94 protein-coding genes, 1 pseudogene and 2 riboswitches (1 of these 97 running past the window's edge) are annotated in these 115,343 nt (G+C 37.0%); of the genes and pseudogenes, 58 read left to right on the top strand and 37 right to left on the bottom strand.

Annotated features, from left to right (window positions below; all coding sequences use genetic code 11):
• From LC095_RS10445 to LC095_RS10435, 3 genes are all read left to right on the top strand, one after another.
• Positions 1 to 588, top strand: partial view of a helix-turn-helix transcriptional regulator gene (locus LC095_RS10445; protein ID WP_226528141.1) — the 3' portion only. It extends 375 nt beyond the left edge of the window; the window shows 588 of its 963 coding nt (coding positions 376-963); its start codon lies beyond the left edge, outside the window; the stop codon is at positions 586 to 588.
• Positions 589 to 720: 132 nt separating this feature from the next.
• Entirely contained in the window at positions 721 to 1,929 is a 1,209-nt protein-coding gene (locus tag LC095_RS10440) for a sensor histidine kinase (RefSeq protein ID WP_226528140.1), read from the top strand.
• Between the two features lie 237 nt (positions 1,930 to 2,166).
• The gene (locus LC095_RS10435; RefSeq protein ID WP_226528139.1) at positions 2,167 to 2,898 is read left to right on the top strand and encodes a hypothetical protein; all 732 of its coding nucleotides are present in this window, start codon (positions 2,167 to 2,169) and stop codon (positions 2,896 to 2,898) included.
• Between the two features lie 158 nt (positions 2,899 to 3,056).
• Here LC095_RS10435 and LC095_RS10430 read toward each other — a convergent pair whose 3' ends face one another.
• A complete protein-coding gene (locus LC095_RS10430) occupies positions 3,057 to 6,752 on the bottom strand; it encodes a glycosyltransferase (RefSeq protein ID WP_226528138.1) in 3,696 nt (1,231 codons plus the stop codon).
• 743 nt (positions 6,753 to 7,495) lie between these two features.
• Between LC095_RS10430 and LC095_RS10425 the strand changes: the two genes are divergently transcribed.
• The 6 genes from LC095_RS10425 (at position 7,496) to LC095_RS10400 (ending at position 14,869) form a co-directional block, all read left to right on the top strand.
• On the top strand, positions 7,496 to 10,066 hold the full coding sequence (locus LC095_RS10425) for a lipocalin-like domain-containing protein (protein ID WP_226528137.1): 2,571 nt from the start codon (positions 7,496 to 7,498) through the stop codon (positions 10,064 to 10,066).
• A gap of 187 nt (positions 10,067 to 10,253) precedes the next feature.
• On the top strand, positions 10,254 to 10,910 hold the full coding sequence (locus tag LC095_RS10420) for a hypothetical protein (protein WP_226528136.1): 657 nt from the start codon (positions 10,254 to 10,256) through the stop codon (positions 10,908 to 10,910).
• A 187-nt stretch (positions 10,911 to 11,097) separates the two neighbouring features.
• Positions 11,098 to 12,198 carry an ABC transporter ATP-binding protein gene (locus LC095_RS10415; RefSeq protein ID WP_226528135.1) on the top strand — a complete coding sequence of 367 codons (1,101 nt, stop codon included), beginning with the start codon at positions 11,098 to 11,100 and terminating at the stop codon, positions 12,196 to 12,198.
• Positions 12,191 to 12,994 carry an ABC transporter permease gene (locus tag LC095_RS10410; protein WP_226528134.1) on the top strand — a complete coding sequence of 268 codons (804 nt, stop codon included), beginning with the start codon at positions 12,191 to 12,193 and terminating at the stop codon, positions 12,992 to 12,994. The genes LC095_RS10415 and LC095_RS10410 overlap by 8 nt, the downstream gene beginning before the upstream one ends.
• 1 nt (position 12,995) lies before the next feature.
• Positions 12,996 to 13,799, top strand: coding sequence for an ABC transporter permease (locus tag LC095_RS10405; protein ID WP_226528133.1), 804 nt, complete (start codon positions 12,996 to 12,998; stop codon positions 13,797 to 13,799).
• On the top strand, positions 13,796 to 14,869 hold the full coding sequence (locus tag LC095_RS10400) for an ABC transporter substrate-binding protein (RefSeq protein ID WP_226528132.1): 1,074 nt from the start codon (positions 13,796 to 13,798) through the stop codon (positions 14,867 to 14,869). Before LC095_RS10405 ends, LC095_RS10400 begins: the two co-directional genes overlap by 4 nt.
• 90 nt (positions 14,870 to 14,959) lie before the next feature.
• On the opposite strand, the gene solA is transcribed toward LC095_RS10400, so the two are convergent.
• The gene (gene solA, locus LC095_RS10395; RefSeq protein ID WP_226528131.1) at positions 14,960 to 16,099 is read right to left on the bottom strand and encodes an N-methyl-L-tryptophan oxidase; all 1,140 of its coding nucleotides are present in this window, start codon (positions 16,097 to 16,099) and stop codon (positions 14,960 to 14,962) included.
• 150 nt (positions 16,100 to 16,249) lie between these two features.
• A riboswitch (SAM riboswitch) is annotated at positions 16,250 to 16,353 on the top strand.
• A 75-nt stretch (positions 16,354 to 16,428) separates the two neighbouring features.
• Here solA and LC095_RS10390 point away from each other — a divergent pair.
• The 11 genes from LC095_RS10390 (at position 16,429) to LC095_RS10340 (ending at position 26,450) form a co-directional block, all read left to right on the top strand.
• Positions 16,429 to 17,244, top strand: coding sequence for a transporter substrate-binding domain-containing protein (locus LC095_RS10390; protein WP_226528130.1), 816 nt, complete (start codon positions 16,429 to 16,431; stop codon positions 17,242 to 17,244).
• 21 nt (positions 17,245 to 17,265) lie between these two features.
• Positions 17,266 to 17,988, top strand: a complete 723-nt coding sequence (locus LC095_RS10385; RefSeq protein WP_226528129.1) for an amino acid ABC transporter permease — start codon at positions 17,266 to 17,268, stop codon at positions 17,986 to 17,988.
• Positions 17,985 to 18,728 carry an amino acid ABC transporter ATP-binding protein gene (locus tag LC095_RS10380; RefSeq protein WP_226528128.1) on the top strand — a complete coding sequence of 248 codons (744 nt, stop codon included), beginning with the start codon at positions 17,985 to 17,987 and terminating at the stop codon, positions 18,726 to 18,728. Before LC095_RS10385 ends, LC095_RS10380 begins: the two co-directional genes overlap by 4 nt.
• Before the next feature lie 133 nt (positions 18,729 to 18,861).
• Positions 18,862 to 19,797, top strand: a complete 936-nt coding sequence (mmuM, locus tag LC095_RS10375; RefSeq protein WP_226528127.1) for a homocysteine S-methyltransferase — start codon at positions 18,862 to 18,864, stop codon at positions 19,795 to 19,797.
• Between the two features lie 297 nt (positions 19,798 to 20,094).
• Positions 20,095 to 20,943 (top strand): sulfurtransferase, encoded by an 849-nt coding sequence (locus tag LC095_RS10370; protein WP_226528126.1) that lies wholly within the window; start codon positions 20,095 to 20,097, stop codon positions 20,941 to 20,943.
• Between the two features lie 113 nt (positions 20,944 to 21,056).
• Complete coding sequence (locus LC095_RS10365) at positions 21,057 to 21,758, top strand: AraC family transcriptional regulator (RefSeq protein ID WP_226528125.1); 702 nt, start codon at positions 21,057 to 21,059, stop codon at positions 21,756 to 21,758.
• Positions 21,759 to 21,975: 217 nt separating this feature from the next.
• Positions 21,976 to 22,308: a chaperone CsaA gene (gene csaA / locus LC095_RS10360; protein WP_226528124.1), complete on the top strand. Its 333-nt coding sequence runs from the start codon at positions 21,976 to 21,978 to the stop codon at positions 22,306 to 22,308.
• Positions 22,309 to 22,523: 215 nt separating this feature from the next.
• Positions 22,524 to 22,603, top strand: a riboswitch (glycine riboswitch).
• A 167-nt stretch (positions 22,604 to 22,770) separates the two neighbouring features.
• The gene (locus tag LC095_RS10355; RefSeq protein ID WP_226528123.1) at positions 22,771 to 24,120 is read left to right on the top strand and encodes an amino acid permease; all 1,350 of its coding nucleotides are present in this window, start codon (positions 22,771 to 22,773) and stop codon (positions 24,118 to 24,120) included.
• Between the two features lie 407 nt (positions 24,121 to 24,527).
• Complete coding sequence (locus LC095_RS10350) at positions 24,528 to 25,070, top strand: Ada metal-binding domain-containing protein (protein ID WP_264196001.1); 543 nt, start codon at positions 24,528 to 24,530, stop codon at positions 25,068 to 25,070.
• Complete coding sequence (locus LC095_RS10345) at positions 25,067 to 25,978, top strand: DNA-3-methyladenine glycosylase family protein (protein WP_226528121.1); 912 nt, start codon at positions 25,067 to 25,069, stop codon at positions 25,976 to 25,978. Before LC095_RS10350 ends, LC095_RS10345 begins: the two co-directional genes overlap by 4 nt.
• Positions 25,968 to 26,450: a methylated-DNA--[protein]-cysteine S-methyltransferase gene (locus tag LC095_RS10340; protein WP_226528120.1), complete on the top strand. Its 483-nt coding sequence runs from the start codon at positions 25,968 to 25,970 to the stop codon at positions 26,448 to 26,450. Before LC095_RS10345 ends, LC095_RS10340 begins: the two co-directional genes overlap by 11 nt.
• 32 nt (positions 26,451 to 26,482) lie before the next feature.
• On the opposite strand, the pseudogene LC095_RS27240 reads toward LC095_RS10340, so the two are convergent.
• Positions 26,483 to 26,629 (bottom strand): annotated as a pseudogene (locus tag LC095_RS27240) (AraC family transcriptional regulator); the annotation flags it as partial.
• 454 nt (positions 26,630 to 27,083) lie between these two features.
• On the opposite strand from LC095_RS27240, the gene LC095_RS10330 reads away from it, so the two are divergent.
• The 3 genes from LC095_RS10330 to LC095_RS10320 all read left to right on the top strand — a co-directional run bounded on the left by LC095_RS10330 (position 27,084) and on the right by LC095_RS10320 (position 31,268).
• Positions 27,084 to 28,460, top strand: a complete 1,377-nt coding sequence (locus LC095_RS10330) for an L-cystine transporter (RefSeq protein ID WP_226528118.1) — start codon at positions 27,084 to 27,086, stop codon at positions 28,458 to 28,460.
• A gap of 170 nt (positions 28,461 to 28,630) precedes the next feature.
• Entirely contained in the window at positions 28,631 to 29,638 is a 1,008-nt protein-coding gene (locus LC095_RS10325) for a Gfo/Idh/MocA family protein (protein WP_226528117.1), read from the top strand.
• A 55-nt stretch (positions 29,639 to 29,693) separates the two neighbouring features.
• Complete coding sequence (locus LC095_RS10320) at positions 29,694 to 31,268, top strand: histidine kinase N-terminal 7TM domain-containing protein (protein WP_226528116.1); 1,575 nt, start codon at positions 29,694 to 29,696, stop codon at positions 31,266 to 31,268.
• A gap of 33 nt (positions 31,269 to 31,301) precedes the next feature.
• On the opposite strand, the gene LC095_RS10315 is transcribed toward LC095_RS10320, so the two are convergent.
• Entirely contained in the window at positions 31,302 to 31,778 is a 477-nt protein-coding gene (locus LC095_RS10315) for a DUF4188 domain-containing protein (RefSeq protein ID WP_226528115.1), read from the bottom strand.
• A 3-nt stretch (positions 31,779 to 31,781) separates the two neighbouring features.
• Positions 31,782 to 32,339, bottom strand: a complete 558-nt coding sequence (locus LC095_RS10310; RefSeq protein ID WP_226528114.1) for a PadR family transcriptional regulator — start codon at positions 32,337 to 32,339, stop codon at positions 31,782 to 31,784.
• Between the two features lie 384 nt (positions 32,340 to 32,723).
• On the opposite strand from LC095_RS10310, the gene LC095_RS10305 reads away from it, so the two are divergent.
• The 4 genes from LC095_RS10305 (at position 32,724) to LC095_RS10290 (ending at position 37,008) form a co-directional block, all read left to right on the top strand.
• Entirely contained in the window at positions 32,724 to 34,268 is a 1,545-nt protein-coding gene (locus LC095_RS10305; RefSeq protein WP_226528113.1) for a malate:quinone oxidoreductase, read from the top strand.
• Between the two features lie 265 nt (positions 34,269 to 34,533).
• On the top strand, positions 34,534 to 35,256 hold the full coding sequence (locus LC095_RS10300) for an ABC transporter ATP-binding protein (RefSeq protein WP_226528112.1): 723 nt from the start codon (positions 34,534 to 34,536) through the stop codon (positions 35,254 to 35,256).
• A complete protein-coding gene (locus LC095_RS10295) occupies positions 35,256 to 36,320 on the top strand; it encodes an ABC transporter permease (protein ID WP_226528111.1) in 1,065 nt (354 codons plus the stop codon). Before LC095_RS10300 ends, LC095_RS10295 begins: the two co-directional genes overlap by 1 nt.
• 28 nt (positions 36,321 to 36,348) lie before the next feature.
• Positions 36,349 to 37,008, top strand: a complete 660-nt coding sequence (locus LC095_RS10290; protein ID WP_226528110.1) for a TetR/AcrR family transcriptional regulator — start codon at positions 36,349 to 36,351, stop codon at positions 37,006 to 37,008.
• A gap of 47 nt (positions 37,009 to 37,055) precedes the next feature.
• On the opposite strand, the gene ahpF is transcribed toward LC095_RS10290, so the two are convergent.
• Both ahpF and ahpC read right to left on the bottom strand, forming a co-directional pair.
• Entirely contained in the window at positions 37,056 to 38,585 is a 1,530-nt protein-coding gene (ahpF, locus tag LC095_RS10285; protein ID WP_226528109.1) for an alkyl hydroperoxide reductase subunit F, read from the bottom strand.
• Between the two features lie 15 nt (positions 38,586 to 38,600).
• A complete protein-coding gene (ahpC, locus tag LC095_RS10280) occupies positions 38,601 to 39,164 on the bottom strand; it encodes an alkyl hydroperoxide reductase subunit C (RefSeq protein ID WP_026562954.1) in 564 nt (187 codons plus the stop codon).
• 432 nt (positions 39,165 to 39,596) lie between these two features.
• Between ahpC and LC095_RS10275 the strand changes: the two genes are divergently transcribed.
• Positions 39,597 to 40,535, top strand: a complete 939-nt coding sequence (locus LC095_RS10275; protein ID WP_226528108.1) for a coiled-coil domain-containing protein 22 — start codon at positions 39,597 to 39,599, stop codon at positions 40,533 to 40,535.
• Positions 40,536 to 40,840: 305 nt separating this feature from the next.
• Positions 40,841 to 40,969 carry a hypothetical protein gene (locus LC095_RS26795; RefSeq protein ID WP_264195994.1) on the top strand — a complete coding sequence of 43 codons (129 nt, stop codon included), beginning with the start codon at positions 40,841 to 40,843 and terminating at the stop codon, positions 40,967 to 40,969.
• Positions 40,970 to 41,419: 450 nt separating this feature from the next.
• On the opposite strand, the gene LC095_RS10270 is transcribed toward LC095_RS26795, so the two are convergent.
• Positions 41,420 to 42,244 (bottom strand): nuclease-related domain-containing protein, encoded by an 825-nt coding sequence (locus tag LC095_RS10270; protein WP_319005790.1) that lies wholly within the window; start codon positions 42,242 to 42,244, stop codon positions 41,420 to 41,422.
• A 289-nt stretch (positions 42,245 to 42,533) separates the two neighbouring features.
• Here LC095_RS10270 and LC095_RS10265 point away from each other — a divergent pair, with 289 nt between their 5' ends.
• From LC095_RS10265 to LC095_RS10255, 3 genes are all read left to right on the top strand, one after another.
• Positions 42,534 to 43,988 carry a phospholipase D family protein gene (locus LC095_RS10265; protein ID WP_226528107.1) on the top strand — a complete coding sequence of 485 codons (1,455 nt, stop codon included), beginning with the start codon at positions 42,534 to 42,536 and terminating at the stop codon, positions 43,986 to 43,988.
• A gap of 271 nt (positions 43,989 to 44,259) precedes the next feature.
• A complete protein-coding gene (locus LC095_RS10260) occupies positions 44,260 to 45,528 on the top strand; it encodes a GntP family permease (protein WP_226528106.1) in 1,269 nt (422 codons plus the stop codon).
• A 40-nt stretch (positions 45,529 to 45,568) separates the two neighbouring features.
• Positions 45,569 to 46,705: a glycerate kinase gene (locus LC095_RS10255; protein WP_226528105.1), complete on the top strand. Its 1,137-nt coding sequence runs from the start codon at positions 45,569 to 45,571 to the stop codon at positions 46,703 to 46,705.
• Positions 46,706 to 46,764: 59 nt separating this feature from the next.
• Here the strand turns inward: LC095_RS10255 and LC095_RS10250 are convergent, their stop codons facing one another.
• Positions 46,765 to 48,192, bottom strand: coding sequence for a PH domain-containing protein (locus LC095_RS10250; RefSeq protein WP_226528104.1), 1,428 nt, complete (start codon positions 48,190 to 48,192; stop codon positions 46,765 to 46,767).
• Complete coding sequence (locus LC095_RS10245; protein WP_226528103.1) at positions 48,176 to 48,706, bottom strand: PH domain-containing protein; 531 nt, start codon at positions 48,704 to 48,706, stop codon at positions 48,176 to 48,178. The genes LC095_RS10250 and LC095_RS10245 overlap by 17 nt, the downstream gene beginning before the upstream one ends.
• Positions 48,707 to 48,850: 144 nt before the next feature.
• Here LC095_RS10245 and LC095_RS10240 point away from each other — a divergent pair, with 144 nt between their 5' ends.
• Positions 48,851 to 49,783 carry an L-lactate dehydrogenase gene (locus LC095_RS10240; RefSeq protein ID WP_226528102.1) on the top strand — a complete coding sequence of 311 codons (933 nt, stop codon included), beginning with the start codon at positions 48,851 to 48,853 and terminating at the stop codon, positions 49,781 to 49,783.
• A 107-nt stretch (positions 49,784 to 49,890) separates the two neighbouring features.
• On the opposite strand, the gene LC095_RS10235 is transcribed toward LC095_RS10240, so the two are convergent.
• The 4 genes from LC095_RS10235 to LC095_RS10220 all read right to left on the bottom strand — a co-directional run bounded on the left by LC095_RS10235 (position 49,891) and on the right by LC095_RS10220 (position 53,425).
• Positions 49,891 to 50,574, bottom strand: coding sequence for a DUF4956 domain-containing protein (locus LC095_RS10235; RefSeq protein WP_226528101.1), 684 nt, complete (start codon positions 50,572 to 50,574; stop codon positions 49,891 to 49,893).
• Positions 50,575 to 50,627: 53 nt separating this feature from the next.
• Entirely contained in the window at positions 50,628 to 51,326 is a 699-nt protein-coding gene (locus tag LC095_RS10230; protein WP_226528215.1) for a polyphosphate polymerase domain-containing protein, read from the bottom strand.
• Positions 51,327 to 51,429: 103 nt separating this feature from the next.
• Positions 51,430 to 52,746, bottom strand: coding sequence for a sensor histidine kinase (locus LC095_RS10225; protein ID WP_226528100.1), 1,317 nt, complete (start codon positions 52,744 to 52,746; stop codon positions 51,430 to 51,432).
• Entirely contained in the window at positions 52,739 to 53,425 is a 687-nt protein-coding gene (locus LC095_RS10220; protein WP_226528099.1) for a response regulator transcription factor, read from the bottom strand. Before LC095_RS10220 ends, LC095_RS10225 begins: the two co-directional genes overlap by 8 nt.
• A gap of 413 nt (positions 53,426 to 53,838) precedes the next feature.
• Here LC095_RS10220 and LC095_RS10215 point away from each other — a divergent pair, with 413 nt between their 5' ends.
• Positions 53,839 to 55,941 carry a carbohydrate-binding domain-containing protein gene (locus LC095_RS10215; protein ID WP_226528098.1) on the top strand — a complete coding sequence of 701 codons (2,103 nt, stop codon included), beginning with the start codon at positions 53,839 to 53,841 and terminating at the stop codon, positions 55,939 to 55,941.
• Positions 55,942 to 55,994: 53 nt separating this feature from the next.
• Here the strand turns inward: LC095_RS10215 and LC095_RS10210 are convergent, their stop codons facing one another.
• From LC095_RS10210 to LC095_RS10185, 6 genes are all read right to left on the bottom strand, one after another.
• Positions 55,995 to 56,978: a glycoside hydrolase family 43 protein gene (locus tag LC095_RS10210; protein WP_226528097.1), complete on the bottom strand. Its 984-nt coding sequence runs from the start codon at positions 56,976 to 56,978 to the stop codon at positions 55,995 to 55,997.
• A gap of 134 nt (positions 56,979 to 57,112) precedes the next feature.
• Positions 57,113 to 59,059, bottom strand: a complete 1,947-nt coding sequence (locus LC095_RS10205; RefSeq protein ID WP_226528096.1) for an ABC transporter permease — start codon at positions 59,057 to 59,059, stop codon at positions 57,113 to 57,115.
• Positions 59,049 to 59,810 (bottom strand): ABC transporter ATP-binding protein, encoded by a 762-nt coding sequence (locus LC095_RS10200; RefSeq protein WP_226528095.1) that lies wholly within the window; start codon positions 59,808 to 59,810, stop codon positions 59,049 to 59,051. The genes LC095_RS10205 and LC095_RS10200 overlap by 11 nt, the downstream gene beginning before the upstream one ends.
• A gap of 104 nt (positions 59,811 to 59,914) precedes the next feature.
• Entirely contained in the window at positions 59,915 to 60,919 is a 1,005-nt protein-coding gene (locus tag LC095_RS10195) for a sensor histidine kinase (RefSeq protein WP_226528094.1), read from the bottom strand.
• Positions 60,912 to 61,604 (bottom strand): response regulator transcription factor, encoded by a 693-nt coding sequence (locus tag LC095_RS10190; protein WP_226528093.1) that lies wholly within the window; start codon positions 61,602 to 61,604, stop codon positions 60,912 to 60,914. The genes LC095_RS10195 and LC095_RS10190 overlap by 8 nt, the downstream gene beginning before the upstream one ends.
• A 372-nt stretch (positions 61,605 to 61,976) precedes the next feature.
• Positions 61,977 to 62,270: a Dabb family protein gene (locus LC095_RS10185; protein ID WP_226528092.1), complete on the bottom strand. Its 294-nt coding sequence runs from the start codon at positions 62,268 to 62,270 to the stop codon at positions 61,977 to 61,979.
• Between the two features lie 175 nt (positions 62,271 to 62,445).
• On the opposite strand from LC095_RS10185, the gene LC095_RS10180 reads away from it, so the two are divergent.
• On the top strand, positions 62,446 to 63,777 hold the full coding sequence (locus tag LC095_RS10180; RefSeq protein ID WP_226528091.1) for a S8 family peptidase: 1,332 nt from the start codon (positions 62,446 to 62,448) through the stop codon (positions 63,775 to 63,777).
• 60 nt (positions 63,778 to 63,837) lie between these two features.
• Here the strand turns inward: LC095_RS10180 and LC095_RS10175 are convergent, their stop codons facing one another.
• The 4 genes from LC095_RS10175 to LC095_RS10160 all read right to left on the bottom strand — a co-directional run bounded on the left by LC095_RS10175 (position 63,838) and on the right by LC095_RS10160 (position 67,725).
• A complete protein-coding gene (locus LC095_RS10175; RefSeq protein WP_226528090.1) occupies positions 63,838 to 64,845 on the bottom strand; it encodes a FecCD family ABC transporter permease in 1,008 nt (335 codons plus the stop codon).
• Positions 64,842 to 65,852 (bottom strand): FecCD family ABC transporter permease, encoded by a 1,011-nt coding sequence (locus LC095_RS10170; protein WP_226528089.1) that lies wholly within the window; start codon positions 65,850 to 65,852, stop codon positions 64,842 to 64,844. The genes LC095_RS10175 and LC095_RS10170 overlap by 4 nt, the downstream gene beginning before the upstream one ends.
• Before the next feature lie 138 nt (positions 65,853 to 65,990).
• Complete coding sequence (locus LC095_RS10165) at positions 65,991 to 66,929, bottom strand: iron-hydroxamate ABC transporter substrate-binding protein (RefSeq protein WP_226528088.1); 939 nt, start codon at positions 66,927 to 66,929, stop codon at positions 65,991 to 65,993.
• Entirely contained in the window at positions 66,880 to 67,725 is an 846-nt protein-coding gene (locus LC095_RS10160; protein WP_226528087.1) for an ABC transporter ATP-binding protein, read from the bottom strand. Before LC095_RS10160 ends, LC095_RS10165 begins: the two co-directional genes overlap by 50 nt.
• A gap of 258 nt (positions 67,726 to 67,983) precedes the next feature.
• Between LC095_RS10160 and LC095_RS10155 the strand changes: the two genes are divergently transcribed.
• The 6 genes from LC095_RS10155 (at position 67,984) to LC095_RS10130 (ending at position 76,566) form a co-directional block, all read left to right on the top strand.
• Positions 67,984 to 69,033: an NAD(P)/FAD-dependent oxidoreductase gene (locus LC095_RS10155; protein ID WP_226528086.1), complete on the top strand. Its 1,050-nt coding sequence runs from the start codon at positions 67,984 to 67,986 to the stop codon at positions 69,031 to 69,033.
• A 99-nt stretch (positions 69,034 to 69,132) separates the two neighbouring features.
• On the top strand, positions 69,133 to 69,975 hold the full coding sequence (locus LC095_RS10150; RefSeq protein WP_226528085.1) for an oxidoreductase: 843 nt from the start codon (positions 69,133 to 69,135) through the stop codon (positions 69,973 to 69,975).
• 521 nt (positions 69,976 to 70,496) lie between these two features.
• Positions 70,497 to 71,669 (top strand): ParM/StbA family protein, encoded by a 1,173-nt coding sequence (locus tag LC095_RS10145; protein ID WP_026562982.1) that lies wholly within the window; start codon positions 70,497 to 70,499, stop codon positions 71,667 to 71,669.
• A gap of 19 nt (positions 71,670 to 71,688) precedes the next feature.
• Positions 71,689 to 72,285 (top strand): hypothetical protein, encoded by a 597-nt coding sequence (locus tag LC095_RS10140; RefSeq protein ID WP_226528084.1) that lies wholly within the window; start codon positions 71,689 to 71,691, stop codon positions 72,283 to 72,285.
• 498 nt (positions 72,286 to 72,783) lie between these two features.
• Positions 72,784 to 74,532, top strand: coding sequence for an ABC transporter ATP-binding protein (locus tag LC095_RS10135; RefSeq protein WP_226528083.1), 1,749 nt, complete (start codon positions 72,784 to 72,786; stop codon positions 74,530 to 74,532).
• Positions 74,533 to 76,566, top strand: a complete 2,034-nt coding sequence (locus tag LC095_RS10130) for an ABC transporter ATP-binding protein (RefSeq protein ID WP_226528082.1) — start codon at positions 74,533 to 74,535, stop codon at positions 76,564 to 76,566.
• Between the two features lie 200 nt (positions 76,567 to 76,766).
• Here the strand turns inward: LC095_RS10130 and LC095_RS10125 are convergent, their stop codons facing one another.
• The 7 genes from LC095_RS10125 to treP all read right to left on the bottom strand — a co-directional run bounded on the left by LC095_RS10125 (position 76,767) and on the right by treP (position 85,200).
• Positions 76,767 to 77,492, bottom strand: coding sequence for a DUF421 domain-containing protein (locus tag LC095_RS10125; RefSeq protein ID WP_226528081.1), 726 nt, complete (start codon positions 77,490 to 77,492; stop codon positions 76,767 to 76,769).
• A gap of 87 nt (positions 77,493 to 77,579) precedes the next feature.
• Positions 77,580 to 78,827: an MFS transporter gene (locus LC095_RS10120; RefSeq protein ID WP_226528080.1), complete on the bottom strand. Its 1,248-nt coding sequence runs from the start codon at positions 78,825 to 78,827 to the stop codon at positions 77,580 to 77,582.
• A 192-nt stretch (positions 78,828 to 79,019) separates the two neighbouring features.
• Complete coding sequence (locus LC095_RS10115; RefSeq protein WP_226528079.1) at positions 79,020 to 79,460, bottom strand: GNAT family N-acetyltransferase; 441 nt, start codon at positions 79,458 to 79,460, stop codon at positions 79,020 to 79,022.
• Positions 79,461 to 79,915: 455 nt separating this feature from the next.
• Positions 79,916 to 81,148: a peptidase T gene (pepT, locus tag LC095_RS10110; RefSeq protein ID WP_226528078.1), complete on the bottom strand. Its 1,233-nt coding sequence runs from the start codon at positions 81,146 to 81,148 to the stop codon at positions 79,916 to 79,918.
• Between the two features lie 107 nt (positions 81,149 to 81,255).
• Entirely contained in the window at positions 81,256 to 81,975 is a 720-nt protein-coding gene (gene treR / locus LC095_RS10105) for a trehalose operon repressor (RefSeq protein ID WP_226528077.1), read from the bottom strand.
• Positions 81,976 to 82,035: 60 nt separating this feature from the next.
• Positions 82,036 to 83,721, bottom strand: coding sequence for an alpha,alpha-phosphotrehalase (treC, locus tag LC095_RS10100; RefSeq protein ID WP_226528076.1), 1,686 nt, complete (start codon positions 83,719 to 83,721; stop codon positions 82,036 to 82,038).
• Positions 83,722 to 83,799: 78 nt separating this feature from the next.
• The gene (gene treP, locus LC095_RS10095) at positions 83,800 to 85,200 is read right to left on the bottom strand and encodes a PTS system trehalose-specific EIIBC component (RefSeq protein WP_226528075.1); all 1,401 of its coding nucleotides are present in this window, start codon (positions 85,198 to 85,200) and stop codon (positions 83,800 to 83,802) included.
• A 219-nt stretch (positions 85,201 to 85,419) separates the two neighbouring features.
• Between treP and LC095_RS10090 the strand changes: the two genes are divergently transcribed.
• Complete coding sequence (locus tag LC095_RS10090; protein WP_226528074.1) at positions 85,420 to 86,463, top strand: zinc chelation protein SecC; 1,044 nt, start codon at positions 85,420 to 85,422, stop codon at positions 86,461 to 86,463.
• Positions 86,464 to 86,735: 272 nt separating this feature from the next.
• Here LC095_RS10090 and ade read toward each other — a convergent pair whose 3' ends face one another.
• Entirely contained in the window at positions 86,736 to 88,466 is a 1,731-nt protein-coding gene (gene ade, locus LC095_RS10085; protein WP_226528073.1) for an adenine deaminase, read from the bottom strand.
• Between the two features lie 213 nt (positions 88,467 to 88,679).
• On the bottom strand, positions 88,680 to 90,692 hold the full coding sequence (locus tag LC095_RS10080; protein WP_226528072.1) for a hypothetical protein: 2,013 nt from the start codon (positions 90,690 to 90,692) through the stop codon (positions 88,680 to 88,682).
• A gap of 162 nt (positions 90,693 to 90,854) precedes the next feature.
• On the opposite strand from LC095_RS10080, the gene LC095_RS10075 reads away from it, so the two are divergent.
• The 4 genes from LC095_RS10075 (at position 90,855) to LC095_RS10060 (ending at position 94,128) form a co-directional block, all read left to right on the top strand.
• Positions 90,855 to 91,610, top strand: a complete 756-nt coding sequence (locus LC095_RS10075; RefSeq protein WP_226528071.1) for a threonine/serine exporter family protein — start codon at positions 90,855 to 90,857, stop codon at positions 91,608 to 91,610.
• A 45-nt stretch (positions 91,611 to 91,655) separates the two neighbouring features.
• Positions 91,656 to 92,108 (top strand): threonine/serine exporter family protein, encoded by a 453-nt coding sequence (locus LC095_RS10070; RefSeq protein WP_226528070.1) that lies wholly within the window; start codon positions 91,656 to 91,658, stop codon positions 92,106 to 92,108.
• Between the two features lie 76 nt (positions 92,109 to 92,184).
• Positions 92,185 to 93,084, top strand: a complete 900-nt coding sequence (gene purU, locus LC095_RS10065) for a formyltetrahydrofolate deformylase (RefSeq protein WP_226528069.1) — start codon at positions 92,185 to 92,187, stop codon at positions 93,082 to 93,084.
• A 222-nt stretch (positions 93,085 to 93,306) separates the two neighbouring features.
• Positions 93,307 to 94,128, top strand: a complete 822-nt coding sequence (locus LC095_RS10060) for a uroporphyrinogen-III synthase (protein ID WP_226528068.1) — start codon at positions 93,307 to 93,309, stop codon at positions 94,126 to 94,128.
• Between the two features lie 42 nt (positions 94,129 to 94,170).
• On the opposite strand, the gene LC095_RS10055 is transcribed toward LC095_RS10060, so the two are convergent.
• A complete protein-coding gene (locus tag LC095_RS10055) occupies positions 94,171 to 94,629 on the bottom strand; it encodes a DinB family protein (RefSeq protein ID WP_226528067.1) in 459 nt (152 codons plus the stop codon).
• 361 nt (positions 94,630 to 94,990) lie between these two features.
• On the opposite strand from LC095_RS10055, the gene LC095_RS10050 reads away from it, so the two are divergent.
• The 7 genes from LC095_RS10050 (at position 94,991) to LC095_RS10020 (ending at position 102,094) form a co-directional block, all read left to right on the top strand.
• Positions 94,991 to 96,007, top strand: a complete 1,017-nt coding sequence (locus LC095_RS10050) for a BMP family ABC transporter substrate-binding protein (RefSeq protein WP_226528066.1) — start codon at positions 94,991 to 94,993, stop codon at positions 96,005 to 96,007.
• A 76-nt stretch (positions 96,008 to 96,083) separates the two neighbouring features.
• A complete protein-coding gene (locus LC095_RS10045; protein ID WP_226528065.1) occupies positions 96,084 to 97,604 on the top strand; it encodes an ABC transporter ATP-binding protein in 1,521 nt (506 codons plus the stop codon).
• Positions 97,588 to 98,664, top strand: coding sequence for an ABC transporter permease (locus LC095_RS10040; protein WP_226528064.1), 1,077 nt, complete (start codon positions 97,588 to 97,590; stop codon positions 98,662 to 98,664). Before LC095_RS10045 ends, LC095_RS10040 begins: the two co-directional genes overlap by 17 nt.
• Positions 98,651 to 99,568 (top strand): ABC transporter permease, encoded by a 918-nt coding sequence (locus LC095_RS10035; RefSeq protein WP_226528063.1) that lies wholly within the window; start codon positions 98,651 to 98,653, stop codon positions 99,566 to 99,568. The genes LC095_RS10040 and LC095_RS10035 overlap by 14 nt, the downstream gene beginning before the upstream one ends.
• An 18-nt stretch (positions 99,569 to 99,586) precedes the next feature.
• Positions 99,587 to 100,249, top strand: coding sequence for a sulfite oxidase-like oxidoreductase (locus tag LC095_RS10030; protein ID WP_226528062.1), 663 nt, complete (start codon positions 99,587 to 99,589; stop codon positions 100,247 to 100,249).
• Between the two features lies 1 nt (position 100,250).
• Positions 100,251 to 100,967 carry a nucleoside phosphorylase gene (locus LC095_RS10025; RefSeq protein ID WP_226528214.1) on the top strand — a complete coding sequence of 239 codons (717 nt, stop codon included), beginning with the start codon at positions 100,251 to 100,253 and terminating at the stop codon, positions 100,965 to 100,967.
• Between the two features lie 143 nt (positions 100,968 to 101,110).
• Positions 101,111 to 102,094: an aldo/keto reductase gene (locus LC095_RS10020; RefSeq protein ID WP_226528061.1), complete on the top strand. Its 984-nt coding sequence runs from the start codon at positions 101,111 to 101,113 to the stop codon at positions 102,092 to 102,094.
• Positions 102,095 to 102,288: 194 nt separating this feature from the next.
• On the opposite strand, the gene LC095_RS10015 is transcribed toward LC095_RS10020, so the two are convergent.
• The 3 genes from LC095_RS10015 to LC095_RS10005 form a co-directional block, all read right to left on the bottom strand.
• A complete protein-coding gene (locus tag LC095_RS10015) occupies positions 102,289 to 103,497 on the bottom strand; it encodes an MFS transporter (protein WP_226528060.1) in 1,209 nt (402 codons plus the stop codon).
• Between the two features lie 14 nt (positions 103,498 to 103,511).
• Entirely contained in the window at positions 103,512 to 103,904 is a 393-nt protein-coding gene (locus LC095_RS10010) for a MarR family winged helix-turn-helix transcriptional regulator (protein WP_226528213.1), read from the bottom strand.
• Between the two features lie 182 nt (positions 103,905 to 104,086).
• The gene (locus tag LC095_RS10005) at positions 104,087 to 105,292 is read right to left on the bottom strand and encodes a nitrate/nitrite transporter (protein WP_226528059.1); all 1,206 of its coding nucleotides are present in this window, start codon (positions 105,290 to 105,292) and stop codon (positions 104,087 to 104,089) included.
• A 471-nt stretch (positions 105,293 to 105,763) separates the two neighbouring features.
• Here LC095_RS10005 and nirB (LC095_RS10000) point away from each other — a divergent pair, with 471 nt between their 5' ends.
• The 5 genes from nirB (LC095_RS10000) to cobA all read left to right on the top strand — a co-directional run bounded on the left by nirB (LC095_RS10000) (position 105,764) and on the right by cobA (position 114,963).
• A complete protein-coding gene (gene nirB, locus LC095_RS10000; RefSeq protein WP_226528058.1) occupies positions 105,764 to 108,100 on the top strand; it encodes a nitrite reductase large subunit NirB in 2,337 nt (778 codons plus the stop codon).
• A 34-nt stretch (positions 108,101 to 108,134) separates the two neighbouring features.
• Positions 108,135 to 110,267, top strand: coding sequence for an assimilatory nitrate reductase catalytic subunit NasC (gene nasC, locus LC095_RS09995; RefSeq protein ID WP_226528057.1), 2,133 nt, complete (start codon positions 108,135 to 108,137; stop codon positions 110,265 to 110,267).
• Between the two features lie 366 nt (positions 110,268 to 110,633).
• On the top strand, positions 110,634 to 113,045 hold the full coding sequence (gene nirB / locus LC095_RS09990; protein ID WP_226528056.1) for a nitrite reductase large subunit NirB: 2,412 nt from the start codon (positions 110,634 to 110,636) through the stop codon (positions 113,043 to 113,045).
• A gap of 94 nt (positions 113,046 to 113,139) precedes the next feature.
• Positions 113,140 to 113,463, top strand: coding sequence for a nitrite reductase small subunit NirD (gene nirD / locus LC095_RS09985; RefSeq protein WP_026563013.1), 324 nt, complete (start codon positions 113,140 to 113,142; stop codon positions 113,461 to 113,463).
• A 72-nt stretch (positions 113,464 to 113,535) separates the two neighbouring features.
• Positions 113,536 to 114,963, top strand: a complete 1,428-nt coding sequence (gene cobA, locus LC095_RS09980) for a uroporphyrinogen-III C-methyltransferase (protein WP_226528055.1) — start codon at positions 113,536 to 113,538, stop codon at positions 114,961 to 114,963.
• Positions 114,964 to 115,343 lie beyond the last annotated feature (380 nt).

Here is a 115,343-nt window from a genome sequence, read left to right as displayed (position 1 = left end):
CTTTTTGAAGGGACAAACCCGAATAATCCAGACCTGCTTGAACTGTCAGATCTTCCCCATCCAATTTTAGAAAAACTTATCCAAGCACTTCTTTTGGATAGCTATTTATTGATTACCATCAAAGAAGAGAAGGGAAACATATCGTATCCAATCTATCTCCTGCACCTTTATCGTGAAAAAAATATTTGGCTGATTGAAGGTTTTGACTTAAAAGAAGAAAAGAGACAAATTTTCCACGTAGACAATCTCATCAATGTTAAACCATATCCTGTGAAAAAAAGAGTACGCAAGAAAACTATTTTGGAAAAATTAAATAGGCAGGAAGAAGTAATAAATCTTGTGGTTGAACTTGGTCCAAAGGCGATTTCCCAATTCAAAAAATATCATCCTTTAAAAGTCTCAATTTCCTATACAAATCCTTACCAAACCACAGCTTTACTAAAGACTTTTATCAATGTTAATAATCAGGAAGAATTGACTGAAATGATCAATTGGCTGCTTTTCTTAGGTGAGGATATCAAAGTCAAGGAAATGCCTGAAGAAGTTTTAGAGCGTTTAAACATGAGATTAATCCTATACTGTCCATAATCTCTATCAGTTTAAATCTCATTTAGATATGTTGCGAAAATGTTTTCATAAATAAGAGCGATAAATTGCTCCTGTCTATCAAAATAATGGTATATTTTAGTGTGTATATATCAATGGAACAAAGGGGGATGTATGAAGGAGTTTCATAATAAATTAAACAAAAAAATGTACTATATAGTTGTATTAATTGTAATAGCTATGATGATAATGGGCTTGATGATTAATAATCCGCGTATGGGAGAGTCTGATTTTGGTTATATCTTTCATATTATATGGGTGTTTGTTCTGTCAGTTTGTTTATTACTTTATCCTAAACATGGGACAGATGCCCTTCGAATCATGATTACTGTCGTTGCAGGTGTTTATTTTTATACACTTTTCTTTTTATATCCAGAGACGTGGTCCAACTTTATTTTACTTTGTTTTATTCCGGCAATTCCAATCTTATTTTTTGATTTAAAGCTTTTTTATTTTTCATTATTATTAAATTTTGTATCAATCATATTAGTATTTTGCTATATTATCATTTTTGATCAAGGAAACCGGTATCCATACATAGAAGAGGATATAATAGGAAATTTGATTAACTTTATTGCGAGCCAACTTATTGTCTATTTTATTTTTTACTTAACGAATAGGCGAATAAAACAACAACAATTGTATTATGAACAAATACAACAGTCTGGTCGTTTGAAGATAACAGGTCAACTTTCAGCTGCTGTTGCCCATGAAATTAGAAATCCTTTAACCGTTGTGAAGGGATTTTTACAGTTATTTGAACAAGACACTTCATTTTCCGCCGAGAGAAAAGGGCATCTTGCTTTGATGATTGATGAGTTAGAAACGGCAGAACAGGTCATTTCTCAATTTTTATCTGTTGCAAAACCGGAAAAAGAAAATGTACTTGAAACAGTGGATATAAAGCTGGTTCTTCAGAGTGTTACGGATTTACTACATTCATATGGACTTTTACATAATAATCGAATCGAATTAAACATAATGGGTGATTGTCATATTGCTATTAACACCATAGAGTTTAAACAACTATTAATCAATATTATTAAAAACGCCATTGAGGCCTCTAAAATGGGTGATTTAGTCCTTGTAACAGCTAGAAGTGAAAAAGGTTTTGTTGTAATTAAGGTTACTGATCATGGTATAGGAATGTCGGAAGAAGAGGTTGCATCTCTTGGAACACCTTTTTATTCTTTAAAAAGTAAAGGAACAGGATTAGGAATGATGATTTGCTTTAATATTGTAGAAAAATATAATGGAACAATTGACTTCCAAACTTCTAAGGGGCGTGGAACAACAGTTACGATACGCTTTCCTTCAATATAATTCATTATATTATAGCTAGCGTTCCTTTAACTATATGGACTTAAGAGACATCTTACGGTGGTCTTTGTTCCACATCCTTAGCTGATAGTAATATTACAAAAGTGAAGGTATAAATATGGTTAGCGATGTAGTCTAGGAATGAAAAAAACTAGAATATTCTATTTATTCACCCCCATAATACATGTTGTCGATCGTATTTTTTATCATGCAATCATATTAAAATACGAGGGGAATTATATGACACTAACTAAGGGTGCCCTTGCCATGATATTAGCAGGTGCTGTTACGTTTTCTGTCACCAACAGCTTGTTAGTCGATCAATCTTCTGAACTATTAATGAAAGAAAATGCCTTTAGGATATTCGAAGACAGGGAAAAAGAGGGTATAATCAGCCAAGCTGAAAAAACGGTGAAAGATCAAACGCCAACAATGGACGTGCAAAACGTTCAAACCAAGATTTCTCATGACAGCCCTAATAATACGGCTATAAAAAATAAAAACATGAGTAATATGAATCAAGCAGCTAGTCAACAGAATACAAAAGTATTGAAGAAGAGTACGACAACAAATCTAGCCAGTACGAATGAGCCAATAATCACAACACCTGCTGTAACTACGAATCCTAAGACAAGTGTAAAATCATCAAAAACTACGCAGAGGGAAACTGGTATAACGAGTAGACCAACAGCAACTACTGCAGAAGCGACACCTGAGACAAGTGTAAAGCCAACACCAACACCAACAACTACATCAAAGGAAAATAAAACAACAAGTAAACCAACAGCCGCTGCTGTAGAAACAAAGCCGAAAACAAGCAAAAAAGCAACAAAGACTACACCCCCGCCAAAGAAAACTAATCCAAGTAGCGAACTAACAACGACAACCAACCGTGGACAAGAAGTTTCTCAATCTGCAAAAGATAAAGCTGCAAATCATTTTGATGAAAAAGAAAACAATGAAAAGAAATAGTCATTCTTTTAAAAAGGGTCACCAAAAGTTATGGTGATCCTCGTTCTATTTTGAAGCGAGAATATGCGGCTATAACGGCCTGTTAATTTGGGATAAATCAATTAAAAGAGGCCTTTCCTAAAATAAGAAAGGCCCTAAAAAAAATCATAATATACTATTTAACCAATCTTTTCAATTGAGGCTTCTTGAGTTACATTCCCTTTTCGTTTTAGTTTATTCCAACCAACAGTTACTCCCTTTATTGCCGAGAAGATAGACTTTATTACCACATAAGTCATAAGCTGTTTATACAAGATTCGTTGCAAAAACAATGAAACTAATGGTTTAGGGCTTTCCTTCTCCAATCGAAACGCATATAGGGAAGTAAATAAATCAAACAAGTAAAAAAGAGTAAATCCAATGGCTGCTTTTTCAGGGTGTGTGTTAAAAAGAGCCAAAATGAATAATATGTCAGCAATAGGAGATATGGTTTGATAGATATATTGGAAAAGCCACATATTTGGAAGGGCGATATACCCTAATGAGTTATGGTTTTTATTAAATAAAGCTTCACGATGTTTCCATAAGCATTGTAACGTTCCATACACCCAACGATAACGCTGTTTTACTAGACTTTTAATATCCTCTGGGACTTCTGTATAGGCATAAGCTTTTTCTTCAAATTCAACCTTTTTTCCAGAACGTAAAAGCGTAAGAGTGATATCAGTATCCTCTGCCAGTGTATCCTCTTTAAAGTATCCAGCTTCTTCTACCGCCGTCTTTCTCCATGCACCAATTGCACCTGGTACAACTGTAATGCAATTGAGGGCTGCAAAGGCTCTTCTCTCTAGATTAAAGCCTGTCACATATTCAATATGCTGCCAGTTTGTTAGAAGGTTCCTCTTATTACCGACCTTCACGTTACCTGAAACAGCAGCAACATGTTCATTTTTAAAATGGTTCACTAGCAATGAGATGGCATTCTCGGCAATGAGTGTATCAGCGTCAAGAGCAACGACAATTTCCCCTCTTGCTTCTTTAAAGCCAAGATTAACAGCAGAAGATTTTCCACCATTTCTTTTTTTAATTAATCTAACGAGAGGATTGTTTGCATATATTTCTTGAACAACACTTGCAGTATCATCCTTTGACCCATCGTCGATGACAATTATCTCAAAAGCAGGGTAATCGCTGGATAATATAGAATGAATTGTTTTGCTTATAACTTTTTCCTCGTTATAGGCAGCAATAACGATACTGACAAAGGGTGTATAGCTAGGATCAATCTCAATCTCTTTAAACTGTTTGATCTGTTTTCTGGAAAGGAAAACGAAAATAACTAGCCGCAAGATTCCTAAAATGATAGCTGAGTAGAAAAGAACACTTAACCCTGAGTGCCACCCTTTTATGATCATGAATACAGCTTTATCATAGACCGAATAAGGACTGCTCTGATCAACAGGGGGGCTAATCTGACTATCACTTTTTTCTATTAGATCACCAACGGTGGTAAATGTGTAGCCTCGATCTTTAAGCTCCTTAATGATAATAGGTAAGGCCTCTACAGTATTAGAACGGTCACCGCCACCATCGTGCAGCAAAATGACATTTCCTTGTGGCAACTGATCCAATACCCGGTTTACAATTTCTTGACTAGAGATTTTTTTCCAATCGTTAGAGTCAATGAATTGGCCGACCATGGTATATCCCATATTCTGTGCTCGCAATGTAGGTATCAGTTCGCTCTTTGTGCTCGGTTCCGCAGTGGCTACATACGGTGGACGAAAAAGGGTCATTGAATGACCGGTGATTTCTTGAAATAAACGCTGATTTGCATTTAGCTCCATTTTTGTTTGAAATGGTGAGATAGATGCAAGATCAGGATGGGTAAAGGTATGGTTGCCTATTTCATGGCCTTCATTGTGCATCCTTTTAACAAGTTCCCGATGCATCAAAGCATTTTTTCCAACAATAAAGAAGGTTCCTTTAATCTGATTCTTATTCAAAATGTCCAATATTTGTGATGTATAGGTTTGGTCGGGACCATCATCAAAGGAGAGGACGACCTCTTTCTTTTGGGATTTACCATAACGAGCCACTTCAAAGGGCTTTGGTAATTTATCATAGGCTGCGTTTTCTATCATCCCATTTGAATTTAATTGAATAGTTCTATGACCTTTTTCTGGTTCAGAAACGACTTTTAAAATCTCTCCAGCACCTGTATAGTGAATAGATTCAGGGCTGGCCAAATCTTTAAGAGCATTGGATGGATGATGAATTTCAGTTGGTTTATTAATGTAATTCCAGATGGAAGGATCCTCAGAACCGAGACGCCAAACAGCTATTCCTGTTGACCCGCTATCTATCGCAACCTTCATTTGATTATAAAATGTAGCACCATCTAAAAACCAAACAGTATGATTTTTTCCGTTTAATTTGTATCGTAAATAAGGGTTGCCTATTTGTTTATTCCAATGGATTTGTAGGTTGGTTCCAACCCCCATTTTCATGATATCCTTGAACGCTATCGCCTCTGCAGGCTGTTTAGAGTTTTCCTCCCAGTCATATCCATAGCTTCCTAAACCCGCTATCAGCTTTTCTGAAGGAATATTGAGTTGACTTAAGCTCTCTTTTACCCAATCAGATGAAGCCACAGGCCCAGGCTTACTCAAGGAGTGGTGTTGATCATATAGCATGATAATCATTCGATCAGCGTTAGCTGCTAAAGAAGCATAGTCATAACTATTATTCTGTGGCGGAACATCTAATGTCACCAAAAGTTCATGTTGATGAAATGCTTTATAAACTTTCTCCATAAAATGAGTGAAATGATCTTTGTCATTTGGATTGATTGCTTCGAAGTCTATATTAATCCCGTCAAAGTCATTTGTTCTTACATATTCCAACATATTTTTAATAAAAAGATCTTCGGCACCTGGAGTAGTAAATAAACGGTGCAGTGTATCACCATCCCATTTATTATGAATAAAATTATTTACTACCGGGAGAATCTTTATATTATGAGCTTTTGCTTCTGAAACAATAGAGTGGTCTATGCTGGTGTTAAGGGTAAGACTAGAAGAAAGCTGCATCCACTCCGGCACTAATGTTGTAATCGAATCTATATTTTCTTTGAAAGAGGTTTTACTGTTTTCATCCCAATTGACGTAAAAGCCATAAACTTCTTGATTACTTTCCATTTGCTTTTGATTCAATTGACCCAGATTACTTTTAAGAGGAGAAAGATTTGTTTGCTGAACCTGTGAAGTAAGCTCTTCTTCCGTGAAACTTGTATTAATCGGCTCAATTTCGCTCTTTTCAGTACTATTATTCAATTGAAGTTCAGGAAATACAGGGTTAGTATTAAGGCTTTCAATAAAAATAGTTGATACTAAAACAATAAGAAGGATAAAGCCTGTACTCATCCTTTTAATAATGGACCAGCGTCTTTTGGCGGGATCAAGAAAGATAGGTTCTTCGTTTCGATCGCTTTCTTTAAGTCCTAAATTGTAGAACCAATGGAAGAAAAAATAGCAGACAAGACCAATCAATCCTCCGAATACCCCTGATGCTATGAGCTGTGAAGATTGTATTTTCGTTTTTAGGAAGGAGAAAAACCAGTAATCTTCTACTATATTTAAATCCATTAATGGTAATTGACGAATATTAGGAATGAAAATCGTCATCAAAGTTCCAAGGAATAAGGCGATAATATTAAGACGTAACAAAAGTGAAAAAGCAATTAATAATGGAATTCTTAAACTATCTAAAGGTAAAAATGCCAGAAAAAAACCAAGTGTACTAGCAATTGCTCCTGCACTTCCAGTGACAGGTGCAAAAAATGATCTGACAATCCACCTAAAAACTTGATTCATTAGACTCCCCCCATAGGTGTAGTGTCGAAAATGATAATTAACTTTTAACTTGATTTTGTACGATGAAGTGAAATCTTTCAAAAACCACTGGATTGTATGAAAGTTATTGAAAAGGTCATATCCTTTAGGATAATTTCTTTCGACAAAAAATGACTATCAACAAAAGCTTAGGTAGTTATTTTGAATTTTTGGGGGTAGGGAAAAAAGTACTGGATTCAAAAAAGAAAGAAGGTGGTTAGAGGGAATGATAAAAACCTATACCGTCCCCTTGATTTTTAATTCTCTGATAGATAACAACTGGTTCGTAGTACTTCGACAAACTTTGTTATAACTTGTACGATCATGTATCTGTTATTTTCAGACTAGGTATAATAGGATATTGATATAATTATAGATTTATAGTACTGTTTAATTAGATAGAAACTTACTAACCTACATATGTAAACGCTCCATAGTTGTAAGTATGACTTTTAAAGGTTTGGAGGTTTTATAAGTAAAAAAGAAAATTAATATTAATCAATGGTACGTACAATTATTAGGTTTCACCACTTGAATTTTTACATTTAAAGACATCCCTTTTTCGCTATTTTTAAGTAAGAATAGGAACACCCCTTACATTCATAAATATTAGGAATGTTTAATCCCGATATAGTTTTACTGTTTTTATTAATGTAGGGAGGAATAGGAGTCCGAAAATATGGATGCGCTTTCATGTATTTTAACAAAGGAGGAGAAGGAACAAAATGAAAGGTTATTTTAAAAGCGTCATATCTATTTTTCTAATACTGTTGTTGTTAATACCAAGCAGCGCCCTAGGTGAAAAGCAAACAAGTAATTCTGAACCACCTGAATTTAGAAATGCGTCTGTTCATGACCCATCAATCATTAAAGACCCTAAAACAGGGACTTACTATGTGTATGGTTCACACATTGATGGGGCTAAGTCAACGGACTTAATCAATTGGGATAAATTTACGAATGGGTATGCTACTCCAAATAATAAAGTATATGGAGATTTGTCAGCAAACCTGGCAGAGTCATTTAAATGGGCTGGAGAAAATGACTCCGACAGCAGGGGCGGCTTTGCAGTTTGGGCTCCGGATGTGTTTTGGAATAAACATTATGTAAACGAAGATGGTACAAAGGGTGCCTATATGATTTATTATAGTGTGTCTTCTACTTATATCCGTTCTGCCATCGGTATAGCGGTTTCGAAGAATATTGAAGGACCATTTCAATATGTAGATACCATTATGTATTCAGGATTTACCTACAATGAAGCATATGATCGAAACAGTAATGTAAATAAGCATTGGGAAAATACGAATATCGCAGATCTTATTAAAGATGGTGTGATCGATGAAGTAAATCCTGATTGGTTTACGGAAAGTGGTGCATATAATAATAAGCTTTACACCAATGCAATAGATGCTAATATCCTTGAGGGTAAAAATAATAAGTTATATATGACTTACGGTTCTTGGTCAGGCGGAACCTTTATTTTAGAATTAGATAAGAAAACAGGGCTGCCAAAGTATCCTGGAAAAGATGGAAAAACAGAAGATGGAAGAATGATCGACAGATATTTTGGTACAAAAATTGCTTCTGGCTACGGAAGATCAGCTGAAGGAACGTATGCTGTATATGATAAGGAAACACGTTATTATTATCTATACATCACGTATGGCGGTTTAGCTTCTGATGGCGGATATCAGATGAGGCAGTTTAGATCCAAGAATCCTGATGGTCCATATGTTGATTCAAAAGGAAATGCTGCTGTTTTCCCAGAATCATTTGATATAGGAGTTGGAAACTTCCCGGGTAATGATGATCATAAAGATATCGGTAATAAAATGATAGGGAACTTTCTATTTAAAAGAGACCTTGGTGAAGAAGGAACAGGAATTGGTACAGGCTACCTTTCACCAGGTCATAACTCTTATCTAATTGACGATGAACTAGACAAGGAATTCATCGTTACTCATACTCGTTTTCCACAACAAGGGGAAATGCACGAAGTTCGTGTACACCAAACATTTAAGAACAAAGATCAATGGCCGGTGCCAACCCCATACCGCTATGCTGGAGAAACAATTGAGAAGATTTCCGAAGCGGATGTAACGGGTGACTATAAATATATTAACCATGGCAAGGAAATTACTGGTGACTTAACAGAGTCATCATGGGTAAAATTGAACGAAGATCATACCATTTCTGGTGCAATAACAGGAACATGGAAACTTTATGGAAAGTATAAAGTGGAATTAACGATTGATAATGAAGGTACGTATGATGGTGTATTTATCCGCCAATATGATCCTACTTCTCAAAAGTGGGTTATGACGTTTAGCGCGATGTCAGATGAAGGGATTGTCATTTGGGGAAGTCATGTGGACGCATCTTCTGATGAGGAATTAGTACAGGCAATGAAACAAGAGTTAATGACTACTTTCCCATCAACTGTGGTTAGTAATGTAACACTTCCAACAGTAGGAACAAGAGGAGCCCAAATTACATGGGAATCTTCTAATTCGGAGGCAGTGTCTAATGAAGGAGTGGTAACACGGCCGGCTCCTGGCTCTGAAGATGCTGAGGTTAACTTAACAGGGACGATTACATTAGGAGATGCGACCGAAACACTAACGGTAACCGTGACAGTTAAGGCAAAGGAAGAAGGTGGCTTGTCGGCTTTCTATGATTTTAATGAAGGTCTGAAAGACAGCTCTGGTAAAAAAGCGGACGCAACTGTGACGGGCAATCGACTTAATAATACAGGCGGAAATATTACATTTGCTGAAGGTAAAGTGGGACAAGCTGCTCAATTCGATGGGGAATCGGGACTGAGATTAGCTGATGGCTTAATTACAGGTGATACTTACTCTGTATCAATGTGGTTAAAGCCTGAACAAATCACTGAATTTACAACCTCATTCTTTGGGGCAGAAACATCGAATCATTGGATCAGTATCGTACCAAAAACCGGATGGGGTAATACAATGGTTTGGTCACACAACGGTGATCAATGGTATGATGCTGTAACGGACACCACCATACCTGAAGGTCAGTGGTCACATCTCACTTTAACGGTCCAGGAAGGGCATGCTGTATTTTATATCAATGGTGTGGCTAAATACACAGGGGACAATTTCCCGAATGTATTTACTTCTCTTGATGCTGAATTTGGCTTAGGTGTTAACTATTGGGATACTCCTTTCAAAGGATTGATGGATGAAGTGCGTGTGTATGATGGAGTAGCCATCCCGGCAACAGACGTACAGTTACTTTACCAAAATCCGAGTGGATTAACTGAATAAGCATGAAAATAATTATCCCCTTTTGTCTGTTGAAGGACAAAAGGGTTTTTTTTCGTCTAGATATAAGTAACTATGCTAGATAGATGAAGTAGACATAGACATTGCCTTCATATGTGGCTATTATTTCATAAGGGAATGAATTTTATTTTACAAAGAATTAATTTCAAAAATAGAGGGAGATTTAGTCTTGAAACATATAATATATTTTATGTTTGGTAAGCCATACATAGAAAGTAAGTTTTATAGGTTTACCTACTGGTTTGGTGTCGGGTTTTACTTTTTTGCAATGCTTTTATTTAGTATTCAAGCTCTCTCATTTGGAGGATGGGTGTATATCCTGTTTCCAGCAATCACCTTCCCCCTTATTTTTAGGCTAGTTTATAAATTGAACACTCGTATACATACACATACATCATTTAAAGGTTTGAATAAACGGGTCTTTATAATTCTTGGGATCGTTCTGGGAGGAATGATAGGGCTATTCACCGTTATTACCTTGGTCGTTACCTTCTTTTTTGGAGATAATGTAGTGATAAATATGAACAAAACAACAACCAATGGGGACGTAAATGTATCTATTGATTCATTAAAGGGTGATCATGAAGTTGAAACCTTTGAAATCAATGAAACTGTTAACGGAAATATATCTATTCCTTTTGAAGCTTCAGTTGAAGAAGGGGAATATACTATATATGTTGAACATTCAGATGAGAAAATTTGGGAAGATACAATATCTTCAGCAAAAAATGGAGTAATAAGATTTAAAGGGAAAAAGGGCATTTATACTATTAGTGTTTATACAGATGTAGCTAAAGAAGTAAAATTGAGCCTTTCGTTGTATTAAGAAACCGTCAAAACCTCGGGGTCTTTATGGTTTTAAACTGGAGATAAAATAGGTTACTTTTTCTGTAACTGGATGTAACACACATCATTTTTTATTTCTAAAAAATGAGGTATAATTGCTTTTCGTAAAAAAGTAGAAAAATGTCGAAATAGTTGGGCTATACTCATCTTGCAGGAGGAATAACGATATGGTGAACGATGCTGTTATTCGCTTTGAAAATGTAACAAAGCAGTATGATAACAACCCTGTATTAAATAATATCAGCTTCGAACTGGAGCGTGGAAAGTTTTATACATTACTAGGTCCGTCAGGTTGCGGTAAGACGACGGTGTTACGGTTAATTGCAGGATTTACACAACCGTCGACAGGGACCATTTATTTTAATGGAAAAGTCATTAACTCTGTCCCGGCTAATAAGCGTCAAGTTAACACTGTTTTTCAAGACTACGCATTGTTTCCTCATTTAAACGTGTTTGAAAATGTTGCCTTTGGCCTGCGTATTAAAAAGCTTAAGAATGCTGTTATTGAGCAAAAGGTGAAAGAAGCTCTCAGATTTGTGAACCTGGCTGGTTACGAGGCACGAGAAATTAATGAAATGTCTGGTGGACAAAGACAGCGGGTTGCGATTGCTAGAGCGATTGTTAATGAGCCGGACATTATTCTTTTAGATGAACCGTTATCAGCGCTTGATCTTAAGCTAAGAACCGAGATGCAGTATGAGTTAAGAGAATTACAGCAGCGTCTTGGGATTACCTTTATATTTGTCACACATGACCAGGAAGAAGCACTGGCTATGTCTGATGAGATTTTTGTCATTAATGAGGGAAAAATTGAACAAAGTGGAACCCCCATTGATATTTATGATGAACCTATTAATCGTTTTGTTGCAGATTTTATTGGAGAATCAAATATTGTTTCAGGGAACATGATAGAGGACTTTTTAGTGGAGTTTATGGGAAAACAATTTGAGTGTGTGGACCAAGGCTTTGATGCAAATGAAAGAGTTGAAATTGTCATTCGGCCGGAAGATTTAAAAATAAGCACAATTGAAGAAGGGAAGCTTCAAGTAAGAGTGGATTCCCAGCTTTTTAGAGGTGTTCATTATGAAATTTGCTGCTATGACAAAGAAGACAATGAGTGGCTTGTTCATTCAACGGAAAAGGCAATCGTTGGTTCTGAGATCGGTCTTTATTTTGAAAAGGAAGCGATCCATGTGATGAGATTAGGTGAAACAGAGGATGAATTCGACAAGCGACTAGAGTCCTATTCTGAGGTTAGCGATGAATAGACAAACTCGTACTCTTTATTTCATCCCGTATATGTTGTGGATTGTTGTTTTTGTTATTGCTCCTATTATTCTTATTTTATATTATTCTTTTTTTAATATCGAGGGGCAATTTAGTTTAGAAAACTATCAAAAGTTCTTTTCGCCTGTTTATCTTAAAATGACGATCAGTTCGTTTTGGTATGCCTTTTTAATCACAGCGTTTTCTCTTTTAATTGGATATCCGACGGCTTTATTGCTGACAAGAACAAAACATAAGCAATTATGGCTTCTTCTCATCATTTTACCTACATGGATCAACTTGTTATTAAAAACCTATGCATTCCTAGGTATTTTTGGAACATATGGACCGGTTAATGACTTGTTTGTCTTTTTTGGAATGTCGGCAAAACAGCTTTTATTTACCGATTTTAGTTTTGTCTTTGTTTCCGTGTATATTTTTATTCCGTTTATGATTTTGCCTATATTTAATGCAGTTGATAAGCTCAACCCTTCATTAATTGCTGCTGCAAGTGATTTAGGGGCAACTCCTTTGACTGTATTTCGTCGTGTTATTTTTCCTTTAACGTTGAATGGTGTGAAAATAGGCTGTCAGGCTGTCTTTATTCCGGCATTATCATTATTTATGATCACCCGACTTATCGCCGGGAACCGAGTGATTACGCTTGGAACAGCAATTGAGCAAAATTTCCTTGTGATTCAAGATTGGGGAATGGGAGCAACAATTGCTGTATTCTTAATTATTGCGATGGCTATTATTATGATGTTAACTGGAAATCGGAAGAGAGGGATGTTATAAGATGCAACGAAATGGAAAAGTAGCAAATCTTTATTTGATCATCGTTTTTATCATTTTATACTCTCCGATTTTTTATTTGATGTATTATTCCTTTAATAGCGGTGGAACGATGCACCAGTTTGAAGGCTTTACTCTTGATTGGTATAAAGAGGTTTTTGCTGATACACGTTTATTCATTATTGTTTTAAATACACTACTCATCGCTCTGCTATCAGCAGCCATTTCAACGATTATCGGAGTATTTGGGGCACTGGGTATCGCATATGTAAGAAAGAATCGACTAAAAAATACATTTTTAACATTAAATAATGTTCTGTTAGTTAGTCCTGACGTCATTATTGGGGCATCCTTTTTAATATTATTTACAATTGTTGGTATTAAACTGGGTTTTACTTCTGTTCTTTTGTCACATATTGCTTTTTGTGTGCCGATTGTTGTTTTAATGGTATTACCTAAGATCGAAGAAATGAGTTCATCTTTAGTGGATGCCGCTCTTGATCTTGGAGCGAGTAACTGGAATGTGTTAACAAAGGTTATCCTTCCATATATTTCACCTGGAATATTGGCAGGTTTCTTTATGGCTCTGACGTTTTCACTAGATGACTTTGCCGTTACATTTTTCGTGACAGGAAATGGTTTTTCAACATTATCAGTTGAAATTTATTCGCTGGCACGTCAAGGAATATCTTTAACAATCAATGCCTTAACGACGTTAATCTTTTTATTTACAATCATTCTAGTCATTGGCTATTACTATATTAATCAACGTACTCTTAAAACCAATGGAATAGGGGGAGGGAAATGAAACAGCTCGTTCGTATGTTTGCTCTGGTTTTTGTTGTTTCCTTTATCCTCTTGTATTGGACCAATTATCTAAATACATCTGAAGGGTACTCAGGAGAGAATACTCTTACAATCTATAACTGGGGAGACTATATTGATCCTGAACTTATTGACAAGTTTGAACAGGAAACAGGGTTAAAAGTCATTTATCAAACATTTGATTCAAATGAGGCGATGATGACGAAAATCTCTCAAGGTGGAACGACCTTTGACCTTGCCATACCGTCAGAATATGCCATCGAAAAAATGAAAGAGGAAAACTTGCTCATTCCAATTGACCATTCAAAACTTCCAAATTTATCGTATATCGATCCACGTTTTATGAATTTGGACTTTGATCAAAATAATGAATATTCTATTCCGTATTTTTGGGGAACAGTAGGGATAATTTATAACTCTTCTATGTTAGAAGGGAAAGAAATAACAAGTTGGAACAATTTATGGGATGAGAGCCTGCGTAACAAAATCCTTTTAGTTGATGGTGCAAGGGAAATCATGGGGATGAGTTTAAATAGCCTGAACTATTCCCTAAATGATAAAAATAAAGAACATCTTCAGGAAGCAAAACAAAAATTGCAAAGCCTTACTCCTAATATAAAAGCAATTGTCGGAGATGAAATTAAAATGCTTATCGCAAATGAGGAGGCAGCAATTGGGATTGTTTGGTCAGGTGATGCAGCTGAAATGATGGGTGAAAATGAAAATCTGAATTATGTCGTACCTAAAGAAGGGTCGAATCTTTGGTTTGATAATATGGTCATACCAAAGACTGCCCAAAATATAGAAGGCGCTCATTTATTTATGAATTTCATGTTAGATCCTGAGAATGCAGCTCAAAATGCAGAATATGTTGGGTATTCAACACCTAATGCAAAAGCCTTTGACCTATTACCGGAAGAGATATCAGGTGATAAACGATTTTACCCGGATCCACAATTAACTGATAAACTGGAAGTGTATGAAAACCTCGGGAAAAGAATGCTTGCCTATTATAACGAACTTTTCTTAGAGTTTAAAATGTATAAAAAATAATTAAAAATACGAATAAAATTGTGAGCCAAAGATATCGAATGATGTAAACAACCTCGTTATCTTTGGCTTTTTAAATGGTAAATAACTTTATTACAAACCAAATCTTTTTAAGGAAAAGATAGAAAGATCAAACTTACTTTGCCCGTTTACAGCCAATTCGCTCAAGACTTCTCCCATCACACTTGAAAATTTAAATCCATGTCCTGAAAAGCCGCAGGCAATAATGATATTTTCATTTTCAGGGTGATGATCAATGATAAAGTCATTGTCACTTGATATCGTATATAAGCATGTTTTTCCTTGTTTTAACGGTCCGTTTGCTTCAGGCATATAGGTTTTAAGGAAAAAACGAAGATCTTCTTCATCTGATTCATATTGTCCAAAATTTTGAGTGTGATTGTTCGGATCAATTCCTTGTCCACCATCCGATCTTCCAATTTTAAGGCCTGTCCCATTTACGTTTGGAAATCCATAACACATATTTTCTTTATCCTCTATATAAAAAGATGGGAAGTTAGCAGCATCATATAGAGTAGTTGGTGTTTCAAACCAGCCAAAAGCTTTACGGGTTGGCTGAATGGGAAGTTTTAGATCTGGTAACAGGTTGGAAGCCCAAGCACCAACTGTTACAATGACTTTTTTGGCCCAAAACACTTCGTTTTTCGTTGTGATTTTGATACCGGATGTGCCAGCTGATTCAATTTGCTGAACAGGAGTATTTGTCACTAGCTGTGCACCATTTTTAATCGCAATGTCTTTATAGGCTTTGATGGCATTCTCACTAAAGAGTAACCCTGATTCTGCTTCAAAGCATCCGATAAAGTGGTCTGGTACGGAAAATCCTGGCCATCTTTCTTTCACCTCACGGCTATTCAGTACCTCTAATGGCAGTTCATATTTGGTTGCAGCTGCGATTGTTTCCTGAAGAAAGGTGGAATCCTTTGGTCCGAGTCCTATAACTCCTGTTTTCTCAAAAATCTTATAATTTGTTTGTTCTTCTAAGTCTTCCCATAATTGCTGAGCGCGTTTTACTAAACTTACATACTGTCTACCTTCACCATATGCATGCCGAATCATGCGGGTATCTCCGTGGTGACTTCCACGATTATGAGGAGGATCAAAGGCATCAATTAAAACAGTCTTTACTTCCTGCTGAGCTAAGAAGGCACCAGCAGCCATTCCCATTGTGCCAGCACCAATAATTGCAACGTCAATGAGTTCATTTTCCAAGATGTGTAATCTCCAATCTGTCTTTATTTTTCCCCTACTTTTTACCTGTAGAAAGGGATTATTTTTAAGTTAAGAATATAAGAATTAATAGAAAATTTGTTGACAAGCATTATAATATTAAATAATATCATAATATACTAAAAATTTAATTACTTATCACGAGAGACTGAGGGACAGGCCCTATGACGTCCAGCAACCATCATTTTATGAAAGGTGCTAATTCCTGCAGAGTGTTTCGTTCTGAGAGATAAGGTTTAGATAAAAATCCTCTTTCTGATTGAAAGAGGATTTTTTTTTCATCTAATCTATTAAAAAGGGGAGTCAGAAAAATGAAGAAGAGAACTCGTATACTTTTATCAATGATTGCACTAGTAGGCTTAGCCGGAATATTAAATGGGTGTTCTTCAAAAGAAACAGCAAATGAAACAGGCGATCACATTATTCTAGTTGGAACACAGAATGATTATCCACCTTTTGCTTTTGCTGATGAGAACAATGAACTGACAGGATATGATATTGACGTTGTGAAAGAAATTGATAAAAAGTTAGATGGTTATTCGTTTGAATTTGTTGCAACACCTTGGGATAGTATGTTTCTTTCATTAGAATCAAATAAAATCCAAGCAGTTGCAGACCAAGTCGCCAAAACACCAGAACGTGAAGAGAAATATTTATTTACGGATGAATCATATTTTGCAGCAGAAACAGTGATTGTCGTAAAATCAGGTCGAACAGATATTAATACAATAGAAGATTTAGAGGGGAAAAAGGTCGGAGCGTTAGCTGGAGATTCTTATACTCTTTTGCTAGAAGAACATAATAAGAAAGCTGAAAATGATATTATTTTGAAGTATAGCGAAAGTGGCACTCCTTCAGAGATTTTGCAGGATGTACAAAATGGACGTATTGATGCCTATGTAAATGATCCAATTATGATTCATACAGTCTTAGAAAAATATGATCTTGATGTAGAAGTTGTAGGTCAGCCCCTAGTTCAAGATGACATGGGCATTGTATTTAAAGATGAGAAGCAAGGTGAGGAATTAAAAGCACTAGTTGATCCGGTTCTTAAACAACTTAAGGAAGATGGAACGTTAGCTGAACTATCGAAAAAATGGACTGGTGGAGAATATATTCCTGAATAAGGTTGGAGAAGGGAATACAAAATGGAAAATTTATTAGATATTGGTTTTTTAATAGAAAGCTTTCCTGCAATTGTTGCAAGATTACCTATTACAATTGGCATTGCGGTAGGCTCAATGATTCTAAGCTTATTTCTTGGACTAGCTACAGCACTTATAAAAATATATCGGGTGCCGGTATTAAAGACAATCTCTTCTTTTTACGTATCTTTTATTAGAGGCACACCTTTGTTGGTGCAAATCTATCTTGTTTTTTATGGAATACCAAAAGTCATTTACTTTCTTCAAACTGAATATGGCTGGCTTCAAAATGTCGATGTAAACATTATTCCACCGGAAATATATGCATTATTAGCCTTTTCTATTAATTTAGGTGCTTATTTATCTGAAACAATAAGGTCAGCGATAGAATCTGTTGATCGAGGTCAGTTTGAGGCGGCAAAAGCGATAGGGATGAGTCCAACACAAATGATGCTGAAAATTATTTTTCCGCAGGCTTTAGCAGTAGCCATACCTAATCTGGGAAACATGTTTATTAGTACAATTAAGGACACTTCTCTTGTCTTTATTATTGGTGTTATTGATATTATGGGACAAGCCAAAATTATGGGCTCTCGCGGACTGGCCTTTTTTGAAGTCTATATAGCGGTGTCGATTATTTATTGGATTCTATGTATCATCGTAGAGAGATTACTTACTTTAGTAGAGAAGCGTGCCCGGAGATATGAAAGAGGGGTTATCTCATGATTAAAGTAGAGAATATTCATAAATATTTTGGTCAACAGCATGTGTTAAAAGGGATTGATTTTTCCGTTAATAAAGGGGAGGTTGTCTCTATTCTTGGACCAAGTGGTTCGGGGAAATCAACATTACTGCGTTGTCTCAATTTCTTGGAACATCCTACTAGTGGAATCGTTGAAATTAACGGGAAAAGAATAGACGTTGAATCAGCAGGTAAGACAGATGTTCAATCTTTAAGAACATCAACAGGAATGGTCTTTCAACAGTATAACCTATTTAAAAATTTAACCGTGTTACAAAATGTAATGATTGGCTTAACAAGTGTTAAGCGTGTGAATCCCGCGGAAGCAAAGAAGGTAAGCACAGATATCCTTGAAAAAGTGGGTCTTCAAGATAGGTTACATCATTATCCTGCTCAGCTTTCCGGTGGGCAGCAACAACGGGTTGGTATTGCTCGAGCACTGGCCCTTAATCCAGAGGTTTTATTATTTGATGAACCGACTTCATCTCTAGATCCAGAGTTAGTTGATGAAGTTTTAACAGTTATTAAAGATGTGGCAAAGGAAGGAAATACAATGTTGATTGTTACCCACGAGCTGAATTTTGCGCGTGAAATTTCCGACCGAATTATCTTTATGGAGAATGGAATGATTCTTGAAGAAGGAACAGCAGAACAAATTTTCACCAATCCAAGTGTTGAAAGAACAAAGAAATTTTTAAGTAAAGTATTAAAGAAACAAGAGTAAGATTTTCTAGTACTATCAGAAAGTATATAAATTTTATGGATGATAGTATAAGAAAAACTAAGGCTTTCACCATAAGGGCTTGGCGACAAGCAAAGTTTTTTTAATTTCTTTGCTTTAGGAAGAGGGATATGAGATGAATCCAATAGAAAAGATCCTGAGTAACTTTCCAATTATGATTATCGATGGAGCAATGGCTACAGAGCTCGAGAATCATGGGTGTAATCTAAATGACCGTTTATGGTCAGCAAAAATATTGATGGAAAATCCACATCTCATTAAGAAGGTTCATACAGATTATTTCAATGCGGGTGCGGATTGTGCCATAACAGCTAGCTATCAAGCCACAATTGGAGGATATAAGGAAAGAGGATTGACTGAGGAAGAGGCAGTCGATCTAATTAAAAAATCTGTTCAAATTGCCACCGAGGCACGTGATGAGTTTTGGACAGAGAGTAAAAATCAGTATAATCGCCCTAAGCCATTAGTGGCTGCTTCTGTAGGTCCGTACGGTGCTTTTCTTGCTGATGGCTCCGAATATAGTGGCGATTATCTATTAAGTGAAGACGAATTAGTTGTTTTTCATAGAGAACGAATAAAAATATTAGTAGAGGCTGGTGCTGATATTCTAGCATGTGAAACCATTCCATGTTTTATAGAGGCAAAAGCAATAATTAGGGTATTAAGGGAATTCCCGGAAGTTTACGCTTGGATCAGTTTTAGTGCTAAAGACGAAGTTCATATTAGTAACGGAGACAAAATTGCAGATTGTGCGAAATGGATAGAACAGGAGAATCAAGTAGCAGCGATTGGTATTAATTGTTCATCGCCAAAACTAATTGAATCACTAATTAGGGAAATTAAAGATCAAACCTCCAAACCAATCATAGTTTATCCAAATTCAGGAGAAGAATATGATGCTACGAGTAAACAATGGAAGGAAATAGCACCTACTAAACAATTTGCTACTAGCACTCAGCGCTGGTATGAAGCAGGTGCAAAGATAATAGGAGGTTGCTGTAGGACGAAGCCGGAAGATATAAGAGCTCTTAGTGCTTGGGCGCGTAAATAGTCATAGACAAGAATCCTGGCACTATTGCCAGGACTTTTTTTATTAACAGGTAGAAAAGGGATAAAACCTTGTACTTATTTTGAGTGTCTTGCTCCAGTCCCTAGCCCTCGAGGTCATAAGCCAAATTAGAATTGAAGGCAAAGAACGCCTTCCATCCTATAAATCGTCTTATGCTTGTCGGGGCTGACCAAGGCGCTTGTTTTTCTTAATGTAATCTTTTTCTGAGTTCGGTAAAGGATTTTTTCCATATCAAGAGAATTATCAGTTAGTAGACTGAATTGATGGGGGTCGATTACGATGAAGTTTGTAGTTAATAAGGAATGGCTTAATGACCAATTACATAACGGGCAGGTTAAAATTGTGGATTGCCGGTTTGAGTTGGGAAATCCGTTGAAAGGAGAAAAGCTTTATCAAGAGAACCATATCCCTGGAGCGGTTTATTTTGATTTAGAAAAACAGTTATCTGCTCCTGTTGCAAAGCATGGTGGAAGGCATCCGCTTCCTGATATCGATCAGTTTAAACTCGATATCGAGAAAGCGGGCATTGATCACACAAAAGCAGTTGTTGCCTATGATGGTGGGGAGGGGCAATATGCATCACGTTTTTGGTGGTTGCTTACCTTTATAGGACATGAAGATGTGTATGTGTTAAATGAAGGCTTTAAAGGCTGGGTAGAAGCCGGATATACAACGACAAAGGATATACCAGAGTCTGAATTAACTACTTTTGATGTACATATTCAAAAGGAGATGTTGGCTACTTATGAGGATGTAAAGGAAGTTGTTCAGCAACAGAAAAAGTCTCCAGTATTAATTGATTCAAGAGAGGAACAACGCTATTTAGGGGAAGTAGAACCAATTGATCGACTAGCGGGTCATATCCCGGGTGCTATTCATAAATTTTGGTCAGAAGGGTTGGAAAAAGGTGCTTATAAAAATACTGAAGAACAGAAAAGGAGATTTTCTGAATTAAATCAGGAGGAACCTATAATCGTTTATTGTGGTTCAGGCGTGACCGCTACTCCTAATTACATCGCTTTAAAATTAGGCGGTTATAAAAATGTAAAATTATATGCTGGGAGCTATAGTGATTGGGTCTCATATGATGAGAACCCCGTAAAAATAGGGAAAGAAAGTAGAGAGTAGGCAATCAAAAATTCTGATAAAATAACTACTCCACGCTACTCCCTTTTTATTCTTTATTACAGCTTTGTTTAAAATTATAATAGATACTAAACAAAGCTTAAGGAGGCAGGTAAATGGAAAGTGTTAACCAAATAACGTGTGAAAAAAGGTCTTATTCTAGGGAATATAAATCTCATCAACATGAGTTTGGTCAATTTCTTTTTCCATTACAAGGCTCCTTAGACATACAGACTGAGTGGCAAGAGATAAATCTCAACCCGGATTACTGTTTATATCTTCCCCCGAGATTTGGTCATAACTTTCGATCGGTAGATAGGAATGAATTTTTAATCCTAGACATTCCGATACAATATTTACCAGATGATACAAGCAGTATGTATTTACAGGTAGATAAACAGTGGGCTTCAATCCGCTATTTACTATTGGAAGAAGCAAAATGCCAGCAAGATATCTCCTCTTTAGTAGATCTAACCCGATATGTCACTAGCAAACTTCATATCTCTAGGCCTGCTTCAATTGAATATATTCATAAGCATTATAAGGAGACAATAAAATTAGAAACTTTAGCAAAAATAGAGCATTACCATCCAATATATTATTCGGCATGGTTTAAGAAAAAGACTGGAAAAAGCTTAAAAGTATATATATCTGAACTTCGTCTGAAAGAGGCTAAACATTTATTAAATTCTACAGGATGGTCGATGTCAAAGATTAGTGAGGAGTTAGGTTTTGAGAATTCTTCCTCTTTTTCAAGATGGTTTGTAAATGCTGAAGGCATATCTCCACAAAAATATAGAATCCTTCATTCAGGATAAAAAGGTTATTAAACTTGGTAAAGAAAATTTCAAGGCAATTTTCTATGATAAGTTTATATATTCTTTTTATCCTTTTTTATACGGTGATAATTAAGAGCCTTCATCTTGATGCCTAGAGAACAGAATAATAATTGAATCTTCCAAGAGTTCTGGTAGCAGCAAAAAACACAGAGTAGCTTAAGAAGGAAATAAAATTGTAAAAGGTGGTTAAAGCATTATGGCAAATCTTGAAGACTTTTTAAAACTGGATATTCGTGTTGGTACAATCATAAGTGCAAAACCTTTTCCTGAAGCAAAAAAACCTGCAATAAAACTGGAAATTGATTTTGGAGAGGAGATTGGAATAAAGCAATCTTCCGCTCAAATTACACATAGATATAATCCTGAACAACTTTGCGGACGGCAAGTGGTAGGAGTAGTTAATTTCCCACCAATGCGAATTGCAGGATTTAAATCTGAGGTACTGGTACTAGGAGGGGTTCCGGAAGAAGGAGATGTAGTTCTTTTAAAACCAGATGAATTCGTTAGGAATGGAGCAAGAATTTCATAATACAGTCCTGTTTAATCTAAAAAAGTGATTGAAACAAATGGTGAACAGCTATAGTAACTTGTTTCATTTAGATGGAAAATGGAGGCTTTTTGAGCCTCTATTTTTATTTTTTATTGACAAGGCATATGAAGAAGATTACAATTATAAATTATTTGAAAATAATTTTATGTTAAAACTATAATTGAGCTATGATCGCTATGGATGAAACTATAGCAGGAGCAGCTTCTGGAGAGACTGCGGCATTCCGCAGCGCCGAAGGATTCATAATCTCAGGCAAAAGGACAGAAGAGTATAAAATACCTATTTGTTAAACTAATCATGTTACTAGTACAACAAATACTATTTAATATTCTTATGACCAGGAGATTTGGATGATATCCAATCTCTTTTTTTGATGGATTATGTTTATGCTGCTCATTGTGTCACACAAGAGATTGTGGCAAATTTTAAGGAGGAGTAGATTTGGCACAACAAGAATTAAAGAGAGATTTAGCCAACCGACATGTTCAATTAATTGCCATTGGAGGCACTATTGGTACCGGATTATTCTTAGGATCCGGTAAAGCAATCCAACTGGCAGGTCCATCTATTATCTTTGCTTATTTAACGGTGGGTATTGCTGTATTTTTTATTATGAGAGCACTGGGAGAACTTTTGTTATCTAAAGCTGGTTATCAATCGTTTACAGATATTGCCCAAGACTATCTTGGACCTAGAATAGCGTTCGTGACTGGTTGGACATATTGGTTTTGTTGGATTATGATCGCAATGGCAGATATTATTGCTGTTGGTGTATATGTGCAGTATTGGTTTGATATACCACAATGGGTTCCTGCCATTATCTGTTTGATTATTTTATTAGGTTTCAATCTATTAACGGTTAAGCTTTTTGGAGAATTAGAGTTTTGGTTTGCTTTAATAAAGGTCATTACAATTCTTTTATTAATTGGTGTTGGGATTATTTTACTTGTGATAGGTTTTAAGACCGATGCAGGGACGGTTACAATCAGAAATCTATGGGAACACGGTGGGATCTTTCCAAATGGTATTTCAGGTTTCTTACTTTCCTTTCAAATGGTTTTATTTGCTTTTGTTGGTGTAGAGTTAGTGGGTGTATCAGCAGCGGAAACAGCCAATCCAAGAAAAAATATTCCATCGGCTATTAATAAGATTCCTTTAAGAATACTATTTTTCTACATTGGCTCCATTATTGTTCTATTATGCATTAACCCATGGACCGAATTGAATGCGGAGGAAAGTCCATTTGTAAAAACATTTAGCTTAATTGGAATTCCAATTGCTGCCGGTATTATTAATTTTGTTGTGTTAACGTCAGCTGCTTCTGCCTGCAACAGCGGGATGTTTTCGACAAGCAGGATTCTATATAATTTAAGCAGGAGTGAACAGGCGCCATCTAACTTAGCAAAACTAAATAAAAACCATGTTCCTGGTAACGCATTGTTCATATCCACACTTGTCGTATCAGTGGGAGCACTTTTGAGCAAACTTATTCCAGCACAAGCCTTTGGAATTGTATCAACGATAAGTGCTATTTGTTTTATTTGGGTTTGGGGTGTAATTATTGTTTGTCATCTAAAGTATAAAAAAACATGTCCGCAATTACATGCTGAGTCAACGTTTAAAGCACCGTTTACGCCGTTTGTTAATTATGTCGTTCTAACGTTGTTTGCTATGATTCTTATTATTATGTTGTTTGCAAATGAAACACGTTCTGCATTGTTGCTGACACCGTTATGGTTTATATTAATATTTATGATGTATTCATACAGAACAAAAAGGAAGGAAAAGTAAAGTTCCTTCATCTGCTATAAGCTGATAATGATCAAAAGGGCCCCTTTCGATGAAAGGTGCTCTTTTGATTTCTCTTTTTTATACTTTAATTTTACAAGGGATTAAAGTATAAAAAAGACATCGACTTTCGCTATTTGTGTGGTAGTATATCGTGTTTTTCTAATATGGACCATAAGAGCAAGAATGAGGACGAAATGAAAATAGCTTACCTGTTAAAATGGGTCCAACAACGATGGAATTCTTGTGATGTGTTCTATTTTTTTATTAAATAATACCCGTCATAAGTTTAAAGAATTACGTGTTAAACTATGGGAGATAAGAACAAGAGTATAGGATACTTTAAGAGAAACTAAACGAGGAAGGATGGAGAGTAAGTGGTAGCCAGTGTAAAGCTTTCTTTTGAAGAAATGTGGGAGAAAATTATTGACTGTGACAGTAAGTATGATGGGCTCTTTTTTACGGCAGTGAAAACAACCAAAATCTACTGCCGTCCTTCCTGTAGATCAAAGAAGCCCAAGAAAATAAATGTGGAATTCTTTTATGATATCAAGGAAGTTGAAAAGGCTGGCTATCGTGCTTGCAAAAGATGTCAGCCAGAGTCTGAACATTCACCGAATATTGAACTCGTCAGAAAGGTCATTGCTTTCTTAGTAAATCAATATAACCACAAGCTTGAATTACAGGATGTTGCGAAACATGTAGGTGTAAGTACCTTTTATCTTGAGCGGCTATTTAAAAAGGAAACTTTAGAAACTCCTCGTACCTATTTAGAAAAGATACGAGTTGATAAAGCGACATATCTTTTAAAAAATACAAATCGAACAAATCTTGAGATTTGCTATGAGGTTGGATTTCAAAGTCCCTCAAATTTTTATAAAGTATTTCGTCGGTTGAAAAATTGTTCTCCAAGTGAATATCGAATCCTGATAAGAAAAGAGAAGCAGCAATGAGTTGGAGTGATCAAGGTTCATTTATTGAAATTTACCCACCTTTGAAATTCAATTTTAAAGAGTGTTTAGTGTTTTTAGGAAGGTCTGTACATGAAGTATTACATCAAATAAGAGATGGCTATGTATATAAACTGATAAAAATAGATGGAGAATTGGTTCTATTAAAAATAGGGAAAACCTCACATTCAATTCGAATAGAATTCCCAATTAGTAGCCCAACTCTAAGTGTCCGTGAAAAAGCTGCAGCCTATATATGGGAATGGTTTGATTTGAATACAGAGTTGGAGAATTTTTACGAAATTGCTGATAAAGATAAGGTCTTACAGAAAATTTCTAGTAAGTATCATGGTTTACGGATTATATGTATTCCAGATTTATTTGAGGCTTTGACTTGGGCTATTATAGGACAACAAATCAATTTAACCTTTGCTTATATATTAAAGAGACGTTTTGTTGAACACTATGGAGAATGCGTTACTTTCGAAGGAACGACATTCTGGTCATTTCCAGAGTGTGAAACAATAGCTAATCTAAATATAGAGGATTTAAGAAAGCTTCAGTTTACTTCGAGGAAGGCAGAATATATTATTGGTGTTGCTAAATCGATGGCAAGTGGTCAAGTAACCAAAGAAGCTTTACTCAAGCAACAGAACTATCAGCAGGTAAAGGAATCTTTGGTGGCAATTAAAGGTGTTGGAGCTTGGACAGCAGATTATGTGATGATGAAATGCTTACATCATTCCTCTGCATTTCCGAAGGCAGATGTAGGTCTTCATAATGCATTAAAGCTTCAATTGGGACTTGAGCGTAAACCGACAATTTTGGAAATCGAAGAGTTGTCATTAAATTGGAGAGGTTGGCAAGCGTATGCTACCTTTTATTTATGGAGGTCCTTATATGAGGAGTAGATTGCATAAATTAGATTATAAGTCACCGATAGGTATTCTAGAAATAGTTGGAACAGAAGAAGCTATCTGTTCAATCATGTTTTCTAACCGGGAAGAAATAGTGAATTTCAATAATGTAGAAACGCCAAAGAGTTTAAAGCATTGCTTCAATGAACTTAATGAGTATTTTCAAGGTAAGCGGTGTGAATTTACCTTCCCCTATTTATATGAGGGAACAGATTTTCAAAAAACAGTATGGAACGCACTAAAAGAAATCCCTTATGCTAAAACAGGAACTTATAAAGATATTGCGGTTTCGATTGGCAATGAAAAAGCAATCAGAGCTGTCGGAAGTGCAAATGGCAAAAATAAGTTAAGTATCGTGATTCCATGTCACAGAATTATTGGTTCAAATGGAAAATTAACAGGGTATGCAGGCGGGCTATGGAGAAAAGAATGGCTGCTTCAGCATGAAAGGACTTTTAGTAGGTAGTTACAAAAGAAACACTGGTATCTATAGCTAGATTAAAGAGTAAGCATAGAAAGCAATTCCATCCTTACTCTCTCTTCACGATAAGCAGATGGAGAGATACCATAGTAGTTTTTGAATGATCTTGAAAATGAATATACATCTGAATAGTAAAGGGATAAAGCAATTTCTGTCATACTATTTGTATGATCTTCTAAAAATTAATGCAGCTTTTTCCATTACATTTCATTGGATATAGTTGGTTGGACTTATCCCTTTTTTTTTGTGAAAACATTTTAAAAATGAGTTCGATTAATACCCACGTATTTTGCTACATCAATGACAGAGATTCCTTCACTATAATATAATACATATCAATAAAATCCTAGCCGCTTTTGATCCAATCTTTTTCAATCGTAGGTTTCGATTTATTTTTCTTGCTTGTTTCTTCATACAGATTATCAAATAGCTCATAAATAAGGCTGAGTTTTTTAAATTTACTCTTCCCGAAGAATATTTATAAAGGCAATCGGGTAATGAAGGAAGGATAACTCGAATAAATTCTTTATTATGTGCCAATCTCAGTATTTCCTACTTTACATATAGGAATTATGGTGATAAGATCTCTATTGTTATATTAAAAAAGGAAGTGAAGAAATGTATATATTCGTTATTTTAAATATTATTATCATGTTATTACTTATTTTTGGTTTATATACTATGCAGAAAAAGCATCTCTCTTTTTCGAAAAGAGTATTTACAGGTCTGGGGTTAGGTGTCCTGTTTGGTTTGGGACTACAGTTTGCCTATGGGATGGAATCGGAAGCTGTTTTAACATCGATTGATTGGTTCAATATAGTTGGAAGCGGGTATGTTAGCTTCTTAAAAATGATTGTCATGCCTTTGGTTTTCATATCTATTCTTTCTGCTTTTACAAAATTAAAGATGGAAAACAATCTTGGAAAAGTTAGCGGATGGATCTTGGGAACATTAGTTGGTACAACAGCTATTGCTGCTGCTGTAGGAATTGCTTCAGCCATACTCTTCAATTTGGAAGCTGTACAAATTGATCAAGGAGAAGCAGAACTAGGCAGAGCAGCTCAATTAGAGGAGCAAGTTGTTTCTGTTCAAGATATGACGATACCTCAACAAATTGTTTCATTAATTCCTACTAATCCATTCTTGGATTTAACAGGAGCAAATCCAACATCAACTATATCTGTCGTTATTTTTGCTGCTATTCTCGGTATTGCCTTTTTAGGAATAAGACGTAAGGAACCGGTATATGCTGAAAAATTTGCAGATATTGTAGAGACTTTTTATAAATTGATAATGCGCGTTGTCACCTTAATTTTAAGGCTAACTCCTTATGGCGTCTTGGCATTAATGACAAAAGTAACAGCAACAAGTGATTACCAAGCAATCTGGAAGCTGGGTAAATTTGTTTTGGCATCTTATGCTGCCTTAATTGTTATGTTTATTATTCATTTACTTATTTTAGCAATAGCGGGTTTAAATCCTGTGACTTATGTGAAGAAGGCTTTTCCAGTACTTGCATTTGCATTCACTTCAAGAACAAGTGCCGGAGCATTACCTTTAAATATAAAAGCACAAACGAAGGACTTGGGAGTACCTGAAGGCGTAGCTAATTTTGCGGGATCCTTCGGCTTATCAATTGGGCAAAATGGTTGTGCCGGTATTTACCCGGCCATGTTAGCCGTTATGATTGCTCCTACGGTAGGAATAGATCCATTAACCCCTTCATTCCTGTTAACACTAGTTGCCGTTGTAGCAATTAGCTCATTTGGTGTTGCTGGAGTAGGAGGCGGTGCTACATTTGCTGCTTTGCTTGTTCTTTCAGCATTGAATTTACCAGTTGGTTTAGCTGGTCTTCTTATATCTGTTGAGCCGCTAATTGATATGGGACGTACAGCACTAAATGTTAGCGGAAGTATGACAGCTGGTGTTATTACGAGTAAGGCAACAAAAGATTTGGATACCAATGTCTACAATAGTTCTTCTCAATCGGCATAATGATAAAAGGAAACTTCCCAATTAAGTAGGTTTGGGAAGTTTTTTTTGCTATAGGAAAATATATAGTAGAAGGGGTGGCAAGCATATGCTACCTTTACTTATGGACGACCTTATATGGACAGATCGTTATAAGAATAAAATACGTGCTGAGTAAAGAGGAGGCCATTTTTATGAAATTAGAAAAAGTTCGCTGGGGCATGATTGGATGCGGGAATGTAACGGAAGTAAAAAGTGGACCGGCATTCCAAAAAATAAAAAATTCGGAATTGGTAGCTGTTATGCGAAGAACTGGGAAACTGGCAGAGGACTATGCAAAAAGACACCATGTTTCCAACTGGTACGATGATGCTGACGCACTAATCAATGATCCGAATGTTGACGCAGTTTATATTGCAACACCACCGGGTTCTCATAAGGAGTATACCCTGAAAGCTGCAAAGGCAGGTAAACCTGTATATGTAGAAAAGCCGATGGCACTCAATTGGGCTGAATGCAATGACATGATTGTTGCCTGTAAAGCAGCGCGTGTACCTTTATATGTTGCTTACTACCGTAGGGCACAGCCCCGATTTATTAAAATAAAAGAGGTATTGGAAAGTAACATAATTGGAGATATTCGTTTTGTATCAACGACACAGTATCAAAGAGCAAGGGAAGATGTGATGAACCCGGAAAATCTCCCGTGGAGGGTTCAGCCTGAGTTGTCCGGAGGGGGATTGTTTTTTGATTTAGCCAGCCATACACTTGATATTTTAGATTTTTTACTTGGTCCTATAAAGGAAGCAAATGGTATTGCTTCTAATCAAGCAGGCTTATATCGAGCAGAAGACATCGTGACAGGAACCTATCAGTTTGAGTCAGGGATCCATGGAATTGGAAGTTGGTGTTTTTCAGCTTTTGAAAATGTGGATGTGAATGAAATCATTGGCAGTAAAGGAAAGATTACCTTTTCCACCTTCGGCGATGATCCAGTTGTTTTAACTACCGCTGATGGAAAAAAAGAATGGAGTTTTGAGCGACCTCAACATGTCCACCAACCTCTTCTTGAAACAATTGTTGATGAATTAACTGGAGGTAACAATCGATGTCCAAGTACCGGTGTAACTGGTGCGAGAACAAACTGGGTTATGGGTGAGTTAGTTAAAGGTCAAAAAAATATAACAACAAATAATTTTTAACAAGGCATATGCTACATTTAGTGTAAACATTGTTATCCAAAAGAGGTATCATATCGTGAATTCTCAACTGACAGCTTATATTACACTTATTTGCACATCAGGCGTACTGAATTTGTATTTATGCTCATCGGTTTTTTTAAGACGTCATCAATATTCAAATATTGCTCGTGTTTTTATTTACTATATGATTGCAATTACCATTTATTGCTTTGCTTCTGCATTCAGTTTAATAGCAACAAATCTTGAGCAAGTAAAGTTTTGGACAATTATTTTATATATCGGAATGCCGTTTTCACCACTACTGGGATTGCTGTTTATTATGAAATATTTAGGAATAAAAACAACGCCTAGTAGGATTATGATCCTTTTTACTATACCGGTTATTAGCCTTATTATGGTAGCTACAAATGATCTCCATCATCTCCATTATAGAGTGTTTGAGGTTGATCCAATCTTAGGTGCCCCTTTTATTCATCAGGAGATAGGAATATGGTATGTTGTGCATGGTATTTTTACATTTTCCTGTATGTTTGTTGCGTTTTTGCTGCTTCTTTCCCGTTGGAAAGAAACGGAAAAGATATATCGCCCGCAATTAACTGCGTTAATGTTCGGACAATTAGTACCGATGCTGACTGCTTTTATCTATTTAATTGGATTAACACCTCCAGGAGTTGATCCAGTACCAATGGTTTTATGGCTATCCTCACTTTTATATTTGTGGTCGATTAATACCTCACGTTTGTTTACTCTTACACCTATTGCCAAGACTACTATATTCAATAGTATCAATGATGGGGTGATTGTGTTGGATGAATTCTATCGATTAATTGAATTTAACCAATCATGTAAAAGTATGTTTCCTACTATCCATACATCCATGCTCGGAATGGAGTTTGAAAAGGTTTGGCTTCAATTATCAGGAAGCCCATTTCCTACTAAAATAGAGGGAACTTCTACCTTTACCCAGGAAATACACCTAGCTTCTGATCGAATTTATCAGGTAAGACGTTCCTCATTACAGTATGCAAAGCATGAAAAGGGTTTATTAATTATTTTTACTGATATAACAGAGCTTAAAAGATTACAAGTTAAATTAGAGCAATTAGCTTATTATGATGAGCTTACCCAAATTTACAACCGCCGGGCATTTTTTCAAAAAAGTGAGCAGGAATTTGCTGATGCAAAGAAGAGATCAATACCATTTACAATGATATTGATTGATATTGATTATTTTAAAAAAGTGAACGATACGTATGGACATCATATTGGAGATCAATTGCTAAAGCATGTCGTAAAAGCTTGCCAAACTCAGTTAAACGAGGATGCGTTATTTGCTCGTTATGGCGGAGAGGAATTTGTTCTTGGCTTAAATGGCTGTACAGCTATAGAGGGAGAAGAGATAGCGAATAAGTTACGTAGATATGTAGAAACACAGCCTCTAAGAAGCGATGAGGGCGATATATATGTTACGTTAAGCAGTGGTGTAGCCGAAGCATCAGTAGAGAGAGAGGAAACACTATATCAGCTTTTAAATCATGCTGATAAAGCATTATACAGAGCAAAAGGCGAAGGACGTAATCAAGTGAATGTCTTCAACGGTGAAAAGGGAGAAATGATAAAAGCACCTTAACAAACTGATTTAAGGTGCTTATTATAAATTCAACTATTCTAACTTGAGGCGTTTGCGGGCTGATTCATGCTTAGTTTCAACTGGAATATGCTTTAACGCTTTACCTAACCCATAATAGGGCATATTTCCATAGAAAGATTCATAATTCCCCTTTTTTACCTGATAGGTTTCGTGGTAAATTCCAACTGCACGATTCGCTCCAACCCTTTGATTAAAATTCTTCCATGCAGTTAAATGTTTTTCAAATTTCGCATAAGCAAGCAGATCATCTAATGAACGCCAGTATTGAATCATGACGGTCGTTCTTAAACCAAAATAGCTTTCCATTGATAAAAAGCCAAGGTCTTCTTTGTTTGTATAAAGCTCCTTAATCATTCCCGGCATTGCTTGAAAGACTGGTAACCACTTGTGTACTGCGAGTCGATTATTTACCCTCATTCCAATAATAAAGACAACAATATCCTCTTCATTTACAGTCGTAAAACGTCCAGTAAAAAGTTTTTTGGCCAAGTTTTAATCCTCCTTAATTGAAACATACTTTTGAAGAGTACACTCACACCATTCGATTGCAGCTTTCGTTATTCTTTTTCCATAATCTAAAGTGAATAACCAATACATAGAATTTTTATCGTGATGTTGATGCTGTAAAATAGCTTGCTCAATTGATTCATAGGTTTGGTACCGGTGATGTAATCCTTGTTTGTAATGTTGAAGGAGAGAGATCGTTTGTTCATGTGATTGATAGTGTCCAAAAAACAGCTTTAATAAAAGTTCATTTCTTTCAACAGGTAGTTGGTCGATTGGTTCCTCTAACCATTTTTTTAATGTTTCTACTCCTTTTGGAGTCAGTTTGTATTCATTTCGGTCTGGCTTACCTGCAGAAGAAGATGATTGAACTTCAGCTAATCCTTCTTGAACAATAAATTTCAGTGTTGGGTAAATTTGACCATAACTAACTTTCCAAAAGTGATTTAAGCTCTCATCAATAAATTGTTTAATGGAATAACCTGAATTGCATTCTGTTGTTAAAATTCCTAAAATTGCGTATGTTGTATTGTTATAATTTTTCATTATTTTCTCACCTATCAAGAAGATATATATCATTTAGATATATAATACCTTATGTGGAAAATATATGCAATAACTTTATGGAAGCTGGGTTTTGTTTTTTACTTAAAGGAGTTCATCCTTTTTTGGAAGCGTTAAATAGTTTATAATAATCAGATAATGGTAGAAATTTTAATCAAAAAATAGATAAATTAGTAGTATAATTATAGGTAAGACAGAAAAGGATTTTTCTAAAGGTGTTCCTTGCTTTCTGTAACTTCTAAGCAGGATCTCCTCCTTATGTACGATCACAACGCAGTAAATTTTACAGTTGGTAGTATCAGACGAGATTAAGGCTTGGCAATAAGCCGGGTTTTCTTACAAATATAGGGGATAAGGAAGGTTATAATGGGCAGCATACAGAAAAAAACAGACGTAATCTTAATTGGTGCCGGTATGATGAGTGCGACCTTGGGGACACTTTTGAAAGAATTAATACCGGATTGGGAAATAACTGTATTCGAAAAGCTTTCAAAAGCAGGAGAGGAAAGCTCCAATGAATGGAATAATGCAGGAACAGGGCATGCAGCACTTTGTGAGCTTAATTACACGGTTGAAAAGCCGGATGGTTCTGTAGATATAAGTAAAGCAATAAATATTAATGAACAGTTTCAGGTTTCAATGCAATTTTGGTCTTATCTTGTCAAAAGCAAGCTGATTCAAAATCCAGAGGATTTTATCATGTCATTGCCACATATGAGTTTAGTTCAAGGAGAACAAAATGTATCGTTTTTAAAAAGGCGATTTGAAGCGCTATCAAAAAACCCGCTTTTTCAAGGGATGGAATTTTCCGATGATCCAAAAAAACTAATGGAATGGATACCGCTAATTATGCAAGACCGTTCCACAGATGAACCTATAGCCGCAACCAAAATTGACTCGGGGACGGATGTCAACTTTGGTGCATTAACACGCATGTTATTTGACCACTTAGAGAGAAAAAATGTTGATATAAACTATAAACATAGTGTTCAAGATATCAAACGAACAAGTGAAGGATTATGGGAACTGAAAGTGCAGAATCTGGATAGCGGTATTGTTGAGTATCATACTGCAAAATTTGTCTTTATTGGAGGCGGAGGAGGCAGCCTGCACTTACTGCAAAAAACAGGAATTCCTGAAGGCAAGCATATTGGAGGATTTCCGGTGAGTGGCCTATTTATGGTATGTAATAATCCTGATGTTGTCGCACAGCACCATGCAAAGGTATACGGGAAAGCTAAGGTTGGTGCGCCGCCAATGTCTGTGCCCCATCTCGACACTCGATTTATTGACAATAAAAAGTCGCTACTATTTGGACCATTTGCAGGCTTTACACCAAAGTTCCTGAAAAATGGATCCATGTTTGACTTAATCACATCTGTTAAACCAGATAATCTTTTAACCATGTTAGCAGCAGGTGCAAAAAACATGTCATTAACAAAGTATCTGATTCAGCAAGTGATGTTATCAAAAGAGCAGCGAATGGAAGAATTACGCGAATTTATTCCAAATGCCAAAAGTGAAGACTGGGATTTAGTTGTAGCCGGACAACGTGTACAGGTAATCAAAGATACTGAAGCAGGAGGCAAAGGAACACTGCAATTTGGTACAGAAGTTGTTAGTGCATCAGACGGCTCAATTGCAGCACTACTCGGAGCATCTCCAGGTGCCTCAACTGCCGTTCACGTCATGCTTGAAGTTCTTACAAAATGCTTCCCTGAACATATCAATGAATGGGAACCAAAAATCAAACAAATGATTCCATCTTACGGCAAATCCCTACTAGAAAATCCGGCACTTCTCCACCAAGTCCACACTTCAACAGCTCAGACTCTTGGTCTGTCTGGAAAAGTATTGGAACGAGGGGACAGGAACCTTGTCCCAGTAACAACTAGCAATATAGTGAATTAAGTAAAATGAAAAATCGGGACAGCTAACCTGTCCCGATTTTATTTATCCTTGTATGCTAATAACAAGCATAATATACTTTTAAACAAAAAAGTCGCTTTCCAATAAAGGTAAGCGATTTTTATCGTTAAAAGACAAATTCATTCCAGAAATTATTATAAATATGCTATGTAAAAAAGTGAGTAAACACTCATTTTATTATTGACAGGACAAAAATGATCGTGTTATAAAAAGTGAGTAATTACTCATTTATTTGTAGGAGGTTAACATGAAGGAAACTATCTCAATTCAGAAGGTAAGTAAACGTTTTGGAAATAAGGTCGTACTAAATGATATTGATTTAAGTATTAAAGAAGGATCCATCTACGGTTTTATTGGTCCTTCAGGTGCAGGAAAAACAACCTTAGTAAAAATGATTGTAGGGATGGATAAACCAGATCGTGGGGCTATTCATGTTCTTAATGAGAAAGTACCTAATTTGAGGCTGCTGCAAGAAATTGGGTATATGGCTCAATCAGATGCACTCTATGCAGAATTGACAGGTAAAGAAAACCTCGTATTTTTTGCTTCCCTTTATAAGTTAAATAAAGCTGAAATAAAGGAGCGAATGACTTACACGGCTAATTTAGTTAACCTCACAGAACATCTTTCCAAAAAAGTTTTGGCATATTCAGGTGGAATGAAACGGCGATTATCTCTTGCCATCGCATTAATTCAAGATCCTCAAATACTTATCTTAGATGAACCAACCGTTGGGATTGATCCTGAGCTGAGATTTAGTATTTGGAAGGAGCTCATCCGATTAAAGGAGCAAGAAGGGAAAACGATTATTGTCACTACGCATGTTATGGATGAAGCGGAAAGATGTGATTACATTGCAATGGTTAGAGATGGGGCGATCATCACTAGTGGGACACCACAAAAACTAAAAGAGCAATACAAGGCAAGCAATTTTGATGAAGTATTCTTAAACGCAGGGAGGAAAAAATGATGAGAATAACTGCATTAGTTAGACGAATATTTCAGCAAATGCTTAGAGATAAACGAACTTTAGCGCTTTTATTTATAGCCCCTTTACTTATCTTAACTCTCATGTACCTAGTATTTAATGGAGAAAATATAGACCCGATATTAGGTGTAGAGAATGCTAGTGACCAATTAATTGAGCAGTTTGAAGAGGCAAATATTTTAGTAGAGGAATTCGAAAAAACGTCTAATATAGAAGAAGTAATCGCAGAACAAGATTTAGATGGGTATTTAAAAGTAGAAGATGATGAATGGAAATTGACGTTATTAAATAGTGACCCTAATTTAGCACAAGGCTTGCAAATGAAAATAAAACAGATAACGAATAAACAGTTATTATCACAATCGATGATGAAAAGTAATATGAAGCTAGAGATGCCTTCAGAAGATCCGTTAGAAATTGAATATGTATATGGAGATAGCGACACAGAATTTTTTGATGTGCTTAGTCCTATTCTAATCGGCTTTTTTGTCTTCTTTTTTGTGTTTTTAATCTCCGGTATCGGATTATTAAAAGAACGAACAACAGGTACTTTAGAAAGATTAATGGCAACACCTATTAGGAGAGGGGAAATTATAACGGCTTACTTAATCGGCTTTGGAGTATTTGCTATTCTTCAAACGGTTGTGATTGTTTTTTATTCTATAAATGTATTAGATATGGTTCTTGTCGGTTCAATTTGGAATGTCATTTTAATTAATTTACTCCTTGCTTTAGTTGCATTATCCTTAGGGATTCTTCTATCATCGTTCGCATCGTCAGAATTTCAAATGGTTCAGTTTATACCTGTAGCAGTAGTACCACAGATTTTCTTTTCAGGAATTATACCATTGGAAGGGATGGCCAATTGGTTGCAAGCCATCGCAAAGATCATGCCATTGTATTATGCAGCAGATGCCTTGAAGGGTGTTATGTATAAGGGTTTAGGATTTGCAGGTATACGTGGAGACCTCTACGCCTTAGCTGCTTTTGCCATAATCTTTATCATCTTGAATTTATTTGCTCTGAAAAAGTACCGTAAGCTATAATAGTGGGTAATGAAGGGGCGTGTGGTAAGTGTCTGAAAGTAAGTTGTTGGATGCATTAATTGCTCAAGCAAAATTATCGAAGAAGCAAACGGAAAAACAACAGAAAATTGTCGAAGCAGCCATTACTATTTTTGCTGAAAAAGGTTATGCCAATACATCTACTAGTGAAATCGCCAAAGCTGCTGGAGTCGCAGAAGGAACAATTTTTAGACATTATGGAACAAAAGATAATTTATTACTTTCTGTGATTCTTCCTTTTTTTAAAGAATCCTTTCCGATCATGGCAGAGGAAGTGTTTAATGAAATTATGTCTTCGAATGTTCATACATTTGAGGAATTCCTTAAAGCCTTTCTAAAAAACAGAATCAATTTCTTTTTCGAAAATAAAGAGATTGCTAAGGTTGTTATAAAGGAAATTTTATATAATGAAGAATTAAAAAGTAATTTATTGCCCCTTTTATCAGAGAACTTTATCATACGTGTAAATAAAGCTTTGGATATATTTAAAGACCGTGGTGAATTTGTAGATATACCAACAGACCGTATCGTAAAAATGGTGTTAACATTTATTGCGGGGTTTTTAGCTTCCCGCTTAGTATTATTAAATGATTATTCTATTACTGAAGAAGAAATCGAAGATGCAGTTCGTTTTGTGATGGATGGTATTAGAAATAAAGAACAATCATAAAGCCGCTTTACATGCATGATGTAAGAGCGGCTTTCACTTTAACGAGCTTAGTTTCTAATAAGGTAATCAAAAGCACCTAATGCTGCGGTAGCTCCAGATCCCATTGAAATGATAATTTGGTTATATGCACTGTCCGTACAATCACCTGCAGCGAATAAACCAGGTACAGTTGTAGCACCATGTTTATCGACAATGATTTCACCCATACGGTTACGTTCCACAATACCTTCTAACCAATCAGTGTTTGGAACAAGCCCGATTTGAACAAAGACACCTTGTAGTTCAACATGTCCTTCTTCACCTGTTTCACGATCAATGTACGTAATACCGTTCACACTGTCTGTGCCTGTAATTTCTTTCGTTTGCACATTCTTTAGAACAGTTACATTTGGAAGGCTGTATAAACGTTTTTGTAGGACATCATCAGCTTTTAGTTCAGGCATGAATTCAAGAACAGTAACATGGTTTACAATTCCTGCAAGGTCAATTGCTGCCTCAATACCTGAGTTTCCGCCACCAATAACAGCAACATCTCTACCTTCAAATAAAGGACCATCACAGTGAGGGCAGTAAGCAACACCTTTGTTTTTGAATTCCTGTTCACCAGGTACACCAACATTACGCCAGCGAGCACCTGTAGAAACTATTACACTTTTACTTTTTAATACAGCGCCGTTCTCAAGCTCAAGTTCAAAAAGATCTTTCTTTTCAATTCCTTTAGCACGTTGTAAATTCATGACATCGATGCCGTATTCCTTAACATGTTCTTCAAGACTTGCTACAAGCTTAGGACCTTCAGTGCTTTTTACGCTGATGAAGTTCTCAATGCTCATTGTGTCTAGAACTTGACCGCCAAAGCGTTCAGCAACGATACCTGTACGGATCCCTTTACGTGCTGCGTAAATAGCTGCACTTGAACCAGCAGGACCGCCACCAACAACTAAAACATCATAAGGCTCTTTGTTCTCAAACTCTGATGCATCAGGTGCAGTACCGATTTTAGCAAGGATTTCTTCCAGTGTCATACGGCCGCCACCTAAAAATTCTGCATTTAAGTAAACAGCAGGTACAGACATCACATTTTTGTATTCAACTTCCTCTTTAAAGGCAGCACCATCAATCATCGTATGTGTGATATTAGGGTTTAATACACTCATGATATTAAGAGCCTGTACAACATCAGGACAGTTGTGACAGCTTAAACTTACATATGTTTCAAAGTGATGTTCACCACTAATACCCTTAATTTGATCAATTACACTTTGATCAATTTTTGGAGGTCTACCACTAACTTGCAAGAGAGCTAAAACTAGTGAAGTAAATTCGTGACCAAGAGGAATACCGGCAAATGTAACTCCTGTCTCTTCACCAACACGATTTACACTAAAGCTAGGTGTTCTGGTTAATTCTGCTTTCTCAACTGTAATTTTTGAGGACATGGAAGCTAGCTCATTCACTAGCTCCATCATGTCAGTTGATATTTTATCATTACCAGCACTAACCTTTAATACGATATTACCTTCAAGTAATTGAAGGTATTGCTCTAATTGAGCTTTAATTTCTGCATCAAGCACCATTTATTATGACACTCCTTAAAGTTTTCCAACAAGGTCAAGGCTTGGCTTAAGTGTTTCAGAACCTTCTTCCCATTTAGCTGGGCAAACTTCACCTGGATTGTTGCGAACATATTGAGCCGCTTTAACTTTGTTAATAAGTGTGCTTGCATCACGACCGATGCCTCCAGCGTTAATTTCAACAGTTTGGATAACGCCATCTGGATCAATGATGAAAGTACCACGGTCAGCAAGACCTTCTTCTTCATTTAACACTTCAAAGTTACGAGAAACCACTTGAGATGGATCACCGATCATTGCATATTTGATTTTACCGATTTTTTCTGAGCTATCGTGCCAACCTTTATGTGTGAAGTGAGTATCAGTAGAAACAGAGTAAACTTCAACTCCAAGAGCTTTTAAGTTTTCATATTCGTTTTGTAAATCTTCAAGCTCAGTTGGGCATACGAAAGTGAAATCTGCTGGATAGAAGCAGAATACGCTCCATTGACCTTTTAGGCTTTCGTTTGTTACATCGATGAATTCACCATCTTTGAATGCTTTTGCTGCGAAAGGTTTTACTTCAGTACCAATTAATGACATGTTAATATTCCTCCTAAATGTGTTTGAACAACTATTAAATACTTTCAATAATTGTTCTAATTTTATATAAATTATCAAATAGAATTTGCTTTTAGTCAAGTGAAACGATTATATCTTTTTAATAAAAAATAATGTAAGTGTTTTCTTTGTTATATTGCAAGAGGTATCATAATTCAAATTGTAAATAGTAGAAGAGTATATCCTTAGTTAAGCCTTGGAATTCACTTGTATTTCTCACTCTAAATGAGAAAACAGTTGTCATCCTTGAAATCGTGTTATCAACGAAATTTAAATGACCGATAAGGATTTGTAACATCACTAGAATTCCCAAAATCAAATAACTTAAACAAGGATTGCTACTATAATTGAAGGTGAAACTTTTTCCAAAGTATTTCGTAAAATAGACAAAAGGAAAAAAGTAGGAGGAATAAGATGTTTTCAGAGATAAATAATAAGTTAATTGAGATAAAAGGAGATTTACGTAAAAAACAAAAATTTGAAGCTCAAATAGAGGATTTCCAAAAAGAATATAAAGTGGTTGAGGAGAGAATTGCCCAGCTGCAAATTGTCTACAAATCAGAAGAAAAAGATGTTACTCAGCTTGAAAAAATGACTCTGAAATATTTTTTTGCTTTATTATCCGGAACAAAGGATGAAAAACTTTCAAGGGAAAAGCAGGAACTGATTGCTGCTAAGCATAAACTGGAAGAAGCAAACAAAACAAAATCGGAAATAAATAAGGCTATTCTTGATCTGAAAACTAAATTACATATGTTAGACAACATAGAATCTAGATACAAGCAACTTCTTTCTGAGAAAGAGAAAATGATTAAAGCAAGTCATTCCCCTCATGCAGATAAAATGTTTGAACTGAGTGAACAAGAGGGGATTCTTACAGCCTATATACGAGAGTTAGAAGAAGCTATAGTTGCTGGAAAACGCGTAAAACATGATCTTTCGGAAGCTAAAACTTCTTTAGAAAAAGCAAGTAACTGGGGAACATTTGATATGTTCGGCGGTGGGTCAATCTCTAGTTTTGTAAAACACCAACACCTGGATGAAGCTGAAGCCAACATCCATAAAGCTCAAACAAGTATGCGGTATTTTCAAAAAGAACTACTAGACATACAAGAAGAAGCACATCTCGAAATTGATATCTCAGGCATGCTTAAATTTGCCGATTTCTTTTTTGATGGCTTCCTCGTAGATATGATGGTTCAAGGAAAGATTAACGACTCTTTAGAACAAACAAAAAGCCAACTCACAAAGGTTAGTGAAATTTTATCGAATTTAACGAAACAGTTTGAGGCGAGAAAAGGTGAGGTAAAAACTATTCGTCACGAAAGAATGGAGTTAATTGAGAGTTTGTAGGGCTGTGGGATTCAATAATCTTTGGAACAGAAGTTTAAGGAACAGCAATCTTGTATGGATAAGATTGCTGTTTTTTTTGGATAAAAAAATTTTCATCGTGGTTATGTGGAATAAAAGAGTGAGTAATATTCAGGGGAAGTCTTTCGTAGTGAAGAAAGACAAAAGGGAGAGCGAAAAGCAGGGGAATGTCTTTCATAGTAGTGATGAAAGACAGAAGAGAGCAAAATAAGGGGAAATGTCTTTCATAGTGGTGATGAAAGACAAAAGGGAGAGCGAAAAGCAGGGGAATGTCTTTCATAGTGGTGATGAAAGACAAAGAAGAGAGCAAAATAAGGGGAATGTCTTACATAGTAGTGATGAAAGACAAAAGGGAGAGCGAAAAGCAGGGGAATGTCTTTCATAGTGGTGATGAAAGACAAAGAAGAGCAAAATAAGGGGAAATGTCTTTCATAGTGGTGATGAAAGACAAAGAAGAGAGCAAAATAAGGGGAAATGTCTTTCATAGTGGTGATGAAAGACAAAGAAGAGAGCAAAATAAGGGGAAATGTCTTTCATAGTGGTGATGAAAGACAAAAGGGAGAGCGAAAAGCAGGGGAATGTCTTTCATAGTAGTGATGAAAGACAAAAGGGAGAGCGAAATAAGGTGAAAAGTCTTTCATAGTAGTGATGAAGGACAATAGGGAGAGCGAAATCAAAGGAAAGAGTCTATCAAAGTAAAGTAAAGAGAAAGAATCAGTAAAATTCAAAAGAAAAGTCCCTCACTGTTAATGAAGGACAAAATTTTTAAAATACTATAGTAAGTTACTCATAAAAAGACCATTGTTGATTTCCTCTTATTTGTAGGTTTCCTCTTAGTACCCTATAAATTCTCTTTTTGGAATCTATTATTTTGCACCAATCGTGTATAACATTTGTTGTAATTTTCTTATCAGGAAAAAGAACCCTAAATTCATCCAAACATCGTATAATGGCAGTTGCAACAGTTTCTTCCTGCCCACATTCTTTGCACAAACAAGTTCTTCCGCTAATAGAAGAGAAAATGAGTTACAAGATATACATGTTATTCCTTTTCTTAATTGGTTATATTCATAGGCAGGTAAGAGAGTAAAAGGAGAGTCATTAATATGAAGTGATAGCAACTTATCAGCTAGCTTCAAATGCTTTTGGTCTAATTTTAAAGAGGTAAATTTATTGAGTTTCTTAAAGTATTGATTAAGTTGAGATGGATAAATAAACGGTTTGTTAAGAGGTGCTTGATATAAGGTGAATTCGGGATGAATGAAGACAACTGAGGCTTCTACAGATAGATGAAATCCCAGACTCTGAAGTAACTGACGTAACAGTGATTCAGTTCTATTTAGTTGAGTTAGTGGATTATTAACTTCTGATTTGGGTTGTTTATAAAGTCTATCAGAGTCGTAACAAAAATTTCCTTGATAGTTCTTTACCTCATAAATATAAATCATCTCAGGAAAAATAAGTAGGGAATCGATTTGGAACAAGGTGTTGTTGAAATTAAGAAGTAAATCATTTAGAATATAACATTCGGATTTTAGCTTTTCTAAATACTCATCAAATAGTGTTTCCCCCTCATATCCTTTTAGGAGATTTAAATAATGGAGTTTACTTTTGTCTGTTAAACTCATTCGCTTGTCTAAATATTCAAGAGCCAGTAATTCAAGTGATTTTCTTCGATTTTTGTAGATCATACTTCATTCACTTCCTTTCCTGTTATTTTGTTTCAAATCTATTATAGTAAGGATTATGTGAATTTTTCTAGTTATAAATCAAAACAATTCTAGAATATGATTCCTTCAACGGTTAACACATTAGTAGGATAAATCAATGTGAAGAACTTCACATTAAGGTTGTATAGTTCCATAATTTCATATGTTCATTATCATTAATTTCGTTCCACGTGAAACATTTTAGATAGCACAGGATTTCCCACCCTCAAAAAAGGGTATATAAAGAGAAAAAACTAAATGAGGGAATCAAATGAAGAAGAAGAAAAAATGGATAATTAGTGCCATTATAATCATAATTTTATCAGCAACCATGTTTTATCACAGAGTGAAGCCCCTTCCATCAGGACTTTCCTATCAAAGTCAGGTCCATACAATATCAGATCAAGATATTGATTTTTTATATGACCTCACGTATCAAAAGGATGGGGAAGAAGTGTATGATCACTCTATTTTTGACGAGGTATTTAAAACAATTCAGGAGGCGGAGCATTTTCTAATACTCGATCTTTTCTTAGTTAATGGGTATACAGATGGCAAACGTTCGTATCCAAAGCTAAGTGAAAGATTAACGAAATCGATTGAAAAACAAAAAGAGAAGTACCCTGATTTAAAGGTAGTTTTTATTACCGATCAAATTAATACTACATATGGATCTCACGAGGCCAAGCAAATCGATCCATTGGAGGATCTTGGTGTGGAAGTTGTTTATACGAACTTGGACCGATTACGGGATCCTAATCTTTTATATTCTGGATTTTGGAGAGCGACAATTAAGTGGTTTGGACAGGATGGAAACGGTTGGCTCCCAAATCCAATGGAAAAGTCTGCACCAGAAGTGACAGCACGTTCTTATTTGAAATTATTGAATATTAAAGCAAACCATAGAAAAGTGGTCATCACCGAAGATGCCGGTTTGATTTTATCTGCGAATCCACATGATGCCAGCGGGTTTCATTCCAATATAGGATTTAGAGTAAAAGGAGCTATCCTAAAAGATATGGTGAGAGCTGAAAAAGCAATAGCTGCATTTTCAGGTGGGGACTTAAACGCATTTCCTTCAAAGGTTGAGTTAAATGAGCAAATTACACCTTCTTCATTAGAAAAAGGATTATCATTGCATGCTCAAATTCTTACAGAAAGAAAGGTTCAAACCCATGTTGTAAATGCGTTGAATAAAGCTAAAAAAGAAGATAAGGTTTGGATCGGCATGTTTTATTTGGCTGATAGAGATATTATTAAAGGTATTGAGGATGCTGCAAAACGAGGAGTTACAATCAACATTGTATTAGATCCAAATCAAAATGCTTTTGGACAAGAAAAAATCGGTTTGCCGAACCTGCCTATTGCAGCAGAACTTCAAAATCTTGATTATGAAAATATTACCATTCGTTGGTATGCTACTAACAAAGAGCAATATCATTCAAAACTGATTTATATAAAAGGTCAACAGGAGTCAGTTGTCATAGGTGGTTCAAGCAATTTTACATCGCGAAATCTCGATGATTATAATCTAGAAGAAGGAATGAAAATCATAGCACCGACAGAAAGTAAGCTCATAGAGTCAGTTGATCACTATTTCAATCGAATTTGGAGCAATGAAGATGGTATTTATACAGTAGATTATGAGAAATATCAGGATCAGTTACCAGTGTTTAAATACATCATGTATATAGTTCAAAAAGTATTCCAGATGACTACTTATTAAGTTACTAGCGGTAACCGAGAGGCTTCACCATTTTTAACAGGAACAATTTAATGGGCAGGCATGTAGTATGTAATGATTATTTCATAAACCCGGTAATGGAAATTGTTGAACAGGCCTGCCAAAATCAGGTTTAATAGAGTTATATCTAGCAAAATTAATACATAATATATTTTATTGTGCATTTGCTGATGGTATTTTCCATGTGAGATCTTGCTTTCTTTCACAACGTCATAATAAACATATACAAAAACAGCATTGGGGAGGAATCTGCATGGATGTTTCAGTAAGCGTTTTAGGAGCAATAAGTGCCTTGACCATTGCGATTGTGTTAATACTAAAAAAAGTGCCACCTGCTTATGGAATGGTTGCCGGAGCCTTGATCGGAGGGTTGATTGGTGGCGTTGATATTACAAATACAGTGAATTTAATGATAGCGGGTGCAAAAGATATTATTCCGGCAGTATTGAGAATAATGGCTGCGGGGATTCTGGCAGGTGTTTTAATTGAATCTGGTGCAGCTTCAGCGATAGCAGAAAAGATTGTCAAAAAGTTTGGAGAATCACGAGCGCTCTTAGCGTTGGCTGTAGCGACAATGATTTTGACAACTGTCGGGGTTTTTGTAGATGTAGCTGTTATTACTGTTGCACCAATTGCGTTAGCTATTGCTAAGCGGGCACATCTTTCTAAGACTGCTATTTTACTAGCGATGATTGGTGGAGGAAAAGCAGGAAATATCATGTCACCAAACCCAAATGCAATTGCGGCATCTGATGGCTTTAATGTACCGCTGACATCGATTATGTCGGCAGGAATCATACCGGCTATTTTTGGTCTTGCAGTAACGTATTATTTAGCAAAAAAGGTAGCAAAAAAAGGCTCTGTTGTCATGGACCAAGATGTTGAAGTCTCAGATATGGCAAAAAAACCTTTATTTGTGACGGCTATGATTGGACCACTCATTACAATTATTTTACTAGCGTTAAGACCATTATTTGATATTAATATTGACCCAATGGTTGCCCTGCCTATAGGAGGTATTATTGGTGCAATTGCGATGAAAAAGACCAGGGAACTTAATGATTATGCCGTTTCAGGATTAAGTAAAATGTCTGGAGTTGCGATTATGTTATTAGGAACTGGAACATTGGCTGGGATCATCGCTAATTCTGAGTTGAAGGATGTTTTGATCAATGGATTAAGCTCATCTGGCTTGCCGGCATATTTATTGGCACCTGTATCCGGAATTTTCATGTCTGCCGCAACAGCTTCAACAACAGCGGGGACAGCTGTGGCAAGCGGTGTTTTCAGTAGTACTATCTTAGGTTTGGGAATTTCAGCATTAGCGGGGGCTGCCATGATTCATGCAGGTGCAACAGTGCTTGATCATTTGCCGCACGGAAGTTTCTTTCATGCAACAGCAGGGAGTGTCAACATGGAAATTAAAGAGCGCTTAAACCTCATGCCATATGAATTTTTGATTGGTTTAACGCTTGCGGTCATTTCCACCCTCATATTCGGAGTGTTTAAACTTTTTGGTTAACTATTTTTTTTAAAACGTTTTTAGAAAGGAGATCTAAAAGATGAAAATAGTCATTGCCCCCGATTCTTTTAAAGAAAGCTTATCTTCTATGGAGGCAGCTCTTGCAATAGAGCGAGGCTTTAAAATGATTTTTCCAAATGCCGATTATCATAAAGTGCCGATGGCGGATGGAGGAGAAGGTACTGTTCAATCTTTAGTTGATGCAACAAAAGGTTCAATTAAAGAAAGGATTGTGACGGGTCCACTTGGAAATCAGGTTAAAGCTTTCTTTGGTTTGATGGGTGATGGAAAAACGGCCGTTATTGAAATGGCTGCTGCATCCGGTTTGCATTTAGTTCCTGTTGAACAACGAAACCCATTAGTAACGACGACAAGAGGTACAGGAGAGTTGATCTTATCCGCCCTTGATTTAGGCGTAGAGCATATGATTATTGGAGTTGGTGGAAGCGCCACAAATGATGGAGGAGCAGGGATGGTCCAAGCGTTAGGTGGGAGATTACTAGATTCAGATGGAAACGATATAAAGGCAGGCGGTGGTGTGCTTTCGGAAATCTCCTCTATCGACTTGACAGGACTGGATCAAAGATTAACGAAAGTCAAAATTGAAGTAGCCTGTGATGTTGATAACCCATTAACAGGGCCTAGAGGTGCATCAGCAATATTTGGTCCCCAAAAAGGAGCAACACCTGAAATGGTCCAATTGCTTGATCAGAACCTAACTCACTTTGCCGATGTTGTTGAGGCATCTCTTGGAAGATCCTTTCGAAATATAGAAGGGGCAGGTGCTGCTGGGGGTCTTGGAGCGAGTCTAGTAGCTTTTTTGAATGCTGAACTAAAAAGAGGGATTCAAATTGTCCTTAATGCAGTGAATTTTGATGAAGTAGTAAAAGACGCGACTCTCGTTATAACGGGTGAGGGGAGAATTGATTCTCAAACTATTTATGGAAAAACTCCTATCGGTGTTGCAAAGGCAGCTAAAAAGTATGGTGTACCTGTGATTGGTGTAGCAGGCTCTCTATCGAAAGATTGTGATGGTGTATATGAACATGGTATTGATGCTCTTTTTAGCATTGTGCCAGGTGTTACCACACTTCCAGACGCCTTTGAACATGCTGCTGTTTACATGGAAATGACAGCAAAAAACATTGCTGCAACTATGAAGGCTGCGAATAAATGAAATAGGAGAACCCAAAGGAATTGAATCCTTCGGGTTTGATGTGTGAAGAGTTACTAGCTTTATTTCGATTGGCCATGATACCACGTGTAAAATGTGCCAGCCTCTTCTTTGGAAAGGCCATATAGTCTACTTTCATGCATTGGTTTGGCTCTATTAAGAAAAACAAGTGTAGCAACATTAAATTTCCGCTGTAACCAAGAGTGTTTAATCGTGATTTGCTGAATTCGTTCGTGATGTGTAACAAATGTTTCATTCATAAATCCGCCTTTTCTTATTTGAACAGTTTTTCCATGGCGAATATAGCTTGTGAACCAATAATCAAGGATTCTTGAAGTAACAGACAGGACAAATACAATGGCTACTATCCATAGCATTTCTCTTTTAAAAATGGCCAACCCAATGATTGATAAAATTGTTAAATAATAAGGATGAAGAAGCTTGAGCCACAGAACTTTAATCGGAAATCTTTCCATACGCTCTTCAATGACATATTGAGGCAGCATGGTTTGCAGGATTTGATAAGCTTGTTTTTTAGGCATAAAAGGATATAAAGAACTTGTATCCTGGTCATTTCCATCCTCAGATCCTCCTGCACTAATTAGCTTCACTTCAACAAGCCTAAGTAAACGTTTTAAGAGGGATTGTTCTACAACAACAGCTTGAACCCGATGTTTAAGGATTGAATAACTAACAACATTCCCCATTCCTTTTTCAATATAGATTCTATCCTTATCATCACTAACCACAAAGTTACCGTATTTAGTAAAGGTTTTAAACAACCCAAATAAGACAGATAGAATCATAGCTATTATCAGTATAATAATAAGCATCCACCAATGAATGAGTAAATAATCGAACGCATTTTTGGCTGAATCTTCAATGTGAAAAAGCTCTGCCAAATTAAAATACAGGGCACTTAATAAAGGGAAGAAGGCCAAAAAGCTAAGCGATGTAAATGAAGCCTTTATTAAGTCTTTTTTATTCGATTGAAAATGGATAGTTCGTTCAATAACTGGTTTTTGTTCTTCATCAAATTGATCCTGTGGTTGTTCTAAAAGAAGGAGAATTTGACATTTCTCTTTAGCTGTAATAACAGGAAAAGTAAAGTTTGCATATTCTCCGCTTGTACCTGTTTCTAGGGTTAGAGACGTAAGCCCGAACCAACGATGGATAAATGTTGTATTTGATTTATGGTTATGGATACTGCTAAAAGGAACGGTTCTTTGTGATTTAATAAATACCCCTTTACGTTCAATGACTGAATTCTGAGTAACCTCATATTGACAGAACATCCACTGTAAAATGGTCCAAATAAGAGTGAAAATACAAACAATGATAAATATGTACCTTCCCCATACAACCCACGTAGCTGTAGATGTTGCTTTAAATATAAATAAGATAAGAACAATTCCTACGGAACCTTTTATGAATGAAATAAGGTCTACCGCTATCATCGCAGGATGGTAACGTTTAGTTGTTGGTTGCATGTTCTTTATCTCCTTCACCATTCTCTGGATCTTTTATTTTAGCAAAAGTAGCAATTTGTGCTTTTAATAGATGTGCCTCTTCTGAGGGAATGGCTGGGATAACATGATTTGAAGTTGTTGTACCAACCTCAATATTGTAAAGCATATGTCGACGCATAATCGGACCTTGTTCTGTGCGCACATATTCTACCTTTTCCATGGGGATCAATATATGTTGCTGGTTCCATCTTCCATGTTTTAGCTGAATAAACTCTTGATCAATTTCATAACGCCAGGTTCGTTGTAGATAGACAGGTTCAATCAAAATAGAATAAATACTTGATAGAATAGCAAGCCCGCCTAAACAATATAGTACAATACTTACCCAGCCATACCAGTCAAATCGTTCAGAGCAAATAATTAGAATGGCGATGATAACGAGTGCAATGGTATGACCGATCGTATTAGACATTCTCCACACCTTCACAGCATTAGGAGAGATCTCTCTTTTCGGCTCATTAATATTGATATACAATGATCTTCACCTCCATAACATATACGAGATATACAGGAAAATAGTTTCATAATTATTGGGATATATGTGTAAAACAGGTTATTCTATAAGTTGTAAGGATAATAATGTAAATATAAAGGTGATTGACACTAGGAGGAATGTGTAATGAGTATGACACTTGGCAATAAGGTTGTTTTAGTAGGAACTGGGGCGGTTGGATCAAGCTATGCCTACGCGTTGATGAACCAAGGGGTTAGTGATGAAATTGTCCTTGTCGATTTAAATGAAAATAAGGCAAAAGGTGATGTGATGGACCTGGATCATGGGATTGTCTATGCACCTAATGCAATGAATATAAAATTTGGTTCTTACGAGGAGTGTAAAGATGCTGCACTTGTCGTCATATGTGCGGGAGCAGCACAAAAACCGGGTGAAACACGATTAGATTTAGTAAGTAAAAATGTAAACATCTTTGAATCCATCGTGAAGCAAATTATGTCATCCGGATTTAACGGCATATTCCTTGTTGCAACAAACCCGGTAGATATCCTTGCATATGCAACATGGAAGTTTTCGGGATTGCCAAAAGAGAGAGTAATTGGTTCAGGAACAATTCTGGACTCAGCAAGATTTCGTTATTTATTAGGAGAAGAATTTGATACAGCTCCAACTAGTGTACATGGATATATTATTGGCGAACACGGAGATTCTCAATTGCCGGTATGGAGTTCAGCAAATATTTCCGGAACACCTGTAGCACCAAAGTTATCAGAGCAGCGACAGGGAGAAATTGCTGTACAGGTAAGAGATGCTGCTTATAAAATCATCGAATCGAAAGGTGCAACATATTATGGTATTGCAATGGGATTAGCAAGAATAACAAGAGCGATATTAAGAAATGAAAATGTTGTTTTACCTGTTGGTGCTCTCCTGGAAGGTGAAAATGGTCATAGGGATGTTTTCATTGGTATTCCGTCTGTTATAAATCGTAAGGGAATTAAAAAGGTCGTTGAACTGGAATTAACAGATGATGAAAAAGCAAAGTTTGCAAACTCTGTAAAAACACTAGAAGATATTCAAGCACAGATTTGGATATAAAAGCAAAAGAACGATCTTAACATTTAATTAATCGTTAAGATCGTTCTTTTAATCTGACTTCATGATCATGATAAGTCAGCAACTATTAATTACTCTAAGTTTATTATTTAAGCTGTAAAATTACCGTCATAGCTTAACATAACAGCTGATTTTACTGCATCCATATCAGATATATTATTGATAAATCCTAAATCTTCGTCTTTAACACGAATTTCGTATGTGACTTCATAGTCGTGGCCAGGCATGACAGATTTAGATTTTACTGAATATTTTCTAGAGCTCTCAGATACAACATGTTCGATTGAATTTTCGACATGTAGGTCACTATATTTCACAATTAATAAATAAGGATTTTCAATTTTAATTTTGTTAATAAAAATGATCAGTACAGCTCCAATTAGGATAGAACCAATCACAACTAGAGGGATAAATCCTGCTCCACATAAGATACCTGAAACGATAGCCCAGAAAATATAGACAATATCCATTGGATCTTTAATTGGTGTACGGAAACGAACAATTGATAATGCACCGACCATACCGAGTGATAAGAGGACATTTGAAGAAATCCCCATAATGATTAAAGCTGTAGCCATCGACATGATGATAAGAGATATATTAAAGGTGTGTGAGTAAATAACACCTGAAAAAGTTTTCTTATATACAAAGTAGATAAACAATCCTACAAAAAAAGCTACTAATAACCCGATAAGGGAATCTACAATTGAAAAACTGCTTGTTTTTTCTAAAATACTTGATTTAAAAATATCATTAAAAGATACATTTTCCATTCTTTTTCCTCCTAAAATTCTTTTCCATTTATTCAATTACTCATTGCCTGTGCTTATCCATACATTCGACTAATTTGGTATTTAGAATAAGCACCTGCTCTTAAGTTGTTGACTTGTAATAGTTGCTTAATAACTAATGGTAAAAATTCATCATACTTTACTTCGAGCACCACAATATCAGGATCGGTGTCAATCATTGCCAAGTTCGGATTCAGCACATCATTATTTCGAAAGCTTGTTCGAATAGAGCAGTCAAAAGTAACTCGAACATTTCCATATTTATAAATAAATACTTCTCTCTCATAATCAACGACTGTAAGTGGTTTTAGTTGGGAAAGGTTCATTTGATAATATAATTCCTGGATAAGAGGTCGTGAATCATGTTCCATCCAGGCTATATCTCCAAACCTTATTTGTTCATATTCTTCAGAAGTTATACGACATTTTTGTTTGTATGTTAAGTTATTTCGTTTGCTCTTTTTCTCTAAATTCAGATATGAGGTGTTAAAATCGTATAATCTTACCCGAAATTTATCACGCTCATAATAGCCTTCTTTTTTCTGATTTAATACTTTATTTTCAAAGTTATCGAAGTAAACACTTCGAATAGAATACTTCCCGTCACTCTTTGCATGAGGGTCTACTTCCATATAGTGTTTTAGCTTATTTCTAAGCAGAAACACTTCTCTCTGTGTCATTTCATGCTTTAATTCTCGTCTACCCTTTGAGCCATTAAGGGTCATCGCCTTCATCATTTTTTTCTCTCCTTTTTTGTCTCAACTTCTGTGTTCACATTATTAGGGATAAACCTTAAACAAACCTTAAAAGGTGAAAAAGAATTCAAAAAAAAGAAGATTACGGTTTTGTAATCTCCTTTTTAGGTAGCTTCACTTTAAAAGTAGTTCCTTTATGTTGATTTTGATTAACGGTAATCGTGCCATTATGTTTAGTTACAATCCAGTGTGCAATGGACAGCCCTAAACCGGTACCGCCTGTGTCACGGGAACGGGCACGATCTTCACGATAAAAGCGGTCAAAGATGTATTTCATGTTTTGTTTTTTAATGCCAATGCCGGTATCTGTCACTTCTAGAACGATTTTATTGTCTTCAACATAGGTTTTTACACCAATGCTATCTTGTTCTGCGGTGTATTTTAATGCATTATCAAGCAAAATAACTAAAAGCTGGTGAAGTCTTTGTTCGTCTGCTTCTATGTTTATTTTGCTATTCAGTTTTAACCAAAGATGCTTGTCCTGTGATTCTGCAATGTCTATATAAGGTGTACAAACATTGTTAACAAAGGAATCTACATCGATCACTTGCTTAACAAGCTGTGTTTCAGCTGAATCAGCTCTTGCTAGAGTTAACAAGTCAGAAGTCAGTTTGGATAATCTTCTTGTTTCTGACAGACTCAGGGCAATATTCTCAAACTTGTTCATAATTTTTTCCTGAGGTTCTGTGAGTAATAACTCTAATTTATTTTGAATAATCGTCAAAGGTGTTCTCAATTCATGTGAGGCATTTTCAACAAACTCTGTTTGCTTGTTCCAAGATTGAATAATAGGCTTCATCATTCTCTTTGATAAAACGAAACTTGCAGAAATTGATAGAATAACAAAGACAGAGGAACAGAGAATTATGAGATTTCCAAAGTTATGGATGATTGTTTGCTCTGCATCAGTGTTGATGAAAAGTTGAACATATTCGACATCATCATTCTCGTTTGGGTCTTTGAAAACAATGTATCGGAAATCATATAATTCATTAAGTGTTATATTTGTAATCACATCTAAATTTTCAGTATCCAATTCATAGTCTTGTAAATAATTTTCATATAAAGATGTTCCTATTTGATCTTGGTTGATGATTTCTCCATTTTCATTCCAATTCACCATCATAATTCGAGGGTTTGGAAAATTTCTTTTTCTTTCGTCAGGTGGAAATTCCCGATCAAGCTTGTTTTCATGCTTAGGAGAATTCAGTCCTAGTGTTTGATTTTCCAGTATCATCGATTTAAATTCTGTTAATTCCTCGTCTGTTTTGGTAAAGAGGGTTGTTTGGACCTGCCCATAAATAATAAAGCCAAAGATCGTAAAAATAACGGTAAAGGCGATAAGGTTTAATACCATAAATTTAAGTTGTTCTTTACGGAAAATTTTCTGCTTAAACATTGCCTTCACCATTCTCAGTTAGCATGTAGCCTAGACCGCGGAATGTTTTGATGTATCGATCATAGCCGAATTTTTTTAAGGACTTCCGGACATTGCTGCAATAAACCTCAACAACAGTAGTAGATGTATCAGATTCAAATCCCCATATTCGATCAAAAATTTGCTCCTTTGTGAGGATCGTATTTTTGTTGTTGATTAAATACTCCAGAAGATCATACTGTTTTCCATTTAGTTTTACAGTCTCATCTTCAATATAAGCTGTTTTGTTTTTTAGGTTCATTTTTAACTCTTTGAAGGAAATGACATGTTCCTTTAAATCTCCGCCAGCTCTTCTGACAATGGCCTCCAAACGTAAAAGTAATTCTTCCCGGTGAAAAGGTTTCACAAGGTAATCATCAGCGCCTACCTTAAAGCCTTGAATTTTATCATCGATGCCGTCTTTTGCGGTTAACATAATAACAGGCGTTTTAATCTGGTTCTTTCTTAGTTCTTGAAGGACTTCATAGCCATTCATATTAGGAAGCATGATGTCTAATATGATGCAGTCAAAGATATTTTGCTCAGCTAAATAAAGTCCTTCTTCTCCATCAAAAGCCTGTTCTGCCTCAAACATTTCTTTTGTTGTTTCTTTAATTGTTTCCGAGAGATATTTGTCATCTTCTATGATTAATAATTTCATTTTTGATCACCTCTATTATATTAATTACTTTTTAAAATAGCCTTAGTAAAATTTATTGCTTTATAAGAAGTATAGGGAGTGGTTGATTTCCGCTACAGGATGCTCCCTTTCCGTGGGGCGTGCAGTGATCCTCCTCGACACTTTGCGTCTGCGGGGTCCCACCTGCAGCGCTGCTCCCACAGGAGTCTCGCACCTTTCGCTCCAATCAACCTAAATAGTTTTTTATGCATAGAATATGAACCTTAAAGAAAATCATTTTATAAAAACTAAGAATAGATTTGATTATAGATCCAAATTTAGTTGAAATGCAAAATTATTTTGAAAAGATATTTTTAAGGTTTTATTAAGGTTCGTACTTAATAATGTAACTCACAAGGGAACCAATCCTTTTAGAGAGATAAGGAGATGAAGGTATGAAGAAAAAATCAACTTATTATAAATTAGCTGCAACTTTATTAAGTACAACCTTGTTATTTGCATGTACAAATAATGACACGACAACTGTCACAAGTGAGACAGAGGCAGAAACAGCAGGTACTAGTGCAGTAGTGAATACAGATGTAAGTAAACTGGTTAGTGAGGCTGTTTCCTATAAAGAGGATGATAGCTATACAGATTGGAAAAACGAGGATCCAACGTACATTGAATTAAATGGAACAGAGGCAGACTTTGATTCATCAGCTGCGGTTCTTTTTGATAATAATGTGCTAACGATAAAAACAGGTGGTACTTACGTGTTGAGCGGGCAATTGGATAATGGACAAATTGTTGTAGACGCGGAAGACAAAAATACCGTAAAACTGATCTTAAATGGAGTGAACATTCAATCCTCAACTAGTTCAGCTATTTATGTGAAGAATGCAGAAAAAACAACAATTTCACTTGTGGAAGGTACAGAAAATACCGTAAGTGATGCAGAGAAGTATGTTTATGAAGATTCATCTGAAGATGAGCCAAATGCGGCCATTTTCAGTAAAGATGATCTTACAATCAATGGAACAGGATCGTTAATTGTTCACGGAAATTACAATAATGGAATTGCAAGTAAAGATAAGTTGAAAATTACTGGTGGAACAATTGACATTCATGCAGTTGATGATGGAATCATGGGACGAGATCTTGTTGCAGTAAAGGAAGGGACAATACAGATTGAAGCAGGTGGAGATGGAATCAAGTCCACAAATGATGAAGATGCATCAAAAGGAACCATTGCACTTGAAGGTGGCGCATTTGATATTACATCTGGTAACGATGCTATTCAATCAATTGCATCATTATGGATAACAGATGGTACGTATACAATTAAATCCGGAGAAGGAAGTCCACAAACGATTAGTAATCATGAAGAAAGAATGCCTGGAATGCCTGGGCAAGAAACAAGTACAACTGCCACAACAACTGAAACAGAATCTGAAAGCTATAAAGGATTAAAAGCATCTGTTGATATTGCAATAGGTGGAGGAAGCTTTACGATTGATTCTGAGGATGATGCAGTCCACAGTAATCAACATGTTACATTAACAGGTGGTGAATTTACGATCTCTACCGGTGATGATGGAGTTCACGCTGATTCATCTGTTGCCACAACAGGTGGCAGTATCGACATCACAAAAAGTTATGAAGGAATTGAAGGGGAAAACATTACAATTATAGACGGTGAAATTCAGCTTACATCAAGTGATGATGGATTTAATGTTGCTGGAGGAAATGATGCTTCAGGTATGGATATGCCTGCAGCTGCAGCTGAAGGTAGTGGGACATTACAAATAAATGGAGGTTATATATCTGTAAATGCAGAAGGTGATGGACTGGATTCCAATGGTTCCATATCCATGAAAGATGGAATTGTGATCGTCAATGGTCCGACAGAAAATATGAACGGTCCGGTGGATTACGATAGTAGCTTTAACATAACAGGTGGTTTTATTGTAGCAGTAGGAAGCTCAGGTATGAGCCAAGCACATTCTGAAGATTCTTCACAGACAGGTGTCTTAATGACTTATCCTGAAATGCAGTCAGCTGGTACAATGATTCATCTTGAAGATAGTGATGGGAAAAATATAGTAAGATTCACACCAGCTAAAGACTATCAAACGGTCTTTATTAGTTCACCTGAATTAACAAAAGATGCTTCATATACGCTTTATTCTGGAGGAACATCAACCGGGGAGGAAGCAAACGGCCTATACACGGATGGAAAGGCTGAAGGTGGAACAAAGGTAATAAACTTTACGATCTCTGAAACTGTCACATGGTTAAATGAATCCGGTGTAACAGAAGCAGCTGCTAATGGTCCTGGAGGAAGTGGAGCACCTGGAAGTGGTGATCAGGCCCGACCTGATATGGGAAATCGTGATGATATGTTTTCTGATTTAGATGAGGAGACAAGACAAAAGATGCAGGAGATCATGGAACAACAAAGAAATGGTACAATAACGCAGGAAGAAGCTCAAGAACAGCTGAAAGAGCTTGGTATAGAGATGCCTGAAAGAGGCGCACCGCCAACTGAACAATAAACAAACCAAGGCAAAGAGTAGAGTGTTAATCCTCTACTCTTTTTACATATCATTTACTCTTTGTATGGATCAATCGTCTGAATGGTGCCATCTTCGTTGTAATGAAGTTCTGAGTATTTCACACTTCGTTTATGGTTCACACCATCTGATAATGAAGAATCATGATAGAACAAATACCACTTATCCTCAAATTGAACAATGGAATGGTGTGTTGTCCAGCCGATTACAGGAGTAAGAATTTTCCCTTTATAGACGAAAGGGCCTTGTGGGTTTTTACTCATGGCATACACAATATAATGAGTTGTACCTGTTGAGTAAGAGAGGTAGTAATAACCATTATATTTATGGACCCAAGCTCCTTCAAAAAATCGTCTATCTTCATCACCCGCTAAAATTGGATCTCCATTTTCATCAACAATTGAGATCTCTTGGGGTTTTCCTTTAAAGGAAAGCATATCTTCTGATAACTCAGCTACAATTGGCCCTAGTGCTGGTTCTTCTGCAGCCGGTTCTTTGCCATTTGGATCAAATGTACCTGTTTTCCACTTTTCAAGCTGGCCACCCCAAAGACCGCCAAAATAAACATAAGCTTTGTTGTCGTCATCTACCAAAACAGCAGGATCTATACTAAAGCTGCCAGGTATGTAGTTTTCTTGTGGTGTGAAAGGACCTGCAGGATTATTGCTTGTTGCTACACCTAGTCTAAAAATTTCATTTTGGTCCCGTGCCGGAAAAAATAAATAATAGGTGTCGTTTTTATAAGCAGCATCAGGTGCCCAAAGCTGTTTCTTTGCCCATGGAATATCCTTTAGATGAAGAACTTCACCATGATCAACACATGGAGAATCAAAATTGTCCATTGAAAGAACATGATAATCCTCCATTTTATACTGATCCCCATTATCATTCGATGGTTCGTCATGATCAAGGTCATGGGACGGATAAATATACAGTTTCCCCTCAAATACATGTGCTGATGGATCTGCTGTGAAAATATGTTCCACAATCGGTTTATTTGGCTTTGTTTTCGTTTCCATTTGATTACCCCTTATACAGAAAGATTAGTAAGCGCTTAACACATCTATTATATCAATGTCTTTCTAGTAGGTGAGTAATAAATCTATTATTTTTCAAAAAATCAAAAAAGAGGACAATGTCCCCTTCATAATGTTTATAAAGCACTCTTAATCACATTTTTATCATACATAATTGATAGAACTGCAAAGATAGAATACAAGACTGTGTATAGCCCCATGACAATTAACATTGGTGTCCAAACCTCTGTTCCGAATAAGAACCAGCCTGATTGTACAGCAAAGTAGCTATGCAGAAGGCCAATGATTAGTGGAATTCCAAAATTATAAACCTGTTTTACCTGAATCCCTTTTAGTAGGTCGGTTTGAGTAAAGCCAAGCTTTCGCAAGATTGTATAATTTGGTCTTTCATCTTCACTTTCATCCATCTGCTTGAAGTAAAGGATACATCCGGATGTGATGAGGAAGGTTAACCCTAAGAAGCCAACAATAAACATAATAAGGCCCATTTGATTTTTCTGACTGTTGCTTAAATTAAGCTGTGAATCATGATCCTCACTTTCGTCAAAGCCAAGGTCATTAAATAAATCGTTTGCTGCTTGGATATCATCTTTATTTATTAAACTGATTCCAATATATTGACTTGATTCTCTTTGAATATCCTTGACAAGGTCCTTTTCAATTTGCTGGAACGTAGATTCATCAACGATGGCAGTTGGTAATCCGCCACTAGTGAAGTACCAGGAAACTGGATATGCCTTCTCAAGACCCAAGTATTGTTGTTCAATTTCATCTTTTTTACCAACAAACGTAATTTCACCAGAGTTTTTTAATCCCATAAAACTTTGAAGAAGATCATTATAACCTGTAAAGACCGTTTCATCTGATGAAACATCAATACCTTCAATAAATTTATCACTCACAACAGGTATCTGCATAGAATTGGGATCAGTATTTAATCCCTCAAGCTTCGTATTCATGATATTACCCACATTAACATTTGCTTGAAGAACAGGGATTAATGTTTCTTCATGCTCTATATTCTGCTCTGTTAATTTTTGTTTAAATAATTCTGCATCTTTTTCAATCGTAAAGGAAAAATCGTCAGGAACATTGTTAATAGCCATCTGTTCAGCTGAATAATAAGAGATATAACTGAGTGATAATAATCCGATGGCAAGGGCAGAAACTGTTGTGATAATTGTTAATAACATGGCATTTGACCTCATCCGAAACATAATAGAAGAAAGAGACAACACTTCATGGATATTCAGATATCCTTGTTTTTTCTTACGTATCACATTGGCAATAAAACGAACAGAGCCTTTGTAAAATAGGTAAGTTCCAATAATAACGGAACCAAGGATAAACACCATTGCTAAAAACAATGCATTCATTGATGTAAAATCTCCATCGAATAATTTCGAGGAGACATAATAGCCTGAGATAACAAGAGTCAACCCGAGAATACCAATTAGAATTTCAACTACAGAGATCTTCTTCACTTTTCCTTCTGATGAAGACGTTACTTTAAAAAGTGACAGGATGCTCTGTTTCTTTATAAAAAGGAAGTTCATTGCCATAATGACAAGGTAGATGGCACTAAAAACGATAATTGTTTGGATAAAAGCCTGTGTGGAAAAGCGAAGTGATGCGACGCTTTCTACGGCAGTGACTTTAAATAAGATCAGTGTAATCAGTTTTGAAAAGGAAAACCCTATAAATATTCCAACAATTAATGAACTGAAATATAAAATTATATTTTCCATACTTAATATTCGAAAAATCTCTTGTTTGGTCATTCCAATTAATTGAAATAAACCAATTTCTTTACTTCGTCTTTTAATAAAGATGGTATTTGCATATAAGAGAAAAACACCGACAATGGCAACAAGTAGAATCGAAGCCGATTTAATAGCGGCTCCACCTTTAATAGATCCCTTTGCAGCATCCATGGCAGGATCATACTGTAAAGTAACAAATGAAAAGTATAGAGCAACCGTGAAGATTAAGGCAAATGCATAGAGAGAGTAATTTTTAATATTTTTCTTTAAGTTACGAACAATTAGTTGATTAGTGCTCATATTGTACACCGCCTAGAACACCTTGGGTTTTAATAATGTCTTTAAAGAACTCTTGTCTTTCCTGGACACCTTTATGCAATTGGGTGTAAATTTGGCCATCTTTAATAAAGATAACTCTGTGACAAAAGCTTGCTGCAGTTGGATCATGTGTAACCATAACGATCGTTGCTTTACGCTTTTGGTTTAACTCACTTAGCTTTTGCAATAAATCTGAAGCCGATTTTGAATCAAGTGCACCCGTAGGCTCATCAGCAAAAATAATACTAGGGTTGTGAACAAATGCCCTTGCAGCAGATGTACGTTGTTTTTGTCCGCCGGAGATTTCATTTGGATATTTGTTATGCAGTTCATGAATTCCAAGTTGTGTAGCTAAAGCTTCAAACTTTTCATTTGCTTCTTTTCGTGGAGTTTTTGTAATTGATAATGGCAATAATATATTTTCCTTCACTGTTAAAGTGTCGAGTAGGTTATATTCCTGAAAGATAAATCCAAGATGATGCTTCCGAAATTCAGCCAATTGCTTCTCTTTCATTTTTGTCATTTCTTTTCCTTGTATGAATATTGTGCCATCACTCACACGGTCAATTGATGAAAGAACATTAAGTAAGGTTGTTTTTCCAGATCCTGAAGCACCCATGATGCTGACAAATTCACCTTCTTGAATACTAATATCTATTCCTTTTAACACTTCCTGTTTATTGAACTTATTTCCAAAGCTTTTATGAATTTTCGTAGCTTCTAATACTTTCATTGTAAAAACTCCTTAACTTAAAAATGATACTTTCATTATAAAAAGGGAGAGAAACCATTTCCTTCGATTAAGCTAACAAAATAAAAAAGCATGTGACAATGTTGTCACATGCCCATCACATCTATAAATTCATTTCTCTTTGAAAAGATCAGTGTAAAGGTTGTCCCAACATATAATGTCGACTCTACCTCTATATGAATATGCAAGGTTTGGGCTACCTTTTTAGCTAAATATAAGCCCATTCCAGTAGAAGATTGATCAGAATGATTGGTAGTAGAAGTGAAGCCTTTGTCAAATATACGTGAAATATCTTTTGGATCAATACCCCGGCCGGAGTCAGATATTTGTAGGATGACCTGATTGTTTTCGGTAAGGCTTTTTACAATAATATCTGAGTCTTCACTATACTTAACAGCATTAGTTAAAAGCTGTCTCAATATAAAGGCAAGCCACTTTGCATCTGTTAACACTTCGGTTGTATTTAAGTTAAGATCAAAACCTATCCTTTTTTGTATACACCAGGTTTGTAAAGTCTTGATTTCATCAAAAAGTAACTGCTCTAAATCAGTTTTTTCTATATGTAAGTCATTCTCGATAAAACTTATTCTTTTTTGATGAAGCTGCTGATCCAGTAATAAATGAATTCTTAGCCACTCATATGTTACATCTGACTTGAGTTTTTGATCTTCAATCCTATCAAAAATCAAGTGCATAGCTGTTAACGGAGTTTTTACTTCATGAATCCATGACAGGAGCTCATCTTTTTCCTGCTCAAGAATTATTTTATTTTGAGAAGCTAATTGTTTTAATCTTTCTGTTTGTTCAGTGCTGCTTGTAGCAATGATCTCCTCAAAGGGCGTTTCAGGATTGGGTAAATCTGTTGAATCAAAGTTATTTTCCCGTTCTCGTAACAATTTATAAAATTTCGTTTCCTTGTTGTATCGGAAAATAAGAAAAATGATAAAAAGTAATGTGATAATAAAGACAATATAAAGTATGGGTTTAAGTGTCAGTACTGGATCAAGGTAAGCAACAAACAGGATGAGAAGCTGCATGACAAAAATGAACAGAATCCAACTAATTCTTTCAATTAAAAACTCTTTAATCATAGATGTCCTGTTCAATCGCACGATATCCTTGTCCTACCTTTGTTTCTATATTCTGTCCTAATCCTATCTCATCTAACCGTTTTCGAAGTCGATTGACATTAACGGTTAATGTATTATCACTTACAAATCGTTTATCATCCCATAAGCTATTGATGATGTTTTCCCGGCTGACAATATTGTTCTTATGTTGAATAAGAAGCTTTAAAATAAACATCTCATTTTTGGTTAATTCAATTGTTCCAGCCTCATTGAATACTGTGTTTTTTTCGAAATCAACAGTAGCATTACACCATGTTTTCACATTCGTTTGTTCTGTACTATAGTCATACACGCGACGTAAAATAGCTTGAATTTTCGCAATGAGAACATCGAAGTGAAAGGGCTTTTGAACAAAATCATCTGCCCCCAGCTGCATGGACATAACCATATCGGTCGGATGATCCCGTGACGATAAAAAGATAATGGGAACCTTTGAAACACTTCGAATCAATCGACACCAATGAAATCCATCAAACTTAGGCAATTGAATATCAATGATGACAAGGTCAGGCTTATGTTCAGTGAACTCCTGCATAACCTTATTAAAATCGTGAATTCCTTCCACATCATATGACCATCCGGCCAATCGCTCTTTGACCTCATGAAATAAAGACCTATCATCCTCAATTAACAATATTTTAAACACTGCTTTCACCACACTGACATAAATTTATCTGATAGGTAAAGTTTATAGTAAAAAATTCCTTTTTTCTATCATTATTGCTTTTGGTGAGGGGTGAAGGACAAAGTAGAGTGCATTTTAGCGTGAAAATGTCTTTCATCGAGGTGCTGAAAGACAAAGAGGGATGCGATGAAAGGAAAAATGTCTTTCATCGAGGTGCTGAAAGACAAAGAGGGGTGCGATGAAAGGAAAAATGTCTTTCATCGAGGTGCTGAAAGACAAAGAGGACTCCATTCAATGAAGAAACGTCTTTCATAAAGAGGTGATGACAGCCCTTCAAATAGAAAAAAGATGAAAAATAAGAAGGGCACAATATAGCACCCTCCTCAAACATGCTTAAATCTCAATATCTACCCCAATACTATCAAGTCTGCCAGACTCACGGATAAATGCTGCAACTGCTTGATGATCTTCGTTTGCAGAATATGCATCCAATGCAGCTTGATCCTCAAATCGAACCATAAGAATGACTTGATACTCCTTGCTTTTTTCAGCGAGGTTGAATCCTGCTTGAATTTCTACAAGCCCGGTTAATACCTCTTCTAATGCTTTAAAACGTTTGATGACTTCCTGAAGCTGTTCTTGTGTTGTTTCGTCACTGAATTTTAATAGAACTGTACGTTGAATCATGCTTTTCTCTCCATTCTAGTAAAAGTATCGTTGTTCATTTTACAGATTACCAAATCATATAGCAATCATAAGAAATCTAGTAAATTGGCATTATTTTAAATAGAACTATGTTTTTAACCGTTCCTATTAAAATATCCCTTCATATATTGCTACTAAACGATATGGAGGTGCTTGAATGTTTGGCTACTCAATGATTCAAATGGTTCATACTCATGCAGACAAGATGGACCAGCCATTAAGAGAACAGATTTTAAACCTTTATGAGCCACTAAAATATACACCAATCGTTTTTCACAAGACTATAGAAGATATAATTAAAAGAAAAAAGAAGGTACCGGTTATTATTGAATTTGAACAGGATCTATACGATAAAGGCTGTGAAGAATTAAATGGAACGATCCAAAAATGCCCTAATAGTAATATCAGACACAATTTTCCGCGGGTATCATGTAGTAGTGTTGACCTTACACCAAACACGTTAGGGGAATTACTCACAACTTGTCATGGTATAAAAAGAGTTCATTTAAACAGTGAAGTTCGCGCTTTACTTGATGTAGCAGTGCAATCAGCAAATGCCAGAAATGTTGTGAGAAATAATACTGTATTAACCGGAAAAGGAGTCAAAATTGCTATTATTGACACAGGAATTTATCCACATGAGGATCTGAAAGGGAGAATTACTGACTTCGTTGATTTCGTTAATGGCCGTACAGATCCTTATGATGATAATGGACATGGAACACACTGCGCAGGTGCAGCAGCAGGAAATGGAGCAGCTTCATCGCAAAAATATAGAGGAACGGCTCCTGAAGCTGATTTAGTTGGTATAAAAGTATTAAATAGTATAGGCTCAGGTTCTCTTGAATCGATTATGCAAGGAGTGGAGTGGTGCATTCAATACAATGAGCAACATCCTACAGATAAAATTGCTATCATTAGCATGTCCCTAGGTGCGACCGCTCAGCTATACAGTAATGAAAATAAAGATCCTATGGTTCAAATGGTTGAAGCTGCATGGCAGGAGGGTATTGTGGTATGTGCTGCAGCAGGAAATGAAGGACCTGAAAGTCAAACAATTGCTAGTCCTGGAATAAGTGATCAAGTCATTACGGTTGGAGCATTAGATGATAAAAACACCCCCGGCACAAAAAGTGATGATGTGATTGCGGGCTTTTCAAGTCGAGGTCCAACTATTTACGGAGTCGTTAAGCCGGATATTGTTGCTCCGGGTGTTAATATTGTCTCCTTAAGATCCCCTAACTCTTATTTAGATAAGTTTCAAAGGTTAAACCGGGTTGGGCAAGCATACTTTACGTTATCAGGAACATCCATGGCTACCCCAATTTGTGCTGGTGTCGTTGCCTTAATGAAACAGCAAAATCCGTCCTTACGACCTCAGAAAATTAAACAGTTATTAAAAAATGGCGCAGATTTTTGGAAGGGAAGAGATCAGAATATATATGGAGTAGGATATATTAATGCGGAAAAATCCATTCCTAAAAGATAAGTTATTTCCTAAGAAATGAAAATAGGCAGTCAACCGTTTGAAGGTAGACTGCCCTGTCTTTTATTTCTTAAGTAATAAATACACAAAATAGGGAGCACCGATCAGTGCCACCATAATTCCTGCAGGTAGCCCATCCGGTTCAATTAAATTACGTCCTACTGTATCAGCAAACAATAAGAGAAAACCACCAACTAATACTGCAATAGGAATAAATAATTGATTTCTTGGGCCAACAAGGGCTCTTGCGATATGAGGAGCCATTAGCCCAATAAAGGAAATTCCGCCTGTTACAGATACAGCAGAGGCTGCGAGCGCAACAGCTGTTAATAATAAAACAATCCGTTCCTTTTCAATAGAAAGACCTACACCCACTGCCACTGGTTCACTTAGACTAAGTATGTTCAGACGATTAGCCTTGTAAAGTGTAAAAGGGATAAGGATAATTAACCAAGGAAGAAGGGCGAGAATAAACGGCCAGTCTGTACCCCATATATTTCCTGCCAACCATTTGGCAATAAAGTCAACTTTTACACGATCTGCAGATGAGATGAGAACAATCATTAGGCCTGATAGAGCAAGTGAAAAACCTACCCCGATTAAGACCAGTCTAATTGGTTGCAATCCCACTTTTCGGTCATAAGAAAAAATATAAATTAAGATGGCTGTCACGAGAGCTCCAAGAAAGGCAACGATCGGCAGCATATAGATAAATGAACCTGAATCAATTGGGAAAAATAAATAAAACAACGCAATTGCTGCCCCTGCACCGGAGTTTATTCCGATAATACCAGGCTCAGCTAATTCATTCCTCGTAATACCTTGCAGGATTGCTCCTGATAATGCAAGTGCCATTCCTGCCAGTAGTGTAATAATAATACGGGGCATGCGTATAGAAAATAAAACGAATTCATCCTTAAATGTTCCCTGGCCAAGCAGAGTAGGAATAATTCGGTTATATGAGACAGAAGAAGTCCCAAGTCCCAGCCCAATAATAATTGTTAGGAAAATAAGTACAACAAAAATAGTAATAAAAAGCCGCTGTTTTTTGACTAATGATGTTTGAATCATGAGAATGCCCTGCCTCCTTTCTTCACAATAAGTAAGAAGAAGGGAATGCCCATGACGGCAACAATTGCGACCACCGGTGTTTCAAATGGAGCGTTCATCGTCCGACCAAGGGTATCAGCTAAAAGCATAAAGGCTGCACCAATAATTGCTGACATCGGAATAATAAAACGATAATCGGTTCCAATAATAGCCCTTGCTATGTGTGGAATCATAAGACCGATAAACGCCATATTTCCAACAAGTGCGACTGAAGCACCTGCAAGTAAGATAATCATAATAAAAAGAACGACTTTAATTTGAAAGGTCTTTTGACCAAGTCCAACTGCAACTTCTTCACTTAAACTAAGAATCGTTAACTGTTTTGAGAAAAACAATGTAATAATAATTCCTATGACAATAACAGGTATGATGATTTGTAACTGAGACCAGGTTGTACCAACCAAACCTCCTGCTGTCCACATTGAAACATCTTTGGACGTTTTCGAATAAAGACCAATTCCTTCTGCAATTGCATAGAGAAACGCTGAAATAGCAGAGCCGGCTAATACAATACGAATAGGGGAAAAGCCGCCTTTTTTCATTGAGCCTATTCCAAATACTAATAAAGCCCCAACTCCAGCACCAATAAAGCAGGAAACCATCACCCAAAAGTAGTTAGCTGATGGTAAAAATGAAACCATGATTGCGAGCGCAGCATTAGCACCTGCCGTTAATCCAAGTAACCCGGGATCTGCAAGTGGATTTCTTGTCATTCCTTGCATGATCGCACCAGAAGTGGCAAGTGCTGCACCAACAAAAATAGCAGCAACTTCACGAGGTAATCGAATCTCCCGAATGATGGTAATTTGCTCATTTGTTATATTCGACATTACCGAAAGCCACACATCTTTAACAGAAATATCGGCAGCTCCAAATACTAAAGAAATGATAAACAAACAGATAAATACAAGGATTGCAGCAACATATTTAAATATAAATGGAATGAATAGTTGGGTGTTCTTTTTCATGTATCTCATCTTTTCTTTGGAAATTTTCGAAGGGATAACGTTTACATAATTTTCTAAAATCCTATTCATACTTTAACAAAAAATAGAGAGGAATTCTTTAAAAGAATTCCTCTGTACTCAAAATCCAATGCTAGGCCCTTATTTTTCACCTAAAAAGGATTCTTTAAAGAAGGCTAATTGGTGTTCTAATGTGATTGGATCGCTAAAGGATGCACCATTTCCTTCCATTTCAAATACTTGATTATTTTTCACCGCAGGAATGTTTTTATATGTTTCAGTTTCCTGGAATGAAGTATCTGCATCTGAATATTTACTTAAAATGACGTAATCACCGGCATATTCAGGTAGAACCTCAGCGGAAAGAGTATAGTAACCAGATTCCAATGCAACTTCTTTTACTTTTTCAGGCATTTTTAAGCCCATTCCTTGATAAAGAATTTCTGTTCCTCTTGCCCAGTTATCTCCATATACATATAAATCTTTTCCATAGCTCTCAATGACAGATACTGTTGCATCTTCACCAATTTTTGCTTTAATTTCTTTACCAGTTTCTTCTACACGGGATTTGAAATCTTCCACCCATGCTTTAGCTTCTTCTTCTTTGTTTAAAAGCTTACCAATTTCTAGATGCTGTGTTAAGTAATCAACTTTACCCCATGTATATGTTACAGTCGGGGCAATTTCACTTAACTTATCGACGTTTTTAATTGTGGAAAGTCCAATAATTAAATCCGGCTCTAGTTCAATAATTTCTTCTAAGCTTTCATCAGTTACTTCTACTGCATCTTTTAATTCATCTGCAAGAATTGGACTGTTGATCGCCCATGATTCAGCACCTACTACGTTTACTCCTAGATCAAGAACATTACCAGCAAATCCGGAGAGTAACACAACACGTTGCGGGTTAGCTGGAACTTCAACAGGTCCATTTTCAGACTCATATGTAATCGTTTCCGGTTGTTTGTTTTCAGGAGAGGTGCTTCCGTTTCCTTCGTTTTCAGATGTCGAATCATTGTTGCCGCATGCACTAATAACTAGCAACAGCAGCAGCGTGAATGGAATTAACAGTTTCTTCATTTTTTTCTTCTCCCTTTAGTAAATTATATGTGATGCACATCGGCTTGTTTGTACGTGGATCGGTTCCAACTTCAGCATCGATATGAAAAACTTTCTTTAATACATCATGTGTGATAACTTCTTTACAATCACCGGCTTTTATGACCTGACCATCTTTTAACGCAATAATATAGTCAGCAAATCGCGCAGCTTGGTTTAAATCATGCAAGACCATAACAATAGTACGTTCTTGTTCTTGGTTAAGCTTTTGGAGAAGTTCAAGCACTTCCAGTTGGTGAGCCATATCTAAGTAGGTTGTAGGCTCATCTAAAAAGATGATATCTGTTTCCTGAGCAAGAGCCATTGCAATCCAAACTCTTTGACGTTGACCCCCTGATAAGGCATCCACTGGTCTGAATTTAAAGTCTTTCGTTCCTGTTACTTCTAGTGCCCAATCAATTACCTCATAGTCTTTTTTTGTTAAACGACCAAAGCCTTTTTGATAAGGGAAGCGTCCATAAGATACTAGTTCGCCTACAGTTAACCCACTGGCACTTTCAGGTGTTTGGGGAAGGATTGCCATTTTCTTCGCGAGAATTTTCGTATTTTCCTTAGAAATATCTCCTCCGTCCAAAACGACATTTCCCGATTGATGTGGAATGATCCTTGTAATAGCTTTTAATAAAGTAGATTTTCCACAACCATTAGATCCAATGATGGTTGTAATTTTTTTATCTGGAATCTCTACACTAAGATCTTTTACAATCAACCGTTCACCATATCCAATTTTTAGTTTATTAGTGTAAAGGCGAACCATATATGTAACCTCCGTTTATATAGGTTTTTTTGAATATCAGAATGTATTGAGTTTACTTAGTTTTTATGTCTAACCGCAGTTTATACGTAATAAAAGAAACTGTTGTGTAATGAAAATGATTATCATTACTGAATAATTAAATTCTATAATTCCATTTTACTATTGTCAATGTATAATTTCATGTTGTAAAAGTTAGGAAAGCGTTGTATAGTAAATGAGAATGATAATCATTAATACTCAAGCTAAGGAGTGAAAGGAATGGACTCACAAGAAATATATGATGTTACGATCATTGGGGGAGGGCCAGCAGGACTTTACTCAGCTTTTTATAGTGGACTTAGAGAAATGAAAACAAAATTAATTGAATTTCAACCACAGCTCGGTGGAAAAATACATGTATATCCTGAAAAAATGATATGGGATATTGGTGGGCAAACACCTATACTTGGAGAAAAATTAATTGAACAATTAGTTCAACAAGCATTAACATTTGATCCAACAGTCGTTTTAGGTGAAAAAATCGAATCTATTTCACGTGATGAAAATGGAATTTTTACATTGTTAGCTTCATCAGGATATAAACATTTATCAAAAACAGTCATCATTGCTGTGGGTGGTGGAATATTAAATCCGCAAAAGCTTGAAATTGAAGGAGCAGAAAAGTTTGAGGTTTCAAATCTACATTACACAGTAAAATCGTTAAAACGATTTAAAGACCGTACGGTTGTCATTTCAGGTGGAGGGAACTCAGCAATAGACTGGGCCAATGAATTGGAACCAATTGCAAAAAAGGTGTATTTAGTACATAGAAAGCCAAGCTTAACCGGACATGAAGCCCAAATCACACAATTGATGAATAGCACGGCTACTTGCATTTATCAAACATCGATTACAAAGCTAATTGCTCGTGAAAATCATGAAGATATTGAAAAGGTAGAATTAACAAATCAAGAAACAGGAGAAGTCACCTATTTACCTGTAGATGATGTTATTATTAATCATGGTTATGAACGAGATGCATCATTACTTAAAAATAGTCAGTTGGATGTATCCTTAATTGATCAGTATTTTGTAGAAGGCACATCCAGTAGTGAATCTTCGATTAAAGGAATTTATGCAGCGGGTGATATTTTGAAGCATGAAGGAAAACTGAACCTGATTGCAGGAGCTTTTCAAGATGCAGCAAATGCTGTCAATAAAGCAAAGCAATATATTCAGCCAGACGCCTATAAAGTCGGAATGGTGTCTTCGCATAATGAGTTATTTAAAGAACGGAATAAAGAACTTGTTAAGCAGATGATCAAGTAAAATGAATGTCCCATTCTTTAGGGGCATTTTTTTATTGGGTATTTTTATCGTGTAAGATGAGTTTTAGGAGTTTTGAGAATAATGGCAATGGAGGTATTCATGGATAAACAACATGCTGTAGTAACAGGAGCGTCCAGCGGTTTTGGATTATTAACGACTATAGAGCTGGCGAAAAAAGGGTTTTATGTGACGGCAACAATGAGGGATACAAAGAAACAATTAGCGCTTATAACTGAAGCAGAGAGATGTGGAGTTAAAGAGTCCATACAAGTAGTACCATTAGATGTCACATCAAATGAGTCAATTATCCATTTCAAAAGTTATATAGAAGAGAAAGGTCGAATTGATGTTCTTTTCAACAATGCCGGTTTTGCCGGAGCAGGATTTGCTGAAGAAGTTTCGCTTGAAGAATATCGTCAACAGTTTGAGACAAACTTTTTTGGAGTTATTGGGGTGACACAAGCCATATTACCGATGATGAGAAAGCAGGGGAGGGGGAAGATTATAAACATGAGCAGCATTAGTGGACGTGTTGGTTTCCCCGGTCTATCTCCATATGTTTCCTCCAAGTATGCACTAGAAGGATGGAGTGAATCGCTAAGGTTGGAGCTCAAACCATTTGGGATAGATGTTGTCTTAATAGAACCTGGCTCCTATCAAACAAGTATTTGGACCAGTGGAAAACAGATAACTGATAAATCGCTACGTAAAGATTCTCCATACTATAAAGTAATGACGAAACTGGAGCAGTATATTGAAAATGGATCCACTTCCTTTGGTGATCCTTCTGATGTAGCCAGACTCGTTGCATCAATTGCAGTGAAAGAGGGGACATCATTACGCTATCCAATAGGGAAGGGAGTTAAATCTTCTATTCTATTAAAAACAATTTTACCCTGGTCATGGTTAGAAAAATTCATTCTAAATAAACTGATGAAATAGGAGACTGCTTTTTGGCACGTCTCTATTTTTAATACTATCAGAAAGTGTAAGTTTTTATTGATGATAGTATAAGAAAAACTAAGGCTTTCGCCATTAGGACTTGGCGATAAGCCAAGTTTTTCTAATATGTTTTCGATTTTTCATAGCAACAAAGCCAAAAATAACCTAAATCTTTCACCAAAATCCATCATTTTTTTCTATGAAAAGACATTTCATAAGGAATCTAACTAAGTCAAAAGACAGGGTTTTTTAGGTCGAATAGTAACGAATTTTGTATGTTTACAGAATTGTAAACATGTACACAAAATGTATACTATATGTATACAAATACGTTTGCATGTACACAAACGTGAATACATAGTGGTTTAATAGGATGTGTACAATTTTGTTTTGTTTGTAAACAAATTCGTACACTTGTATTCATATTGAACACATCGAAAGTATGATTGACGCTCTTACCCCCTCCCTTTACTCTTGAATTAATAGAATTAATATTCATTTTTTAGGAGAGGGATGGTTTTATGAGTAAAACAAGAATAACAGCTGTTGATGTTGGTAATGATTGCGTGAAAGCTCTATTTGGAAAAGGAGATTACGAATTATATATTCCTAACGTCATTGCGAGAGACACAGAAGATCGCCCTGTCATAGGTATAGAAGAATTAAATGAAAAGAACCCTTTAGATGGTATTCATATTAGAGTTCACTCCCCTGCCCTTAAAGAGAACAATGCAATTTATCGTGTAGGGAACTTAGCAACGAAAAGTGATAATCCAAGTGAGCTGGATCCAGGCAGCAGCAAATCTGAAGAAGATCAAACACTTGTCATGCTTTTTACTTCATTAGCATTGGATGCTGTGCGTGAAGAAAACAGCAATATTTTTAAAAAGACAAATAATGTCATTGATGCAAATTACACACTTGGGACAGGTTTACCACTTCGTGAAGTGAAAGAAGGAAAAGATGTAGGCTATCGTTCACAATTATTAGGCTCTGTTCATCAGGTGGAATTTCTAGTAACGCCAAAGTACCAGGGTATAAAGGTTAATATTAAGTTTGATGAAGTAAAAGTATATCCTGAAGGGTTTGCGGCCTATATTAATCTGGTGATGGACAAGGATTTAAAAATCATCAATCGTGATTTAATTGATAAGCAGATTTTAATTCAGGATATTGGTGGTTTATCAACAGATGTTGCGGTTATTAAGAATCGAAATGTTGATGATGATAAAGCTCAAGGTTTTAATTTAGGAGTTTCAGAATCATTAGAAGCTATAAGAGAAGAAATTCGAACAAAGCACGGAGTGGAGCTTGATAGCCGACGTGATGTTGTGGATATTATTACAAGGAAAAATGACAGACACCATATTATGGTTAAAGGAAGCCGTACAAATGTCCATGACATTACAGACCGCATTCTTCTTGAACTGGCAAAGAAACAATACCGTCATCTTCGAAATGTTTGGCAAAAGAACTCCCAAACTGAAATTTGCTATTTCGTTGGAGGAGGATCTATTGTTTTAAAAGAATATATTAAGATGTTAAATAATAGCTTAGATGGCTACAATATTGAATTCTTTGAGGATGAAAAAGAAAGCATCTGGATGATGGCCAACGCATACTATAAATTAATATCTGACTTTGTCAGAAAAACAAGTGAACCACAAAAGAAAAACGAAAAGCAAACAGTCTAAAACAAATTAAGGTGGTTACATGAATAAAAAGGGTGCACCAACAATAAAAAGGGGACAAGCTATTACATTTCGCCTTCCATCTGATACACCTGATCATCTTATAAAACAGTTGGAAAAGCTTAAACAAACTGAAAAACGAAACTTTTCAAGTAAAATTGCAGAATTCGTACTAGAAGGAGTTGGAAGCTCCTTAGCAAAGGATAGAGAAATGATTAGTCTTCCAATGCCCAAGCATTTATCAAAAGATCAGCGGAATTGGTTGAAACATTCACACTCGGAAGCATTGCTTGGAAGTATCGTCTATCAAATCTTATCAGACCCTGTGAGGGCAACTTCAATTTTGGCTTCATTAACAAGTAATGCGCTGGATATTGATGAAGCATTGTACTTGCAGGAAGTGGATATTGATGGAAATCAAGACCTTGAACAGGTAGAAATCGTAGAGTCGGCAATACCTGAAGAAGAAGAGATTCCAAATCTTGATGATGATGATATAGTAGACTTTGATTTTGACAGAATAGAAAGAGAGCTTGCTTCTACTATAGAAGAGACTCAAGAGGAATCAGAAGATATGGAAGATCTTCTGGGTGACTTTTTAGCAAAAATGAATAAATAAAAAGCGTGAGGAATAAAACTTAGATAGGTGCAAATTACGGAGTCATCCTCACGTAAATATTTTTAAAAAATGCATTGACAGAAATATTGGGAAAATAATACAATGAAGCAAGATCATATTTTTAACGGAATTGGAGGGTTACAAAATGGAAAATGTAATGATGAATAAACCATTAAAAATTTCATATTGTAAAGTGACCCGCCAACAACAACGTTAATCTTTTAAAAACTTTTTTGGTAACGTTTATTCCTAACGCAGGTCACAATCATCGTGATGTGCGTTTTATATTGTTTGATCAGGCATTATGCACACTCGCATAATGCCTTTTTGTGTCTTATTTTCCAAATCCGGGCTTTTTAGCTCGTTTATATAGATTTATTTCATGTGAAGAAGGGAGTTATTAAGATGATGAAGCATTTGATTAATCGGATTGATTTAGATTGGATGAAGGGTGGCTAACCGGATTGACATTATTCAAATTAAGGGGAGGGATTGTAAATGTTTTCGGTATTTGGGAAATTAGGCTGGTTTTTTAAAGAACATTGGAAACGGTATGCAGTTGCCGTTTCGTTATTAATTATTGTTAGTATATTAGATGTAATTCCGCCAAAGATTATTGGAATTGCTATTGATGATATTCAGTTTGGTCAAATGACAGGGGAGCGGTTATGGGAGCTATTATTTTTCTTCATTGCTCTTATCATTCTTAGTTATGGAATTACCTATGTATGGATGTACCAGTTGTTTGGTGGAGCGCACCTTATTGAACGGATTCTGAGATACCGGTTCATGAGGCATTTGCTCTCAATGACTCCAAGCTTTTATGAGAAAAATCGGACTGGAGATTTAATGGCCAGAGCGACAAATGACCTAAAGGCGATTTCATTGACAGCAGGGTTTGGAATTCTCACGTTAGTTGATTCAACGATTTTTATGATCATTATTATCTTTGTGATGGGGTTTACGATTAGCTGGCAGCTTACACTGGCTGCACTTATTCCGTTGCCGCTAATGGCAATAGCAATCAACTATTTCGGTAAGCTCATTCACAAGCGCTTTACGGTTGCCCAGGATGCCTTTGGAGACTTAAATGACAATGTGCTTGAATCTGTAGCAGGTGTTCGGGTTATTCGCGCATATGTACAGGAAAAGGCGGATGAACAGCGTTTTAAGAACATGACTGAAGATGTGTATGAGAAAAACATTGCAGTCGCAAAAGTTGATGCCCTTTTTGAACCGACGATAAAAATATTAGTAGGTTTAAGTTATTGTATAGGATTGGGATATGGTGCATATCTTGTTTTTCATCAGATGATTACACTAGGAGAGCTTGTAAGCTTTAATATATACCTCGGAATGCTGATTTGGCCAATGTTCGCGGTCGGAGAACTGATTAACATCCTCCAACGTGGAAACGCTTCATTAGATCGGGTGAATGAAATCCTTACTTATGAAGAGGATGTAAAGGATGTGGATGAACCTATTCAGCTAAATATTCCCGAGGAAATTGTTTTTTCACATGTGACATTTCAATATCCAACGTCATCAACAGATAACCTTCGAGACATCAACTTAAAGGTGAAAAGAGGCCAAACGATCGGCATTGTTGGAAAAACGGGTTCAGGTAAAACAACCTTGCTTAAGCAGCTGATACGGGAGTATCCAACAGGTACCGGTGAAATTTTGATTTCAGGTCAGCGGATTGAATCCATCTTACTTGACACGCTTCATTCCTGGATTGGATATGTTCCACAAGAGCAAATCTTATTTTCCAGAACAATTCGTGAAAATTTACAGTTTGGAAAAGAACAGGTGACAGAGGAAGAGATCGAGGAAGCACTTCGCTCAGCAGCTTTTGAAAATGATCTGTCTGTTCTTCCAAAAGGGTTGGAAACATTAGTCGGAGAAAAGGGCGTGGCTCTTTCCGGTGGGCAAAAGCAAAGAATTTCGATTGCCCGCGCTTTAATAAAGGATCCAGAAATTCTTCTATTGGATGATGCCATGTCGGCCGTTGATGGAAAAACGGAAGCTAAAATTATCGAAAATATCCGACATGAGCGGAAAGGGAAAACAACCTTTATTTCTGCTCATCGTATATCTGCTGTTCAGCATGCAGATTGGATTATTGTAATGGATGAAGGAAAAATCGTAGAAGAAGGAACACATGATCAGCTGATTCAGCTTGGCAAGTGGTATAAAACGCAACATGACCGCCAACAAGCTGATTCGTATGGAGAGGTGAGCTAAATGAAGAAAGATTCAACAGGGAAACGACTCTTCCGCTATGCGCTTCTCTATAAACGAACAATTTTGATTGCTCTTGCTATGTTAACCTTTGCTGTCGGAGCAGAACTAACAGGACCGTTTATCGCAAAGAGAATGATTGATCATCATATGATGGGAATTGAAAAACCCTGGGTTGAAGTCCAGGAAAAGGATGATCAAACGGTCGTTTATAAAGAACAATTATTCAAAAAAAACGAGAATATATCAGAGAGCAGTTCAGTTGGAAGAAATGAGCTTCAAATTGTGCAGGTAGGTCGTTCATTTTATGTGACAGAAGAGCATCTGCCTTTTGATGGAGAACGCTCAATATCCGGGGATACGTTAACCATTAAAAATGGATCACAAGAAGCAAGCTATAAGGTGAATAAACTATCAGGTCAAGAGCTTCTGGCCTTTTATCAACCAGAGATTCGACCAATTGTAATGTTGCTTAGCTTTTATGTAGGGTTGTTGTTCATCGCAGCCATCTTTCAATATGGAAAAACACTATTACTTCAAAAGGCGGCAAATCGTATTATTCAAAAAATGAGAACGGACGTTTTTGAGCACATCCAGCGGGTGCCGATTCAATATTTTGATAACCTGCCGGCAGGTAAGGTAGTAGCGCGTGTAACAAACGATACAGAGGCAATAAGAGAATTATATGTTAAAGTTCTTGCAAGCTTCTTTACAAGTGGGATTTATATGACGGGGATTTTTGTTGCTTTATTTTTCCTGGATGTAAAGCTTGCTTTGATCACATTACTTCTATTGCCGATTCTGATAGCTTGGACTGTCCTATACCGAAAATTTGCTTCAAAATATAATCATTTAATTCGTACTAGAGTTAGTGATATTAATGGGATGGTAAATGAATCGATTCAAGGTATGACAATCATTCGTGCCTTTCGAAGAAAAAAGCAAACAATCAATGAGTTTGAAGTATTAAATAAGGAGCACTTTACTTATCAAAATAAACTTTTAAGTCTAAATGCCCTTACATCACACAACCTTGTAAATGTTCTGCGAAACATTACCTTTGTTGTACTGATTTGGTATTTTGGCGGGCAATCACTCACAGCTGCAGGATTGATTTCTATTGGTGTTCTCTATGCTTTTGTTGACTATTTAAACCGATTATTCCAGCCGGTAACAGATATCGTTAATCAACTTGCCCAGCTTGAGCAGGCGCGGGTTGCTGCAGAGCGGGTATTTGAATTGCTCGATGAAAAAGGAGAAGAAGTCAATGTAGAGCAAATTCCACGTTTTGAAGGAAATGTCGAGTTTAAAGATGTTTCTTTTTCTTACAATGGTGAGAATGATGTGTTAAAGAATATCTCTTTTACAGCCAAAAAAGGAGAAACAGTAGCATTAGTCGGGCATACAGGTTCAGGGAAAAGCTCCATTATCAATCTGTTATTTCGTTATTATGATATTAATAGAGGGATGATTACAATTGATGGTATGGACACAAGTGAAATACCCCGACAACAGCTCAGGAAGCATATGGGAATTGTTTTACAAGATCCGTTTCTATTCACGGGAACAATAGAAACGAATGTGAGCTTAGATAATCCTGAGATTTCGAAGGAAACAATTAGAGAAGCACTGTGCAATGTTGGGGCGGAAAGATTTATTAAACAGCTTCCTAAGCAATTCGAGGAGCCTGTGCTTGAAAAGGGAAGTACTTTATCAGCAGGTGAAAGACAGCTTATCTCATTTGCACGTGCCCTTGCCTATGATCCGGCTATTTTAATTTTGGATGAGGCAACGGCCAATATCGATACAGAAACTGAAGCAATTATTCAGAAGGCCTTAAATGTTGTAAAAGAAGGTAGAACAACATTTGTGATTGCCCATAGGCTTTCGACCATTCGAAATGCCGATCAAATTCTCGTATTGGATCATGGTGAAATAGTGGAAAGAGGAAATCATGAGGAATTGCTCGAGAAAAAAGGAAAATACTATAAAATGCATCAATTGCAATTAGGCAAAGAAATGGTAAATGCGGGATGATAGAGGTTTCATTTGCTTAAATAGAGGGAAGGGTACAAGTAATAGGAGGTAATTGTTCATGAAAATGGTAAAAAAACTCATAAAATGGGCACCAATTATCTACCCAATTGTTAAGAAAATCCTTCACAAACGTAAGACAGGTAATATGAGATCAGGAATATAAAATGGAAGAGCTGGCCATAAAATGATGGCCAGCTCTTTTAATGTCTAATAGGCGGAAGAGGAGTTTGTGGTTCTTTTGCTAAAGAAATATGTAACGCCTGGTTCTGATTGACAGATGCGTAAAAGATTTGGTGATAATCAATAATGCCATGCTGAGATAGTTGTCGTCGAAGCCAATCTTCATCGAGGTTTAAATAATTCAAAGAGTCTTTATATACATTTCCTTCTATTATGACAGGAAAGGAAATAGTATTTCCAGTTGGTTGAATAGTAAGATCCTCTTTGGTTACAGTTTGCTTGGAGATCTTTTTCAACACACTCAGTGCACCATTTGCCTCAATGACCGCTAAATCAACCTCTGCAGGATCAAAAACATCTTTTTCTCTCAACATATGAAGAATATTATCAATGGAATATCCTATTTTTTTCATATTATCAACCAAGAAGTTTCCATCTTTAATGACAAGGGTTGGCTCAAATGTAAGGAGTTTTCCGAATCTCCGGTTTTTTATTTTCCAATGAGTAACGAGTTTTTGAAGAAGTCCAATCATTACAATGGTGAATGCAGTTGGAAGATGTTTAATCTCAGGGTCAGCGATGTCAGCACCAACAACCGCTCCTAAGATAAGAATAATTAGAAAATCGAAAATAGGTAATTCCCCAATTGTTCGCTTTCCCATATAGATGGTGGTAAACAAGAGTAAAGGAAGGATTGTCATGATTCGTCCAAGAACAATCAACAAATCCTTTAGCGTCTCTTCCATCCTATTGCCTCCTTAAATGATATCAATAGGCAAAGGGTTTCCATAATTAGCAAGATAGATACATGAGTTGTTTTCTAGGATGTGATGTTATGCTTTAGGTTCAGGAACTTTTGTAAGAATTACAAAGCCGATAATAAAGAGGATAACAAGACTGAAAACACCCAAGCTGGAATTACCGGTTAATTGTGCAGTCATTGCTACAAGTAAAGGTCCCATAATCGATGCAAACTTTCCAAAAATATTATAAAAACCGAAGAACTCATTTGCTTTTTCTTTTGGAATAAGTTTGGCAAAATAAGATCTACTTAAAGCCTGAATGCCTCCTTGTGACGTAGCGACAAGCATGGCAAGGATCCAGAAATCCAACGTTGTCTCAAGAAAATATGCGTAAATACAAACGATCATGTAAATGAAGATTCCAACAAACAACATTTTTTTACCTGTAAACTTTTCAGAAAGCCTTCCATACAGAATAGAAAATGGAGCTGCTACAACTTGTGTAACAAAGAGCACAATAAGGAGGTCTGTTGAGCCGATTCCCAAATCAGTTCCATAGGCAGTGGACATGGTGATAATTGTTCCGACTCCATCAATATAGAAAAAATAAGCGAGAAGAAATAAAAATAGTGCCCGATGTTTTCGAATTTCAGTTAAGGTGTTCCAAAGTCTTTTGAAGCTATTCATAACTGGATTTCGTTCCCGCTTTATAAAGTGATGCTGTTGAACATGCTTAAGCAATGGAAACGTAAAAATTCCCCACCAAACAGCTGTGATTATAAAAGCGATCTTACTTGCGATAACAGTTGAAATTGGCAGGATCCCATTTTGTGATAAAACGATAATGGCGATGCTTATGATAAATGGAATCGTACTTCCGATATAACCCAAACCATATCCGCGGGCAGACACAAGATTCATTCTGGATTCAGGTGTCACATCTACTAAAAATGCATCATAAAAAATATTGGTTCCTGAAAAACCAATGGTTGCGAGCGTATAGCAAATTAACAAAAGTACCCATTGTTCCGCAGGAATAAAGGCAAGAATACTGGTAAACCCAATCCCTAGTAAGAAAAAGAAAGAAAAGAATCGTTTTTTATATCCCTGATAATCAGCGATTGTCCCTAAAATCGGGCCAAGCATCGCTAAAATAAAGGTTGCAATGGCAATCGTATATCCTAAATAAGCGGTAGAATCTGCCGGGCTAACCCCCGCATTTGTCGCTGCGCTTTTATAAAAAATGGGAAACACAGCTGTTGAAATAATAATAGAATAGGCAGAGCTGCCCCAATCATAGAAAATCCAACTATTCTCTTCTTTTGAAAAACGCCTCATACTCATGGCCTCCCTAGTAGATGTACAATCATATTTTACAAGATTTTCAAGGCGAAAATAGAACATTACCAAAATTTAATATTTGGTTAATAAAGTATTAACATTAAGATAGTGATAATGATGGTTCCGTTTACATTTATGTATATTCCAAGGAGAACAAAATAATCCAACCCTAGAGAAGAGTTAGATTATTTACGTAATGGTAAGCTCCATGACAGTAGATGTATCAGTAAACCCCAGGTTTTCATATAAATGCTTTGCAGGGTTACCAGTATAAACATTCAGCATAACTTTTTGAAATCCTTCTGCTTTTAATTGTTGGATCGCTGATTGCATAAGCTGTTTTCCCAGCCCTATCTTTCTGTATAACGGAAAAACGTAAAGGGAAGTAATGGACCCTGTTTTCTGAACATTAACAGGACTGAAATCAGGCCCGATTAGTACCCACCCTGCAATTTGATTTTGGTCAACAGCAATAAGATAATAAGATCCACTGTTTAATAACGGTACAAACATATTCATTCCCATTTGCACATCATTATGAACCAACCCCATGGTGCTTTCAGACATGACATTTATCGTCATATAAAGAAGAGTGTTTGTTTCATTTTGATCTGCCTTCCTAATTATCATAAGAAGCACCTCACTAGAACCTCAGATAGCATAGTATATGAATGGAGGCTCTTGATGTGCTTGGAGATAAGACAAAACGGAGTTAAATGAGGAAGGAAAAGTTTTTCATAGAAGGGATGAAGGACAAACGGAGTTAAATGAGGAAGGAAAAGTTTTTCATAGAAGGGATGAAGGACAAAACGGAGTTAAATGAGGAAGGAAAAGTTTTTCATAGAAGGGATGAAGGACAAAACGGAGTTAAATGAGGAAGGAAAAGTTTTTCATAGAAGAGATGAAGGACAAAACGGGGTTAAATGAGGAAGGAAAAGTTTTTCATAGAAGAGATGAAGGACAAAACGGGGTTAAATGAGAAAAGAAAAGTCCTTCATGGCAATAATGAAGGACAAAACTATGATAAATGCAAAAGAAAAGTCTTTAATATCTCTTTTTACTTAAGCCTCAAGATTTCGGCAAAATTAAGCTCTTTTTTCTAGTAGCTTACAGATTTCAACAATTGTATTTGTTGCTTTTATCATATTATCAACTGAAATAAACTCAAACTTCCCGTGGAAGTTTTCTCCCCCTGTGAACACATTTGGAGTAGGCAACCCCATATAGGAAAGCTGGGAGCCGTCAGTACCGCCGCGAATTGGCTCAACAATAGGCGTAATGCCCAGGTTTTCCATTGCTTGGTATGCGATATCTACTATGTATTTAACAGGTTCTATTTTGTCTTTCATATTGTAATATTGATCATTCAGTTCCAGTACGATTGCGTCTTCACCATAAACTTGCTTGAATTCATTAACAAGATCTATGAATGTTTGTTTTCTTGTTTCAAAAATTTGTTTATCATGGTCGCGAATGATGTAATGGACTTTTGTTTGTTCGACATCACCAGCGAATGAAATGAGATGATAAAACCCTTCATATCCTTCAGTAAATTCAGGTGCTTCCATTGCCGGTAGCTTGGATTGAAAAGCCATGGCAATTTTCGCTGAGTTTACCATTTTTCCTTTTGCTGTGCCTGGATGAACATTATTTCCGTTAAATGTAATTTTTGCAGCGGCAGCATTGAAGCTTTCATATTGAAGCTCTCCAAGTGGCCCCCCATCGATAGTGTAGGCAAAGTCTGCTCCAAATGCCTCTACATCAAATTTATGGGGACCTCTGCCGATTTCTTCGTCGGGAGTAAAGGCAACTCGGATTTTCCCATGTTTTATCTCAGGGTTAGCAATAAGGTAGCGCATCGCTGTCATGATTTCAGCAATACCGGCTTTATTATCTGCTCCTAACAATGTTTTTCCATCTGTTGTCATAAGCGTATGTCCTTGGTAATTTGCCAGATTGGGAAATTGGTTCGGCGAAAGGGTAACTCCCAGTTCCTGGTTTAGTGGGATGTCTCCGCCTTCATAGGACTCTACAACTTGAGGGTTAACGTGTTTTCCAGTAAAATCAGTCGCTGTGTCAAGATGGGCTAAAAACCCGACAGTAGGAATATCTTTATCTGTATTAGCAGGTAGAGTAGCCATTACATACCCGTTTTCATCAACTGTTACATCCTTCATGCCGATAGAATGTAATTCATCGACTAAAAGCTTACCTAAAGTAAGTTGACCAGGAGTAGATGGACAAGCTTCATTTTCTTCGTTAGATTGGGTGTCAATTACAACATACCGTGTAAAACGATCAATGATTTCTTTTTTCATATAGAATTCCTTTCTTGTGTTAGAGTTATCTTTATACTATCATGCTAAAAAGTATTCTTGCTAATTTTGAACAAAAACAAGCATTGAGCACTTAAGCCCAATGCTTGTTACACGCTGCGTCTTGCAAAGTCAATAAAGCGGAATTTATCAAGGCGATGCCGTGATTCAGTGTATTGAAACAAACTTGTGTTTTCTAAATACACATAGTTTTTGACAACAACAATATGAGAAAAGCCTTCTAAGTCAAGGTGTTTTCTGTCTTCATCTGTACAATCCTCTACAACAATTTCCTTTTTGGCAAAGCTGATATTTAAATTGAGTTGATTTTCAAGATACTCGTAAATAGAGCCTTCACAAATTTCCTTTGTAAGGGTAGGGACATATTTCTTTAAAAAGTAATCCTTGTCCAAAATGATGTTAACTCCATTTATTTCACGTGAACGGGTAACCTTCCATACCTCATCACTACTCTTGGCATCCAATTGCTGCTTTAAAAAATCATCCGGCTTAATAAGACCGAAATCATGAACCCTTGTAATAACCGATTCCATCTGTAGATTTTTGGATACTTCCTTAAAACTTACCAGCCCCGAGATGGGAAAACTCAATTTTTGAACATCAATGACAACTGAACCTTTCCCTTTGATCTTTTGAATAAATCCGTTTTGGGATAAAAGGTTAAGAGCCTTGCGAATGGTTTCTCTGCTCGTATCATATTGAAGGGTTAACTCATTTTCGGACGGTAAAACCTCACCGGGTTTCACTTCACCGGATTTAATGCGATCTGTTAGTTCTTTATATATAGTAAGGTATTTATTTTGTCTCATTTTCATCACCATCCCTATCTTACCATGAACAGATGGAGGATGCAGAGTATGCCAAAACGTCTATTTTGATAAATGGTACACTACAGATTCGTAAGGTCGCAATGTGATGTTCTCAAACGATAGTCCAGTATCTTTGTAATTTGATAGCAGGATGTCTCGCTTAAAGCCATTTATCTCAACATGTTCAGGCAAGACAAACGTTGCCGGTTTGTCATAAAAATTATTTAGCACTAAAAGCTTCTCCGTCGGTGTACTTCGTAAATAGGCAAAAATAGATGGATCATTTTCTACTAAAAGCTCGTAATGACCAGTTGTGATAATATCATATTCTTTACGTAAGGTTATGAGTTTTTGATAATGATAAAAAATGGATTCTTTATCAGCAACTGCTTTTTCTGCATTAATTTGTTGATAATTATTAGCTACATTTATCCAAGGAGATCCTGCTGTGAAGCCGGCATGCTTTGAATCATTCCATTGGACAGGTGTTCTCGAATTATCACGTGATTTATGCTGCAGAATTTTAAGAATCTCTTCTTCTTGCATTCCTTTTTCATTCAATATCTTGTACATATTTAATGACTCAACATCCTGATATTCATCAATAGATGTAAACTTAGGATCTGTCATCCCAAATTCTTCTCCTTGATAAATATAAGGAGTACCTTGCATCATGTGAATCGTAGTTGCCAGCATCTTGGCTGATTCATTACGAAATTCGGCATCATTTCCATAGCGGGACACTACTCTTGGTTGGTCATGGTTACACCAGAATAAAGCGTTCCACCCTCCACCAGTATTCATGCCTGTTTGCCAGGTAGAAAGAATTTTTTTCAATGCAAGGAAATCCATGTCACCAATGGCCCATTTCTCCCCATTAGGATAATCAACCTTTAAGTGATGAAAGTTAAATGTCATGCTTAATTCTTCACGTTCAGGATTTGAATATTGAATGCAGTGATCAATGGTTGTTGAAGACATTTCACCGACTGTCATGCTGTCATACTTTGAAAAGACTTCTTTGTTCATTTCATGAATATATTCGTGTACACGTGGACCGTCTGTATAGAATTTTCTACCGTCACCAGGTGCAATGGAACCATCATCATCAGGGAAGTTTTGGTCTTTTGAGATTAAATTAATGACATCAAGTCTGAAGCCATCGACCCCTTTTTCAAACCAAAAGTTCATCATATTGTACACTTCTTTTCGCAGCTCTTCGTTCTCCCAGTTAAGATCAGCCTGTGTAACATCAAATAAATGGAGGTAGTACTGTTCTGTTTCTTCGTCATATTCCCAGGCAGGACCACCAAATTTGGAAACCCAGTTAGTTGGTTCAGAACCGTCTTTCTTTGGATCTTTCCAAATATAATAATCACGATATGGGTTTGATTTTGATTTTTTCGCTTCTTTAAACCAGGTATGTTCTGTTGACGTATGGTTAACGACAATATCCATAATCACTTTTATGCCAAGCTGATGGGATTTTTCCAGTAGTTCATCAAAGTCATTCATTGTTCCGTATTCTTCATGTATTGCATAATAATCGCTAATATCATAGCCATTATCTTTTTGAGGTGAAGCATAGATAGGTGTTAACCATATCACATCAACACCGAGGTTTTTTAAATAGGATAACTTGCTAATAATTCCTTGAATATCTCCTACACCATTTCCTGATGTATCGCAAAAGCTTTTTGGATAAATTTGATATACGACTGATTTTTTCCACCAAGGGTTACTCAATATAAACACCACCGTTGTGAATTTTTACTACTATATTGAAATGAAAGAAAAGGGACAAATATCCCGTCCCTTTCTGCATTATTTTTCCTTTTTAATTTTAGCTAACAAATAGGTTAAAACAAATGGTACAACAAGGACAATGGCCATTCCGATAAAGAATGAAGGCCAGAATTGTGAATCAATTGATAAGAAGCCCGGTAATCCGCCAACTCCAATTGAAAATGCCTTCACTCCATTAATGGAGATAAACAAACCTGCGATAGCAGAGCCAATTATCGCTGCGATAAATGGATAGCGGTAACGTAAGTTGACACCGAACATTGCTGGCTCTGTAACGCCCAGCCAAGCTGAAATACTTGATGTTAACGCTAAGCCCTTTTGTTTCTCTTCTTTTAAAATAAGCATCATTGCAAATGCAGCAGAGCCTTGTGCAATATTTGAAAGAGCAAGCATTGGCCAGAGGAATGTTCCTCCTGCATTTGCTAATTGAATATCAACAGCTAGGAATGTATGATGCATACCTGTTACAACTAATAAAGCATATAATCCGCCATAGATAAGACCGCCAAGTGCAGCAAAGTTTTCAAAGATCGCAATAACTCCATCTGTTAACACATTTCCTATTGCGAATGTCACAGGTCCGATCACAATGAATGAAGCAAAACCTGTAATTAAAAGTGTTAATGGAGGAACAACTAATAGCTGAATCCCATCAGGAACATGTTTTCTTAAAAAGACTTCCAATTTAGCTAGTAAGAATGAGGCAACCAAAATCGGTAAAACCTGGCCTTGATAACCGATTTTTTCCACTTCTAATCCGAACAGGTTCCAAGTAGGGATTTCTTCAGCAGAACCATATCCCCAAGCATTTAATAAATCTGGATGTACCAACATTAAACCGAGCACAATTCCGAGCAAAGGACTTCCGCCGAAACGATTAACAGCTGACCAACCGATGAGTCCTGGTAAAAAGGTAAAGGCTGTATTAGCAATTAAGTTAATAATATTAGCCAGGTCTGCCCATTGTGGATAAACATCCACTAGTGATTGTTCGTCAAAGAAAATACCTGGTCCTGTTAAGATATTATTAATTCCCATTAATAAACCGGCAGTTACGATGGCCGGGAGAATTGGAATAAAGATGTCAGCTAATGTTTTTATGGCACGTTGAAGTGGATTTAAATTCTTCTCAGAAGCTTTCTTAACATCGTCCTTTGATGCCTCTCCTACTCCTGTTTGCTGAACAAGCTCTTTATAAACCTTATCTACAGTTCCTTGACCGATGACAACCTGAAACTGTCCATTTGTTGAAAAGGACCCTTTTACTAATGAAATGTCTTCAAGTGCTTCTTTATTTACTTTTCCTTCATCAACCAAAGCAAAGCGTAAACGTGTTACACAATGTGTGGCTGCGGAAATATTATCTTTTCCACCAATGGCATCAATAATTTGACTTACTTGTTTTTGATCGACACTCATGGTTTTCCCTCCCGTTTAGTATCCTTTTATTTGTTATATAGCGTTTTCATTTAGGAACTAACTGTTGAAATCTGTATATACAAATATGGTATTATCATAAACTTGTATATACATGTTGTCAACAAAAATAAATCGGTTTCATTTTTAATAAACATTTTATTCATTGTTTCATTGAATTACTGATACATAACATGGTAAAACTGAAAGGAGTTTTTGATTGTGCAGAAAGGAATACGAAAAATGACTTATGAAAGAATAATTGACCAATATATCACAACAAATGATCGGTTTCTACAAGAGTTTATTGCCCAGACTCTTCACGACTATCCGAATAAAAAACGCGAATGGACGAGGATATTGCTCCAAGAAGCTATAGATAATCCTGAAAAAGCATCGCTTCTCTTATATGTAAAGATGGACTCCGAGGATGAAGAGACATCGAATATAGTAGAAAAGGGACTAGGCCAGGTACATGATAGTATTCGTCATTTTTTTGCCCAATTATTACTGGACTTTACCCCTGATATCATCTTGAGAAACCAGCATTTATTAGCAGGTTTAATTCAAGAACAAGACTGGGATCTTTATAGAGTGCTTGTAGAAGGATCCGAAGATGAAGTGTGGAGGGAGTACATAAATATCCTGACCAGACTTGAAAGTGAAAGAAACTTTGATATGAATACATATCTTTTAGCGAAAAAAATTGCATCTACACTGGTGAAAAGGAATTACATATCGAAGGATCAAGTAAAGATGATGTTTGAAGCGAATAGAAATGAAGAATGGTTTCAATATGACGGATATCTGGCCGTCTATATGATGGGGCTAATGGAGATGAAGGAAGCCACAGTTCAACTCGCCTCTCTTTTAACAAGAGAAGATGATATGCTGCTGGAAGAAATATCAGAAGCACTTATCACATTCCAAACAGATGAAGTAGTTGAAGCTGTTAAGGTATACCTAAGTGATGAGGAAACCAATATCTTTGCCACTTCAATTATTGAAAATATAAAATCAGAACATGCCGTAAATGAACTGAGAAAAGCTTATCATCAGGTAGAAGAAAATTTAAAGGGAACAATTTTCGAGGCATTAGTCCATCAGCTATCACCATTAGCCGAACCCGAAATACACGATTATTTAAATAAAGTAGAATCCTCAGCCTTCATTGACATCGACCTTCTGGCATACAGTTACTTCACAATTCTTGGAATCGATCATCCGAAATTAGAGATGTGGGAAGATGCTTTACATAAGAGGTGAAAATTGTGGTAAACCTTTGCGGTGAGTTGCTTTATATATAGGAATTGTTTATATAAAAGTTTATTTTATAGTTTTAAAAACGGAATACTAATTAGGTTGATTGAAGCGGAAGGTGCGAGACTCCTGTGGGAGTAGCGGGGCAGGTGAGATCCACAGGCGCGCAGCTTACGAGGAAGCTCACCGCACGCCCCACGGAAAGCGAGCATCCTGGAGCTTCAATCAACCAACAGCAATACTTATTACAATGCAACGAGGTTTGCAAATTAAAAGCCCTACTGAATAACCTCAATATGCTTAAAATCCTTCACCTGAAACAATCCTAAATCTGTTAATTTAAGTTCCGGAATAACAGGTAACGCCAAAAACGACATGGTCAAAAATGGATTAAAATTCCCGGAAAACCCAATTTCAACCAAAGCTTTATCTATTTCCTTCAAACTTTCATGAATTTGTATAAAAGGAGCAGTCGTCATTAAACCTGAAATTTCAAGTGGCAATGATGCAATCACCTCATCATCGTTCACCACAACTAAGCCGCCTCCCATTGCTTTTAAAACGTCTATTGCCCTTAGAAAATCTTGATCATTTGTTCCGATTGCGATGATGTTATGAGAGTCATGTGCAACAGTTGAAGCAATGGCTCCAGACGTTAAGCCGAACCCTTTGACAATACCTAACCCGATATTTCCTGTAGAGGAATGTCGTTCAATCACAGCCATTTTAAGCTGATCCTTTGTGATCGAGGGTTGAAAATGGCCATGCTCTTTATCAACTTTTTCCACTACATGCTTTGTGATAATTTTATTCGGGATGATTTCAATCATATTGGCTGATGCGTCTTTTGGACAAGGTATTTGGATATCTTCAAGGCCTATTTCGTTAATATGGATCGTATCTAATAAGGAGGAAGGTATCATATCTTTTTTATAAGAAGAATGTACACAATGACCTTCTTCTGCAATGAGTTCTCCTTTAATGAATACTTGGTTCACTTTAACGGTTTGAAGATCATCTAAAAAGACAAGATCCGCATCATATCCGGGAGCAATAGCTCCTTTTGTTGTTAATCCAAAACACTCTGCTGCATGAAGTGTCGCCATTTGGTAGGCAGTGACCGGATCTATTCCATTTTCAATAGATAGGAAAATGTTATAGTCAATGCTTCCTTCTGCGATCAAGTCATCTAAGTGTTTATCATCTGTAACAAATAGGCAGCGTCTCGCATTTCGTTCTGTGATAACGGGCAAAAGAGCTTTTACATCTCTGGCTGCTGAACCTTCTCTCAGCATCACATACATCCCTCTTTTTAACCTTTCATGTGCTTCTTCGGGAGTGACACATTCATGATCTGTTTTAATACCTGCAGCTGCATATATATTTAAAGCATCTCCAGTAATTCCAGCGGCGTGACCATCAATTTTTTTCCCAAGTTGATGAGCGTCAGAGAGCTTTTCCATCATCATTTGTTCTTGGTGAAAGACAGATGGAAAATCCATTACTTCTGCAAGACCAAGTACATGGTCTTCCTGATAAAATCCCCTTAAATCATTGGCTGATAATGTAGCTCCTGCGTTTTCAAATGGTGTTGCAGGAACACAGGATGGCAGCATAAAGAATATGTTTAGAGGAAGGTTTTTAGCGGAATCAATCATAAATTGAATGCCTGCCTTACCACTTACATTTGCAATTTCATGCGGGTCGGCAATGACTGTAGTAACACCGTGCGGAACGACAACCTGTGAAAATTGCTGTGGAGTGACCATGGCGGATTCAATGTGTACATGTCCGTCGATAAATCCGGGAGAAATATATTTTCCATTTGCATCAATGATTTTTTCACCCTCATATTGTCCAATCCCGATGATGATTCCATCTTGAATCGCAATGTCCTCTTCGAGAATGTCACCATTAAATACGTCAATGATTTTTCCGTTCTTTATCACGATATCAGCTTTTACCTTTTTTGCTGATGCAGCTAGTTTTCTAGTTAAAGATTGATTCATTAGGAAAAAGCTCCTTTCCTTTGCTGGTAGTATGGTTCCCAAAATGATCCTATTTAAATGACTGTAATAAAAAACCGCAAGAAAAAGATACTTTCTCTTTGCGGGTGTCATCCAGACATTTATATTTTCTTATAGATTAGCATACATTTTAAAACGTGTAACATATCGTGTCAATATATATTACATGGTGTTTTTGACATGTTTCCGAAAGATCTATGATTCACTAAATGGGTCAAAATGGAGTTGCCCCTCTGTATTTAGTAGTAAAGTATTTTGTAGGGATGTCTTTTTATCTTGAAGAAGCCCAAGGTTATTTTGTGTTTCGACAATAGTTCCGTGTTCTAGTGACTGATAGCTCATTTCCTCTTCCCAGTATGTGACGGTGTTATCGTGATTTGAGTTTTCTAACTCAGTCCATGCTCCATCTTTTTTGCCAAACCTTTTCGGAATCGGTTCATTTCTGCGTAAAGTGTGAAGTCGCACAATCAGTTTTATCATGCTGCCTGTTAACCAATCAAAACTTATATTTTTCATCGGACTGCTTGTTACTTGGTAAATGGAAAGCTCTTCACCATTCAGGATGACATTTGCCTTTACAGCTGAAGCATAATGAACATCACCTGATAAAATGATGCATTTTCTCAATTGATGTTTTGATAAAAAGTGAAGGAAAGAATAGAAACCTGTTAAATTGTATTTCCACGCCTCAAAATCTAATTGATACTGAACGGATGCTCCAAAGTATTGAAAAGGATACACTTGTTTTCTTAAAAAAGACTCTATTACATCAACTCCGTATAAAGGTGTAGGTGATGCGATGCGAAGGATATCCCCTTTCTTCCATTTGGAATCTTTAAGCAATTGATCTAGTAATGTCCATCCCTTTTGTCCAATTAATATGGGTGTCTTCACAGTCTCGTTTATGAGATGCAGCAGTTTAACTTTTGTTGGCGAATAATCATATTCTCGAAGTGTACGAGTATCTAAGCAAAGAGTGAGAGGTGTTGTCGGTGCGATAAAATGCCATGAGTCAAAAGATAATAGTGTATCCTGCCACTTTTGATAGGGGTGGGATCCAATCGGATATGTTTTCACATATTGTTGTATGGTTTCGATAAAATCATCATGAAATGTATCTGGTTGATTTCCCCAACCTTGAAATGCCCAAAACGCTGTTAAACCATTGCAAATGATATGTTTACCAAGAGACGTTCCGTATACATTTTTGTTCCATTCGGTTGAGATGTTCCAATCGTCTGTTATATCGTGATCATCAAAAATCATATAGGATGGGATGTTGGCCAGCACTCTTCTTACTTTTGATGTGCTTCGGCAAAAATTGTGAAGTTCTTCCAGTTGTTCATCGTATCTTTCCTGAAGCTGTTCTTTATCATGATTTGCAAGGTATCCATTCTGCTCATGATGAAATAAATTCCAAAGAACGGGGCTCCAGCTTAGCAGGTACATCGCTGCATACTCACCGAAGGAAATCAGATGGTTGTGTGCATGTGAGGATGTAAAGTTACATAATGTTTCAATAATCTCTTGTCTGCCTTGAATTTTGTATAAGTGATGTATATATTGCTGAAGTTTAGGTTCAACAAAAGTAAGATCTTCATTTTTACCCATTATTTCGTGTACGATTGAGTGAAGATATGGGACAAGTGGGTCTGCAATATCATCTGCATATATTTGATCTCCAAGCATAAAAAGAGAGCTGGGCCGTAAATTAAGATCAAATCGATGTTGCTGAAGGGTTTGATCAGCATTTGGTAAGGCATCTTGTCCTTTTCCGTGTGCTTTGCGACAGGAACCATATAGAACAGGAGACTCTTTTTTTGTGCTAATATAAAAGGTTGGATAGTCTAATCCTTCATAAACAAGTGAATCTGGATGGTTTGCGGTTAATAAGTGAAAGCTATCGAGGTCATACATTTGAGCGTCTTTTTCTAGATAAAGGTTATAGCCCAGTAGTTCTTCGACAGGAAAATTTTTTTTAGTTGGACTTATATTAATTAAATGGACAAACAATTTTTTTCCTAAGTGTATCGTTTTTGTTTGTGTTTGGACTGGCAAAGACTCATATTTTAAGCCTTTTTCTGATTTGTGAATGCTCAATATCTCTGCTGTAATTGAGGCATGTTCACTAGTTGCCAACCAAATTGTCACTTGATTATTGTCTACTCGACGAAGGATTGGACCGGATAGAATCATAGGTATTTGCATGGGTCCAGTCACCACCTTAAAAAATAGGTATTTATCCTACGTTATTCATAGTTAAGGATTTGGTGAGGACGATAAACAAGTTGTTTATGTTGAATGATTTGCTTAATAATGAATTCTTCATTAAACTCTAACTAGATATTTTACAATGGGATGGTGGAGCTGGTGACTAATAACCAAAACCAAACCTTTGATGTGATCGAGGTGTGTTTGCTGGCGGGTAAGATTATGCTCAGGAGTGGTGCAGAAACCTATCGGGTGGAAGATACAATGATGAGAATTGCCGCAGCTTTTGGAATTGCAGATTCCCATAGCTATGTCACACCAACAGGAATTATTTTTTCTGTAAGCAGTAAAACACCGACACAGCTAGTTAGAATTGTGGATCGTTCAACAGATTTACAAAAAGTTGCAAAGGTTAATGGAGTCTCAAGGCAAATTAGTAATGGAGAACTCTCTGTAGAAGAAGCATATGATCAGCTAAAAGTAATTGAGCTTGATGCACATGCTTATCCGATTTGGGTACAAATTGCCGCTGCATCTATTGCGAGCGGATGCTTTCTTATTATGTTTCAAGGAACTTGGTCGGACTTCTTACCGGCTGTTGTGGCTGGAGGTATTGGATTTTCAAGCTTGATCTATATTCATCAACTTGTTGAAATAAAATTTTTCGCAGAATTTCTGGCTTCATTACTAATCGGCCTATTATCAGTCTTTTTTGTAGTCCTTAATATAGGAACAGAACTTGATAAAATTATTATTGGTTCCGTGATGCCATTAGTACCGGGCCTATTAATCACAAATGCTGTTAGAGATTTAATGGCAGGCCATTTAGTGTCAGGTATATCAAAAGGTGCAGAGGCATTTTTAACGGCATTTGCGATAGGAGCAGGTGTTGCGGTTGTCTTTTCGTTTTATTAAGAAGTCTCAAATGGGCCGCTTCCGTATGTTTAAGGGGGTTTTTGTTTGATTGAACAGGTGTTCACAAGCTTTGTCGCATCAGCTGCATTTGGGATTATTTTTAATGCTCCTGTAAAAGCTCTATTGCGGGCCGGGCTTGTCGGTATGATTGGTTGGATGATTTATATCGGCCTGTATGAATATTCGGATGATAGCGTGGTTTCTACGTTGATTGCTTCATTTTTCATTGCCATTATTAGTCAATTTTACGCGAAGAGGCATAAGACACCTGTTATCATTTTTAATGTTTCAGGAATCATTCCATTGGTTCCGGGTGGTTTAGCCTATGATGCGATGCGGCAGGTTGTAGAAAATCATTATAATGAAGCAATAGCACTTGCAGCTAAAGCCTTTATGATTTCAGGCTCAATTGCCATCGGGTTGGTTTTATCAGAAGTGATGAATCAAATCATTCGTAAGGTGAAAAATAGAGGAAATAAACAAACTATCAGACCATGAAGATAAATTTGATCTTAAATAATTGGTAAGTCTAATGTATAATGTTTTAATTATGAATAGTGAGGTATTTTAAAAAATGAATGCATTTATAAAAAATTCAATACAACAATTTCAGGATAACAATCAGAATCGCGGACGTTTATTAGTTAGCTGTCCGGACCAACCTGGTATTGTATCTGCCATTTCTAAGTTCTTATTCTCACATAATGCGAATATTATTGAATCAAGTCAGTATTCGACAAATCCGGAAGGTGGTACATTTTTTATTCGGATTGAGTTTGAATGTCCAAACCTGAAGGAAAAAGCGTCTGAGATGGAAAATCAATTTGGTGACATCGCGAAAGAATTTTCGATGGAATGGAAACTGACTCATGTGTACAATATGAAAAAGGTGGCCATTTTCGTCTCAAAAGAGCTACACTGTTTATTAGAGCTAATTTGGGAATGGCAAAGCGGCGACTTAATGGCAGACATTGCCATGGTTATAAGCAATCATGAGGAAGCAAGGGAAGTTGTAGAGCCTTTGAACATTCCATTCTATTATATCCCGGCAAATAAGGATATTCGTGAGCAAGTGGAAGAAAAGCAGTTAGAGCTTTTAAAAGAACACAATATTGATTTGATTATTTTAGCTCGTTATATGCAAATTTTAACGCCAAAGTTTGTGTCAGCAAATCCAAATAAAATTATCAATATTCATCACTCATTCTTACCTGCGTTTATCGGCGCAAGACCATATGAACGTGCATATGGACGTGGTGTAAAATTAATAGGTGCCACATCCCATTACGTAACAAATGACCTGGACGAAGGCCCGATTATTGAACAAGATATTAGCCGTGTCGATCACCGTGACAATGTTGACAGTTTAAAGAAAATCGGACGATCTGTTGAACGAAGTGTACTGGCAAGAGCTGTTAAATGGCACTTAGAGGATCGAATTCTTGTTCATGAAAATAAAACAATTATCTTTTAATCATTGAGAGGGGTTCGAATTTTTTCGAACTTCTTTTGTTTATAGTGGAAAAGTGGACTTTGCAAAATTAGTAGTTTTTTTCAAAATTAAGCTTAAAAAAGCTCTCAAAAGTGAAAATCCTCCGGTTTAGAATCCCGCATATTAAACTGCTGCCAATTTAAATAACGAACTTTTCAAAAAAGTGATACAATATGAGCAATAAAATATAAGCGGAGGTACGTTATGAAGCGACTAAATGGCAAAACAATCGCCCTTGCAGGTCAGCGTAAATCTGAAGAGTTAAGTAAATTAGTAGAAAATTTAGGTGGGCAAGCATTAATTCGTCCGGCACAGGGAACCGTTTTTTTAGACGATACAAATGTAGAAAAAGAAATTCATGCCCTCATAGAAGGTAACTTTGATTGGCTCATCTTTACAACAGGGCTTGGAACAGACAAGCTTTATCAAACAGCTGCCAACATGGAATTAGGTGAACAATTCCTCCAAGCATTATCAAATGCAAAAATTGCGGCAAGAGGCTATAAGACTGTTAATGTTCTTAAAAAGCTGGGGGTAACACCAGATGTAAGAGATGATGACGGAAGTACGGCCGGTTTGGTGAGAGAACTACGTGGACACTCTTTAAAAGGCTGTCGGGTGGCTCTGCAGCTTCATGGTGATCCAGCACCCCTTTTAATAGACTTTCTTGAAGAACAGCAAGCAGAATATCGGGAAATCCTTCCTTATAAGCACATCCCGCCAAAGCCAGAAGTGATGGAACAGCTCGTTCGCGAAATACTAGCTGGAAAAATAGATGCAGTGAATTTCACAAGTACGCCGCAGGCAAGATTTTTAATGTCCTATGCAAAAGAACATGGACTGGAAAAGGAACTCTTAGATGCATTTTCAACAAATGTAATGGCTGTTTCCGTCGGAAAAGTAACAGCACAGGCATTAAGAGAAGTTGGAATTACAAGAATGGTTGTTCCGGAGGAAGAACGTATGGGAAGTGCCATCATTGCTTTGGTCAATTATTATAAAGGACTGGAAGAGAACACAAACTAATAAATGCCTGACATCCTTAAATGATGTCAGGCATTTTATTGTTTAAGACCGGCTAACAAAGAACGGCAAAGATTCAACTCCAAGTAAGCGGGCATATGTGAATAGTTGACCTTTATGGTGAATTTCGTGATCTTTTCCGCTTTCAAGCAGGACTAAGCCAGGCATCTTCATACCGGCAAATTCAACAATTGCAGCCAGTTGATCTTCAGTTAAAGATTCCAACTTAGATTTTGTCTGATTTGTTTGATTTTCTACGAATGTTTTTAGTTCGCTTATAGTTTCGATTTTTGATGTTCCTGTTGGAGGAGTGAACTCTCCATTTATCACAGTATCAGCAAACATTTCCATTGCACCTGAAATATGTAAGACAAGCCGTGAAAGTGACATAGCTTCTTCCCATGGCTTATAGCTAAGATGTTGATCTTCAAATGTATCAAGTAATTCATGTAGTACTTTGCGGTGACTCATCCAGCCTGAAACCAACTCATTGATTCTTGCCATGCTTACCATCTCCCTAAAAAAGTTCAATTCAATACAATTATATCTTAAAGTTAAAGAAATAACTTTGATTATGCTTTATTGTTTTTCCGTTGCAGCCCATATATAAAAGTGTGAATAATATTATTATTTCAGAAAAAGATCTTGCATTATTTTCATTTTTCTTTAAAATAAGAAATAATTTAATTTTTCGACAAATTTAGATAAATGCTCTTCCTCCTAAAAGGAAGGGTATTTTTGTGTAAAATACGAACATTTTAAATGAAAAATATAAAAATGTTTGTATTTAGTGTTTATTTAACTGATAAGTTAGTGTATATTTGTCAGTAGATGAAAAAAACACGAAAATAGAGGTGGGTCTTACGTGAAAAAGTTATTTATGTTTATTGCATTATTCACATTCCTGCTTGCTGGTTGTGGAGCAAATGAATCATCAAATTCAGCAGGCGATCAAAAAGAAGAAAAAGCAAAGAAAATTGCCCTTGTTCTACCGGAAAAAATTGGGGTGAACCCTTTCTTTCAGCAAATGGACGATGGCGCTAAGGAAGCTGCTGAGGAATTTGGTTTTGAGCTTAAAACTATTGAATCAACAGACCATTCTGCAATTGAAGAAAACTTACGTGTAGCTGTTGCAGAAGGCTATGACTTAATTATTACGTCTTCTTTTGAATCAGAGGATGCGTTAAAGAAAGTGGCAGGAGAAAATCCTGATCAACAATTTGCGATTATTGATACAACGGTTGATTTACCAAATGTACGTAGCGTAAATTTTAGAGAACATGAAGCGGCATACCTTTTAGGTGCAGCAGCTGGTCTGTCAACAAAAACAAATACAGTTGGTATGGTAGCAGCTATGGATATTCCGCTATTGAAGAAATGGACAGTTGCCTTTGAAGAGGGCCTAAAAGCAACAAATCCTGATGCGGAATATATTGTGAACTTTGTAGGAAGCTTTGATGACCCTGCTAAAGCAAAAGAGCTTGCTTTATTACAAGCATCAAAAGGTGCAGATTTTATCGCTGGTGCGGCAGCTGTTGGCGACCTTGGTGTATTTGAAGCTGCAGAAGAAAAAGGGTTCTATACTGCTGGGCAAGATATTGACCGTACAGAACTGGACCCGGAGCACATCGTTCTTTCTCAGTTAAAAGGAACAGATGCAGTAGCTTACGAAACAATCAAGGCTTTTTCTGAAGGTACGTATGAGCCGGGTGTTGTTGCTTACGGCTTAAAAGAAGAAGGTGTTGGGTTAACATATGTTACTCATGAGAGTGAAACACCATTAAGTGATTTTGTCGGACAAGAAGTCATTGATCAAGTAACAGCAATAAAAGAAGATATTATCAGTGGGAAGCTGGAAGTTAAAAATCCTTTAGAGAACTAAATAGAATTAACCATCCGAAACCGACTACAAACTTTTGCAGTCGGTTTCCCAATGCTTATCGGAGGGAGGCTGAAAAATGACGAAGCGGTTAGAAATGAAAAATATGACAAAGATGTACGGAAGTTTTATTGCAAATGATTCCATTTCACTTTCACTTAAAGCTGGGGAGGTCCATGCAGTGGTTGGTGAAAATGGAGCTGGAAAAACAACTTTAATGAGAATGCTGTACGGAATGGAGCAGCCAACCTCAGGTGAAATTTTTATAGATGGCAAGCATGTGACTTTTGCTAATCCGAAAGATGCAATCAAAAATCGAATTGGTATGGTGCATCAGCATTTTATGTTGTTTCCTGATTTTACTGCAGCTGAAAATATTGTGATTGGTCATGAACCAAAGAAGGCAGGATTTTTTAATCGAAAAAAAGCAACCGAGCTGGTTCAAGAATTAGTAGAAACATATCAGATTCCAGTTAGGCCGAACGCGAAAACAGCTAATTGCTCGATTGGAGAGCAGCAGCGGATTGAAATCTTAAAAGTTCTTTATCAGGGTGCTGATATCATTATTTTAGATGAGCCCTCTGCTGTGCTAACTCCTATTGAAGTTAAAGGTCTGCTGAAAACAATTCGCCAGCTGGCTGATCAAGGAAAAAGCATTATCCTTATCACACATAAGCTTCGTGAAGTAATGGAAGTTGCTGATTCTATAACCGTTCTTCGCAACGGAAAAGTCACAGGGAATGTAACAAAAGAACAAACATCTGTTGATGAGCTGGCAAAGTTAATGGTAGGGCGTGAGCTCCATGATTTAACTGAACGTGTACAAATGAATAGGGAAGCCATTCTTGAAATAAAAAATGTCACGGTACAGGAAAAAGACAACAAGCCTTTATTAGATGATATATCTTTGACTGTGAATCGCGGAGAAATTGTTGGAATTGCCGGTGTTTCAGGAAATGGTCAATCAGAGCTTCTCCAAGTTATATCCGGATTGCGATCAGTGAAAAAGGGATCCATTCTTTTAGACGGAAAGGATATGACAAATCAATCGGTTCTTTCAATTCGCGATGCAGGGTTGTCCCATATTCCGGAGGACCGTTATTTATGGGGAGCAGCAAAACAAGCGACTGTTGAAGAGACAGGTCTGATGGGATATCACAAAAAACCTCAATATCGATCTTATTCCTTTTTAAGAAAGGCTCCATTCCGAAAGCTGGTTAACAGCTGGATTGAGAAGTTTGAAATCAAAGCAGGCTCGCTTGAGGAAAAGGCAGGAAATTTATCAGGCGGTAATCTACAAAAGCTTATCGTTGCAAGAGAGCTTGGTCAGGAAACGCCAATTTTAATTGCAGCAGAACCAACTCGTGGTGTGGATATTGGTGCGATGGAGTATATTCATGAAGCACTTATTGAAAAGCGTAATAAAGGAGAAGCTGTTCTGCTCGTCTCTTCAGAATTAAGTGAAATCATGGCATTATCTGATCGCATTCTCGTCATGTATGAAGGAGAAATTGCCGGGGAAATGGATCGTCAGAACGCAACAGAAGAAGCAATCAGTGTTTTAATGGCAGGAGGAAATCATCATGAAAGTAAAAACTAGTCTCATACCATTTCTTCGCCCGTTACTTCAGCCGTTCATTGCCATTCTTATCGGGTTGATAACAGGAGCCATTGCCATTTGCATTGCTGGTGAGCCTGTACTTGCTTCATATAAAGAGATGTGGAACGGTGCTTTCGGTAACTTTTATTTCCTTACATCAACCTTGGCAAGAGCAACTCCGATTATGTTGATTGGATTAGGTGTTGCCCTGGCATTCCGTGCAGGGGTATTTAATCTTGGGGCTGAGGGACAAATGGTACTGGGCGCTGTAAGTGCCGCCCTTGCAGGTATCTACTTCCCTGGCAGTGGAATCGGAAAAATGATTCTTGTTTTACTCGTTGGAATTATTGCTGGCGGACTATGGTCATTGTTTGCAGGCTGGCTTGAAGCTAAATTTAAAGTTCAACTATTAATTTCTACCTTGCTTTTAAACTATATAGCTGTGTTATTTGCAAGCTACTTAGTTTCAGACCCGTTCCAAGATAAAACAGGTTCAGCGGCACTTGCACAAACTGCTATGCTTGATCAAAGTGTTTGGCTGCCGAAGTTGTTTCAAGGAATGAGTGTTCATTGGGGCTTTGTTATTGCGGTTGCAGCTGCTCTTATTATGTATCTCATTTTTCGGACAACTTCAGCAGGATATGAAGTGAAAATGCTTGGATTTAACCCGTTTTTCGCTTCATATGGTGGTGTGAACAAAATCAAGGTGATGCTGACGAGTATGTTTATTAGTGGAGCATTATCAGGGCTTGCCGGTACAGTAGAGGTATTGGGAACACAGTACCGTTTTGTTGATGGTGCACTAACAGGACCTGGATTAGCGTGGACGGGTTTAATGGCAACACTTCTGGCAAACTCTCATCCTATTGGTACAGCGGTTACCTCGATCTTTTTGGCTGCTCTTGAAACAGGGGCAATGGGACTGGAGCGAAATACACAGGTTCCTCTTGAGGTTTCCAGTATTATTCAATCGGTTCTAATCTTATTTATATCTGCAAAAATCACGTTGAAGTGGTGGAAACGAAAATCGAAAGCGGGTGGTTCAAATGGAACTATTTGATTTAACACTATTAAGCTCGACCATTCGCATGGTAACACCCATTCTCCTTGCTGCATTAGGTGGAGCATTATGTGCACGTGTAGGATTATTCAATGTTGGGCTGGAAGGGTTAATCTTAATCGGCGCCTTCTCGGCTATCGTAGGAAATCATGTTACAGGTAGTGTATTTCTGGCTGTCGTATTTGCAGCATTCATGTCATTGTTGTTTTCAATGCTTTTTGCATTTATGACGATCAATCTGAAAGCAAATGATATCGTTGTCGGTGTAGCCATAAACTTCTTAGCCCTTGGTTTAACCACCTTTGCTCTTCGGACAATATTCGATGTGAAAGGTGCTTATTATGATAAAAACATGCAGGGACTTCCGAAATGGGATATCCCGGTTATTGAGGATATTCCAGTCATCGGTTCCTTATTTTCAGGACATTCTCCACTTGTCTATTTATCATTTTTAATGGCCATCTTGTTATATATTTTCTTATATAGAACGGTAACGGGTTTTCGGGTATTATCTGTTGGAATGAACCCTGTAGCGGCGAGGAGTTTAGGGCTAAAAGTAGGCTCGCTTCAATATATGGCTATCGCCTTGTCCGGTATTTTATGCGGACTTGCAGGTGCACAGCTTTCACTGGGGCAAGTGACGATGTTTACTGAAGGTATGACAGCAGGACGCGGATTTATCGCACTTGTAGCGACGATGCTAGGTCAATCACACCCAATTGGGATTATTGGTTCCAGTTTATTATTCGGATTCATGGATGCGATGAGCATAAGACTTCAAGGATTTTCTTTACCAACCCAATTCACACAAATGCTTCCGTATGCCATCACAATCATTGCTATGTTCTTATTAAGAGATCGTGGAATGGGATCACAACAAGGTAACCAACAGAGCGGAAGATAGATAGAAAGGAAGGGAAACATGAAAAAAGCAGATCGAATTAAACGAATGAAAGTACCAGCAGTTGACCCAAAACTAGCAAAGCGGCTCCCACCTGGTCAGGTGCTAACCGAGCGTTTTCCAATACTGCACGAGGGAGATGTCCCCACCTATAACATGGCTAAATGGACACTTCGAATCTTTGGAGCGGTTAATAAAGAAGTGACTCTTTCGTATGACGACATCATGAAGATGAAACAATCATCGGTTACAAGTGACATCCACTGTGTGACGAGATGGTCCCGTTTTGATAACACATTTACAGGTGTGAAATTTCAAGATTTCATGAAGGAGTTAGGTCTTGAAGCAAAAGGGAAATATGTCATGCTGCATGCAGATCAAGATTATACAGCAAACGTAGCTTTATCAGATCTTGACCGGGATGACGTCTTGCTTGCCCATTCGTTTGAAAATGAGCCGTTAACTGATAAACATGGTTGGCCGTTGCGCCTCGTTGTTCCACATCTGTATTTCTGGAAAAGTGTGAAATGGATTAGAGGAATTGAATTTATCGATGAAAATCAACCCGGATTCTGGGAACAAAATGGCTTTCATATAAACGGAGACCCGTTCAAAGAGGAGAGATTTTCCGGTGAAGATTTATCGATTCCGGAGGATGAATGGGAGAGAAAAGATTATGACTGATATGCTTCCTAACTTAAAAATAAATCCTGAGGAATTACCGAAAAGAATCATCGTTTGTGGTGATCCTGGCCGTGCGGAGCAAATGGCTGGCTTACTAGATAATGGACAGCCTCTTGCAAAAAATCGTGAATATCACAGTTATAAAGGCAGCTGGAATGGTGTTGAAGTGGCGGTTGTGAGTCATGGCGTTGGTTCACCGGGAGCGGCAGTTTGTTTTGAAGAATTAATAAAAGGCGGGGCGGAGGTTCTCATTCGTGTTGGAACAGCCGGATCTTACCAAAAAGACATTCAGCCGGGACATCTAGTGATCAGCACAGCAGCAGTCAGAATGGATGGCTTAACACGCCAGCTTGTGCCTGAGGGCTTCCCTGCTATTGCAAATCATCAGATCGTGGATAAATTAGTGGAGGCTGCATCAGCAAGGCAGCAAAAGGCTCATGAAGGAATCACATTAACATTGGATGTGTTTTACTCAGGGGTTGTTCCTTTTCCACATGAGCTTTACAAACAAGCCGGTGTATTAGCAGTAGAAATGGAAAATTCAGCATTATTTACAATCGGAGCTATTCGTGGGGTGAAAACGGGGGCAATCTTAGCTATTGATGGATTTGCAGATGCGGATTTGAGTAATGAATATAATCCCCATACTGAAGTAGTTGCAAAGGCAATTGAGCAGGAAGCTCTTGTTGCGTTGGATGCATTGGTGGCGGGAGAGTGAAAGGCAGAGTGTGAGCAACAATATGTTCACACTCTTTTTCTTTACTAAAAGCAAATAAATTTTGTTAGCGCTTTATTTGTACTATAATAAAGTTTGTCTAAATTGTATAGAAAACGATTTCTTAATAGGGATGGTGGAGCAAAATGAAATATCGTCAACTTGGTGATACAGACCTAAACATAAGCGAGCTCAGCTTTGGAACATGGGCAATTGGAGGCTCATGGGGAAAATCAGATGATGACGAAGCGCTAAAAGGTCTTGAACGTGCAATGGATGCCGGTGTTAATTTCTTTGATACAGCGGATGTATATGGAGATGGCCATAGTGAAGCGCTTTTGGCAAAGGCAACAAAAGGAAAAGAGGATAAAATCCATATCGCGACAAAGTTTTGCCGTGCAGGAGATATTTTCGATCCTGAAACATATTCTGAAAAAGCAGTGACAGAGTACTGTGAAGCAAGTTTGAAAAGACTTCAACGCGACACAATTGATCTATATCAAATTCATTGCCCACCGATGGACATACTAAAAAATGGACAAGTTTTTGAAGTGCTTGACAAGCTGCAACAGCAGGGGAAAATTCGTCACTATGGGGTAAGTGTTGAAACAGTGGAAGAAGGTCTATTCTGCTTAGATCAATCTAATGTAAAAGCGCTTCAAATTATTTTCAATATTTTCCGCCAAAAGGCAATTCCTGAATTGCTTCCACAGGCAAAAGCAAAAGGTGTCGGCTTATTGGCGCGTGTTCCTTTAGCGAGCGGGCTGCTAACAGGCAAGTTCACAACAAATGCTACATTTGAAGCTGATGATCACCGGAACTTTAACAAAGATGGTGAGGCATTTAATGTGGGTGAAACATTTGCAGGTGTCGAGTTCTCAAAAGGAGTGGAGCTAAGTCAAAAGCTTAACTGGATCGCTGAAGATCGTGGAAATATGGCACGAGCGGCCCTTCGTTGGATTTTAGATCATGAGGAAATTACAACGGTTATCCCAGGGTTCAAAACAGTAAAACAAGTTGAGGATAACTTACAGGCGACTGAAGTACCTTCTTTTCGTGAAGCAGAGCTGAAGAGATTAACAGATTTCTATGCAGAAGAGATCCACCCGAATATTCGCGGGGTGTACTAATCATAATAAGCAAGTTGAGGTTAAAGCATTCGAAACATGTGCTTTATCCTTCTTTTTTGTGAAATTTGTCGAATGATAGATTTTTGAGAAAGTTGAAAAACTTTCGGAAAAGGTTGATAGATTCTGAAGCTATGTATCAGTTATTGCCACAAAAAAACTGCTTACCAACTGAGATAAGCAGTTTTTTAACTATCTTATAAGCTCGATTCCTTCAATTCCATTGCTGAAGTAGAAACCTTCTTCCGATTTTGCACATATTTGTACATAAACACAACCGAGATTAAAAACAAACCGGCTAATAAATAAAGAGTTTGATAGCCTAATTGAGCAGCAACGATACCAAGCACAAATGATCCGGCAGCAATACCCGAATCGAAAAGGGTAAAGAATGTGGCGGTTGCATGTGCACTTCTATGATGTTCGGTTGATTGTACCGCAAGAGTTTGGAAGCAAGGGACAATGGTTCCGTATCCTAATCCGATGAAGGCACCGGCTAAAAGGAACATAAAAGTATTCTGAGAAATACTTAATAACAGAAGTCCGACTATAAAAAACGCGATTGCCGGATAGATGACGATATTTGGTCCTTTTGTATCAAATAAACGACCACTAAAAGGTCTGGACGCAATCATCACAATAGCAAAGACTACAAAGAAGTAGCTCGCTGCATCTAATAGATCTAATTCATTGGCATACATTGAAATAAACGATAAAACACTTGAATATGCAAAAGCAACTAAGCTTCCTACCAAGGCAATCGGCAGTGCTTTTCCATCTAATAAATCCTGTACCTGAAGACGTTTCTTTTCGACCGGAGCTGCTCCCCTTACTTCTTTTACTTTACTAAAAGCTGTAAACAAAACACCGGCTGTGATTAAAAATGCGAGAATTAAGAAAAGAGTTGTAAACGATGCAAATTGTAAAAGAGTAAGAGCAAGAAAAGGTCCGCAAACAACAGCGAAGTTCGTTGACATGACAAAATAACCAAGTCCTTCACCACGTCTTTTTACAGGTACCATGTCAGCAGCTATAGCCCCGGTAGCAGTTGTGGCAATGCTGAACCAAATGCCATGAACAAAACGTAAGATAAGAAGCAATGCGTAATTGTCGATCCATAAATACATAAAAGAGCAAACTGTAAAGAGAATCATACTAATCATTAACATACGTTTTTTGCCGAAATCCTGGAGAAGTTTACCGGAAAAAGGACGAACAAAAATAGCAGATAATAAGAAAATCGTGACAATTAGTCCTCCATCAACACTTGAACGGCCTAAATCATTTACAACGTATATCGGTAATGAAGTGAGTAATCCGTAAAATGCCAGAAATATAAAGAAGTTACTGAGAAAAATGCTGATAAATCCTTTTGTCCATATTGGTTGTTTTTCAGTTTGATTCATATGTTTCATTCCACCTAACGTTCATTTGATTTGCCAAGTTTTTTCAAGAGAGTATATAAAAGCTCTTGTTCATCATCTTTTAAGTTGGCAACCATAGTTTGTTCGAAGTTCTTTACATCTTTCTCAACCTCAGGGAGAAGATTGAGTGCCTTTTCCGTAAGAGAAACAAGTCTTTCCCTCTTGTCACTTCCGGGTGTCCGTTTTACCCATCCGCTTTCTTCTAATTTAACTAGTGTTCTTGTAATAGTTGGTGCTTCAACATTTAAATAACGCCAAATATCACTTTGTGTCATTGGACCGTTTATCTTTAAACAATAAAGAATGGACCATTGTGAGCTATATAGTCCATGTTTGTGTAAGTATTCATTTACTTCCTTGGTCATATGTCTTGTTTGTTGATAGAGCATATGGAAAAGCTTATTTGTTTCGATCAAAGTTATCACCTCAATTTATTTACCTAGGTAAGTAATGGTTAAAATATTTACTTAGGTAAATATCCACCTATACTAGAATACCAGAAATATTCATTTTGTAAAGAGGAAGGGAAAAAACTCCAGCCACAATGTGACTGGAGTAATGTAAAAAGAAGTTAGATTTTCACTGTATCTTCCTTCATCTTCCAAGCCTTCTTCCATGAATGACTTACCAAAAGAAGAATTGAAAATGCAACCAATGCAATGATTGAAAATGTGATGAAACCAGAAGCGTATGAACCTGTCATTTCTTTCATTGTACCTAAGATATTGGGTAAGAAGAAACCACCGATTCCGCCGGCTGCTCCAACAATTCCTGTGATCATTCCGATTTCCTTTTGAAAACGTTGTGGCACAAGTTGGAATACAGCGCCATTTCCCATTCCCAAACACATCATTCCAATGAATAGTAGAGCTGTGATAGCAAATAGTGGAGGTAATTGACTAACCCCTAACATACATACTGCAACACCGATAAATAAGAAAGAGAGTACCTTTACACCACCGACTTTATCTGAGATAAACCCTCCAACCGGCCGGAAGAAGCTTCCTGCTGCTACACATAAAGTTACGAAATCCCCGGCTTGAACAGATGATAAATTGTATTCATCAACAAAGAACATACTTAAAAAGCTAGATAACCCGACAAATCCACCGAAAGTTACACTATATAAAATACAGAAAAACCAAGTGTCTCTATGTGCGAACACTTTAAAATAATTCGCAAGCGGCTGTGGTGCAGGTTGTGATGGTGCATCTTTCGCTAAAATGATAAAGATGATAAACGTAATAAATAATGGAATAAGGGCTAATCCCATTGTTATATGCCAACCAAATTGTTCAGCTAAACGTGGGCCGAATAATGTCGCAAGAAGTGTACCACTGTTTCCTGCTCCTGCAATTCCCATTGCCAAACCTTGAAGATGTGGAGGATACCATCTACTAGCCATTGGAAGTGCGACAGCGAAGCTTGCACCTGCTACCCCTAATAAAATTCCTATCATATAAAGTTCTGGCAGGGTTGTTCCTGCAAATAACCCCCAAAGAAGCGGGATCGAAGTAATCGTCATTCCCAGAATAGCTGTTCGTTTAGGACCAAATCGATCGGTTAAAATCCCTAGCACGATTCGGAAAAATGAGCCTGCAAGAATTGGGGTGGCAACAATTAACCCTTTTTGTGAGGGTGATAAGCCGAAGTCCTGTGTAATAAACACTCCTAGAGCTCCAAGCATTACCCAGATCATAAAGCTTACATCAAAATACAAGAAAGAGGAAAAAAGTGTTTTTGGATGACCGCTGGTTTTTAAATCAGATATTTTCATTGTGAATCTCCTTTCATTTTCCGTTCCTGGTTAAAGTTGTTTTAATTTTCTGTCTTGTTGTATGTCGCTTATTATAGAGGTCAAAAAAGCAGTAGAAAAGATACTTGTAAGAAAATATAACGTGAAAATATGAACAAATGAAAAGTAAAGGAAATGAAAAAATGTACAATAAGAAGAAACTGAGAATTTGTGTTAGGTTATCTGACAAGAATAATTTTCTGTGAACTAATATATGAAATAATGGATTTATTAAAAAGTCTAACCATTTGTGAAGGTGTCTAGCTCCAGCGCCTAGCTCCGAGTACAGGACGTGCGAGTGCAGTTACTTCGATAAGGATGTCGTCGTGTAAGTAACTGCCTCGAGTCATAAGCCAAATTGGAATTGAAGGCAAAAAACGCCTTCTATTCCAATTCGTTTTATGCTTCTCGGAGCTGATCAAGACGCTTGTGCTTTTCGTAAGGAGGGTTAACATGAAGCAAAGATTGGTAGTAATCGGGAATGGAATGGCAGGAGTCCGATGTGTGGAGGAAATATTAAAACAAAATAAATATCTATTTGATATAACAATTATTGGAAGTGAACCTCACGTCAACTATAATCGAATTCTCTTATCGTCTGTGTTACAGGGGGAGACTACATTTCCGGAAATAACAATTAACAGTATCGAGTGGTACCAAAAATACCAAATCACATTATACTCGGGTGAAACAGTAACCAAAATAGATACGAAGCTCAAAAGAATTACAACAGATAAAAAAAGGATCATTTCGTTTGATAAATTAATTTTTGCAACAGGTTCCTCACCGTTTGTTCTACCTCTTCCTGGAGTTGAAAAACCCGGAGTTGTCACATTCCGGACAATTGAAGATTGTGAAGCAATTCTTGAAGGTGCTAAGAGATTCAAAAAAGCAATTGTCATCGGAGGCGGAGTATTAGGACTAGAAGCGGCCAGAGGATTGTTAAATCTTGGATTAGATGTAAAGGTTGTGCACAATACAGATTATCTCATGCAACGTCAACTGGATGCCAAAGCATCAAGTATGCTTCAAAAGGAGTTAGAACAACAAGGTATCGGATTCCTTTTAGGAAAAGTGACAAAGGAAATTAGTGGAACACATCAGGTCGAGGAAGTTGAATTTACAGATGGTACAAAGGTAGAAGCAGACCTCGTCGTCATGTCGGTTGGTGTTGTTCCTAATAGCAGCTTAGCAAAGGAATCGGGTCTCATTACAAATAGAGGGATTGTCGTCAATGATTTTATGGAAACAAGTATTCCTGATATATATGCAGTTGGGGAATGTGTTGAACATAATGGTGTTGTATACGGTCTTGTAAAACCTCTTTATGAACAAGGGAAAGTTTTGGCTAAGTTTATTTGTAATAAACCGGTTGAGGGATATAAAGGCTCTGTATTATCGACAAGTTTAAAAGTGCCGGGGGTTGACCTTTTTTCTGTCGGTGATTTTGAAGAGAATGAGTCAACCAAAACCTTAACAATCTTAAATGAAGTGGAAGACATCTATAAAAAAATAGTGCTTCAAGGAGATATTATTGTTGGTGCAATATTGTATGGAGAAACAGGTCAGCAATCGAAAGTGCTAGACATGATTGTCAAAAGAAAGCATGTAAATGATGAGGACAAACGCAGCCTTCTCCTCTCAACAGACAATGGAGCATCTACAGTTAAATCAATGAAACGATCTGAAATCATCTGTAACTGTAATGGTGTAACAAAAGGAGCCATTATGGAAGCTGTCCAACAACAGGGATTAACAACGGTTAAAGAAGTGAAACAATGCACAAAAGCATCAAGCTCCTGTGGTGGTTGTAAGTTACTTTTAACAGACCTGGTTGATTATATTCATAGTGATGAATGTGATGAATTTATCGAGCATAAGTCACTTTGCTCATGTACGGCTCTTACAGAAGATGAGGTTGTCTTACAAATTCAACAACAAAATCTATCATCACTTCAAGAAGTTTTTATTGAGCTTGATTGGCGCTCGATGGAAGGATGCTCAAGCTGTGTTCCCGCCATCAGCTATTATTTATCGATGATTTATCCTGAACGTGAGGGAATCAGCCAAGCTGTAAACCCATTTGAAGATGTAAAAGTAAAAAGGATGAGTGATGGTACGTATTCCGTCACACCACAGCTTTTAGGAGGAAAAGTAACATCTGATGGGTTGAAAAAATTGGCAAATATGATGGATAAATACAAAATAGCAGATATCGGAATTACACCAGAACAACGGATCCAATTAAAAGGAATTAAAGAGGAAAGCATTCATGCTGTTTGCTCTGAACTTAGACTAAGTTCTGTGGCAACAAATACTGTACGCCTTATGAACACATATTTTAGTGAACAAGAATGTCAGTGTCATACAGATGACCGTTCTCTTGAGCTGTCAATTGACTTGGAAAAAGAGCTTGAATTTTTGTTAACACCACACAAGCTGGTCATCAGTGTGTCGGGCTGCAAGCATAAAGAAGTTGATATGAGAACGAAGGATATATGTGTAATTGGTGACGGGCTAGGTTGGGAAATTTACGTGGGAGGAAGTTTAACTCCTTTAAAGCAGGGAGAGCTTTTCACAGTAGCTGCTCATGAGTTGATGGCAAAGCAAATGATTTGCGGGCTCATTCAATATTACAGAGAAACAGCCAACTATTTAGAACAACTGGGAGATTGGGTTGAGCGGGTAGGGATGATTCATATTCGTGAAGTTTTATTTGAGGATACATTATGTGAACAACTCGTTCAGCGGTTGGAAGCAGAGCTGCATTCATTTGTTGAAAAGTCATGATAAAAAAGATTAATAGAATAAGAGGTGATCTACCTTGACTGATCTGTTATTAAAGTATTTCCGGACGAAGCAACAAGAGGTTCAATCTGAAAAAGTCTATGATACACAATGTCCGTTTTGCAGTATGCAATGCAAAATGCAGTTAATCGAACAATCTGTTGTCTCAAGGAAAACCTATAAAACAATAGGAAAAGACAACCCGACATCACAAGGACGTTTATGTATTAAAGGAATGAATGCTCATCAGCATCCATTCCATCAAGATCGTGTTCTACATCCGATGTTGAAAGTAGATGGAGAGTTTGTTCGGATTTCATGGGAAGAAGCCCTGCAATATATCAAGAAACAAGTAGAAGAAATCCAAGCAGTCGATGGGCATGAAGCATTATCAATCTATGGAAGTGCATCAATTACTAATGAAGAAGCATATATACTTGGAAAGTTCGCCAGAGTGGGCTTAAAAACGCCCTACATTGATTACAATGGCCGCTTATGTATGTCTGCGGCAGCAACTGCGGCAAATCAGACGTTTGGTTTGGATCGCGGGCTGACAAACTCGTTAAAGGAAATCCCTTCCACAAGGGTCATCATATTAGCGGGAACAAATATTGCAGAGTGTCAACCAACAATCATGCCTTACTTTGAAAAAGCAAAGGAAAATGGAGCATACATCATTGCGATCGATCCAAGGGAAACTCCTACAACGCAATTGGCTGATCTGCATTTGAAGGTGAAGCCTGGTATGGATGCAGCATTGGCAAACGGCTTTTTAAAAGTTATTATTGACGAAAATTTAGTTGATGAAGATTTTGTAAGTGAACGTGCAACTGGTTTTGAAGAAGTAAGAAGCTATGTTCAATCATTGTCATTAGATGAGATTTCAAACCTCACAGGTGTTCCAGTCGAGCAAATAAGAACAGCTGCAACAAAATTTGCGTCTGAAGAATCTGGAATGCTTTTCACAGCCAGGGGAGTCGAGCAGCAAATAGACGGAACGGTTGCCGTAAGGAATTTTCTAAATTTTGTTATTGCAACAGGGAAAATTGGAAAACCTTATTCAGGCTACGGAGCCATAACAGGACAAGGAAATGGACAAGGAGCAAGGGAGCATGGGCAGAAAGCTGATCAATTGCCGGGATATCGATTAATTGAAAATGAAGAGCATCGGGCACATGTTGCAAAAGTATGGGGAATTGACAAAGAAGAGCTACCGAGAAAAGGTGTCTCTGCTTATGAAATGTTTCAAAAAATAAATGATGGAGATATCACAGGCATGTTTCTTGTCTGTTCAAATCCTGTTGTTTCCAATCCAAATGCAACCTTTGTGAAAGAAGCTCTTAAGAAACTAAAGTTTTTAGTAGCAGTCGATCTATTTGTATCTGAAACAGCCAAGTTTGCTGATTTAATATTACCGGCATCTTCGTATTTAGAAGATGAAGGGACAATGACAAATGTGGAAGGGCGAGTCACACTGCGCGAAGCGAGCCGCCCCTGTCCTGGTGAGGCGAAGAATGATTGGCAAATTATATGTGAGATTGCAAAAGTATTAGGAAAAGAAAAATACTTTTCTTTTCAAAAGGCAGAAGATATTTTTAATGAATTAAGGGAAGCAAGTAGGGGTGGCATCGCCGATTACTACGGCATTACCTATGATCGCATTAGAAAAGAACAGGGTATTCTTTGGCCGTGTCCGGAGGTAAATCATCAAGGAACAGAACGACTTTTTGAACATTCATTTGCAACACCGAATGGAAAAGCAAATTTGATTCCAGTGTCGAATAATTCAGAAATACCAAAAGAAAAGCCTTGTGATGATTATCCGTTATACCTAACAACCGGCAGGATCATGTCACATTATTTAACGGGAGTGCAAACACGTAAAAGCTCAGCACTTGCAGCCAGAAATTTTGAATCTTACCTAGAAATTCACCCGGAAACAGCTAAGAAATACGAAATTGAACCAAATAGCCTTGTCGCTGTTGCCTCGAAGCGGGGGAAAATTACCGTAAGAAGTAAAATATCTGAAAAAATTAGACAAGATACTGTATTCGTACCTTTCCACTGGGCAGAAGATCAAAACGTAAACATGCTTGTAGGAGAGGACCTGGATCCAACCTGTAAAATGCCTGGGTTTAAAGTCAGTACGGTGAATATTAGACAAATATAGATAGTTTTTTAGGGAAGTCGGTTGTATAGCTGATTTCCCTTTTTTTAGCTGATGGAATTAATAATTAGTGTTGGTGTCTCGCTCCAGCGCCTAGCCTCAGATCGCACAGGACGTGCAAGTGCAATCTTTGTGACGGGACGTCGCGTTCTGACTGCCTCGAGGTCATAAGCCAATTTAGAATTTAAGGCAAAGAGCCGCCTTCTATTCTAAATTAACGTATTTACCTTAGGTTGATCAAGGCGCCTACGCTTTTCTGAGTTATGTGAATATTCCTAATAAACTATGTAAGAAAACCTAACATGTATATAAAATATTTCATTTAACCGTGATATAGTGAAAGAAACTTTCCAAGGGGAGGCAATTTTCTTGAATAAAAAGAAGCTTGTATTAATAGGAAACGGTATGGCCGGAGTAAGAGCTGTTGAAGAAATTTTAAAAATCTCAAAGGATGCTTTCGATATTACCATTTTTGGGACGGAACCACATCCAAATTATAATAGAATTCTTTTATCAAAAGTTCTGCAAGGTGATACAGAGGTAAAAGACATCACCCTGAATGATTGGGACTGGTATGAGGAAAACAATATTACCCTGTTTACAGGCGAGACTGTAACAAAAATTGATGCAGATATGAAAGTTGTTCGTTCGGATAAGGGAAGAATCGTACCTTATGATGAAGTAATCATTGCAACAGGTTCTGTTCCATTCATCCTGCCTCTGCCCGGTGCAGATAAGGAAGGCGTTACGGCTTTTCGTGATATAAAAGATACAGATATCATGCTTGAAGCTTCAAAAAAGTATAAAAAAGCAGCGGTTATTGGTGGTGGATTACTTGGATTAGAAGCGGCACGCGGCCTTCTAAACTTAGGAATGGATGTTTCGGTTATCCATATTGCCCCAACTTTAATGGAGCGTCAGTTAGATGAAACAGCTGGTAAGCTTCTTCAAAATGAACTGGAAAAACAAGGAATGAAGTTTTTGTTAGAAGCAAGTACTGCCGAGATATACGGAGAAGAACGTGTAGAGGGATTAAAATTTAAGGATGGAAGTCACCTTGAGGCAGATTTAGTCGTAATGGCAGTAGGAATTAAGCCGAATATTTCACTGGCAGTTGAAAGCGGCCTTGATGTAAACAGAGGGATTATTGTAAATGACTTTTTACAAACGAATATCCCAAATGTGTACGCTGTTGGGGAATGTGCGGAACATAACGGAATTCCATACGGTCTGGTAGCACCTCTATATGAACAAGGAATGGTATTAGCTAAGCATATTTGTGGAGAGGCAACTGATGGGTATAAAGGCTCTGTTTTATCAACTCAATTAAAGGTATCTGGAGTCGAGGTATTTTCAGCCGGTGATTTTATGGAAGGAGACGACAAAAAGTCTCTGAAGATCTTTGATGAGCAAGATGGAATCTACAAAAAGATTGTCTTAAGAGGTAACAAAATTGTTGGGGCTGTATTATTCGGTGATAGTAAAGAAGGTAGCCGCTTATTCTCCATGATTAAGAAGGAAGCAGACATTTCAGATACAGAAAAAATCACCATTCTTCAGCCGATTGGAGAAGAATCAGGTGAAAGCTTAGTTGCATCAATGCCTGATGATGAAATAATTTGTGGATGTAACGGGGTATCTAAAGGAACGATCGTTCAAGCGATCAAAGAACAGGGTTGTACAACAGTTGATGCCATTAAGGGTTGCACAAGTGCTTCCCGTTCCTGTGGAGGGTGTAAGCCATTAGTTGCCGATGTTCTTCAATTTACACTTGGTTCTGATTTTGATGCATCCTCTCAAAAAGAAGCAATCTGCGGCTGTACAACATTATCCCGTGATGAAGTCGTCGAAGAAATACGTGCTAAAGGCTTAAAGCATATCAAGGAAGTTATGAATGTGCTCGGCTGGGAATCAGAAGGATGTTCAAAATGTCGTCCGGCACTTAACTACTATTTAGCAATGGTTAACCCAATTGGATATGAAGATGAAAGAGAGTCGCGCTTTGTTAATGAAAGAATGCATGCCAATATTCAAAAGGATGGAACTTACTCAGTTGTTCCAAGAATGTATGGTGGTGTAACGAATGCCAGTGAATTGCGTCGAATTGCTGATGTTGTAGAAAAGTATGAAATTCCATTAGTAAAAGTAACCGGTGGGCAGCGCATTGACTTATTTGGGGTGAAAAAGGATGATCTACCGAGAGTATGGCAGGATTTAGATATGAATTCGGGTTATGCTTACGGAAAATCATTACGTACGGTAAAAACATGTGTTGGTGAAACTTTCTGTCGCTTCGGTACACAGGATTCAATGGGCTTGGGTATTCGTCTTGAAAAGAAATTTGAAGGTCTGCAAACACCTCATAAAGTCAAAATGGCTGTCTCCGCTTGTCCGAGAAGCTGTGCAGAATCCGGCTTTAAGGATATTGGCTTTATCGGAATTGATGGTGGCTGGGAGATTTACGTCGGCGGTAATGGTGGTACACACGTACGTGGCGGAGATTTGCTATACAAAGTTAAAACAGATGACGAAGCAATGGAAATCACAGGTGCTTATCTGCAATACTACCGTGAAACAGCTACCTACTTAGAACGTACATCTGCATGGATCGAACGCGTCGGCTTAGCGCATGTCCAATCTGTATTGGACGATAAACAAAAACGCATCGAACTAAATGCCCGCATGGATGAAACCTTATCTGTTTATAAAGATCCTTGGAAAGAGATTATTGAAGATAAGAAAACAACAAAAGAACTATTTGAGACGGTGGAGATGTCTTAAGTTTAATTTTCTATTAACCTAAAGGCTATGTTAAAAGAGCTAACCCAATTTTGGTTGTAACTATCGGAATATTCCGTCAAGGAGGAACAGAGACATGAAGGAATTAACAAAAGCAAAGGTATATGTTGGAGCATTAATTGATTTACCCGAACGAGTAGGAAAAACGGTTATACTAGAAAAGGATAAAGAAGTTGCAGTTTTCAAACTTTCAAACGGTAATATAAAAGCTGTTGAAAATAAATGTCCTCACAAAGGTGGAGTGCTAAGCGAAGGGATCGTTAGTGGAGACCATGTATTTTGCCCAATGCATGACTGGAAAATCTGCCTTGAGGATGGAAAAGTACAAGAACCAGATTTTGGATGTGTCAAAACATATGAAACAGTTATTGATGACGGAGAGGTTTTTCTGTTAGTTTAAAATTATAAATAAAGTAAGAGAACAATCTTCCCTTACTTAAATCGTGAATAACGTTAAGGGAGGACTTAGAGAATGAGTGTAGGAAAAGTATATCTGGTTGGAGCGGGGCCCGGTGATCGTGAATTAATTACCGTAAAAGGAAGGGAAGCTATTAAAAAGGCAGATGTTATCCTTTATGATCGACTCGTGAATTTTTCCCTACTTGATGATGCTCCGCCAAATTGTGAACTGATCTATTGTGGAAAGCTGCCAACACGCCATTTCATGAGACAGAATGAAATTAATGCAACATTGGTTCGAAAGGCAATTGCCGGTCATACTGTTGTAAGACTTAAAGGCGGTGACCCTAGTGTTTTCGGAAGAGTTGGTGAAGAAGCGGAGGAGCTCGCATTACACCAAATTCCATTTGAAATTGTACCAGGTATAACATCAGGTATAGCTGCCCCGTTATATGCCGGTATTCCGGTAACACATCGTGACTATGCAGGATCATTTGCTGTCGTTACAGCCCATGATAAATCTAAAAACGGCAAACCGGATATTGATTGGGAAGGGTTAGCAAGAGGTGTTCAGACGATCGCATTCTATATGGGCGTTTCAAATTTAGAGCATATTTGTGAAAACCTTATTCAATTCGGTAAGTCTCCTGATACACCTGTTATTATCATTCGCTGGGGAACTTGGAGCCGTCAGCAAAGTGTAGTCGGAACGCTTTCTACCATTGTAGAAAAGGTTCGCGAAGCAAAGATAGAAAATCCGGCCATTACATTAGTGGGCGATATTGTGTCAACAAGGGATAAAGTAAAATGGTTTGAAAATCGCCCGTTATTTGGAAAACAAGTTCTCTATGTTCGCGGGAAAGCCGAGGAAGAAAATCGTGCAAATAAATGGATGAAACAAGGAGCAGATGTCATTGAGTTTCCGCGTTGGATCGTCAAAGAAAAGGCAATTGACTCTGCTGTATTGGACCAACTTTCAGTTTATGAACAGATTTTATTTTTATCAAAAGAAAGTGTAGAAGCCTTTTTTGCTCAACTTAAAAAGAATAAAGTGGATATACGTAAAATACAGGCAGAGCTCTATTGTCAAAATCATTCAGCGATCACTACCCTTGAAGAAAAAGGATTATACGCGGAGCATGTAGATAAAATGTCTCATCAAGGCAGCCTGCTGACGGTTGGATCCGAAGAACAAAAAAAGAAAAGTTCTTGCTTAAATAGTGCTCATTTTGCATCCGTATATGAGACCATCATTGATGAAAGATATGAAACCATTATAAACCGGTCATTAGAAGACGCAACTCTTACAACAATTGTGTTTACTTCTAGTGAAGCAGTCGAACTGCTGATGGAAAAAGGGAACCAATATGGAATTTCTCCAAAGGAAATCAATCAATCGGTGGAGTTTGTCTGCGAAACGGCTGAAGCATGTGAAGCCTTAGAAAAATATGGTTTTTCAGTTGGGAAACCGGATAAAGACGTATTAATAGAATCTTTATAAGGTGTATATTGGCCGGCCGGCAGTCCATTTATGGGCTGCTTTTTATGTTGTTCCGTGCTTTGGGGGAGGTGTGTTTTTTATGAAAGACAATGTAGGCTGGATTAAGAGGAGAAATGTCCTTCAAGGGGTATATGGAAGACATAAAAGTTCAAAACAAAAGGAGAAATGTCCTTCAAGGGGTATATGAAAGACATAAAAGTTCAAAACAAAAGGAGAAATGTCCTTCAAGGGGTATATGAAAGACATAAAAGTTCAAAGCAAGATTAAGTCCATATAATTGTGTAAATACAAAAAGAGTCAAATTAATTCCTTTTGGTCACAATGGTTATCAGCGACGAAAAACCTTGTGGAGGAATTAATTATGACTCAAATTCAGTTTA

Source organism: Metabacillus niabensis (assembly GCF_020524345.1).
GTDB lineage: Bacteria > Bacillota > Bacilli > Bacillales > Bacillaceae > Metabacillus > Metabacillus niabensis_B.
The sequence above is the reverse complement of the archived record's forward strand: the minus strand, read 5'-3'. Positions and strand labels throughout refer to the sequence as shown.

Coding starts and splice junctions, on each gene's coding strand:
- LC095_RS10140 (WP_226528084.1), top strand. CDS start 71,689: ATGAATAAAAAGGGTGCACCAACAATAAAAAGGGGACAAGCTATTACA.
- LC095_RS10410 (WP_226528134.1), top strand. CDS start 12,191: ATGAATAGACAAACTCGTACTCTTTATTTCATCCCGTATATGTTGTGG.
- LC095_RS10145 (WP_026562982.1), top strand. CDS start 70,497: ATGAGTAAAACAAGAATAACAGCTGTTGATGTTGGTAATGATTGCGTG.
- LC095_RS10255 (WP_226528105.1), top strand. CDS start 45,569: ATGAAAATAGTCATTGCCCCCGATTCTTTTAAAGAAAGCTTATCTTCT.
- LC095_RS10425 (WP_226528137.1), top strand. CDS start 7,496: ATGAAAGGTTATTTTAAAAGCGTCATATCTATTTTTCTAATACTGTTG.
- LC095_RS10030 (WP_226528062.1), top strand. CDS start 99,587: ATGAAAAAAGCAGATCGAATTAAACGAATGAAAGTACCAGCAGTTGAC.
- LC095_RS10305 (WP_226528113.1), top strand. CDS start 32,724: ATGGGCAGCATACAGAAAAAAACAGACGTAATCTTAATTGGTGCCGGT.
- LC095_RS10220 (WP_226528099.1), bottom strand. CDS start 53,425: ATGAAATTATTAATCATAGAAGATGACAAATATCTCTCGGAAACAATT.
- LC095_RS10135 (WP_226528083.1), top strand. CDS start 72,784: ATGTTTTCGGTATTTGGGAAATTAGGCTGGTTTTTTAAAGAACATTGG.
- LC095_RS10040 (WP_226528064.1), top strand. CDS start 97,588: ATGAAAGTAAAAACTAGTCTCATACCATTTCTTCGCCCGTTACTTCAG.
- LC095_RS10060 (WP_226528068.1), top strand. CDS start 93,307: ATGAAGCGACTAAATGGCAAAACAATCGCCCTTGCAGGTCAGCGTAAA.
- LC095_RS10010 (WP_226528213.1), bottom strand. CDS start 103,904: ATGCTCTATCAACAAACAAGACATATGACCAAGGAAGTAAATGAATAC.
- LC095_RS10240 (WP_226528102.1), top strand. CDS start 48,851: ATGAGTATGACACTTGGCAATAAGGTTGTTTTAGTAGGAACTGGGGCG.
- LC095_RS10130 (WP_226528082.1), top strand. CDS start 74,533: ATGAAGAAAGATTCAACAGGGAAACGACTCTTCCGCTATGCGCTTCTC.
- LC095_RS10175 (WP_226528090.1), bottom strand. CDS start 64,845: ATGATTCAAACATCATTAGTCAAAAAACAGCGGCTTTTTATTACTATT.
- LC095_RS10350 (WP_264196001.1), top strand. CDS start 24,528: ATGTGGGAGAAAATTATTGACTGTGACAGTAAGTATGATGGGCTCTTT.
- LC095_RS10120 (WP_226528080.1), bottom strand. CDS start 78,827: ATGAGGCGTTTTTCAAAAGAAGAGAATAGTTGGATTTTCTATGATTGG.
- LC095_RS10235 (WP_226528101.1), bottom strand. CDS start 50,574: ATGGAAAATGTATCTTTTAATGATATTTTTAAATCAAGTATTTTAGAA.
- LC095_RS10170 (WP_226528089.1), bottom strand. CDS start 65,852: ATGAAAAAGAACACCCAACTATTCATTCCATTTATATTTAAATATGTT.
- LC095_RS10365 (WP_226528125.1), top strand. CDS start 21,057: ATGGAAAGTGTTAACCAAATAACGTGTGAAAAAAGGTCTTATTCTAGG.
- LC095_RS10390 (WP_226528130.1), top strand. CDS start 16,429: ATGAAGAAGAGAACTCGTATACTTTTATCAATGATTGCACTAGTAGGC.
- LC095_RS10325 (WP_226528117.1), top strand. CDS start 28,631: ATGAAATTAGAAAAAGTTCGCTGGGGCATGATTGGATGCGGGAATGTA.
- LC095_RS10275 (WP_226528108.1), top strand. CDS start 39,597: ATGTTTTCAGAGATAAATAATAAGTTAATTGAGATAAAAGGAGATTTA.
- LC095_RS10045 (WP_226528065.1), top strand. CDS start 96,084: ATGACGAAGCGGTTAGAAATGAAAAATATGACAAAGATGTACGGAAGT.
- LC095_RS10345 (WP_226528121.1), top strand. CDS start 25,067: ATGAGTTGGAGTGATCAAGGTTCATTTATTGAAATTTACCCACCTTTG.
- LC095_RS10310 (WP_226528114.1), bottom strand. CDS start 32,339: ATGAAAAATTATAACAATACAACATACGCAATTTTAGGAATTTTAACA.
- LC095_RS10165 (WP_226528088.1), bottom strand. CDS start 66,929: ATGAAGAAACTGTTAATTCCATTCACGCTGCTGCTGTTGCTAGTTATT.
- LC095_RS10300 (WP_226528112.1), top strand. CDS start 34,534: ATGAAGGAAACTATCTCAATTCAGAAGGTAAGTAAACGTTTTGGAAAT.
- LC095_RS10225 (WP_226528100.1), bottom strand. CDS start 52,746: ATGTTTAAGCAGAAAATTTTCCGTAAAGAACAACTTAAATTTATGGTA.
- LC095_RS10180 (WP_226528091.1), top strand. CDS start 62,446: ATGTTTGGCTACTCAATGATTCAAATGGTTCATACTCATGCAGACAAG.
- cobA (WP_226528055.1), top strand. CDS start 113,536: ATGAGTGTAGGAAAAGTATATCTGGTTGGAGCGGGGCCCGGTGATCGT.
- ahpF (WP_226528109.1), bottom strand. CDS start 38,585: ATGGTGCTTGATGCAGAAATTAAAGCTCAATTAGAGCAATACCTTCAA.
- LC095_RS10295 (WP_226528111.1), top strand. CDS start 35,256: ATGAGAATAACTGCATTAGTTAGACGAATATTTCAGCAAATGCTTAGA.
- ade (WP_226528073.1), bottom strand. CDS start 88,466: ATGAATCAATCTTTAACTAGAAAACTAGCTGCATCAGCAAAAAAGGTA.
- treR (WP_226528077.1), bottom strand. CDS start 81,975: ATGAGACAAAATAAATACCTTACTATATATAAAGAACTAACAGATCGC.
- LC095_RS10385 (WP_226528129.1), top strand. CDS start 17,266: ATGGAAAATTTATTAGATATTGGTTTTTTAATAGAAAGCTTTCCTGCA.
- LC095_RS10005 (WP_226528059.1), bottom strand. CDS start 105,292: ATGAAAATATCTGATTTAAAAACCAGCGGTCATCCAAAAACACTTTTT.
- treP (WP_226528075.1), bottom strand. CDS start 85,200: ATGAGTGTCGATCAAAAACAAGTAAGTCAAATTATTGATGCCATTGGT.
- LC095_RS10155 (WP_226528086.1), top strand. CDS start 67,984: ATGGACTCACAAGAAATATATGATGTTACGATCATTGGGGGAGGGCCA.
- LC095_RS26795 (WP_264195994.1), top strand. CDS start 40,841: ATGAAAGACAAAGAAGAGAGCAAAATAAGGGGAATGTCTTACATAGTA.
- LC095_RS10440 (WP_226528140.1), top strand. CDS start 721: ATGAAGGAGTTTCATAATAAATTAAACAAAAAAATGTACTATATAGTT.
- LC095_RS10435 (WP_226528139.1), top strand. CDS start 2,167: ATGACACTAACTAAGGGTGCCCTTGCCATGATATTAGCAGGTGCTGTT.
- LC095_RS10160 (WP_226528087.1), bottom strand. CDS start 67,725: ATGGTTCGCCTTTACACTAATAAACTAAAAATTGGATATGGTGAACGG.
- LC095_RS10430 (WP_226528138.1), bottom strand. CDS start 6,752: ATGAATCAAGTTTTTAGGTGGATTGTCAGATCATTTTTTGCACCTGTC.
- LC095_RS10340 (WP_226528120.1), top strand. CDS start 25,968: ATGAGGAGTAGATTGCATAAATTAGATTATAAGTCACCGATAGGTATT.
- nirD (WP_026563013.1), top strand. CDS start 113,140: ATGAAGGAATTAACAAAAGCAAAGGTATATGTTGGAGCATTAATTGAT.
- mmuM (WP_226528127.1), top strand. CDS start 18,862: ATGAATCCAATAGAAAAGATCCTGAGTAACTTTCCAATTATGATTATC.
- LC095_RS10115 (WP_226528079.1), bottom strand. CDS start 79,460: ATGATAATTAGGAAGGCAGATCAAAATGAAACAAACACTCTTCTTTAT.
- LC095_RS10150 (WP_226528085.1), top strand. CDS start 69,133: ATGGATAAACAACATGCTGTAGTAACAGGAGCGTCCAGCGGTTTTGGA.
- LC095_RS10250 (WP_226528104.1), bottom strand. CDS start 48,192: ATGCAACCAACAACTAAACGTTACCATCCTGCGATGATAGCGGTAGAC.
- LC095_RS10405 (WP_226528133.1), top strand. CDS start 12,996: ATGCAACGAAATGGAAAAGTAGCAAATCTTTATTTGATCATCGTTTTT.
- LC095_RS10330 (WP_226528118.1), top strand. CDS start 27,084: ATGTATATATTCGTTATTTTAAATATTATTATCATGTTATTACTTATT.
- pepT (WP_226528078.1), bottom strand. CDS start 81,148: ATGAAAAAAGAAATCATTGATCGTTTTACACGGTATGTTGTAATTGAC.
- LC095_RS10200 (WP_226528095.1), bottom strand. CDS start 59,810: ATGAAAGTATTAGAAGCTACGAAAATTCATAAAAGCTTTGGAAATAAG.
- LC095_RS10230 (WP_226528215.1), bottom strand. CDS start 51,326: ATGAAGGCGATGACCCTTAATGGCTCAAAGGGTAGACGAGAATTAAAG.
- LC095_RS10205 (WP_226528096.1), bottom strand. CDS start 59,059: ATGAGCACTAATCAACTAATTGTTCGTAACTTAAAGAAAAATATTAAA.
- LC095_RS10265 (WP_226528107.1), top strand. CDS start 42,534: ATGAAGAAGAAGAAAAAATGGATAATTAGTGCCATTATAATCATAATT.
- LC095_RS10055 (WP_226528067.1), bottom strand. CDS start 94,629: ATGGCAAGAATCAATGAGTTGGTTTCAGGCTGGATGAGTCACCGCAAA.
- purU (WP_226528069.1), top strand. CDS start 92,185: ATGAATGCATTTATAAAAAATTCAATACAACAATTTCAGGATAACAAT.
- LC095_RS10215 (WP_226528098.1), top strand. CDS start 53,839: ATGAAGAAAAAATCAACTTATTATAAATTAGCTGCAACTTTATTAAGT.
- LC095_RS10015 (WP_226528060.1), bottom strand. CDS start 103,497: ATGAATCAAACTGAAAAACAACCAATATGGACAAAAGGATTTATCAGC.
- csaA (WP_226528124.1), top strand. CDS start 21,976: ATGGCAAATCTTGAAGACTTTTTAAAACTGGATATTCGTGTTGGTACA.
- LC095_RS10025 (WP_226528214.1), top strand. CDS start 100,251: ATGCTTCCTAACTTAAAAATAAATCCTGAGGAATTACCGAAAAGAATC.
- LC095_RS10035 (WP_226528063.1), top strand. CDS start 98,651: ATGGAACTATTTGATTTAACACTATTAAGCTCGACCATTCGCATGGTA.
- LC095_RS10260 (WP_226528106.1), top strand. CDS start 44,260: ATGGATGTTTCAGTAAGCGTTTTAGGAGCAATAAGTGCCTTGACCATT.
- LC095_RS10125 (WP_226528081.1), bottom strand. CDS start 77,492: ATGGAAGAGACGCTAAAGGATTTGTTGATTGTTCTTGGACGAATCATG.
- LC095_RS10020 (WP_226528061.1), top strand. CDS start 101,111: ATGAAATATCGTCAACTTGGTGATACAGACCTAAACATAAGCGAGCTC.
- LC095_RS10370 (WP_226528126.1), top strand. CDS start 20,095: ATGAAGTTTGTAGTTAATAAGGAATGGCTTAATGACCAATTACATAAC.
- LC095_RS10270 (WP_319005790.1), bottom strand. CDS start 42,244: ATGATCTACAAAAATCGAAGAAAATCACTTGAATTACTGGCTCTTGAA.
- LC095_RS10195 (WP_226528094.1), bottom strand. CDS start 60,919: ATGATTAAAGAGTTTTTAATTGAAAGAATTAGTTGGATTCTGTTCATT.
- LC095_RS10080 (WP_226528072.1), bottom strand. CDS start 90,692: ATGCAAATACCTATGATTCTATCCGGTCCAATCCTTCGTCGAGTAGAC.
- LC095_RS10185 (WP_226528092.1), bottom strand. CDS start 62,270: ATGATTCAACGTACAGTTCTATTAAAATTCAGTGACGAAACAACACAA.
- LC095_RS10415 (WP_226528135.1), top strand. CDS start 11,098: ATGGTGAACGATGCTGTTATTCGCTTTGAAAATGTAACAAAGCAGTAT.
- LC095_RS10380 (WP_226528128.1), top strand. CDS start 17,985: ATGATTAAAGTAGAGAATATTCATAAATATTTTGGTCAACAGCATGTG.
- nirB (WP_226528058.1), top strand. CDS start 105,764: ATGAAGCAAAGATTGGTAGTAATCGGGAATGGAATGGCAGGAGTCCGA.
- ahpC (WP_026562954.1), bottom strand. CDS start 39,164: ATGTCATTAATTGGTACTGAAGTAAAACCTTTCGCAGCAAAAGCATTC.
- LC095_RS10210 (WP_226528097.1), bottom strand. CDS start 56,978: ATGGAAACGAAAACAAAGCCAAATAAACCGATTGTGGAACATATTTTC.
- LC095_RS10400 (WP_226528132.1), top strand. CDS start 13,796: ATGAAACAGCTCGTTCGTATGTTTGCTCTGGTTTTTGTTGTTTCCTTT.